Genomic DNA, 83,401 nt, shown 5'->3' with positions numbered 1-83,401 from the left:
AAATCTGAATAATCTAGGAATAGAAGGACCAAAAGTTTTAGAAACTGTAAGGAGTATCTTTGCTCAAGCATCTTCACAAATACAAGGTTCAGCTTCTCAAACAGCACAACAAGCGAATCAAGAAGTAGCCAATGCTCTAACACAAGAAAACCCAGCTGTGCAACAGGCAGGGCAACAATTAGGTACAGATTTGACTAATGGTGTAGTAAATGGAGTACAGGCGGGAGTGCCAGTTGTACAGCAAAAAAGTAATGAACTGGCTACTGTTGCACAAAATGGAGTAACAAATGCTGTAAATAGTGCAACTCCTCAAATTGATAATAGCAATCTTACAAATGGTATAGACACAGCATTTAACCAAGCTACTGCAACGGTTCAGCAAGGAGCGACTAATATGTACAACGGAGCTAAACAAAGCTTTACACAACTAGCACAAATAGGCAAAGAAGCAGGTTCAAGTCTTTATAATGGTGCAACAACTTCTTTTAATATGTTAGCAACAAACGTTAGAGTAGCATGTAGTAGTATGTACAATGGAGCTAAAACATCTTTTACAAGCTTAAGCAGTTCAGCAATAAGTGCCATTTCTGCTATGTGTAGTTCTGTAGTAAGTCAAGTTAGTGCTATGTCGAGTCAAGTTATCAGTTATTGGGATAGTGTAAGAGCAACAGTTTCAGCACCAATTTCTGCGTCTTTTAATGTTAAGACTACCCAAACAACTGTCAAAAGAACCGTGAATGAAAGTAGCGGTGGAATACTAAGTAATATATTTGGTCATTTTGCAAATGGTGGAGTTGCAAGTAAACCGTCCATATGTGGAGAGGATGGAGCTGAAATGGTAATTCCATTATCAAGTGCTAGGAGAAGTCGAGCTGTAGGATTATATGAGGAAACAGGCAAGATGTTAGGTTTAAGTTCAACTCATTCTCAAAAAATCGGAGGAAGCTATTCCAATGTTGTAAATAATGTTAGACAATTTCCTCTCACAAATGTTTTAGATACAGATAATAAAGAATATAGAGAAGTTACGCCAAATAGTGTTAATTCTTCTAATAACACTATAAATTTAGGTGGAATATCTATCAATATTCAAAATGCTGATAACAAGGAAGAAATGATACAAGAAATATTATCTCAAGTAGAAAGTGAAATAAGAGAAGCATTACAAGATATTGGATAATGTCGAATTTTTGTTAAAAAAATCCTTCTCATAAATGATATAATATTGTTAAAATATGCAAATTTGTGAGGGGAAATTTTATGTGGCAGAAATTTAAAAACCTAAATATTGTTACGAGAATTATTATAGCTCTTATGGCTATATGTTTTTTTCCGATTACACTTGTGGTTTTTTCAATCGAATTCTTAGTGAAAGCTATCCAAAATAAAAATAAAGGTAAGATAGTCTTAGGATGTTTTTTAGCATTATTAACATTAAGTTGTGCTAGGACTGTTTATCTTACAAGAGATTTAGATGATAAAAATTTTACTCAAGTCAATCAAGTTTCTAGCAATAAAGATAAAGAAGATGCTGAAAAGAAAGAGGAAGAAGAAAAAGTTCAAACAAAGCAACAAAAAAAAGAGGAAGAAGCTATAAAATTAGCACAAGAAAAACAAAATAGTGAAAATGCTGAAAAACAAGCTCAAGCAGAACAAACTAAAAAAGATGAACTTGTGAAAAAGCTAGAAACATATGAAAGTATATATTTAATGATTCCTGCTAGTATAAAAGAAACATCAGAATCTAATAATGCTTTTGAGTTGCAAAAAACATTTTCAACAGGAAGAGATGTAGCTTCAAAATGTTGGCAAGAGCTAGGTGATTTAAAAGATAAATATAGCACTGAATCAAATGAATATAAAGCTATACAAAACTTGCAATTAGCATTTTTCGTGGTAAAAGATGCGTGTAAAAATGGAATAAAATATTTAGACAAAAATGAGTACAAATATTATGAGAAATATGAGAAAAATTGCAGTGAGGCTGGTGCATGGTATAGTGATTTTGTAACCTTCAAAGAACTAATTAAATAGAAAAAAGAAAGCACTTACTTTTATGGTAGGTGCTTTTATTTTGCTCAAATTACCTAACTTAGAAGTTGCTAAGTACAACTTTTGAGAATTATACAATATAAAAATGAACTAAAGTGATTGATTTTGCTCAAGTTGGTCGGTTGGGTAAAATAATTAGAAAAAATTAGTAAAAACTCTTGATTTATTGTACGTACTATAATATAATTTAAGTACGGACAATAAAAAGAGAGGTGATAAGATGTCCAATAAAATAGGCAGACCACCAAAAGAAAATTCCAAAAAATTAAGATTTGAAGTTAGACTTAACCAAGAGCAAGCTGATATATTGAATGAGTGTGCTGAAAATCTTAAAATATCTAAAACAGATGTTGTAATTAGAGGAATTGAATTGGTGAAAGAGAAGCTTGACAAAAACAAATAAAAAACAGCCGCTGCACCGACCAAAGCACTTGCGACTGTTTCCCAAAGAAGTTACCTTCTATGAAATATATTCTATCATAGTAAGGGACTTCTTACAATTAAATTTCAAGGAGGATTTTACTATGAATGAATTAATGAATTTTGAAGGAAAAGAGATTGAGATATTTGAATATAATGGGCAAGTTTTATTTAATCCATATGATTGTGGAAAATGTTTAGAGTTAAGTGATAGTGCAATAAGAAATCATTTATCTAAAATGAATGATACTCAAGCTGTATTATTAAAAAATTCTAATGTCCTAGATAAGGACTTTAGAAAATTACATAACACGGGTGAAAAGTTTTTAACAGAGAGTGGAGTATATAAGTTAATATTTAAATCTCAGAAAGAAGAAGCAGAAAAATTCCAAGATTGGGTGAGTGACGAAGTTTTACCAACCATTCGACAAACTGGTGCATACATAACTGATAATGCTAATCCCGAAAAACTAAGAGAAAAAGCAAGTGAGCTTGAAAAACTGCGACTGGCTTATAATAGTACATCTATGTTAAAAGAGTTGCTAGACAATGCAGGCTTTGACAATAAATCTAAGTTACTTACAGCAAAGACATTATATAAAAGGGCAGGAATTGATTTACCAATCGAGATAGATGAAGAAGAACATTATTTTGATACAAAACAAATAGCATCTAAACTGAAAATATATTCTAAGAGTAATAAACCAGCTCAGATGGCTATTTGTGAAATTATTAAAAAGATAAAATTAGAAGAAAATGAAGTTAAGGGAGTTTGGGAAACAAATGGTTCTTGGACTGGTACTGTAAATAAATATACAAAAAGTGTAATAGATAAGATTAGCAAATGGATAGAGGAAAATAATAGACCTGCTAAGATACAAGGTGAAAAGAAGAATTATCATGTGGTTTATAAGATTGAGTAAATGATATTGTATTAAATAATTTATTTTAGTTTGGTTTTGAGGGGGATTAATACAATGTATGAACGTTTACTTGATATATGTGGTTCAAATAATATAGACAGATTTATGGAAACTGCTATTATACTAAAACAATTAAGAGAAATAAATCCAAAAAAGTTTCATGAATTATTGAATATAATAGATGAACATTATGAAATACAACAAGAGAAAAATAATAATTAAATAATATACTAAAAAACACTTACTTAGGTAGGTGTTTTTTTAATGAAAGGATGTGATTATAATACAAAAAGTAATAAATAGGTAAAATATGTAAGAATTATATGTTATAATATTCATGCAAGGAAAATAATGATTGAAAAGTGTAAGAGTAGTTATTTCCATATTAAACGCCAAATTCCATAGTGGAAGGAGGTGAAACAATATGGTGATAAATTTTTTATTAAGTGTACTAGCTGGTGTTGTATCAGCTTTTATATACGAGAAAATAAAAAACTACTCAAACGCCAATAAGAGTAGTTTAAAAAAGTAATTAATTTTTAATCTGAATTGGAAATAACTGCTCTTGTATAAAGTAAACTATTATTTCCTTGCTTTTATTATAGCATAAATTAGAAAAAATATGCAAATAAATAAACAATGCTTATTAAATTTAATAGGCATTGTTTTTATTTTAATATTAAATAAGGAAGTGAATATATGATGAGAAAACTGCGGTGTAATGTTCAAAAATATTTTAGAAAGGAAGTGATAGTTTGGTAATAGACATATATCTAAAAAATGAAAAAGAAAAAATAGATTTCCATTTTCCAGTTAATCCACTTGATAGTTTATCTATAAAGAAAGAAAAAAGATTTGAAACTGTTGATATAGTGAATTTAGGTGAATTTGACATTAAAAAAGAAGGAGAGAAGATAAGAGAAATATCATTCAAGACATTCTTACCCAACTTATATGATGCTTCTTATTGCAGATATAGCGAGTTAAAAAATCCAATCGAAGTAGTTACAATGCTTGAAAAATGGGTAGACCAAGCCGAACCTCTAAGACTTATTATAACTGGTTTTGGCTACAATGGATTAGTTACAATATCTAGTTTTAGCAATACTCAAACAGCAGGAAGAGAAGAAGATAGAGACATTGAGATAACATTTAGAACTTACAGAGAATTGAAGATAGAGACATTAAAAAAAGAAACTAAAAGTAATACTAAAACAGATTTAAAAGACAATAGACCTAATACTCAAACTAAATCTAAAATATATACAGTTACATCTAAAGATACATTGTGGAGCATTGCAAAGAAATTTTTAGGCAAAGGTTCAAGGTGGAAAGAGATTTATAATATACCTGAAAATAAAAAAACTATTGGCAAAAATCCAAATGTGATTAAAAAAGGACAAAAGTTGGTGATACCTAGCAAATGAAAATAATACTAAATGGAAAATATGACATTGCAAATTTTAATGAAGGAATAACATTAAGTGAAGCTATAGATGGAGTTGCATATAAAATGGATGTATCCTTAATAGAAACTAAAACTTTGCAAGATATAAATATTAAAAAAGGTGATAAAATAGTTCTAATTGACATTGCGTATGAGAGTAAAAAAGAAGAAACAATCTTTGATGGAGTCATATGGGAAACTAGAAGAAGCGAAAAGAGTAAGAAACTAACATTGTCTTGCAGAGAAAGAACAGTCTATATGGAAGAATCAGAAGAACAATATAGTTTTAAAGAAAATACAGCAACACAGAGAATTGAATACTACTGTAAACAATGGAATATACCTTACTACAATCTAGCTAATACAGGGAAGAAACTTGCTAAAGTAATACATAAGACTAACATACTAGATATGATTAAAAAAGACTTAAAAGAAACAGCTAGTAAGGGTGGAGATTTATTTAGAGTAAGAATGGATAATAAATTAAAATTATTTAAGCTTGGAACTAATGCAAATGTATATAAATTAGATAGTATATTAGAAGATGCAAACTTTACAAGTAGTTTTAATGATGCAGTAACAAGTGTAAAAGTGTTAGGTAAGAGTAAAGATGAAAATACAAAAGCACCTATAATTGGAACATACAAAAAGGACTCAGACAAATATGGAACACTACAAAAGATTAAACAAGATGAAAAGATAAAAAATGCAAAAGAAGCTAAGAAAGCAGCAGAAGCAATGTTTAATAGTGGAGAAGAAACAATAAGTGTAGATTGCGTAGTAGACATAAACAGAATAAGAGCAGGTGACAAGGTATCTCTAAAAGGAAAAGAATACTATGTTATAGATGTTACTCATACATTAGACTCTACGCCAAAAATGAAGCTGAATATAGGGACTTTAGAGTATATAAGGAGGAAGTTTTATACTAATGACTGATGCTAGATTTAATGGAGTTGCTAGAATATTAAAAGAAAAAATGAATAAGAGTGTGACAAATGGCATTTTTGGAATAGGTTGTTCACTTGCAGAAATAACAACAAATGGTCTTAAAGTAAGTGGTTATAAAGATGAAATACAAGATTATTTAGTATTAGAGAATTTAACCTTGAAAGAGGATTATTTTACTCTTTCAGATGAAATGTTAGGCGCAGAATATAGACATAAACATAAAATAGAAACTCCAAAAGAATTAAAACCATTGGCTATAGGAGATAATGTATTAGTAGCCGTTATGGGAGCTGAATTTGTAGTAATTGGGAGGGTTGTAAATGCCAAACCTATTTCCACGAAATGAAGCTTTTGAAACTATAGAATTAAAAAATAATAATGAAAATGAGCTGGACCTAAAAGGTTCTTTTTTATTTGATTTTATAAAAGGAGAATTTGTCAAAAATGCAGATGGAACATTAAAAAAATGTGATAAAGTTCAAGCATATAAACAATGGTGTCAAAAAGCTATATTAACACCTAGATATAAAAGGTTAGCTTATTCTAATGCATATGGAAGTGAAATAAAAGATTTAATTGCTAGTAACTTATCCCAAAGTGCTAAAGAGCTTGAAATATCTAGGTTAATAAAAGAAACTATTTTAGTTCATCCTTACACAAAAGAAGTAAGAGAATTTAGTTTTAATTGGTTGGAGAATAGCAGGTTAGTAGAGTATGAATTTAATGTATTGACAATAGATGATGAAAATATAACTATAAATGGAAACATAAAAAGGTAGGTGATTATATGGAAAGAGAACTACCTATACCAGTATTTTTAACGGAAGATGAAGAAGCAATACACGAAAGAATGTTAAGTAACTTTCAAGATGTTTCTATTTTGGAAGGCGATTTTGTTTATGATGCAACAAGACCTACAGCAGAACAAATAGCTGAATTAAAACAACTAGGATTACAAAATAATTTAAAGATTGCATTCCCTCAAACTAGCTATGGAGAATACCTAGAATGGTTGGGAGAATGTAAAGGAGTATTTAAAAATCAAGCAACTAAATCGGTTGGAGTTATTACTTTTACAGGTATACAAGGAACTATAATTACAAAAGGAACTATAGTAACTACTGTTGCAACTGATGAAAAGCAGAGTATAGAGTTTGAGCTTCTTGAAACTAAAACTATAGGAGAAAATGAAACAGTAGATATTAAAGCAGAATGTAGAGAAACTGGAACTATAGGAAATGTATCTAAAGGTAGTATATCTGTTTTATTAGGTTCTATTAATGGGATTAAATCTGTTACTAATAAAGAAGATTTCAAAGGTGGGACAGATATAGAAGACGAAGAACATTTTAGAGAAAGAGTTCTTGTAGCGGAGCAAGAAGACAAACTTAGTGGAGCTAGTTCAGATTATATAAGATGGGCTAAAGAAGTAGATGGAGTTGGATATGCTTATGTAGTTTCCGAATGGAATGGAGCAGGGACAGTAAAAGTATTAATACTAGATAAAAATAGAAAAGCAGCAACACAAGAATTAATAGATAAAGTTCAAGAATATATATATCCATTAAATGTATCAGAAGGAGAAAATAGAGATGGGAAAGCTCCCATCGGTGCATTAGTTACAGTTGTGACACCTGACACACTACTTATTAATGTAAAAGCTAGTTTTATATTTAGTAACAGTTTTAGTGAAGAAACAGTATTAAACAATCTAAAATCTAAGATAGACAAATATTTAGATAAGATTGATTTAGGTGGAACAGTCTCATACAATGCTATACAGGCAATAGTAGGTTCTATGATGTTGACAGACGAAGGCATACAAGACTTTTCTAATCTTACTATAAATGATGTAAAAGAAAATATAAAATTACAAGACCAAGTGGTCGGAGTAGGGGAAATAGTTAACGAGGTGGTTGGATGATAGCTTCTAAAAAAGGTAAAGAAATGCTTCTTACATTATCACCAATATATGAACAATCTATTATAATGCAAAGCTTATATGAAGCTATAGGAAGCGAATTTGATAATCTAGAGTTATTAAATAAAGAAATAGAATTACAGTTATTTCCTCAAACTTCTACATGGGGACTTGAATTTTGGGAAAATAGAGTAGGTTTATCTACTAATATAGATGAAGATATAGAAACTAGAAGAAGAAAAGTCATTGCTAAGCTTCAAATGAAATATATTGTTAATCCAAGCCGATTAGCAACTATAATAAAGAGCTATACTGGTACAGATGTCTATATAAAAGAAGATATAGCTCCATACACTTTTAAAGTAACTGCTAATGTAGATGATGTTATTAATTATGAAGATTTCAAATATATAACAAATAAAACTAAACCAAGCCACCTTCATTGGATGCCTTCTTTTGCGCTTAAATTTACAGATATAGAAAAGTTCGAGGTAAAGATGGTTAATCGAATGTTTATAGATTTTAGAGGAAATATAAGTAATTTTTTAGATGGTATGTGGTTACTAAATGGTAGTAAGAATTTAAGTGCTTATATACTTTATCATGAACCAATAAGCTTAAACATGAAAAATAAGTTATTTATAAAAGAAAGTGAAGTATTTACAAATATTAAAATAATTATTAAAAAGAATTTATACTATCTAAATGGGATAGAGGTATTAAATGGGAATAAACTGCTTAATGCAGAATTAAGAGAGGAAGTGTTATAAGTATGGCAAATGCAGTAACAACAGACATTGCAAGACAAAAAATGTGTAAAGCTCGAGCAGGTGATATAACATTACCTATTATAGTGTCCATGGCATTTGGAGATGGAGGAATTGGGAACGATGGAACTCCAATAGCTCCACTTTCAAGTGATACAGAATTAAAAAGTGAAGTGTTTAGAAAAGATATAGAAAATTATATATATCCAGTTCCGACTACTTGTAGATATTCAACTACTTTATTAAAAAATGAAGCAGAAGGAAAAAATATAAGTGAAATAGGTCTAATAGATTCAGATGGAGATTTAATAGCAATCAAAACTTTTGGTAATAAGTATAAAGATAGTGATATGGAAATGGTGTTTCAGATAGATGATGGGTTCTAGGAGGTGAATAAATGACTGATGAATTAAATTTTAATAATGAAATAGAAGAATATTTAATAACTACACCAGCTCATGCGAATGAGTTCAATAAAAGACAAAATAGTTTACTTGAAAATGATAAGTATTTAAATAATAAAATTGATACAACTAAAACAGAGTTAACAACCAACATAGAAACTGCTAATACAGAGATTAACAATAAAATAGGTGATACAACACTACTTGAAACAACAGATAAAACAAATATAGTTAGTGCAATAAATGAGGTAAAAACTAGTGTGGATAGTATAGAAACAACAGCAGAGAAAACAAGTTATAATAATGCAACAAGTAAACTTACTGCTACTACTGTGCAAGGAGCAATAGATGAAGTTGTTAGAAAAATAGAAAATTTCAATGAGGTTAATATATCTATACAAAATGATATGTTACCTATTTAAGATGGGGGAGTGATATAATGCAAACGGAATGGAATTTTAATTATGCTAATTGCGTGCAAAATGTTTCTTTGTTTCCTGGTAAATATAAATTGGAATGTTGGGGTGCTTGTGGAGGTGCTGTCGATACAAGCGATTGGACTGATTGTGCAAAAGGTGGCTATTCAAAAGGTGAAATTGTATTTAAAAAAAGAACTAATCTACAAATTTGTGTTGGTCAATCTGGTTATGAGCAAGTTCCTGAAGGTTCAAGCCTTACTAGAAGTGGTTTTAACGGTGGAGGTGTTTCTGGCAAAGTTACGACTGGTAGATTTGCTTATTCTAAATACGGTGGTGGAGCAACTGATATAAGACTTTATCATCCTAGCGCAACTTGGAGTAACACTGAAAGTTTGCTTTCACGCATACTTGTTGCAGGTGGTGGCGGAGGGAGGGAAAATAATTTTACATCTGCTCGTTCCGTTGGTCATGGTGGTGGTTATGTAGGTACTAACGGAATTAGTCTTGACAGAAATTTTTGTGGTGGTGGTTCTCAATACCAAGGTGGAACAAGTTACGACACAGAAGAATACCATGGTTCATTAGGGAAAGGAGGTTATGGTTCATTAGGGAAAGGAGGTGCTGGTAGCATAGGAATAGGTGGTGGAGGGGGTTGGTACGGTGGTGCTGGTTCTTATTCTAATGAATGTGGAGGTGGTGGAAGTGGTTACGCACTAACTAAAGATAGTTACAAACCACAAGGATATATACCAACATCTGAATATTGGCTAGAAAATGTAGTTATGACTACTGGAGGAAACACTACTAAAGCAGATGGTTATGCTAAAATAACATTACTTCAAGCATTACCACTTTTAACAGTATCATCTTATAACTCAACTACAGCAACATTCAAAGCAGACCACACAGACCCTACATTACTAACTAAAATAGAAGTGTTTATAGATGATGTATTAAAAGAAACTACTACAACAGATTTGACAGAAGAAAAAACAATTAACTACACATTAGAAGATAATGCACTACACACACTTAAAATAGTAGTTACAGACAGTGCAAATGCTACAGCAGAAAAAGTGTTAAGTGTAAGTAAAGGAATTGCACCACTTCCAAATGGTTCTAGTTTAGAAGATGTTACTAATCAATGGAGAAAAATTGGAGAAGGGTTCAAGAATGGTAAAACAAGTATTATAAATACTTTAGCATTAAAGAATATAGAAGCAAGTTTAAATAATACGCTAGTGGAGTTATCAGAGAAAATAAAAACTTCTTTTGATAGTTCAGACGCTAGTGTGCAGGAGTTGCAAAATAGAATAACAGAATTAACTAATCAGTTAAGTCAAAGAGCTAGATTTGCCAAAGGTAATTTGTCGACCGGCGCCACGCGTTGTCCAATCACAATCCCTATAGATTTAGATTTTATTCCTAAACTAATTATAGTTAGAAATTTATATTTAGTAGATGCGAATAATTTAGAAATGAAACTTCCTGTTCTTAGCAGTTTCGATAACAAACATTATGTTGTAACTAAAATAGATGGCATAGAACTTGCTGTTATGCGAGTTTACATGACTAATATTAGTAAATCTAGTTTCACTATTGAAATTGAAGTTATTCCTAAAGCTCCAATCGATTCAGCGTATATAACCTTTGGAAGTGCAGTGTGGTGGAGTGCATTTGATACATTTTAAAAAAATGGAGGAAATAAAATGAATAGAGGAAATAGAGTAATTTACGACCAAGCGGGTGATATTTGGCTTCAAACTGGCGAAGCAACAGGAGATATACGAGAGTGGTCAGAAATAACTGAATTAAATTTTTTAGATATTGAATACGGAAGTATAGACTATAGTAAACAGTATATAGAATCTATAAATCCAGTTACAAAAGAACCTGTATTAAAAGATATACCAATCGTTTTGACAGATGAACAAAAGAGATTAGAAGCATTAGAAAAAGAATTAAATCTGTTAAAAGAAGAAAATAAAAATAGAGATAGCGAGATAGTAAACACAGCCTTTGAAGTAGAAAATATAAAATTAAATAATAATATTTAGGAGGAAATAATATGTATAACTTATTAAAGTTAATGATAGAACAAAATAACTATAGTACTAAAGAGGATTTGCAACATAAAATAGATGTATTCTATGCAGTAAACAGAATTACAGAAGAACAATATTTAGAATTAACAGGTTTATTAAATAAAGAAGAAACACCAGTAGAACCAGCATAGAGGGTTCTTTTTTATTTCAATTAATTAGGAGGCTTACATGAATGAAGAACTTTTCGAAGCAGATTTAAAAAGACATGAAACAAGAATAAATAAGCATGAAGAAGAAATAGACGAATTAAAGATAGCAAATATTGAATCTAAAGCAGAGTTAAAAGCATTATGTGAGAACTTAAACTCGCTTACAAGTATGTTAAAGTGGCTAATTGGAACAATGATTACAACATTAGTAGGATTTTTTATATTTGCAATACAGAGAGGAATATTTTAATTAGGAGGAAAATATATGGATAATTTAATAAGTTTCATACCAGAGCAGTTGCTAATTTTAGTAGCTGCTCTTTATGTTATAGGAGCAGGTTGTAAGAAATATAAACAGTTAGATAACAAATATATTCCAGTAGTGTTATTAGTACTTGGAATAGGTTTTTCAGTATGGATGTTAGGGTTAAATGCTGATGCAGTCTTACAAGGTGTAATTTGTTGGGGTATATCAATAGGCATAAATCAAACCTACAAACAATTAAAGGAGGAAAATAAACAATGAAAATAGCAATAGTACCAGGACATACACTAACAGGAAAAGGAACAGGAGCAGTTGGCTATATAGATGAAGGAAAAGAAAACAGAATACTAACAGAACTAATAGTAAAATGGCTCAAGCAGGGTGGAGCAACTGTTTATACTGGTAAAGTAGATAATTCTAGTAATTATCTATCTGAACAATGCAAAATAGCCAACAAACAAGATGTAGATTTAGCAGTACAAATTCATTTCAATGCAAATAGTACAACACTAAATCCTATGGGTACAGAGACTATATATAAAACTAATAATGGCAAAGTATATGCAAATAGAGTAAATGATAAATTAGCAACAGTATTTAAAAATAGAGGTGCAAAATCAGATGTAAGAGGTCTTTACTGGCTTAATCATACAAAAGCCCCAGCAATATTAATTGAGACTTGTTTTGTAGACAGTAAAGCAGATACAGATTATTATATTAAAAATAAAAATACAGTTGCAAAGCTAATAGCAGAAGGCATTTTAAATAAAAAAATAGATAATGAGGTGAAGCAAATGTACAAACATACAATAGTTTATGATGGAGAGGTTGACAAAATCCCTGCAACTGTGGTTGGTTGGGGTTATAATGATGAAAAAATATTGATATGTGATATAAAAGATTATGTACCCGGTCAGACAGAAAATCTATATGTCGTTGGTGGAGGAGCATGTAATAAGATAGGTTCTATAACTAAAGAGAGATACACTATGATAAAAGGTAATGATAGATTTGATACACTTTATAAAGTACTGAAATTTATAAAGAAATAGATTAAAAGGTAGCAACTAGAGTTAGTTGTTACCTTCTTTTTTAAATCTCAATTAAAATATATTTGATAAAATGTAGTATTTTATAAATAAATAAAGTTGATAATTCAAATTCAATATATTTACTCACACTTTACCTACACTTTATGTACAATTTCTAGACTATTTTGTAGTTCATATAATATATATTAAATGTAATATATATTATATGAATATAACAAAGTAGGTAATTACATATAAAAAATGCGTTAAATTGATAATGATTATTATATACTGATTAATTATTAATATAAAGGGTATTACGAGTATAAAGAATATCAAAATTGTTCATAAGAGAGTATAGTATGAGAAAATATTAAACTTTAATGAAGAAAATAACATGTTTATATAATCATAAAAATAAAAATATATAGAGCAGAAGTATAAAAATTTAGTATATATGAGAAAATATTAATAATATTTATTATTGGAATGCAAATATGAAAATGGTATAATTTAGGTAACAAACTTTAGGTTATACCACTGGAGGTATATTTATGGAAAAGTTTGTTTTTAGGGGGGGATTTAATATGAATACTTATGAAATTATATTTAGGAATAAATCTAATTTAGATTTAGAACAATCATGCTATGTAGATAACTTATATGATTTATTTGCAGAAAAAATTAAGTATGTAACTAAAACTTTGAAAAATAACAACATAGAAGATGAAGAATGGGATATAAATTTTATAAAAGAAGAGGCATTAGAGTCAGTTAAAAATATAAAAAATGAATTTATTATTGATAAAGCATTGGATTGGAGAGTTAATTTATCAATAATAATAAAAGAATTATTAGAAAAAAATAAAACTAATTTCAGAATTGCAGATGAAATGTATGATGATTCTATGAAGAGAAGTGAGCAGTATTATGATTTATTAAGCAATATATTTGATAATGCAGAAGAACTCATAAACATAAAATATAGAAACTATAAAAACAGTAAACCTACTAATGTCAATCAAGTAGTTAACAATGATAATTCATCGAATTATGTAGATAATGAACATATTAGTATTAAATTTGAATTTGATTTGATAACTGATGACGATTATGCACTAGCAGCCTAGATATTGGAGGAATATTAATGGGAATAGATAAATCAAAATATGGAAAATTGGTTAAAGATGTAAAACTAGTAACTGTGTTGCTAAAAAGTATTGAATTAATCGATGTTACATTTCCTGAAGGTGAAGGTATTAAATACGATGTTAAGATGGATTATGGGTGTGAAGAATTTAAAAAAATATCAGAAATAGTAGAGTTTTATCCTAAATTTAACTTAAGAGTGGAATATCAAGATGAAAGTTTAGTAGAGTTAAAGTTTGAACTAAGGGCAGTTTATGAATTTGATTCTATAGAAGATTATGAAGATGAATATATTCTAAAGTTTATAGAATTAAATGTTCCTGTTAATATATGGCCTTATGCAAGAGAGATAATAAGTTCTATTACAACTCGTGTTGGATATCCAGCTTTAATACTTCCTCCATACAAGGCATAACATGAGATTGAAATTTAAATCTAAAGATAACAGTAACAGGGTAGAGCATCAATCAATAGATTCTTTAGCAGAGTTTATTTTAAATAATAAGTCTTTCTTAGGTATAACATTATCAATACTAGATGAGTGGAAAAAAGATATTGACAATAGTAAAATCGAGGATATTATAAGACATAATTCTAGATTTGAAGAATCTATAAGCAAAGATAAAGACTATGGAGAATTCATTAGATTGTTAAACTCATTTTATAATGGTACAGAAAAAGATATAAGCGATAGAAGAGGAAGAATTTTAGAGTTAATTTGGGATGTTGTAGGGACGTATAGTGGGAAAAAATTTACGCAAAAGATAGATGAGGCCATCGTATTAGAAAATGAAATTGAGATATCAGATAAAGATATAGATATTGTTTATGTGGGCGAGGTTAAAGATAAAAATACAGATAATTTTATTGAAATGCATGAATGTAAATCATCTGCAAACGCAACATTAAGAACTCCATTAAAACCAAAACACAGAGGAAAACTAGAACTGATGCAATCAGTACTTCAAATATCAGAGACAGAAGAAATTAAATGTGATGGATTAATAATTACATTTAATGCTAATAAAAGAAGGCTTGAAAGAAAACTAAAAAGCTATGGATTTGAGCACTTTAAAATAATTCCTAGAGCGGAGATAGAGGAAAGAGTATTTAATAAGTAATTTACACTAATTTATACAAATTAATATACGCCAAAGCACTCTTTATATGAGTGCTTATTTTTTTAAAATTTATTAAAATTATCAAGCACATTACTCAACACACCTTAAAATTGATTTAAATAGGTATTTTTCATAGAGTAAATTATATGATATAATAAAAAATAGAAGTGTATTCGCAGTACACTTCTATATCTGCAACTAAGCATTCTCATGAGAGGGAGTGTTTTTTTCATTTCTCCAGACAATATTATTTGCTTCATCAATAATTATCAAATCAACCTTATTATCTTCTAATATCTCTGTTGCAGTACAAATGAGACTATCTAAGTCAAAACTTCAAGTTATTTCTAGTTGCTTGTTATTTACCACTCTTTTTAGTATATAAGTCTTAAAACACATTTATATTATTATCCTTTCTTACAAAGATATTTTTATTTATCATAATATTATTTAAATGTAGATAAAACTAAAAAGGGTTCTCTAGAAAACAAAATCTATCTAATTATACTTACTTACCAATACCATTACTTGATGTAAGCAAGATTCTACTACGTTTTCTCCATACTCTAGTATAAAATCATTTAACTGTGTATCTATAAAATTACAATAATCATATGGACTACCGATATAAGCAGTCAACATATGAGTACATTTATCCATTTTATCTCTAAACATATATATTATTATCCCCCTAAAAAACTTTCATAAAAGCAAAAAGAAAAATATCTTTTTGGCAACTGGCTGACATAACTCATAAGATGCTCTATAAGTCTTAGTCCCTATAGCTTTGCGTCACTAAATTTCTCTAGTTTTGCCGATTTAGTTTTATTCTACAACTAAAATAATACAATAGAATTAGTTATTGTTCAACAAGATTGTTTGAAAATTGAATAAATTTATAGATATGAACCTTATTTTATCTTTAAAAAAATAGACTAAATATGTAGAATATATGGTAAAACTTACCTGTAGTTTTTGTGTTAAAAAGCTCCTATTATTAATTTAAGCTAGATAAGTTTGAGGAAGTGACATAAATTGAAAGAAGGAATATATTATGCTAAATAAAAAATTACCAGATACAGAATTAAAAATTATGAAATACATATGGAATACTGGTTATAAAACTGTAATATCAAAGGATGTTGCAGATGAGATAGAAAAAATATATGGCTGGAAGCATACAACTACAATTACACTTTTAGCTAGATTAACCAAAAAAGGTTTTTTAATATCGCAGAGAATTGGGAAACATGTACATTATACAGTATTAGTAAAAGAAAAAGAATATCTAAAATTAGAAGGTAAAAGAATTTTTGGAGGTTTACATAACAACCCTTTATCGGAATTAATATCAAAATTACATGATGGAGAAGAAATAACTGAAGAAAAGATAATGGAAATAGGAGATTGGATAAAAAGCTGGAAAGATGAAGATTAATAAATAAAAGGTAACTACTAATATAAGTGCTACCTTTTTTCTTGTGGATAATACTGGGGATAAACTGTGGAAAACTTATGTAAAAGTTGTGGATAAAATATTTAACTGACATTTAACTGACAAAAGTTAAAAGAATAAATAGTCTGAACATTAAAAAATACTGAAAAATAGCCATATGTATAAAATGAAATAAATAAAAGTAACATTTTATATATATTTATTCCAATCTAATTGATTATACACTCTTATTGTTATAGAATTTAGTTATACATAAATTGGTAAGAGGTGTAAACTAATGAATATTAATAAATTACCACATGCAGAACTAAAATTGATGAAGTATATCTGGGGAATGGATGATATCTTAGCTTCAAGAGATATTATAGAAGCCATGAAGTTGAAGTATGATTGGAAAAAGAGCACAACATTGACATTTTTAAAAAATTTAGTAGACAAAGGCTTTTTAACTACGGATAAGGTAGATAGATGTACGCATTATACTATAGCTATAAAAGAGAAAGATTATTTAAAAGTTGAGACAAAGAGTTTCTTTAGTTTTATGCATAACAATTCATTTAAGAGTTTTATTTCAGCCCTACATGATGATGAAGTTTTAGATAATAAAAGCTTAGATAAGTTAGAAGAATATTTTAAAAATTTAGAAGAAGATGATATTGATGACTAATAAAGCTATCAGTATCTTTTTAGTTTGAGACAATTGAGAATAGTGTTTTGATTTAATGCTAGCATTATGTGATAGTAGAAAATTATATAAAGAAAAGTGGCTATTCCCTTATATTTAGTAGTAAAAATGTAGAAAACAATACTAATTAAAATTTAAAGAAAGATATGAAAATATTACAATAACTTAAACTATGAAAATATGATAAAGAAGTTGAAATTATAAAAGGGATATAATTTTATAAGAAATAGTTGACAGATAAATTGTCTTACTATATTATTGCAGTAATACAATAATATAGTAAGGAGGTAATGAATGAAATCTAGAAAATATAATATTACAAAAGGATTATTTATAGTTTACATAATTATTTTGACATGGATACTACTATTCAAGTTGCAATTTGATATCTCATCTCTTGAAACCATGAATCTTAGAAGCATAAACTTAGTACCTTTTGCTGGGTCACTTATAATTAATAATAGAGTAAATATATCAGAGATTATATTAAATGTGGCTATATTTGTACCATTTGGGATATATGTGTGTATGCTAAAAGAAGAATGGAGCTTTATAAAAAAAGTTATACCTATTTTTATAACTAGTTTAGCATTTGAAACACTTCAATATATATTTGCACTAGGTGCAAGTGATATAACGGATTTGATAGGAAACACACTAGGAGGAATCATAGGAATAGCTGTTTTTATGCTATTATCGAAAATATTTAAGAATAATACCATAAAAATTATCAATATATTGGCATTGATTGTGACAATTATTGTTGTATTATTTTTAGGATTAGTTATTTTTGCAAACTTATAGAAATAAGTATATATGTTTAGCTTAAAATAAAACGTAAGATACAATTACATATAAAATTATTTATGCATAGAAAGCGCCTATACAGGTGCTTTCCTAAATTATTAAAGAATTATTGTATCTTGAAACTCTTGTATGCTCAATTCTTGATTTTCTTTCGTTTTTTCTAATAAATCTAATGCACAATTTATACAAACTTTAATTTCTGTATTGGTGTTTTTTTCATAATAAGTTATATATTTATTTGTATATTTATCTATTTCTTTTCCACAACGACTACACATTACAATTATGCTCATATTTTAGCTCCTCCATCTCTAATTATTCTTAATATATTCAATAGTATCACTTTTCTGAAAATAATAATTGTTAAAACTGTATCAAATTTAGATTTACTTTTTATTATAATGTATTTTAATAAAAAAATAAAGTCTATGGATAAAATATTTATAGAAAAAAGTATGTTATGAAATGAATTATAAAATTTTATTGTTTTTTATAATGATTAAATATACATTAATATCTATAAAATGACAAAATAAAAAATACTATTTAAATAGATTATTAAAAAATTGATATAAAGTATTTATTTGCTATATGTATAACAATTTGTTTAGGAGTAGTGCTTTGACATTGTACAATGATAAAGCAGTAGCTAAAAAAGGTAGATGATTTAGATGTATTTCTAGAAAATCGAAAATATATACTTACTGGTTAAGGGTAATATTTATATATGTTTTAGTTGGAGTGACTTAAGAAAAGTACTTTGATGGGATATTATTTTATATGGTAGAAAATAACATATAAAGAGTAGTGCTTATTTCATTACCTTCCTTATCTGTTCCGATAGGGTCTTGTAGAGATACTTGAGTTTTATTTTTTTTGTTAGACCTAATATTCATTAAAATCTCATTTTCAATACATCTAGAAGCATATGTTGCTAATCGAGTTCCTTTATCTATGTTATAAGTTTCTATAGCTTTAATTAATCCTATTGTACCTATAGATATTAAATCATCTTGGTCTTCCGTAGAATTATTATATTTCTTTGCTATATAAGCTACTAATCTCATGTTTCTTTCAATTAATGTATCTTTTGCACTTTTATCGTTTTCTATTTTAAATTTAGTTAAATACTCAATCTCTTCTTCAGGGGTTAAGGGTTTTTCAAAAGATTTAAGAGCTGACAATAGGTCACCCCCTTTTCAACGGTCACTTTAAATTATATGAAGGAGACTTATCCAAGTTGACTGTTATCTAATAAAATAATATGCATACTTTTAGAATTTAAAACATACATTTGCAAACTTTTGGATGTAATATAGTATAAAGAATGGAAAATTAAATTTTTGTTGTATATATATGAAATAAGGCGAAGGAATTATTAATTTATAAAGTATAAATTGAAATTTAGGTGTCAATAAATATAAAGGAAATAATATTTATGCATGTTTTGATGTTGGAGCCAAAAGATTCAGGAAAAGCATTAGAAATCATAAAAAATATGAATATAGGGGGTGTAATCTTACAATACTTAAAAAGGTAAATATAATTAATTGTTTGGGTAAAGTTTATTACAAGTAAAAAGTATTAGTCGTAGTTAATACTATTAAGAATGAAGGTGGTGTATTAATCTGTATATGGACAGGAAGAGATTTTGATTACAATGAAAAAACTTATAATTAAACGTTTATATATAAAATATTACTTAGGAGTTTTTATTATTGAAAACAAGAAAGAGTGGTTTTATATCAATCGAATGTATAATAAGTATTACTATATTATATGTGATTGTTTATTTAGTTTCTACATCTTTGTATAGTTGTTATAGTTTTATTAGTAGAAATATATCTGATAGAGAAATGTTAAATACAGCAAAAAAATATATAGAAGATGAGAAGTATCGAATACAAAATAGTAAATATGAGTCAATTGAAGATGAGACAGAAAAAAATTACATAAATGGATATGAAATTAGCAGTACAGTAAAACAAGTTTTAGATTATTATCAATGTTATGAAATAAATATAGAAATAAAAAATAAAATTAAAAAATTGAGGTTTAATAGCTATGTTACTAGAAAATAAAGGCTCTATATTAATAATAGCATTGATAATATTTTCTATTATAAGTACTGTGTGCATTATGTGCATAGGTTTAATTTATACACATAATAATATGCTTGAGTTGGAATACAAAGACACTCAACTAAAAGAAATTTCTTTAAGTGGAATTGAAATATCAGTAAGCAATGTACTTTCTTGTGTTGAGGAAGCCATTAATGAAGCTAATAATGAAGACGAATTTAGAGAATATTTCTTAGGAAATAACATGATTGATTGTATAAAAAAAATAAAGGATACATCTTATAGTAACTTAGAGGAGCTTTCTTTAAAGGTAGAAAATAATACTATCTACGATAGAGGTGACTTTTTTGAATTTGATATAGCAAGTACAGTTAGAGAAAAAGAATTTTTAAAAGTAATAAAAGTAAGAGTAAAAATTATAAATCCATGGGTAGGAATTGACATTGAAGATTATATGGATAAATCTAATAACAATAAAATTAATGAAAAAACATTTAACAATTATAAAGACTCTGAAAAGAATGAAATTCTAAATGAATTTAAAACTGGGAATGAAAATATCATTAATCAAGATGTTGTTGAACCCACAGACAAAGATATTGAAGAATATGAAGAAGAACTTAAACAAAACATAATTGAAAATATAAAGAAGAATTTTGATGAAAAAAAACTAGTATGTGTATATAAGTATAGGGGTGTATAACTTTGAAAAAAGAAGGAATGTGACTGTAATAGAATTAATTGTATCTATCAGTATAATACTATTGATAGCTACATTATCTTTTCCAAAAGATAATCTTGAAAATCATAAAATAAATTTATTTGCACGTCAACTTTGTTCAGATATAAGGTATGTTAGGCGGATTAATATGTTTAGCAATTACAATACATATATATACTATGTAAATCAAGATAAACATGAAGGTTATGTATTGAGAAAAGATGGCAAAAATATTAAATCAATGATACTACCTAAAAATGTAAAAATAGCTAGAAGTATTGAAATAATAAAGTTTAAATCTGATGGTTCACCTCAAAAAGCATCTACAATAGAAATATATAATAATAGATTAAGAAAAACTATAACAATAACACCTGTAAGTGGAAGAGTACTTCTGAAAGAGGGAAAATATGAAACGTAAATATGGATACTTACTTTTGGAAAGTGTAATATCATTAACTTCAATTGTAATACTGATAATAGTTCTATATTCTGTATTTGTATTTACAATAAACTTAAAACTAAGAATAGAAGATAAGATAGAACTACAACAACAAAGTCTTGAAATCATAAAATCTATGGAAGGAATTATTAGTAATTCTATGGGAATAATAAATGTATCTAATGATGAAGAAACATTTAAAAAGACTACATCTATAAAATGTAGATATGTAGATGAAAATATAACTAATAATGAAGAAAATATAACTAATAAAGAAATTATATTAAATGAAAGACGAAATAAGTTATTTGTGAATTCTTTAAATGGTGAAAATAGTCAAGCTGGTGGTTATGAAATTGGAGATTATGTAGATGAAATGTATGTATCAATTACTAATGATGGTCAATATGTTAATATTAAATTGAAATTATCAAAACGTAGTCAAAACTATGAAACCAAGTTTAAAATAAAAATATGGAATTTTAGTAAAAGTATATAAAAATACATAAGTTTAAGAGCAAGAAATAACATCAATAAGTCATATAAAATATAATTATTGAGAACTATATAACTAAATAATATCAATATATAAAATGCATAGATTAAGATTGTAGAGGAGAATAATAAAAATAATAGAATAAGTAATTTGCCAAATACTTGTTTATATTGTATAACTTATGATATTATGATAATAGTAAAAATTTGTAATCCTGACTTGACAGAATTCAAGTAAGAGATATAATTTTAAAGGCATAGTAATGTAAAATTTACTAAAAAATAAGAAATTTATTTTAATATGGAGGAACAAGAAATGGTATCAGCAGGTGATTTTAGAAAAGGTGTTACATTTGAAAAAGATGGACAACCATGTTTAGTAGTTGATTTTCAACACGTTAAGCCAGGTAAAGGAGCTGCTTTCGTTAGAACTAAATACAGAAACTTAAAAACAGGAGCTATAAGAGAAGAAAGTTTCAATCCAAGTGAAAAATTCCCTAAGGCTGTTATAGATACAAGACAAATGCAATATCTATACAATGATGGTGAGTTATATTATTTTATGGATCAAGAAAATTTTGAACAAATACCATTAAACTATGAGCAAGTTGAAGATGCAATTAAGTTCTTAAAAGAAAATGAAGTTGCTACAATAAGATTTTACCAAGGACAACCATTCCAAGTGGAAGCTCCAAACTTTGCAGAGCTAGAAGTTACAGACACAGAGCCAGGTATAAAAGGTGATACGGCAAGTAATGTAACTAAAGCAGCTACAGTTGAAACTGGAGCAGTTGTTCAAGTTCCATTATTTATAAATACTGGAGATAAAGTAAAGATAGATACTAGAACAGGTGAATATTTATCAAGAGTATAAAAATTTATGTATATAAAAGCTTATATATCTTAATAATATAAGATATATGAGCTTTTAGTTTATATATAAAAAAGAAAGCGAGGGGTGTTACATGAAACGTTTATATGAAGAAGTTGCATACTTAAAAGGCCTAGCAGAAGGATTAGAAGTAAGTAATGAAAGTAAAGAAGGGAAAATGATACATAAAATAGTTGATGCATTAGAAGTATTTGCAGATGCTATTGTAACATTGGACGAAGAACAAGAAGAACTTCAGGATTTTGTTGAATCTATAGATGAAGATTTAGCAGATTTAGAAGAAAATATTGCTGATATGGAAGAAGATATTTATGAAGAAGATGACGATGATGAGGACTTCAGCTATATAGAAATGGAATGCCCAAATTGTGGAGAGTTAGTAGAAATAGACGAAGATTTGTTATATGATGATGAGGTAGATGTTGTTTGTCCTGATTGCAAGGCTGTAATATTATCATCAGAAGATGATTGTGATGATGATTGTACATGTGGTGGTTGTTCAAGTTGTGATGATAGAGAGTAAAAATTCATAAGAATTAAAACTGCCTATGATGCCTATGAGATATTTTGTTTCATAGGTAGTTTTATTTTTATGAGGAAGATTATTACGGATTTTGGTTTTGCAATACTTGGACAAAAATAGTACACTAGAATTTATAGAATAGGATTTTGGAGGGATGTAAATATGAAAATAAGTAAAAAATTACTAGATAATATACAAAGATTTGAAAATGTTATAAATTATAAATTTAAAAATAAAGAATATATATTAGAAGCTCTTACTCATAGCTCATATTCTAATGAAAATAAAAAATATAATTTTAATGAAAGGTTGGAATTTTTAGGGGATTCGGTTTTAGGCATAGTGATAAGTGATTATTTATTTAATAAAGAAGCTAATCTGCCCGAAGGGGAACTAACTAAACTTAGAGCAAATATAGTTTGTGAAGATTCGTTAAGTGAAGTAGCTAATGATATAAATTTAGGTGTTCACATGTTATTAGGTAGAGGGGAAGAAGCAACTGGAGGAAGACATAGAACTTCAATATTAGCAGATGCATTTGAAGCTGTAATAGCAGCTATATATCTTGATGGAGGTTTTGAAAGTGCAAGACAGTTTATACTTCATTATATGGAAAATATAATTTATGATTCAAGAAAAGGAAATATATTTAGAGACTACAAAACGCATCTTCAAGAAGTGTTACAAGGGAATGGAGAAAATAATATCTGGTACAGGCTTATAGAAGAAAAAGGACCAGATCATAATAAAAGATTTATAATGGAAGTTGGAATTAATGAAGATGTACTGGGTATTGGAGAAGGCAAGAGTAAAAAAGAAGCTGAACAGTTAGCTGCTAAAGTAGCTTTAAAGAAAAAATTATGGGAAAAAGAAATATAATATGTAAAAATATAAAAAGAAATATTTATATTAGAAGGATGTTGTAGATGAAAAAGAGAATTATACCTATATTTGTTCCTCATAAAGGATGTCCCCATGATTGCATATTTTGTAATCAAAAAAAAATAACAGGCGTGAGCACTGATGTTACTAGTGAAGATGCAAGAAATATAATTGAAGAATGTTTAGAGACTATAGATAAAGATGCTGATGTAGAAATAGCATTTTTTGGTGGTAGCTTTACTGCTATAGATATTGATATACAAAAAAGTTTATTATCAGTTGCTAAAGAATATGTAGAAAAAGGTATCGTAAAAGATATTAGAATGTCTACAAGACCAGATTGTATTGATGAAGACATATTAAGTATGTTAAAAAAATATAAGACAAGCATAATTGAACTTGGAGTACAATCTTTAGATGAAAAAGTACTATTAGATAGTATAAGAGGTCATAAGTCTGAAATTGTGTACAAGAGTTCAAAGATGATAAAAAATAGTGGAATTAAACTTGGCTTACAGATGATGATTGGTCTTCCAGCGGATACAGAAGAAAAATGTATATTTACAGCAAAAAAATTTGTAGAGCTAAAACCAGATTGTGTTAGAGTTTATCCAACTTTAGTAGTAAAAGATACAGGTCTTGAAAAGTTAATGGAACAAAATGAATACAATCCATTTACCCTTGAAGAGAGTGTAAACATAGTAAAAAAAGTTCTTGTATTGTTTTATGTTAATAATATTAATGTAATAAGAGTTGGACTTCAAGCTAATGATGATATACAAATTGGAAAAGCTGTTTTAGCAGGACCATATCATCCTGCATTTAGAGAATTGGTAGAAGCTGATATGATAAAAGATTATTTAGAATTTATTATTTTACAAAATAAAAATATAAAACAGATGTTGGTGAAATCTAATAAAAAGAATATTTCTAAAATTATAGGAAATAAAAAAACAAATGTTAATTATATGGAAAAAAAACTTGGTGTGATTTTAAAAACACAAGAATCGGATTTAGATATAAATCAATTAGAAATTGTGTTAGATGGGAAAAGTTTAATTAGTGCTAATATGAGAGACATTCATAGAAAATTGTATGACATTTATGACCTTTAGTTTTAATAATGAAGGGAGAGAAACGATTTGTATTTAAAAAGACTAGAGTTAAAGGGATTTAAATCCTTTCCAGTAAAAACAGATATTATTTTTAAAGAAGGAATAACAGCAATAGTGGGACCAAATGGAAGTGGAAAAAGTAATATATCTGATGCTGTAAGATGGGTATTAGGAGAACAGAGTATTAAGAGTCTTAGAGGTGATAAACTTGAAGATGTAATATTTGCAGGTACAGATACAAAAAAACCTATGAATTATTGTGAGGTGGCCCTTACTATTGATAATTCTGAAAATCAATTAGAATTAGATTTTACAGAAGTAACTATAAGAAGAAGAGCTTATAGAAATGGTGAAAGTGAATTTTTTCTAAATAATAAGAGTTGCAGATTAAAAGATATAAAAGAAGTCTTTTTAGATACTGGTATTGGAAAAGATGGTTATTCAATCATAGAACAAGGAAAAGTAGATGAAATATTAAGTAATAATCCTTTAAGCAGAAGAAAAGTTTTTGATGAAGCTTGTGGCATATCAAAATATAGATATAAAAAACAGGAAGCAGAAAGAAATCTAAGTAATACAAAGGAAAATTTAGAAAGAATAGATGATGTATATATAGAAATTGAAAATCAATTAAAGCCTCTTTTTAATCAACAGACAAAAGCAAAAAAGTACTTGGAAATAAGTGAAAAATTAAAGATATTTGAAGTAAATAGTTTTATAAGAGAAATTGAAGGAATAGAAAAAGAATTGAGCGAAGTTAATGAACATAGCAAGGTAATTGAAAAGGAACTCAATGAAAAAGAAGAACAAAAAAGTGTTGTAGAGAAAAAGCAAGAAGATATTAATAAAGAGATAGAGGTATTACAGGATGTAATTGAAAAATCTGTAGATTATATAAACTCAATTAAAGGGGTTATATCAAAAAAAGAGTCCCAAATAAATTTAATTAAGGAAAGAATAATAAATTTTACGAATGAAATTAATAGAAAAAATATAGAAATAAATGATATAAAAGAAAAACTAAATGAAAATAAGCAATACATAAAAGAGTTAGAAATTAATAAGTCATTAGGTAATGAAGAACTATCTACCTTGCAAGAAAATATAAAAGTATTGGAATCCAGTAAAGACAAACAAAAAGTTAAGTTAGAATCCTTAAATAATGAGATAGAATTATTTAAAGAAAGTATAATAGATATATTAAATAAAAAACAAGAGTTTAGTAATAAGTTGTCCACTTTAAATGCAAATAAAGAAAATATGAATATCAGAGATGAAAATATAAACTCAGAAATAGCAGAATTAAACAGGAGTATTGAAATAAAGTCATCTGAATTAGATAGTATAAATAAAGAGTTTAATATGCAAAGTGAGAACTTAAAGAATGTAAATAATAGACATAAAGAATTATCAACTAATTTGCAAGATTCAATTAGTGAATACAATAAACTAGAAGATGAAATACAGAAAAGTAAATATAATCTAAATGGATATAATTCAAAGTTAAATGTCTATATAGATATGGAAAATCATTATGAAGGATTTAATAGAGGAGTAAAAGAAGTACTAAAAAATAAAAACTTAAAAGGGGTTCATGGAGCATTAGGTCAAATTATAAGTGTACCTGAAAAATATGAGAAATCTATAGAAGCAGCTCTTGGTGCTTATATGCAAAATATAATAACTGATGATGAGTTTAGTGCTAAATCTGCAATAAACTATTTAAAGCAGAATAATTTAGGTAGAGTAACATTTCTTCCATTAAATATAATTAAATCAAATAAAATAAGTCTAGGAAACTTAAAAGCGAATACTAAGTTCATAGGAATAGCAAGTGATTTAATTACATTTGATGAAAAGTATAGAAATATACTTGAAAATATACTTGGAAGAACAATACTTATAAATAATATAGATGAAGGTATAAAATTTGCAAAAGAAACTGGTCATAGGTTTAAAATAGTAACTTTAGACGGTGAAATCTTAAATCCAGGAGGTTCTTTGACTGGAGGAAGTCTAAAAACTAATGGGAATATACTATCGAGAAAAAGATACATTAATGAATATACAGAAAAGATAAATAATATCAAGAATGAGATTTCACATTTAGAATTAAAAAGAGAATCTCTAGACAAAGATGTAAAAAATATAAAAAATGAAATTAACTCACATGAAAGTAAAATAAAAGATTTAGAAAAAAGTATAATAATAAAAAGTACCAGTACAAAGAATATTGAATCTGAAATTGAATCGTTAAAAGGTAGTATTACTAAATTAGAAAATGAGAAGAATGATTTAAACTCTAATTTAAGTTATACACTCGAAAAAAGCGATGATGTTAGAAAAGATATGGAAGAGTTAAATAATATATACAATCAAAACAAAGAAAAAATTGATGCATTGAATGATGAAATAAAAAGATACAATGATTTATATGATAAAGAAAAATCTGAATTTGATGAATTAAACTTAAGCTTAGTGAAGAAAACAGAAGCTTACAATAGTATAGTTAGAGATATAAAGAGAATATCTAGTGAAAATTGTGAACTAGAAGAAAAGAATAAACAATTAGAAGAGTCATTGAATTATGAAAGACAAGAAATAGTTAAACTACAAGATTCTATAGCTACTGAAGAAAAAGAAAAAGAAAATTTAACAAAACAATTAGGAGATAGTAATAGAAATCTTGAAACTAGAAAAATAGCAAAAGATGATTTGAAAAATAGTTTTGATGAAATTAATAAAGAATTAAAAACTATAGATAGACAACATATAGAACTTAAAGAAAGTTTATTTAAAGTTGGTGGAAGATTAGAAAGATTAAAAACTAGTCAAGACACATATATAAATAAGTTATTTGAGCAATATGAGATGACTCTAGTACAAGCATTGGAAATTAAAGATGAAGATTTGGATATAGATAGAAAATTCTTAGAAAGTCTAAAGAGAGAAATAAGAAGTCTTGGAAATATAAATATAGACTCTATAAAGGAATATGAAGAAATAAAAGAAAGATACGATTTTTATAGTGAACAAAAACAAGATTTAGAGGAGTCTATGGAAGAGATAGAAAAACTTATACATACATTAGAAGAAAATATGAAGTCTGAATTTGAGATTAAATTTGAAGAAATAAGCAAAAACTTTAAATATGTGTATAAGAGATTATTTGGTGGAGGTTGTGGAGAATTAACTATTTTAGATAAAGAAAATTTATTAGAAAGTGATATACTAATAACAGCTCAACCACCAGGTAAAAAAATGAAAAACCTAAACCTATTGTCTGGTGGAGAAAAAGCTTTAACAGCAATAAGTATATTATTTGCTATATTGATTACAAAACCAACACCATTTTGTATATTAGATGAGATTGAAGCTCCACTTGATGATGCAAATATATTTAGATTTGGAGAATTTTTGAAGGATTTATCTAAAGAAACGCAGTTTATATCAGTAACTCATAGGAGAGGAACTATGGAAGCTGCTGATTATATCTATGGAGTTACAATGCAGGAAAAAGCCATTTCAAAAGTTATTAGTTTAAAATTAAAAGAAGCTCAGGAAATAACAGATATTATATAACTTAGATTGACATAGGAGGAAAAACAGTGTTAAAAAAATTATTTGGTTTTGGAAAAGACAAGGAAAAGGAAATCGAAAAAAAAGATGCAGAAGAAGAAGTAGAAGGCAGTACTGATAGTCTAGAAAACTTGGAAGAAACTATTTTTTCAGGGCTTGAAGAAGAAGTGATAGATAAAGTAGAAGATATTGAAGAAAAAGATGAAGAAGCAACTAACAATGAAATTACTGGAGAAAATGAAGCAGTAGAAGGTCAGATAACTAGTGATGAACTAGAAGTAGATGATATTTCAAGTGCTGATTCTAATGAGGATATAACAGAAGAATTAGAAAATTATGATAAAGAAGTTGAAGAGGTGGAAGATAAAGAAGAAAAGAAAGTTAACTTATTTGAACGACTAAAACAAGGATTGACAAAGGCAAAGCAAGGAATAACTGATAGAATAGATGAGGTTTTAAAATCATATACAAAAATAGATGAAGAATTACTTGAAGATTTAGAGGAAATTTTAATAACAGCAGATGTTGGTGTAAATACAACTATGGATATAATTGGAAAACTAAGAGATAAAATAAAGCAAAAAGGTATTACTGAACCAATAAAAGTAAGAGAGGAACTTAAATCTATAGTTGAAGATATTCTTACAAATGAAAACTCTACGTTAGATATAGAACCAGCACCATGTATAATATTAATGGTAGGTGTAAATGGAGTTGGTAAGACTACTACAATAGGTAAACTAGCAAATAGATACAAAAAAGATGGCAAAAAAGTTTTATTAGCAGCAGCAGATACATTTAGAGCAGCAGCCACAGAGCAATTAGAAATCTGGGCAAATAGAACCAATGTAGATATAATAAAGCATCAAGAAGGAGCAGACCCTGGAGCAGTGGTATTTGATGCTATAAAAGCAGCAAAGGCTAGAAAAATAGATGTATTAATATGTGATACAGCAGGAAGATTACACAATAAAGCTAATCTTATGAATGAGCTTGGAAAAGTATTTAAAATAGTAGGTAGAGAATTTCCAGAAGCAAAGCGTGAAGTACTTCTTGTAGTAGATGCTACAACCGGTCAAAATGCAGTTGTGCAAGCAAAGACATTTAAAGAAGTTGCAGATATAACAGGTATAGTACTTACAAAACTTGATGGTACAGCAAAAGGTGGAGTGGTGCTTGCAGTGAAATCAGAAGTGGATGTACCTGTAAAACTAATTGGAGTTGGAGAAAGAGTAGAAGACCTACAAGATTTCAATGCAAAATCATTTTCAGATGCATTATTTGGCAACTAGTATTCTTTTAAAAATAATGGTTGACAAGAGTGTTTATATGATATAAAATACAATAGTGTAAAGTAGATAACCTTTACAGTATACTGCTAGGAAGTGTAAGATATGAATATAGAAAAAATGGTCGAAATTGGATTGTTATTTGAACAGTATAAAGAATTATTAACTGACAAGCAGAAAGAAATAGTTGCTCTATACTATGAAGAAGATTATTCTTTAGGTGAAATTAGTGAAAATCTGAATGTATCAAGGCAAGGTGTATATGATACTCTAAAGCGTTCAGAAAAAATACTAAGAGATTATGAAGAGAAGTTACACTTAGTATCAAAGATTCAAGAGCAGGAAAAAAATATTAAGATTATAAAAGATAAAGTTATTGACATTAAAGAAGATTTATTGCACAATAGAGATTGTGCTAATTTAATCCCTAAGCTAGAAAATATAGAAGATGTATGTAGGGAGATGATAAAATGATATTTGAAGGATTGTCTGATAAACTACAAGGGGCATTTAGTAAGTTAAAATCAAAAGGAAAACTTACAGAAGTAGATGTAAAAAATGCTATGAGAGAAGTTAAACTTGCTCTTCTTGAAGCAGATGTTAACTTTAAAGTAGTTAAAGATTTTATAAAAAAAGTTCAAGAGAGATGTGTTGGACAAGAAGTTATGCAAAGCTTAACTCCAGCTCAGCATGTAATCAAAATTGTAAATGAAGAACTTACAAGTTTAATGGGAGATGTACAAAGTAAAGTAATGATTTCCTCAAAGCCACCTACAATTTTAATGATGGTTGGATTGCAAGGTGCAGGTAAGACTACTACAGCAGGTAAACTTGGAGGATATTTTAAAAAGCAAGGTAAAAAACCTTTATTAGTGGCTTGTGATATTTATAGACCAGCAGCTATAAAGCAACTTCAAGTTGTTGGAGAAAAATTGGATATACCTGTGTTCAATATGGGAGATAAGGAAAATCCAGTAAATATTGCAAAAGCAGGTTTAAGCCATGCAATTAAAAATGCTAATGATTTAGTTATTATAGATACAGCTGGTAGACTTCATATAGATGAATTACTTATGGATGAGTTAAAATCTATTAAATCAGAAATTAAGCCACATGAAATACTTTTAGTTGTAGATTCTATGACAGGTCAAGATGCTGTAAATGTTGCTGAAAGCTTCAATGAAGCACTTGGTGTTGATGGGGTTGTATTAACTAAATTAGATGGAGATACTAGAGGTGGTGCTGCACTTTCAATAAGAGCAGTTACACAAAAGCCTATAAAATTTATGGGTATGGGAGAAAAGCTAGACGATATAGAACCTTTCCACCCAGATAGAATGGCATCGAGAATATTAGGTATGGGAGATGTCTTAAGCTTAATAGAAAAAGCACAAGAAAACATAGACCTAGAGAAAGCTAAGGAATTAGAACAAAAAATCAAAAAACAAGAACTTGATTTTGAGGATTTCTTACAACAAATGGAACAAATACAAAATATGGGACCTCTTGACAAGATACTTGGTATGATACCTGGTATGGGAAATGTAAAAGACCAACTTGGAGATGTAGATTTGAATGGCAAAGAAATGAAGAGAACTAAAGCCATAATTCAATCAATGACTACATATGAGAGAAGAAACCCAGGAATATTAAATGCTTCTAGAAAGAAGAGAATAGCTAGAGGTAGTGGAACTAGTGTACAAGATGTAAATAGACTTATAAAACAACTTAATGAAATGAAAAAAATGATGAAGATGTTTGCTGGTTCACAAAAAAGTATGAAGAAAAGGGGCGGCTTAGGCGGTTTACCTTTTTTTAAATAAAATATAAAAAAGTAAAAATTATTCGGAGGTGACTGTAATGGCAGTTAAAATAAGATTAAAAAGAATGGGAGCTAATAAAAAACCTTTCTACAGAATAGTAGTAGCTGATTCAAGAGCTCCAAGAGATGGAAAATTTATAGAAGAAATAGGATACTATAATCCAATTTCTGAACCTAAACAAGTAAGAATAAATGATGAAAAAGCTATAAAATGGTTAGCTACTGGTGCTCAACCAACAGAAGTAGTTAAAAAATTACTTGTAAAAAACGGAGTAATAGAAAAATTCGAAGCTTCTAAACAAGCAAAATAATTTTTTCTTGGCAATTAGTTTAAGTAAGTACTCATTGCTGAGGTTACTTTAGGAGATGAAATATATGAAAGAGCTAGTTGTAGATATAGCTAAGGCTCTAGTTGATAATCCTGATTCAGTTATTGTTGAGGAATTTGAAGATAATGACGGTATCGTTTTAAAACTTACAGTTGCTCAAGAAGACATGGGTAAGGTTATTGGGAAGCAGGGAAGAATAGCTAAAGCTATAAGAACTGTCGTAAGATCTGTTGCAAATAGAGAAAATATAAAAGTTTCTCTTGAGATAGTGTAAATAGGAGGATTAGGTATAATACCTAGTCCTTTTTATATAATTATATGTCGTTTAAGATTTTATGATGATATGACCACGTAAGATTAAATTTTTTAAGAAGGTGATAACATGAAAGAAAAATTAACTCATTTTAAGGTAGGTCAAATAGTAAATACACAAGGTCTAAAAGGTGAGGTAAGAGTTTATCCACTTACTGATGATATAGAGAGATTCGATGAATTAAAAGACTTCTATCTAGGAAAAGATTTAAATAATAAATGGACTGTTGAGAAAGTAAGATACAAAGGTTCTATGGTTATAATGAAAATAAAAGGGATAGATAGCATAGAGAAAGCAGAAAAGTTAAAAAATAAATTTATGTACGTGTCTAGAGAAGATAGCAGAGAGCTTGAAGAAGGAGAATTTTTTATAGCAGATATGATTGGAATGGAAGTTTTAACTGTAGATGGAAAATATGTAGGAGTGCTAGAAGATGTTCTTCAATATTCAGCAAATGATGTTTACGTAGTAAAAGGTGAGGAAGATAAAGAATTTATGATACCAGCTGTAAAAAAATTTGTACCTACAATAAACATTGATGAAAGAAAAATGATTATAGACCCTATTAAGGGAATGATAGATTAGGTGGTAATATGAGATTTCATATAATGACACTTTTTCCAGAAATATTTAATTCATATATGGATGAAAGTATAATGAAAAGAGCAGTTGAAAAAGGTATAATTGAAGTTCATATATATAATATAAGGGATTTTTCTAATAATAAACATAAAAAAGTAGATGATTATCCGTTTGGAGGAGGGGCTGGTATGGTAATGACTCCTCAACCTATATATGACACGTATACGCATATAATAACAACTCACAATATAGATAATCCAAGCGTGATTTATCTAACTCCAAAAGGTAAGGTATATAATCAGTCTATAGTAAAGCAGATGTCTGTCAAAGAAGATATAATACTGCTATGTGGTCATTATGAAGGAATAGATGAGAGAATCATTGATTTAATAGTCACTGATGAAATTTCAATTGGAGATTATGTATTAACTGGAGGAGAGCTTCCAGCACTTATAATGATAGACTCTATATCAAGATTAATACCAGGTGTATTAAACCAAGAAGAATCATTTGAAGAAGAATCATTTGAAAATAACTTGTTGGAATATCCTCATTACACTAGACCTAGAGATTTTGAAGGATTAAAAGTACCAGAGGTGCTTTTATCAGGTAATCACAAAAAGATAGATGAATGGAGAAGAGAAGAATCTATAAGAATAACCAAAGAAAGACGATTCGATTTATATAAAAAGTCTAAAGAAAAATAAAAATATAATACAAAATTAATATATGTATGTACAATACAGTACCTAATAAATGGAATTAAAAATATAAAAGTGCTTGTAATAACTATTGAAGTATAGTATAATATAAAATGTTGAAAATACGGGCGTTCCTCTGTTTACACTGGTCGGGTAGTTAAGAACGTCTATGATATTTAGGAGGAAGAAAGATGAATGAAATGCTAAGAGCAATTGAGCAAGAACAATTAAAAAATGAAGTTCCTAATTTTGGACCTGGGGACACAGTTAGAGTACACGTTAGAATTATAGAAGGAAAAAGAGAAAGAATACAAGTATTCGAAGGTGTAGTATTAAAAAGACAAGGTGGAGGAGCAAGAGAGACTTTCACAGTTAGAAAAATGTCTTTCAATGTTGGCGTAGAAAGAACTTTCCCAGTTCACTCTCCAAAAATAGAAAAAATAGAAGTTACTAGAAAAGGTAAAGTAAGAAGAGCTAAACTAAACTACTTAAGAGGTAGAGTAGGTAAAGCTGCTAAGATAAAAGAAGCTAGAAATAAATAATTAAAAACTTTACTTATAAATGGGGGGCTGATTTATCAGTCCTCTTTCTATTTTAATGAAAATTACAGCAGACGATTATATTAGAAATAAATAGAACTATTTGTTGAAAATATACATTATTTACTAATGAATTTATGTTTTTTAAAATGAAAAATAAAATTGCTAAGTACTGTATTATATTTTGTAATGATATTAAAAATAAGAGAACAATATTATGTAAAGTATGGTGTTAAAAAGGTGACAATATTATTAGTTTGTAAAGATATATTTTTTAAGTGGAATTAGGATATAATAATATAATATTTAATAAGGAGTGATGCATGTGTCAAATGAATATGAAGAGTATCTTATGGATGACAATCTACATATAAACTGGTATCCGGGTCATATGAAAAAAACTAAGGAGTTGGTAAAAAACAACTTAAAATTGATTGATGTAGTGGTTGAACTTTTGGATGCTAGGATACCATTTAGTAGTAAAAATCCAGATATAGATAGGCTTGTAGGAGATAAACCAAGAGTTGTCGTACTTAATAAAAGTGATATGGCAGATAGAGATAAATTAAATCAATGGATTGAGTACTATAAAAAAATTAATATAAAAGCTATACCTGTAGATACAATAAAAGGGATTGGTATAAATAAGATAATTGAAGAATGTAAGAATGTAACTAGAGAAAAAATGAGCTCTTTGAAAGATAAAGGTAGAAAAGAAAGAGCTATACGAATAATGATAGTTGGGGTTCCAAATGTTGGTAAATCATCTCTTATAAATAAGTTAACAGGTAGAAAAAGCACTCAAACTGGAGATAAGCCAGGAGTAACGAAAGGGAAGCAATGGGTTAGATTAAAGGGAAATCTTGAACTTTTAGATACACCTGGAATACTTTGGCCTAAGTTTGAAGACCAAGAAGTTGCATTAAATTTAGCATTTAGTAGAGCTATAAAGGATGAGATTTTAGATACTGAGACTTTGGCTTTAAGACTTATAGAAAAACTTATGAAAATAGAACCTGAGAAGCTGAAAGCTAGATATAAGTTGGATTATCTAGGAGAAACTCCAATTGAAACTATGGATATGATTGGTCATAAAAGGGGTTTTATAACAGGGAAAAAAGAGTTAGATTATACACGTATAGCTACAACTGTTTTAAATGAATTTAGAGATGGAAAAATAGGGAATATAACGTTAGAAGTCCCAGAAAATCTTAAAAGATAGATTTTAAAATAAAATTAAAAATTTAATATTACAAAATAAAAAAACTTTTTATAAAGTTTTTTTTATTTTTTGAAATATGGACAAATATTGTCATATAAAAGTATAAATTAGATTAGAAAAGTTTTAAAAATATTAATTTAAGACAAATATACCTAATATTTTGAAAATTAAAATGAGTAGGACTATTTAAAATTTTGGTATATTGACTTGTTTGTTTCGTATAATATATAATAAGAACAAATCAATACAATATATTAAAAATTTAATTTTATTAATTTTATTAATTTAATAATAAGTTCTATTGTTTTATTTAATTTATTTATACAAGTGTAAACAGTTGAGGTATTTTATTAATTTAATAAGGTTAAAAAGGGGGATTTTATAATGGGTAAGACCAAGGATATTATAGTATTTGGATTTGCGTTATTTGCGATGTTTTTTGGAGCAGGTAACTTAATATTTCCACCGTACTTGGGAATAATTACAGGTCCAGAGTGGTTAATTGCCTTCTTAGGATTTACATTTGCTGATGCTGGTTTGGCACTTCTAGCAGTAATGGCTACAGCTAAATTCGATGGAAATGTAGTTGAAATGTTTAAAAGATGTGGTATGAAACTAGGAATTCTTATAGGTTGTGCAGATATTTTATGTATAGGACCATTCCTAGCTATACCAAGAACAGGTGCAACAACTTATGAAATGGGTATAATGCCTTTATTTGGAACTTCAATTCCAGTGTTATTATTCTGTATACTTTTTTTTGCGATTTCATATGTATTGACAATAAGACCTTCTAAGGTCGTAGATATAGTTGGACAGTTTTTAACTCCAGCTCTTCTAATAGCTTTAGCATTTATAATTATAAAAGGTGTTGTATCGCCACTTGGAGAGATAATAGATAAACCTATGATACCTAATGTATTTGCAGAAGGTATTGGTCAAGGATATCAGACAATGGATGCCTTTGCAGCAATAGCGCTTGCGTCAGTACTAATAGTATCTTTAAATGAAAAAGGATATTCTACTATTAGTGATAAATTAAAAATGATTGGTAAAGCTGGCGTTCTTGCTTGTGGAGGATTGGCTCTAGTTTATGGAGGCTTATGTTTCCTTGGAGCAACTGTATCCACAATGTATGGAACAGATGCAGTACAATCACAAGTAATAGTAAATATAACTGAAGGTTTACTTGGAAATATCGGGAAAGCGATTTTAGCAGTAGTAGTATCACTAGCATGTTTAACTACATCTATAGGTCTTACATCTGCCACAGGTCAATATTTCTCTAGACTTACAAAAGGAAAGTTAAGTTATGAAAAAATAGTATTAGCTGTGTCTGTATTCAGTGCAGTAGTAGCATCTTTTGGTGTTGGAACTATTATAAAGATAGCATCTCCTATACTAAGTATAGTTTATCCACCATCAATTGTTTTAATAATTTTAGCTTTCTTCAATGAAAAAATTAAGAATGATAATGTGTACAAAGGAGCAGTATATATGTCATTACTTATAAGTATATTAACAGTTATATCTAGTTATGGAGTAAATGTTCCAGTAGTAAAATCTTTACCTCTTCATTCATTAGGATTTAACTGGGTGGTTCCAGTTATAATAGCTGGAATAATTGGTAATTTTATACCATCAAAGAGCCAATCTAATACACTTGGAACAAATTAAGTTTTATTTAATTAAAATATAATCAACTGTAAATAAATGAGTTATCTGTAATAAAAGGAGTTATTTGTATAAATACTCCTTTTATTTTTGGATTCTATAATTAATTATTTGTATTTAATATAGAAAAAATATAAGAAAATATAAAAAAGATAGATGGTTTATTTTTTAACAATAATAGAGATTAAAAAAATAATTTTATATTAATTTTATAATTTTAAGTATATGTATTAGATGATTTTTACAAAAATATAATATAAATAAAATTATGACAATAATAAAACAAAATTTAAGACATATAACTATGCAAATGAATTGAGTAAACGACTAAATTGTTTTCTTACAGATATATATTAAGAATTTTTAGTTAATTATGATATATGAGTACATAAACATGAATACTAGCAACTGCAAAGTTTAAGTAAGTTGGAAGTTAGAAAATAATTGCTATGAAGAAAAATAAGCTAATAAATCATAATAAGGAATTTTCAGAAAAAACGATTTCTAGACTAAAAAACAAGTGATAAATCTATAAAAATAGAATGATAATTAAATAAAATTAATAGTCAATTTAGCAAAATAAATACAAAATACTACAAGAACTAACGTAAATAGGAGTTCTGATAAAAGGAAAACGATTTTTCAGGAATCATAATTTTGAAAATTTAAAAAATTAAAAATGATATTGACTGCTTTTTTTTCAGACTATATAATAAACACAAAATATTTAAAATTTAAATTGAATTAAAAGGATTATATGTATGTAAAAAGGAGGTTGATATATACAATACATAATATAAAGCAATACAACTTGGCAATAAATCGAATAATTAAAAAATCTTAATATTTCCATTATTCAGAATAATTAATTTTATCAAGAAAAATTAGAAAAAAAATAAAAAAACAACTATGTTTAAAGTATACAGGTTGGTTTTATTTAATTAAAAAAGTTGTATTAAATATTGTGAAGATTTTATAAATTATGAAACATAATTGACAAATTTAAGTCAAAAATGTATAATTAAATAAAATCTCGTCAAAAGGTTTTCATTTAAGAAGAGATTGGACTTATTTCTTAGTAAAAGGTAGTAAAATTCAGATGGGGGTGCTTTAAATGGGTGAGAAACAAATCAATTTTAAAGATGTAATTGTAATTGGATTTGCACTATTTGCAATGTTTTTTGGTGCTGGGAACTTAATATTCCCTCCATATCTAGGAGTTTTATCTGGAAGTAATTGGCTAGTAGCTTTCATAGGATTCCTTTTTGCAGATGGTGGTTTGGCATTATTAGCAGTTATAGCAGCAACTAAGTTCAATGGAGACACATCAAAGATGTTCTCAAGAGCAGGCAAAGGGTTAAGTATTGCAATAGGATGTGCAATGGTAATCTGTATAGGGCCACTTTTAGCAATACCTAGAACAGCAGCAACAACTTATGAAATGGGTATATTACCTACAATAGGTTCTGGAATAAGTCCAGTAATATTCTCTATAGTATTTTTTGCTCTAGTATTGGTTTTAACAATAAGACCATCAAAAGTTGTAGATATAGTTGGGTCAATCTTAACTCCAGCTTTACTTATAGCTTTAGCAGTATTAATAGTTAAGGGTATCATATCTCCATTAGGAGAAATAAGAGACAGTTCTTTAATACAAAATGTATTTGCAGAAGGTATAACTCAAGGTTATCAAACAATGGATGCATTAGCAGCTAGTGTATTTGCATCAATCATAATCATGTCAGTAATAGCTAAAGGGTATACAGGTGAGAAAGAAAAGATGAAAGCCACAGTAAGTGCAGGTGTTATTGCAGTAATAGGTATGGCACTAGTTTATGGTGGATTATGTTATCTTGGAGCAACTGTATCTCAACAATATGGACAAGATGTTCAACAAACAGCTTTAATAGTTGCAATAACAGCAGCTTTACTTGGAACTACAGGTAAAATCTTATTAGCTATTATAGTTACATTAGCATGTTTAACAACAGCTATAGGACTTTCTTCAGCAGCAGGTCAATATTTCTCAACACTTACAGATGGAAAATTAAAGTATGAGCATATAGTTATAGTAGTTTGTGTGTTTAGTGCAATCATATCAAACTTTGGAGTAAGTACAATAGTAAAATTCTCTGCTCCTATATTAAATATGGTATATCCAGCAACTATAACTCTAGTTATACTAGCTTTATTTAGTGATAAAATTAAAAATGACAATGTGTTCAAATGTGCTACATATATGGCGTTATTAGTAAGTATATTAACAGTTATAAAAAGCTTTGGTGTAAATATTCCTCTAATTGATATTTTACCATTTGCTTCATTAGGATTTAACTGGATAGTTCCAGTTGTAATAGCGGGAATAATAGGAATCTTTATTCCATCTAAAAGCAGTAAAACTGCATAATAATAAAAACTAATTGATAATTATGGAATTGCCTTTAAATTATATAGGCAATTCCTTTTTATATTTGAAAGTATTATTAAATTATTGTAGATAAAAAAATATTATTAGTATTATTTATCAAATTATAAAATTTATTTTGGAGCAGTATGATTTATATGGTGTGTAAAATAAAAAAGATTTATTTAGAATTATAAATAAAATTATACATACTATGAATGTTTAATATTAATATAAAAATATTAATATATATTTGTAAAGAAAAAATAAAGAATTTATCGTTTAATCACTTATTAATTAATCAAAGTTAAAATAATAAAAATATAAAAAAAATAAAGTATATAAAAGTATAATTGGAATTTTATATACTTTTTTATATTATTTTTAAGTTTTTTAAGAATATATTTTACAAGTTGAGATAACTATAAGGAGTGTTATATTGAATATAAAATAGTATAATATATATTATGCTAGATAATTAATCTGAAAAAATACAAACATATAAAAAAGTTTGTTTAGAGTTATAGTTAATAAGTGTATTAATTTAATACTAATTTATTGGAGGTCTAAAAATGAAGTATATAATAAAAAGAGATGGTACGAAAGAACTTTTTAGTAAAAGTAAGATTGAAGATGCTGTCTATAAAGCTAGTATAAACAGTGAAGGTGGAGTGGATAGAGATTTAGCATATGATATATCAAGAAAAATAGCTAATGACTATAGTTCTATGGAAAAATGCTTATCTGTGGAAGAAATACAAGATATAGTTGAAGTATTGCTTATGGAATCAAATAGAAAAGATATAGCAAAACACTACATATTATATAGAGAAAGACGTTCTGAAATAAGAACTAAAGCTTGGGACTTTGATGAATTACAAAAATCAATATGGAAGAACAAGTATAGACACAATGGTGAGAGTTTTGATGAATGGATAAAGAGAATTTCAAATAATAGTTCAAGAATATCAAAACTAATAAGACAAAAAAGATTTCTATTTGCTGGAAGAATTTTAGCAAATAGAGGATTACAAAAAGAAGGAAAAAAAATAACATATTCCAATTGCTATGTAATAGAACCACCAAAAGATAGTATAGAAGATATTTTCGATACTGCAAAAAAACTTGCTAGAACATTTAGTTATGGTGGAGGAGTTGGAATTGATATTTCAAAGTTAAGACCAAAAGGAGCAAAAGTGAACAATGCCGCAAAACATACGACTGGAGCAGTCTCTTTTATGGAACTTTACAGTATGACAACTGGTTTGATTGGTCAAAGGGGGAGAAGAGGAGCTCTTATGATTTCTATGGACGTAAATCATCCAGAGATAGAAGAGTTTATAGATATAAAAACAGATTTGGAGAAGGTTACTAAAGCAAATATTTCTGTAAGAGTAACAGATGAATTTATGCGAGCTGTAAAGGAAAAAAAGTTATATAATTGTACTTTTGAAGTTGAAACTACTGGAGAAAAAATAGTCAAGATAGTAAATGCGTATGAGTTGTTTAATAAATTTGTGAAGAATAACTGGGATTATGCAGAGCCAGGTATATTGTTCTGGGATAAAATAAGAACATATAATTTTATGAGTGAAGATAAAAACTTTTGCTTTTCAGGAGTAAATCCTTGTGCAGAAGAGCCACTTCCAAGTGGAGGAAGTTGTCTACTTGGCTCAATAAACTTGTCAGAGTTTATAATACAACCATTTGGTGAACATGCTACGTTTGATATTAATAAATTAAAATCTTGCGTTAGAGAAGCTGTAGTAGCTTTAAATGATGTCTTAGATGAAGGATTAAACTTACACCCGTTACAGGAGCAAAGAGATAGTGTACATAAATATAGACAGATAGGTTTAGGTGTAATGGGTATAGCTGATATGCTTATAAAGATGGGAATAAGATATGGCTCTGATGAATCTTTAGAATTATGTGATTTAATTGGTAAGACTATGCTAAATGAAGCTGTAAAGCAATCAGCATTAATTGCTAAAGAATATGGAACATTTAGTGAGTATAAATATGAAAATATTTCTAAATCTAAGTTTTTTATAGAAAATTTAAATGAAGATACTAAGGAAATGGTTAAAAAGTATGGGCTTAGAAATTCACAGCTTTTAACCATACCCCCTACAGGTTCTATATCTACAATGATAGGAATTAGTGGTGGAATAGAACCTATATTTAACCTTTCATATATAAGAAAAACTGAAAGCTTGCATGATGAAGATGTATATTATAAAGTATATACTCCAATTGTTAAAGAGTATATGGATAAGAAAGGTATTACAGATGAAGAATGTTTGCCAGATTTTTTTGTTACTGCTATGAATATAGGATATGAAGAAAGAATAAACATGCAAAAAGTGTGGCAAAAGTATATTGATGCTTCTATATCATCTACAATAAATATACCTTTTGAAACTACAGTTGAAGATGTTTTCAATATATATATTAAGGCATGGGAGGCTGGTCTTAAAGGAGTAACAATATTTAGGGATGGATGTAAAAGGAGTGGAATTTTAATAAATGAAAAAAAGGAAGAAAATAATAAAAAAGAAGATAATAAAAAAGAATGTTATAAAAATAATAAAAAAGAAAAAGATAATAAAGAGGAAAAAGCCAAAGAAATAATAAATAAAAATTTTGAAGAAGATGAAAAATTTGTGTGTCCTGAGTGTGGAAGTGAAGGAATTGCACATACAGGTGGTTGTAGTATATGCTTAAAATGTGGGTATAGTGGGTGCAATTAAACTTTGAGGTAGCAAAATTTTAATATACTAAAAACTTATATTTTTACAAATGAAAGATGAGGTAATTGTATGCAGAATAAAAGCGTGAGGGAGATTAAAGAAATAATTGAGACCTTAGAAGTAGAAAAATATATGCAATATATAGAACTATTGAGAGTCGATGACAGAAAATCTGTTCAAAGCTTAGCTGTAAAACTAGCTAAAAAATTAGACAATATTAGAAGAGAAGAAGAAAGATTAGAAACTATAAATATATTTGAAAATGAAGGTTACAATAAAGGTTATTTATATATTGGAGGAATTGATGAAGCGGGAAGAGGACCTCTTGCTGGACCTGTTGTAGCTTCTGTAGTAGTATTTAAAAAAAACACAAAAATAGAAGGCGTAAATGATTCTAAAAAACTAAGTGAAGCAAAAAGAGATGAACTTTTTGAAGTAATAAAAAGAGAAGCATTAGACTATGGAATAGGTATAGTAAATAATGAAGAAATAGACGAATTTAATATATTGAATGCTACATATATGGCAATGATAAAAGCTATAAATTGTTTAAAACAAGCACCTGATTATCTATTGGTTGATGCAGCGACAATACCAGGGATTGATATAGCTCAAAATCCAATTGTAAAAGGAGATTCAAAATCTATATCAATAGCAGCAGCAAGTATATTGGCTAAGGTTACTAGAGATAGTATAATGTATCAATATGATAGGGTCTATCCAGAATATGGTTTTAAATCTCATAAAGGGTATGGGACTAAAGAACATTATGAAGCCATTGAAAAACACGGAATAACTCCTATACATAGGAAAAGTTTTTTGAAAAATATACTGTAAATACAATATGATATAATGTATATGATATAAATTACTATAATAAATGGGGGGATTAAAGATGGAGTATAATGAATTATTAAAAAATGCTAGAGAAAATTTAAATGGAAGTTGTAAAGTTTGTAAGGTTTGTAATGGAGTTGTTTGTGCAGGCGAAGTACCTGGAATGGGAGGTAAAGGAAGTGGTTCTTCTTTTATAGAAAATAGCAAGAGCTTAGAAAAAGTAAAAGTAAATATGAGAGTAATACATGATGTCTCAAATCCTGATACATCTATAGAAATGTTTGGGAAAAAAATGAGTGCGCCTATATTTGCAGCTCCAGTAACAGGAACTACTTTAAATATGGGTGGAAAAATTAATGAAAGAGATTACATAGAACCAGTAGTTGCAGGATGTGCTAATAGTGGTATTTATGCAATGGTTGGAGATACAGCAGTAGATGCTTTTTTAATGGAAAATTTAGATGTAGTTAAAAAGTATAATGGTGCTGGAATTGTATTTATTAAACCTTGGGATAATGAAAATATTATAAAAAAGATAAGACTAGCTGAAGAAGCTGGGGCATTTGCAGTTGGAGTTGATATAGATGCTTGTGGTCTAGTAACTTTGTCACTACATGGAAAGCCAGTACTTCCTAAAAATGTTGAACAGATAAAAGAGTTAGTAAAATCTACTAAACTACCATTTATATTAAAAGGAATAATGACTGTTGAAGATGCATTAATGGCAGTTGAAGCAGGTGTAGATGCTATAGTTGTATCAAATCATGGAGGAAGAGTACTAGATTGTACACCAGGAGCATGTGAAGTTCTACCAAGAATTGCTGATTCTGTTAAAGGGAAAGTTACAATACTTGCAGATGGTGGAGTTAGAACTGGTTTAGATGTATTAAAGATGATAGGTCTAGGTGCGGATGCAGTATTAATAGGAAGACCTTTTGTGACTGCTTCATTTGGTGGAGCAACTGATGGTGTAGAAACTTACGTAAATAAGCTTCAATCAGAACTAAGTGGTTCTATGATATTAACTGGATGTCAAACTATAAAAGATATTGATGGAAAAGTTATATACAAATAAAATTTTATACAAAAAAGAGGAAAAATCATTTTAATGTAGAATAATTGTACAAAGGGGGAATTTATATGAGTAAAAAAGCTTATGAAGAAGCCTTAGTAGAATTAGAAAAATTTATTGATGAAAGAAAAGAAATAATTAAAAGTGCGGAAGGCTGTATTGATAAGTACATAGTTGACAGAACTCTACCTTTTGATTACAAAGATAAATGTGTGGAATGGCAACAAGAGTTACTTGATATTGCAGAGGCACAAATTTTAGAAGCAAATGAGTTAAGTGTATTATTACAAGAGAAAAAAGAACTTGAGGAAGAGTAAGTTTTATTACTAAGTCTAGAGGGAAATTAAGAATATGATTTGCCCCTAGACTTTTTTATTAAAATAAAGATGTCTATCTAATTAATCTATCTTTATCAATTTTAGATTGAAAGGTTTGAAGAAGAGTAGAGTAATTAGATGAATAGCTAAACAATTAAACTAGTATATAAAACTAATTTAATTGTTATTTTTTGAATTTAGTATATGGTTTTTCATTTCTTCTAATACAATTGTGTAGGATTTGCATTGTGCTGCAGCCAATTCTGACAAAGCAAATCTTTGAGCCTTATTTAGAAAGTCCTTATCTGTGCTACATAGTTGTTTTGAATTATCTTGTATCATAAGCATCTTAATTAATTTCACAATCTCGAAAGCATCTCCTGAATGAAATTTATCCTGGTATAGTTTAAGTCGTTTTTTTCTATCAAGAACCCATAAACAATCCGCTTTATCAAGAGATTGGATAAAGTTGTCAACTTCATTTTCATCCATAATTGGACGTACGCCAATCTTATCAGCATTTAAAACTGGAATCGAAATTTTAAGATTACTATTGTAAATAACAGTCAATTCATAGTATTTTTGTATATGATGATTTACATCCTTTGTTACAAGACCACTTATATAACAGGCTCCTTCTTTTGGATACATTACACTTTCACCGATTTTATACATATGGTTATACCTCCAAACTGAATTTTAGATATTGCAATTTGGGTACAATGCTTTAATTATCTAATAATTAATATTATATCATGAAATGCTTGACAAGTCAAATTGATTGATATATAATAATAAGTTCAGAATTGTTAATATATAAACTTAGATATAAAAATATAAGATAAGAGGATTTAATATATTAAAATATCTAGTTAGTATTGTATAAAATAACATACTAACTAGATTTAATAATTACTAATTTCTAGCAAAATCTCTTAAGTTAAGACTTCCAGCTGTTACAAATACCATTCCAATAAGAATTAAAACAATTATATTTATTAATATATTACCATTATTATTAATAGCATCTATAGTCCAATAAAATGGTGTAAGCTTTGAAAGATTAGCCATAAAGGATAATTTATCAAGTGATGGTATCATACTAGATATGGATATAGCTAAACCTATTAAAGAATAAAACGTAGACATAAGACTTATAGAACCTTCGTTTTTAAACACCCTAGCTATCCAAAATACAAATCCAGTAGCAACAAAACTATTTGCAAGTACAATCATCAATGTACTTAGAGTCAATTTAAAATTACTTATAGATGTGAAACATACTAAAGTTAAGGTGTATACAATTGCTTGAGTAAAAAATAATCCTAAAAATATGCTGAAAATTATTTTTATATCATTATGTTTTGTAGAAACAAGTCTTTTTAAGGTATTAGATTTTTTTAATGAAAATAAATCAGAAGCTAGATGCGCTGCATTAATGTACATAAAATAACATATCAAGAAAACTATTAAAAATGAATTTTTATTCTTACCTGAACTGTTATCAATTATATTTGTCTTGGTCAATTTATCATCTATATTTCTATCTATTTTTAATTTTAATGAATTAGTAATAAAAGATTCTATTTGTGATTCTGCCCAAAGACTACCTCCACCATTTTCAGTTTTAAAGCATTTAACCACAGGTCGTTTTAAGTTATCTATATTGCTTGAAAAGTTTTTATCTAAAATGAAGACAGCAGAAACTTTATTGTTTTTTAATAGATTCATAGCCTTGTCTTGTTCGTTTAATCCAAATGAGTTTTCTTTTAATTTAGAACTATCTATTAACTTATGTTCGTATTTTCCAGAAGAATTGGATACAATTGCTACTGGAGAAAAGTACATTGATTGATTTTCTGAGTTACCAGTAAAAAAGTTAAGATAAAACATTAATATAACAGGAAATAAAACCATATTAACTAAAAGAGCATGATTTTTTATATATCTTTTTATGTTTGCAATAGTCAACCTAATCATTATTAAACCTCCCTCCATTTATATTTTTCTTTTACAATAGAAAGTGCAATCAATATTGTAGATGCAATTAGGCATGTAAAAATTAAACTTTCTATTGAATCTATAGTTTTAAACGTCTCATAATTACTGAACAATGTTCCTATTAAATAAGTAGGAGATAAACTTGTAAACTTAGTAAATACATCATTTACCATGCTGAAAATACCTCCAAAAACTATTTGTAAGAAGAGTAATGCATAAACTATAACTGTACCATATTTCTTGCTAAAAAAGGTAGTTATAAAAGTAGATATTGAAGTCATAAAATAAGAAGCTAAAGCACAAAGTAAAGCTAATATAACAAAGTTACCTTTGAATGTTACACCGAGTGTTCTAAAAAATAAAACGTATAATGATAAAAATATAAATGAGTAAACCCATAAACCTACAAAATCATAAATTAAAAATTGTACTCTAGTTACAGGCATAGAGTAGAGTCTTTTTGAAAGTCCTTTTGATTCACTTACATAATTTGATAAAATGTTATTCATTATAAAAATTATTGCGAAGAATCCAAGGGAAACTAAAGCAAAGTACTCATAAGAGTTTTGTTTAACATTATTTTTTATTATAGAGGTATCAATAGAATTCTTATTAAATAATTTTGAGAAATCTTCTGAACTTAATTTTTGAGAATTATTTAAATATAATTTTTCATGATAAGTATCTAATATATCTTGAAGTAATGTTGCAATATTATCATTAGATTTAAGTTTTTTTATACTTAGATTATTTGATTTTTCATTTAATAAATTATTCTCATATCCTTTAGGTATAGTAAGTTTTAAATCTGCCTTAGAATCATCTTTTTGAACTGTTAATATAGAAGATAAATCATTTTTTAAGTATCCTGTCAAATTATTTGATAGCTTTGTATTATCTTTGTCATATATAACAATTGATGTCAAATCTGTTTTTATAGGATTTTGAAACATACTTTCTGTCACCATACCAAGAAATCCAGCTAAAACTAGAGGTAAAGCTAAGAAATATATTAAATTAAGTATAAAGGAGCTTTTTAAACCTTTTAGCATAGTTTTTACACTAATGTATAATTTCATGAAATCACCTCCATTAATCCCTTAAATTTTTCCCTGTTAGATTCAAAAACACGTCTTCTAGACTAGGTTCTTCATAAGATATTCGTGTTATTTTTGAATTGTTTTTGTCAACAACAGATAACACATCTGTAAGCTGTAATTTTTTGTCTATATCTAATTCTAATAATGAATTATTTTCTAAGATAGATATAACACCTTTAGTATTTTTTAAATCAAATATAAGTTGAGCATTTATATTTTTTATTTCCATAATTAATTTTGTATTTGTAGATACTAATGATTTTAAATAATCATTATCTCCAAAAGCAATCTCCTTACCTTCATCCATAATAAAAATCTTAGAACAAAGATGCTCAACTTCTTCCATGTAATGAGAAGTATATATTACTGTAGTTTTTTGTTTTTCAGATATATTTTTTATAAAATTGAAAATATGATTTCTTGATTGAGGGTCAACACCTACAGTTGGTTCATCCAATATTAATATTTTAGGATGATTTAAAAGTGCTATTCCAATGTTCAATCTCCTTTGCATACCACCAGATAATTTTTTAACTTTTTTCTTTTTAACATCAGTAAGTCCTGTGACTTCTAAGGCTTCAGTTATTCTCTCTTGAAGCAATTTTCCCTTTAATCCATAGTAAGCCCCAAAGTACTCTAAGTTATCAAAAGGAGTAAGCGTTTCTATAAGTGCTAATTCTTGTGGAACTAGTCCTATTATAGACTTTGCTTTTATATAATCTTTTGACATATCTAAACCATTGATTTGGATGTTTCCACTATTTGGCAACATAAGATTTGTAATTATATTTATAAGTGTAGACTTACCAGCACCATTTGGTCCAATAAGTCCAAATATCTCTCCTTCTTTAACCGAAAAGCTGATATTATCAAGTACTAGTTTATCATTGAATCTTTTCGTTATGTTATTTACTCTGACTATATCCATAATAATCCCTCCCAAAATAATTTTGTATAAGTTAAAAATCTATAATACTATAATAAAGAATTATGAATCATAATTCTATTACTATAAGTCACTAAAAAAAGTGACTTAAGTCACTTTATATTTTTATTTATTATAAATGAGCTTGTGAGTAAGAAATTTTTTAGGGTATGGATTTCTTACCTATATATTTATATTACAATTTTATTTTTGAAGGCAAATATAACTAGTTGAGTCCTATCACGAAGCTCTAGTTTCCCTAAGATATTAGTGATATTATTCTTTATTGTACCTTCAGATAAGAATAATTCTTGGCTGATTTCTTTGTTGTTAAGTCCATTTGCGATTAATCTAATTATGGATATTTCTTTTTCTGTTAAATTATACATATCAGAAATATGTTCTTGTTCTATAGTTTTTTCAGGGGACATGATTTTTTCAGCAACACTTTTATCAAGCACAATATTGCCAAAAAACGAGGAACGAATCCCTTCATGTAATACTTCGTCTAAACTATCTTTTAAAAGATATCCTGAAGCTCCAAACTTCATAGCATCTTTTATGTACTCATCATCATTAAAGGTTGTCAAAATTAATAATGCTATAGAACTATCATATTCTTTTATAAGCCTTGTTCCTAGAACTCCATCACAAACCTTCATCCGAATATCCATAAGAACTATGTCTACATCATTTGTTTTACAAAATTCTAACGCTTCATATCCGTTGGAAGCATCTCCTACAATTTCTAAATCGTCATAAGATGATAAAATAATCTTAAGACCTTTTCTAATCAATTTTTCATCATCTACTATAAGAACTTTGATTTTATTCAAAAAAATCACCTCCTGAAAATTTAGGAAAAGATGCTCTGATTGTGAATCCAGTATTAGAATTATCGAATTCAACTTTTCCATTTAATTCATATATTCTTTCGCTAATACTGTTAAGTCCATTTCCCTTTTTTATATTGTTACACCCCATACCATTATCACTGATAGTAATTATAAGATTTGAAGGATTAAATGTTATAAAAATTCTAATTTCAGTTGCTTTTCCATGCCTTGATGCGTTAGAAAGCGATTCCTGAACAAGTCTATATAAAGCGATAGATTGATTTCTAGATAGGTTCCAAGTATTTTTTGATATAGTTAATCTAACGTTGATATTTGTAAGCTTAATAAAGCTTTTAACCAGTTCTTTGATTTTAAGTAAATTTTGATAATTTTCATATTCAACAGGTTTTAGTTCAGATATAGCTCTTCTTACATCTTGAAAACTTTCAGTTACAAATTCTCTAAGTTCATGAACTAAATCAGAAATGAGAGGTTTGTCTTTTAAGAGCTTTTCTATAGCATTTAATTGAATTATCGTTGTAGAAAGAGAATGTCCAACACTATCATGTATTTCCCTCGATATACGGTTTCTTTCTTTCAAAATTGTTAATTCTTCTATAGAACTTGCATAAATCTCTAAATCAGCATTAGCTTTTTTTAATTCGTCTTTAGAAACTCTGAGTTTATCATAAAGACTTTGATTGTATAATTTAGATAAATTCTCACTTTCTAGATACATAGAAAGTATAGTTATAATTAGTAATATAGAACTTGATTCTAGTGCTAAATATACATTTTTATCTAAACCAATAATAAAAGAGGATATTATAACTAAAGAGAATAATATGTATTTATATTTTTCCTTTATTAAAAATGAGGTATCCAAAATTAAAGGGACAAAGTATAGTGAATTAAAAGTTTTTGTATAATTATACAATATAAAAATTAAAATAAACTCTAAAAAATAAGAAATAAGTATAAATTTATTCTCATTTGATAAAGAAAAAAATCTAACTTGATTATTTATTATTAGAAATAATATAATCATTGTTATAACTGGATACAATGTATTTTCAGCATTATTCAAATAGTTTACAAGTAATATAAATAGAGATAAATATCGTATAAAAATAAATAATTTTTTTCTGTTCATTAAAGACATTCCTCCATAAAAATAAACTTTCCTCATGAAAACTAGCATAATATCATAAAAGAATAAAGTCAATAGAAGTATTTATTAATATTAATGGAAATAAAATCAATTTCAAAAAAATGAATAGTTAAATTGTATACTGACGATAATTTAAAAGTAAAAATTTAATATATTGGAGTAGATAATGAATAATAAAGAAAAAGGTGATTTTGGAGAAGAAATAGCAGTTAATTATCTGCTATCAAAAGGTGCAAAGATACTAGAAAAAAATTATAGATTAAAGATAGGGGAGGTAGATATAATAGCAAATATAGGAGATGAAGTTATATTTGTGGAGGTGAAATCAAGGTCTAACATAAAGTATGGATACCCTTGCGAATCTGTAGGTTTTAAAAAAAGAAAAAAGATAATTGATGTCGCAAAATACTATATTATAAAAAATAACTTAAATAATACTCCTATAAGATTTGATATTATAGAGGTATATTTATTAGAAAAAAGAATAAATCACATAATGAATGCTTTTTAAAAAAGATAAAGTTTTTGGAAAGGATTAAATATGTTAAGTATTATTAATTCAAGCAACTTAGTGGGAATAGACAGCTTTTTGATAAAGGTTGAAGTAGATATAAGCAATGGAATACCTAGTTTTAATATTGTTGGTCTTCCAAGCAAAGAAATTAAAGAAGCAAGAGAGAGAGTAAAGTCAGCAATTCTTAATAGTGGATATAAATTTCCAAGCACTAGAATAGTTGTAAATTTATCGCCAGCAGATATAAAAAAAGAGGGAGCTTTTTTAGACTTATCTATAAGTATAGGTCTTTTAAGAGAGTTAATAAAAAAGGATGAAAATTACATAAGAGAAAGTATGTTTATAGGAGAGTTGTCATTAGATGGAAAAATAAGAAAAGTAAGAGGGATATTGCCTATAATTATGGGTGCAAAAACCCAAAATATAAAACGTATTTTTATACCAATTGAGAATATAAAAGAAAGTCTATTTGTAGATGAAATTGATATAATTCCTATTAAAAGTTTAAAAGAATGTGTAGATTTTTTAAATGAAGAAATAAAAGTCGATAAAGTAAGGATAATGTCTTTTTTGAATGATAAGTCAAAAAAAGATAATGAAGAACTAGAAAAAGATGATAATTATATAGATTATAAATATACTAAGATTAATAATATAGAAAAAAGTAAATATGATGAAGATTTTAAGGATGTAAAAGGAAATTACTTCGTAAAGAGAAGTGCAGAAATTGCGGCAGCTGGAAATCATAATATGTTTATGATTGGACCTCCAGGCTCAGGAAAAACTATGATTGCAAAAAGAGTAAGGACAATTTTACCAGATATAAGTATAGAAGAAATGATAGAAGTAAGTAAAGTTTATAGTGTATTGGGTATGATAAATGAGACTAAAGGAATAATTGATAAGAGACCTTTTAGAGCACCTCATCATACAACTACAAAGCAATCCTTAATTGGAGGAGGAATGGATGCAAGACCTGGAGAAGTTGCTTTAGCACATAGAGGTATCTTGTTTTTAGATGAAATAGCTGAGTTTGATAGAAAAATACTTGAGACTTTAAGACAACCTATAGAAGATGGATATATAAATATATCTAGAGTAAAATACAATGCAAAATATCCTTGTAGAGTATTGTTAATTGCAGCTATGAATCCATGTCCATGTGGTTATTATATGTCAGAGACAGAGTGCAGATGTAGAAGTAATGAAATTGATAGATACATAAATAAAATATCAGGTCCACTGTTAGATAGGTTTGATATTTTTGTAGAAGTTAATTCTATAAAATATTCAGATTTTAATTCTTCAAAACAAGAAGAAAGCTCTCAAAAAATAAAGAGAAGAGTAGAAAATGCTAGAAAAATACAGATAGATAGATTTAAGAAAGATAATATAAAAAATAATAGTGAAATTAAAGCTTACAATTTATTAAAATATTGTAAATTAGAAAAAGAAGCTTCAAAAACGGCTGAGATAATATTTAATAAATACAACCTGAGCAGTAGAAGTTATACAAAACTTTTAAAAATGGCAAGAACAATAGCTGATTTAGAGGATATGGAATTGATAAATTCACAGTGTATTATAGAAGCTTTTTCATTTAGAAAGGCTTATTATAGTTATTTTAAATAAGGTTTTGAGGTGGATTTTATGGAAAAGAGAGATACTTATTTATGGTTGAAATCAATTAGTGGAATAACAACAAAAACAATTGAAATAATAGAAAATGAAATAGTAAATATTGAAGATATATTTGATTTTTCTGAAAAAGAAATATATAATTTAAAAAATATAAGCTTGAATATTAGAAAAAATATAGTAAAATATAGAGGTCACGCTTATTTAGAAAGTATAAAAGAACTACTTTACAAAAAAACAATTAAATATATTTGTCAATATGATAAAGAATATCCTGAAACTTTAAAGAATATATACAACGCTCCAAAGTTATTATTTTATAAAGGTGACATAGGTTTAGTTAATAATAATTTTAATATAGCTATAGTAGGTTCAAGAAAACCTACAGCCTATGGAATTAATTGTGCAAAAACAATAAGTTGTCAACTATCCCAGTGTGGAGTTAATATAGTAAGTGGATTAGCTATAGGAATAGATGCATACTCGCACATAGGTTGTATGAGTGGAAAATCTAAAACTATAGCAGTGCTTGGTTCAGGAGTAGACAATCCTCTTCCAAAACAAAATTTACATTTATCAAATAAAATATTAGAAAATGGGGGATTATTATTATCAGAGTATAATATTAACTCGACAGTAGCCCCATACCATTTTTCTAATAGAAATAGGATTATCAGTGGATTAAGTGACGGAGTAGTTGTTGTAGAGGCAGCAATAAAAAGTGGTGCATTAATCACAGTAGATTTTGCTCTTGAACATGGGAAAAATGTTTTTGCAATACCTGGTAATATAAATTCTCAAATGAGTAGAGGTTGTCATAAAATTATAAAAGAAGGTGCAAAATTAATTGAAAATATAGATGATATTTTAAATGAATATAACATATTTAATATTATTAATAAAAAAATAAATCAAAAATATGATAATATAAGTTTAAATGCCAAGTCTAAGCAAATAATTGAAGCTATAAAAAGAGAAGGAAACTTGCATATAGATAGTATTTGTGATTATACTGGTATAGAAATAAAGTATGTAAATTCAATAATCAATGAATTAGTACTAAATGAGTTAGTAGTAGAAATGAATAATAAAACGTACAGTTTAAATGTATAAATTAAGATTAGGTAGTGGGGGTGTATGGTTTTATGGCCAAAACATTAGTCATCGTAGAATCGCCTGCAAAAGCTAAAACTATAGAAAAATTTTTAGGGAAAAGTCATTACACAGTTAAAGCATCAGTTGGTCATGTCAGAGATTTACCTAAAAGTAAATTAGGTGTAGATATAGAAAATAATTTTGAACCTCAATATATAAATATAAGAGGAAAAGGCGATGTAATAAAGGAATTAAAAAAAGAAGCTAAAAAATCTAAACAAGTGTATCTAGCAACTGACCCTGATAGAGAGGGTGAAGCTATATCATGGCATTTAGCTCATATACTAAATCTAGATGAATCTGAAGATTGTAGAATAGAGTTTAATGAGATAACTAAGGATGCAATCAAAAAAGCAATTAAACATCCTAGAAATATTGATACAAATTTGGTTGATGCACAACAGGCAAGAAGAGTGCTAGACAGACTTTTAGGTTATCAAATAAGCCCTATATTATGGCAAAAGCTTAGAAAAGGCCTTAGTGCAGGTAGAGTGCAATCTGTTACAACAAAATTAATTTGCGATAGAGAAAAAGAAATAAAAGCATTTATTCCAAAAGAATATTGGACAATAGATGTTGAAGCAAAGACAGCAAAAGATAAAGATATAACTTTGAAATTTTATGGTAAAAATGATGAAAAGATTGAATTAGAAAATGAAGAAGCTGTAAATGAAATACTGAGAGAAATGGAAGGTAAAGATTTAAAAGTTGAGAAGATAGAATCTAAATCAAGACGTAAATCAGCTCCAAAACCATTTACAACAAGTATGCTTCAACAAGAAGGAGCAAATAAACTATTTTTTACGACTAAAAAAACAATGATGATAGCACAAGAATTATATGAAGGTATCGATATAGAAGGTGAAGGTACTGTTGGTCTTATATCATATATAAGAACTGACTCTAAAAGAATATCTGATGAGGCAAAAGAAAAAGCTAAGGGTTATATAGTAAGTAATCTAGGAGAAAACTACTATAAAAACGCTGGTGATAAAAAAGAAAAAAAGGATGCTAAAAAGGTTCAAGATGCCCATGAGGCAATAAGACCAACTTCTGTTGATAGAACTCCTGATAGTATAAAAGCTTCCCTTAGCAAAGACCAGTACAAGTTATACAATTTAATTTGGAGAAGATTTGTAGCTAGTCAAATGGAGGATTCAGTATTTGACATATTAAATGTAGAATGTAAAATAGGAGATATCGTATTTAAAGCAACTGGTTCAAAAATGAAATTTGATGGTTATACAAAAGTATATAATTTTTCAGAAAGAGAAGACAAAATTTTACCAAGTATAGAAAAAGGGGATATATTAAATATAGAAAATATATTACCAGACCAACATTTTACACAACCACCAGCAAGATATACAGAGGCTAGTTTAGTAAAAACACTGGAGGAACTAGGTATAGGTAGACCAAGTACGTATGCTCCAACAATAGCTACTATATTGAATAGAGAATATGTTGAAAAGCAAGGAACAAGTCTATGTCCAACAGAACTTGGAATAATAGTTACTGATATTTTGGAAAATAATTTTCATAAATTTATAGATGTAGATTTTACTGCTGATATGGAAAGTAAACTTGATGTTATAGAAGAAGGAAATACAGATTGGAAAAAGATTGTATCTGAATCATATGCACCGCTTAAAGAAGCTATTGAAGAAGCACTTGAAAATATAGAAAAAGTAAATATGGATGAAGAAACTGATGAAATCTGTGAGAACTGTGGTTCTAATATGGTTATAAAATATGGTAGATTTGGAAAGTTTATGGCTTGTAAAAACTATCCTGATTGTAAAACAACTAGACCAATTATGAATAAAATTGGTGTTAAATGTCCAAAATGTGAAGAAGGAGATATTATACTTAGAAAATCTAAAAGAGGTAAAGCTTTTTATGGATGTTCTAATTATCCAAACTGCGACTTTGTAGCTTGGAATAAACCGACAGGAGAGTTTTGTGAGAAGTGTGGTTCATATATGGTTGAAAAAGTGACTAAATCCGAAACAAAAACAGTGTGTTCTAATAAAGAATGTAATAAAGAGTCAAAAGAGCATAATGACGGAAAAGAGTGAAAATTGAAAAAAATCACATAATTCTCTTGAAAAAGGTTCCAATCTATGATAATCTTTCAAGTGTAAACAACTAATAGAAAAATAAATTTTCATTAAAAGTGAGAATAATATTAGAAAATATAAAAGGTTATTAAAAGGCCTAAATTTCATGAGGAGATGATTAAATGGCAAGTGAAGTGTTACAAAAAACAAGGAAAATAAATAAAACATTACAAACAAGTGGTGGAAGCAGTGTCTCTTTTGATTTACTGGCCGGAGCATTGGGAGATGTTTTAAGTTCTAATGTTTATGTAGTAAGTGCAAAAGGTAAGGTACTAGGTCTTCATTTAAATGATGCTCAAGACAGTTCAGTTATAGAAGATGAGTATACTAAACAAAAGAAATTTTCAGATGAATATACTCAAAATGTGTTAAAAATCAATGAAACATTAGAAAATTTAAATGGTGAGAAGATATTAGAAATCTTTCCTGAAGAGCATGGAAGATTACAAAAATATACTACAGTAGTTCCAATATTAGGAAGTGGTCAAAGACTAGGAACATTAGTACTTTCAAGATATTCAAATTCATTTAATGATGATGATTTAGTAATAGCTGAATATAGTGCAACTGTTGTTGGTCTTGAAATATTAAGGGCAATAGGTGAAGAACTAGAAGAAGAAATGAGAAAGAAAGCTGTAGTTCAAATGGCAATAGGCACTCTGTCCTACTCTGAACTTGAAGCAGTAGAACATATTTTTGCTGAATTAGATGGCAAAGAAGGTCTGCTTGTAGCAAGTAAGATAGCTGATAGAGTTGGTATAACTAGGTCAGTAATAGTAAATGCACTTAGAAAATTTGAGAGTGCAGGTGTGATAGAATCAAGATCATTAGGTATGAAAGGTACTCATATAAGAATACTTAATGACAAGCTTACAGATGAATTAAAAAAATTAAAAAACAATCAATAATCTATATTTTATAGGTTTAGATTAGAAAAGGTATCTATTTGAAATAGATACCTTTTTTAGACGAATTATTGAGATAATGATAGAGTAAGTATTTTTATTAAAAAGGAGTGGGAAGATGCCTTTAGCAGATAAAATAAGACCAAAAACAATGAATGACGTAATAGGTCAAAGTCATATAATAGGTAATGGAAAAATATTGTCTAAGATATTACAATCTAATTTTTTACCAAATATGATATTTTTTGGTCCTCCTGGTGTTGGGAAAACTACAGTAGCGGAAATAATAGCAGAAAGAAGCAATAAAAGTTTCTATAAAATAAATGCTACTAATTCATCTTTAGAAGATATAAAAAAGGTGATATCAGAACTTGGAAGTATAAATAACATAAATGGAGTCTTATTATATATAGATGAAATACAAAGTTTTAATAAAAAACAGCAACAATCAATATTAGAATTTATGGAAAATGGGAGTATAACCTTGATTGCTAGTACTACAGAAAATCCATATCATTATGTATATAAAGCTCTTTTAAGTAGGTCTACTGTATTTGAATTTAAACCTTTAGAAAAAATTGATATAGAAAAAGGACTAAAAAGAGCTGTTGAGGTACTAAATGAAGATAGCTATATGGATATTGAGTGTAATAAGGATGCTATTGAAGATATAGCTATTCTTTCTGATGGAGATATGAGAAGAGCTTTAAATATTTTGGAAATGGTAGTTTACTCAACTAAACCTAATAAAAATAATATAACTTATATAGATTCAGATGTAATAAAGGCATCTACATTTAATAAGATTATAAACTATGACAAAAATGGTGATAGTCACTATGATATTTTAAGTGCATTTCAAAAATCTATAAGAGGAAGTGACCCACAGGCATCTATACACTATCTAGCAAGACTTATAAAAGGTGGGGATTTAATAAGTATCTGTAGAAGACTTTTGGTAATAGCTAGTGAAGATATAGGTCTCGCTTATCCAAATGCTATTGTGATTGTAAAGGCATGTGTAGATTCAGCTATGCAACTTGGATTTCCAGAAGCAAAAATACCACTAGCAGAAGCTACTATTCTTTTAGCTACATCTCCAAAATCTAATTCTGCATGTACAGCAATAATGAAAGCTATGGATGAACTGGATAAAGAGTTTGTTAAGGACATACCAAATAGCATAAAAGATGCTCACTATTCTGGTTCTAAAGAGATAGGTAGAGGTTGTGGATACAAATATCCTCATAATTTTAAAAATCATTATGTAAAGCAACAGTATTTACCAGATAGCATAAAAGATAGTATTTATTACATACCACAAGAAAATAAAACTGAGAGAAATATAAAAAAATATTTAGAATATCTAGATGGCGATTTTTAAACTGAACTTTATGTATTGGGGGTAGATATTATGATTATAAAACTTAACTCAACTTATCATAGTAGAGTTATGCAATACTTAAAAAAAGAACCTGAGTACAATTTGTTTATAATAGGGGATATTGAAAGATATGGATATGGAAATAATTTTTTAAATATATGGGCAGATGTAGATGAACGAGGTGAAATAAATGCGATATTACTTAAATATTTTGAATTTATGATGTTTTATTCTGATGGAGAGTATGATGTTGAAGGCTTTTATAATATACTTTGTAATACTAACTATGAAGAAATATCTGGGAAAATATGTGCTGTAGATGCCTTAGCAAAGAGATTAGGGCTTAATAATTTAAAGATAGTTGATTTTTGCAAACTTCAAACTAGAAAGTTTTTAATAGATAATAATTGTAATGTAAAGATTAAGAGAATTAGGCTTGGAAATCTAAAAAAAACAGTAAGGCTTTATGATTTGATAGATGAGTTTCACAGTACAACTTTAGATAATTTAAAAAATGGATTAAGAACAGGGAGAGGATATTGTGTAGAGATTAATAAGCAAGTAGTGTCAATGGCAAAGAGTACTTCAGAAAATAGGACTCATGCAATGATAATTGGAGTAGGCACACATCCTAAATATAGAGCTAGAGGACTTGCCACAAAGTGCTTAATTAAGCTATGTTCAGAACTGTTAAGAGAGAACAAAATACCTTGCTTGTTTTATGATAATGAAGGGGCTGGAAAGATATATAAAAAACTAGGATTTGAAAATATTGGAAAATGGGGAATTTATTCAAAATAAAAAAATTAAAATTAATCTTGACAAAATTAGTAGGATATAATAAAATTATCTTGAAAGTAATTCCTACTAAAACAGTATGAATTAGATTTCTATATAGAGGTGATAATATATGAAGTTGTCTACTAAAGGTAGATATGGATTAAAAGCAATGTTTGAATTAGCATTAAATCAGGATAATGGACCGGTATCATTAAAATTTATTGCTAAGAAGCAAAAAATATCAGATCAGTACTTAGAACAAATATTTTCATCTTTAAGAAAATCGGGTCTAGTAAAAAGTGTAAGAGGCGCTCAAGGAGGGTATTTGCTCTCAAAAAATGCTGAAGACATAACAGTAGGAGATATACTTGTAGTATTAGAAGGACCAGTTGCATTATCTGATTGTGTACTAGATGAAGATGTATGTGAAAACTCAAACATGTGTGTAACAAAAATAGTTTGGGAAAAGATGAAAAAGGGTATAGAAGATGTTATAGATTCAATTACTCTTAGAGATATGATAAATGACTATAACAAAAATAAATTAGAAAATGATATAACAAATATTAAAAAATAGATTTGGAGATGAATGTAATGGAAAAAAGAAGATTGTATATGGATTATTCTGCAACAACACCTATTAAAAAAGAAGTATTGGATGCAATGATGCCATACCTAACAGATTATTTTGGTAATGCATCTAGTTTTCACACATTCGGAAGAGAAGCAAAAGAGGCTTTGGATAAAGCAAGGGAACAAGTAGCAGCCCTTATAAATGCTGAACCTAGTGAAATATATTTTACAGCAGGTGGTTCAGAAAGTGATAACTGGACACTAGAGGGTGTAGCTTATGCTAATAAAAACAAAGGTAATCATATAATAACTTCAAAAATAGAGCATCATGCAATACTTCATACATGTGAATACTTAGCAAAACATCATGGATTTGAAATAACTTATTTAGATGTTGATAGTGAAGGAAAAGTAGATTTAAAACAACTAGAAGATTCAATAAAAGATACGACTATACTTATAAGTATAATGTTTGCAAATAATGAAATAGGAACTATACAGCCTATTAAAGAAATATCTGAAATAGCTAAAAAACATAAGATATTATTCCATACTGATGCAGTACAAGCTACAGGTAATATTCCAGTAGATGTTAAAGAATTAGGAATAGACCTAATGAGTATGTCTTCACATAAAATATATGGACCAAAAGGTGTAGGAGCTTTATACATAAGAAAAGGTGTAAGACTTCATAACTTTGTCCATGGTGGAGCACAAGAAAAAAGTAAGAGAGCTGGTACAGAAAATATACCTGCAATAGTTGGATATGGAAAAGCAGCAGAATTAGCTAAGGCAAATATGCAAAATCATGTAGAAACTTTAACTCGTCTTAGAAATAAGTTAATAGATGGTGTGTTAGAAAGAATACCTTATACAAGAATAAATGGTAGTTTAGAAAATAGATTGCCAGGAAACGCAAACTTTGCATTCCAATTTATAGAAGGTGAAGGAATACTTTTATTATTAGATATGTTAGGAATTGCTGGTTCAAGTGGTTCTGCATGTACTTCTGGTTCATTAGACCCTTCACATGTACTTCTTGCAATAGGTCTACCACATGAAATAGCACATGGTTCATTAAGACTTACAGTTGGAGATTTTACAACAGATGATGATATAGATTATATACTAGAGAACTTACCAAAAGTTATAGAAAGACTTAGAAGCATGTCACCACTTTATGATGATGCGAAGAAACAAGGCTTAATAAAATAGACAGAAAGATAAAGCATAAAAATAGACATAAATTGAGTAGGAGGAAAAAATAATGCAATATAGTGATAAAGTTATGGAACATTTTATGAATCCAAGAAATATGGGAGAAATTGATAATGCAAGTGGTGTAGGTGAAGTTGGAAACCCTACATGTGGAGATATAATGAAGATATTTTTAGACATAGATGGAGATGTAATAAAGGATGTTAAGTTTAAAACATTTGGCTGTGGTTCAGCTATAGCAAGTTCTTCTATGGCAACTGAAATGATAAAAGGAAAAACTATAAAAGATGCATTAGAACTTACAAATAAAGCTGTTGCGGAAGCTTTAGATGGTTTACCACCAGTAAAGATGCATTGTTCAGTTTTAGCTGAGCAAGCTGTAAAAGCAGCACTTATAGATTATGCTCAAAAAAATAATATCCATATACCAGAATTGGATGGATATGTTATAGATGATGCTCATGACCATGATGTTGAAGAAGAAGAATAAAAATAAATGATTGTGTTATGAGAAAGTTTAAAATGATTAAAAAGAAGTATTAATGAGATATAAAAAATAGCTGTTTGCAAAATAGCTATTTTTTATTGCTTAAATTAATAGTTTTAACTTGTTTTAGAAGTCAATTAATTAGCAAAATATATATTTATAATATTTGGATAATGAAAACAATTATTTTTTTTAGAAAATAGAGCAAGCTATATTTTAAATAAATACAATGCTTGCTCTATATGATATAATAGTAAGTAATGCAAAAGATGAGGTGAAATTTGTTTATGAATAAAAAAGTAATGATAGGTATGAGTGGAGGAGTTGATAGCTCTGTAGCTGCGTATCTTTTAAAACAACAAGGATATGATGTCATTGGTGTTACCATGAAATTGTGGCAAGATGATGACGATGTTGAAAATGAAGGTGGTTGCTGTTCTTTATCTGCTGTTGAAGATGCTAGAAGGGTAGCAAATAAAATAGGTATACCATTTTATGTTCTGAATTTTAGAGAAGTATTTAAAGAGAAAGTAATAGATTATTTTATAGATGAATATTTGGAAGGAAAAACTCCTAATCCTTGTATAGCTTGTAATAAACATATAAAATTTGATGATTTTTATAAGAAAGCTAGACAAATAGGTTGTGATTACGTAGCTACAGGTCACTATGCAAAGATAGAAAAGGATGAAAGTACAGGGAGATATTTGCTAAAAAAATCTGTTACAGATAAAAAAGACCAAACTTATGCACTTTATAATCTTACACAAGAACAACTAGAGCATACTTTATTGCCCATAGGTGATTATGAAAAAGATAGAGTAAGAGAAATTGCTAAGGAAATTGGTATGGCAGTACACAATAAGCCTGATAGTCAAGAAATTTGTTTTGTTAAAGATAATGATTATGCAAATTATGTAAAAAAACATTCTAAAAAACGTATTGAAGAAGGTTTTTTTGTAGATACTAAAGGCAATATACTTGGAAAGCACAAGGGTATACTATATTATACTATAGGTCAAAGAAAAGGGCTTGGAATTACTTTTGGTAAACCAATGTTTGTAATAGATATAAATCCAATAAACAATACTATAGTTCTTGGAGATAATGAAGATTTATTTAAAAAGGAACTTATTGCAAAAAATGTTAACTTTATATCAATAGATAAATTAGAAGAACCATTAAGAGTTCAAGCAAAAATAAGATATTCAGCAAAGCCATCACCAGCTACTATCCATAAAATAGGAGAAGATACTATTAAAATAGTTTTTGATGAACCTCAAAGGGCTATTACTAAAGGTCAGTCTGTAGTAATGTATGATGGAGATATTGTAGTAGGTGGAGGAATAATCGAGAAAAGTTTATAAAAATATCTAAAAAATTAAAAAAATAAACAATAAAGTATATTAAGAAAGAATAAAGTTTATAAAATAAATTTATTGTATATGAAAATATAGTATTGATTAATTTTGTAAAATTTAGTAATATAATTAGTATATTAATTAGAAAGCAAATACAGTGATAAGGAATAGTAAAATATTTGATGTCTTACAGAGAGAGGGAAATGCTGGAATCCCTTAGAATATAATATTTGAAGCAGCCTTTTAGTAGCAATCTTGAACAATTTTTCTTTTATAAATAAGATTTAAGTAGAGATTGACGGTAGTTACGTTATAGCTAAGGTTTTCCGAAGATATCATAATTTATATGATAATTAGGGTGGTACCGCGATTGTCCTCGCCCCTATAAATTTATTTATAGGGACGAGGTTTTTTATTTAAACGAAAAAATAAAATTTATTAGGAGGAACATGATATGGAAAAGATGGGATTAAACGAAATAAGAAGTAAGTTTTTAGAATTTTTTGAGTCAAAAGGTCACTATGTAGCAAATAGTTATTCTTTAGTACCAAATAATGATAAGAGTTTATTGCTTATAAACTCAGGTATGGCACCTTTAAAAAACTATTTTTCAGGTGTAGAAGTACCTCCAAGTGTAAGAATATGTACATCTCAAAAATGTATAAGAACAGGAGATATAGAAAACGTAGGTATAACTGCAAGACATGCTACATTCTTTGAAATGATGGGTAACTTCTCATTTGGTGATTACTTTAAAAGAGAATCAATCAAATGGGGATGGGAATTTGTTACAGAATGGCTAAATATACCAGAAGATAAGATATGGGTAACTGTATATGAAGAAGATGATGATTCTTATGATATATGGGTAAAAGAAATGAATTTCCCAGAAGAAAGAATGGTTAGACTAGGTAAGGATGATAACTTCTGGGAGATAGGTACAGGTCCTTGTGGTCCTTGTTCAGAAATTTATTTTGATAGAGGAGAAGAATACGGATGTGACAATCCAGACTGTAAACCAGGCTGTGAATGTGATAGGTATTTGGAATTCTGGAACCATGTATTTACTCAGTTTGATAGAGATGAAGAAGGAAATTATAATCTATTAGAAAATAAGAATATAGATACAGGTATGGGTCTTGAAAGAATGGGATGCATCATGCAAGGTGTTGATACTATCTTTGAAGTAGATACAATTAAATCTATATTAGAAGCAGTTGAGAAGTTAACAGGAGTAAAATATGGAGAGAATCCCAAAAATGATATATCAATAAGAATAATAACTGACCATATAAGAGCTGTAACATTCTTAGTTAGTGATGGAGTGCTTCCGTCAAATGAAGGAAGAGGATATGTCCTTAGAAGACTTCTTAGACGTGCTGCTCGTCATGGTAAGTTATTAGGAGTAAAAGAATTATTTTTACAGAAACTAATAGATGAAGTTATAAAAGTAAATGATAAAGCATATCCAATTTTAGTTGAAAAAGAAAGCTATATTAAAAAAGTAGTTGGAATAGAAGAAGAAAAATTCAATGAAACTATAGACCAAGGGACAGAAATATTGAACTCTTATATAGAAGTATTAAAAAATGAAGGAAAGACTGTCCTAAGTGGTCAAGAAGCCTTTAAACTATATGATACTTATGGCTTCCCTATAGACTTAACTAAGGAAATATTAGAAGAAGAACATCTATCTGTAGATGAAGAAGCTTTTAATGAAGAAATGGAAAAACAAAAAGAAAGAGCTAGAAATGCTAGAGGAAATATGGATGGAGAAAGCTGGAAAGAAGACCCTCTATCAAAATTAGAATTTACGGTTGACAGTATATTTAATGGATATATTGAAATTTATGGTGAAGGAACTATTGAAGCCATAGTCAAAGATGATGAGTTAGTTCAAAGTGCAAAAGAAGGAGATAAGGTATCTATAGTACTGGATAATACTACTTTTTATCCTGAAGGTGGAGGACAAGTTGGAGATTGTGGATTAATAACTAATGAAAACTTAGTTTTAGAAGTACTAAATACTAAGAAAGGTGCTAATAATAGTATAAAGCATATAGGTATAATAAAATCAGGAGCAATAAGCAATGGAGATAAAGTAAAGACACTAGTAGATGGAGAAACTAGAATGGCAGCTGCAAGAAATCACAGTGCCACACATTTACTTCATAAGGCATTAAAGGAAGTATTAGGAGACCATGTTAATCAAGCTGGTTCTTTAGTTACTCCAGAAAGACTTAGATTTGATATTACTCACTTTGAAGCTATATCAAATGAAGAGTTAAAAGTAATAGAAGAAAAAGTAAATAATGTTATTTTATCATCTTTAGACATAAAATGTGATATTATGAATATAAAGGAAGCTAAAGAAAAAGGAGCTACAGCACTATTTGGTGAAAAATATGGTGATGAGGTAAGAGTAGTTTCTATGGGAAATTATTCTACAGAACTTTGTGGAGGAACTCACTTGACAAATACTTCTCAAATAGGAATGTTCAAAATATTATCTGAAGGTGGAGTAGCAGCAGGTGTAAGAAGAATAGAGGCAATAACAGGAAAAGCTGTTTATGAATACCTAAAAGAAAGAGATGGAATTATCTCTGAAGTTTGTGTAAACTTAAAATCTAAAGAAGACAATTTAATTCAAAGAATAAGCTCTTTATTAGAAGAGAATAAAAATTTATCTAAAGAATTACATGATATGAAAGCTAAGATGAGTTTACAATCAGCTGATTCTATTTTTGATTCTAAAGTTGAAGTAAATGGAGTTAATTTGATAACTAATAAATTTGAAGGTATGGATATGGATACACTAAGAGAAACAGCAGACAATCTAAGAGATAAGCTTGGTTCTGGTGTAGTGGTACTTGCAAATGTAGTAGATAATAAAGTTAACTTTGTAGTTACTGCCACTAAAGATGTATTAGAGAAGGGAATACATTCAGGCAATATTGTTAGAGAAGTTGCAAAAATAGCTGGTGGAAAAGGTGGAGGAAGACCCAATATGGCACAAGCAGGAGCTAGTGATGTGTCTAAGGTTGACGAAGCTTTAAGCTATGCAAGTGAGGTTATTAAGACACAAGTTAAATAACATTCACTCAAGGAGGTTTTTAATTTGGAAAAAGATTTAGACTACACTATGAAATTTGAAGGAATACCAGAAGATAGAATGAGTGTAGGAGATACTATTGATTTTGTATATAAAGCACTAGTTGAAAAAGGATATAACCCTATAAATCAAATTATAGGGTATCTCCTTTCAGGTGATTCTAGCTATATAACTAGTCATAAAAATGCAAGAGCTATAATTAAAAAATTTGAAAGAGATGAGATACTTGAAGAAGTTATCACGCACTATCTGAATAGAAAGTAGGTCAAATAAATGAGAAAAAAGATTATGTCATTGTTTGCAGTAGTCATTATGATTTTTGTATCAACTGCTAGCTATGGTTTTGCCGAAGAAAAAGGCAAGGTCATATTTATTGATATGAATAGGACCAATCTTGGAAGTATGATGAATATTCCAATCTTAAAAAATGAGATAGAAAAGAGAGGCTATGTAGCTCTCATGAATATAAGAGGGGATCAAGGTACTGATGATAGAAGGTCTTATGCAAGTATGGGGGCAGGAACAAGAGCTAATGTAACTACTGAAGACTATATCAATTTTCAAAAAGTAGACCAAGATACTGCTAGAGCTTTTGAAGTCGCAACGGGTCAAAAAGCCAAAGAAATAAATGATTTAAGCATTAATAGATCGATAAATGAAAATCTTGATTATGGAGAGTATGGAGCAAATTTAGGGTCATTAGGAAAAACTTTATCAGAAAATGGTTTAAAGACATCTGTAATTGGAAACGCTGATATAGTTGAAAATAATAAATTAGTCAAAAATAGAAACTTATGTTTAGTTGCTATGGACCAATATGGAAGGATTGATTCAGGTAATATTGATAATATTAATAAGAAAGATTCTAAAATGCCATTTGGAATATCTACAGACTATGATAAGTTATTAGATGAAACTAAAAAATCTTATAAAAATAGTGATGCTATATTTGTAGAACTTGGAGATACATATAGATTAGATATGTATAGATTGAATCTAAATGATAATACTTATGCTACAATGAAAAAAAACATTGTAAAAAATATAAATAAATATCTTGAACAAGTGTTTTCTATGGTTGGAGAAAATGACACTGTTTATATAGCAAGTGCATTTCCAAGTGACTTAGATTATAAAAATAAGAGAAGACTTTCTCCAATAATAAAATTTAGTGGGGAAGGAAAAGGTGTATTGGAATCTGCTACAACAAGAAAGGATGGGATTGTCGCAAACCTAGATGTTGGAGTGGATATATTAAGTACATTTGGTCTTGAAAATAAAGAGATGGTAGGTAGAAGCTATACCTTAGTAAATAAAGATGATAATGTTAGTTATCTAAAAACACTTTATGAAAGGGCAGTATCTATATCTTCAATAAGGTCAAGTATTATAAATGGTTTTGTAGGCGTGATATCTGCTTCTTGGGTAATTGCAATGTTTGCAATTTTCTTTAGAAATTATATGCCACATAAAGAGCGTGTATTCAAAGTACTTAAGGAGTTTATAAAATTAGGTATAATAATGCCACTATCATTTATGTTAGCTCCTTTGATGAATTTTAAAACTCCAATTTCAATATCTTTGGGAATATTTGCGACTACATTAATATTATACTTATTAGGTAGAAAATTATTTAAGGATAATGATATAAAGCACATGGGATTTTTTGCAACACTTACTATTTTAGTAATAGTTATAGACGCTGTATTTGGGACATACTTAATGCAAAATAACATAATGAGTTATGATGCTGTCATTGGAGCTAGATACTATGGTGTAGGAAATGAATATGAGGGTGTAACTATAGCAAGTGCAGTCTTTGGTTTAGCAGTATTATTACATTATAAGAAAATCTCTAAATTGTATGTTGTGACTTTTTCTTTAACAATACTTATAACTAGTGCATATCCTTCGATGGGTGCAAATGTTGGTGGAGCTATATCAGAGTGTGTAGCATATTTGTTGTTTATAATGCTTATATATGACATTAAATTAGATTTTAAGAAAGTTATATTATTGGCTATTTCAGCTGTAGTTGTCGTTTGTGTATTTGCAGCTTTAGATATAGTTTCAGGTAGTGAATCTCATTTAGGTATGTTTGTACAGCGAATTTTCTTAAATGGTTCAGGAGAGATATTACAAACATTTGGAAGAAAAATTCAAATGAATATGCAACTAGCACAGACAAGTGTGTGGGTAAATATTTTACTTGTAGGAATTGGAGTAATTGCAATACTTATATTTAAACCATCTAGACACTTTAGGAAGATAATGAACAACTTCCCAATCTTATTTAAAGGGTTTATTGCATCTATGGTTGGTTGTATAATTACTCTTTTAGTTAATGACTCTGGAATAGTTGCTGCATCTACAGCATCTATATATATACTTATACCACTCATAATAATAAGTATAAATATGATAATATTTGAAAAAAATAACTAAAAAATTTTTTACTGTTCATATACGATTTAAATAAAAAATGCAATATGATTATTAATGTAAACTGGACGCTTACATAAAAAATCATATTGCAATTTTTATGATTGATAATATGTATTTAATCTGTAGAATATAAATAAAGGAGGAACTATGTTAGACGGAAGAATAATGGGTCTTGATGTTGGTGATAAAACTATTGGAGTTGCTGTCAGTGATTTGATGGGATTAACTGCACAAGGTGTAAAAACAATAAAAAGAGTTGGTAAGAAAAAAGATATTGAAGAAATAAAAGCAATAATAAAAGAAAAGCAAGTAAATAAAATTGTATCAGGATTACCAAAAAATATGAATGGAACTTTAGGTCCACAGGGAGAAAAAGTAATCAAGTTTTGTGAGTTAGTAAAAGAAGAAACAGGTCTTGATGTAGAATTTTGGGATGAGAGACTTTCTACAGTAGCAGCAGAGAGGTCTTTATTAGAGGCAGATGTTAGTAGACAAAAAAGAAAAAAAGTTATAGATATGTTGGCTGCAGTAATAATTTTGCAAGGGTATTTAGATTTTAAAATAAATTCATAAAAGAACTATAAAATTGAATACTTATGATATATAATATAAATAATAAAAATAAAAATAAATTTGAGGTGATTGACATTATGGAAGAAAATATAATAAATTTAATAGACGAAAATGGCGTTGAAAGCCAATTTGAAATAATATTAACATTAGAAGCAGAAGGAAAAGAATATGCAATATTAATGCCTTTAGATGATGAAGAAGCTGAAGAAGCTTTAATCTTTAGAATCGATGAGGATGAAGAAGGTGAAATCTTAATACCTTTAGAAAGTGATGAAGAGTATGAAACTGTTGTAGCTGTGTATACTGCTATAATGGAAGAAGAAGGTTTAAATTACGACGAAGATGAATCAAATGGACTTAACTAGATAAAGGATTAAGTTTGTATATAAAAAATCAGGTATTTATTATATTTGCTTTAATTAAGTTTTATTAATTGTAAAAGCATTTGTAGTATATATCTGTTTTTTTTGTTTTAATATAAAAATATCAAAAAATTTATGAATTTTGGTGAATAATATATCTTTTATGGGTATATATTTATATTATGAGAATAACTTAAATTTTTTCAAATGTCTTGACAAAAAATGAATTATCAATTAAAATATTACTTAATAAAGATTATCAATTGAAAATAGTAAGGGTGATGTTATGGCAAACACAATGGATTTACTAAAAGACAAGTTAAAAGAAACTGGTTTTAAGATTACGCCACAAAGAAGAGCAATAGTTGAAATATTGCTTAAACATGACCATTCACATCTAAGTAGTGAGGAAATCTATGATTTAGTTAGGGTTGACTGTCCTGAAATAGGATTAGCTACTGTATATAGAACAATGCAGTTGTTGGATGAAATAGGATTAATATCAAAACTAAACTTAGACGATGGATGTATAAGATATGAGATTAGTCTGCACAAAGAAGACTGTCATAATCATCATCATCTTATTTGTAAAAATTGTGGAAAGATAATGGAAGCTAAAGAAGACCTTTTAGACAATATAGAAAAAGAGATACAATCATTGTACAAATTTAAAATACTTGATCATGATGTTAAATTTTATGGACTATGTGACGAGTGTAATGGAGTAAGCGACTCAGAAGAATAAACTTCTATTGCTTAATGTCGATGGAAGAATAGTATAGAACTTTTATATTCTATGCTATTCTTCCATTTTTTATTATAAATCATCTATAAAGTATAAATATACAGTTTTCAAAGTGTTTATAGTTTTAATATTGAAAATATAATTAATCCTATAAGTACAAAAATGAATGATTTTTCTATGAAATTACTAAATGGTCCACCAACCGTTAAAAATCCTAACGAAATTTTCTTTTCGCTTAGCGGATAAAAAATTGGTATTCCTTGTTTTGTAAATAAATCTCCTAAAAACATATGGCTTGCATAACCAAGTGTACCATAAAAAGATAAATTATTAATATTAGTGATTAATTCTATCTGTTTTAGTAAAAAATATATTATTATAGTTGCAAATATGCTATGAGAAAAACTTCTGTGCTTTAACCAGGGAAAAATTGACAACATTAGACAAAAAATTGTAAAATATATTTCAACTTCTATGATGTATAAGCATATAGCTAATAGTATAAATATTAATGATAGAAAAACTTTTCTCAAAAATGTATGGGTTAGTTTCGCCTCAATGATTATGATTGCAATAAATGTAATTATTGCACTTAAATAAAAATTATCATTTATATTTATTGAAATAAAGAAAATAATAATATTAACAGCATATATAAAAATTCTATATATGTATTTGGATATATTGTTTTTTAGAATGAAATTTGAGACCATAGAGTTAGATTTATCCAAATCGGGCAGTACAGCAAAAGTAGCTGAAACTAAAATGTCAACTAAAGATATAGGAATTTTAAATATTAAAGATGTCTGGATGGCTGTTAAGATTCCTATTGCACAATGAGTTTTACCACGCATAAATCCTCCTAAAATATCCGATATTAAATCATATAATATTTAGAGGATATCAAAATAAAATAGGTTTGTCAAAATAATACGTTAAATGTATTTTAAATATAGCTTAAAATATGATACGAATTATGGTACAATAAGAATAACTGGTAGCGAGTGCGTGATTTGATATTATTTATGATTGTAGAACGTGTTAAAAAATTAAATAGACAGAAGGAGATGATGCAATTGTTCAAAAAGAACACCAACAAGATAAAGGTAATGGCCTTGGGTGGACTTAACGAAGTTGGAAAAAATATGACTGTTGTTGAGTATAAAGATGAAATAATTGTTATAGATGCTGGACTTAGTTTTCCAGAAGATGAAATGTTAGGAGTAGATATAGTTATACCAGATATAACTTATTTAGTCAAAAACAGGGATAAAATAAAGGGTATATTTATTACACATGGACATGAAGACCATATAGGAGCTCTTCCATATATATTAAAGAAAATAAATGTACCTGTATATGGAGCAAGACTTAGTATAGGTCTTATACAAGTAAAACTTAAAGAACATAAGATGAATAATGTTAAGTTAAATATTATAGCTCCTAGACAGGTTATAAAGCTTGATAACATGGAAGTAGAGTTTTTGAAAAATAACCATAGTATACCAGATGCTTACTCTATTGCAGTACACACAGACCAAGGGATAATATACCATACAGGAGATTTTAAGATTGATTTGACTCCTATTGACGGGGATGTTATGGATATGCATAGAATCTGTGAGTTAAGCAAAAAAGGAGTTCTTTTAATGTTGGCTGATAGTACTAATGCAGAAAAACCAGGATTTACTATGTCTGAAAAGACTGTTGGAGTAGGTCTTGACGAATTATTTGCAAAAGGAAATGGCAGAAGAATTATAGTTGCTACTTTTGCATCCAACATACACAGATTACAACAAATAATAAATACTGCTGAGAAGTTTAATAGAAAAGTTGCTATATCAGGTCGCTCAATGGTCAATGTAGTTGGAGTTGCAAAAGAATTAGGATATTTAGATATTTCTGATGATATGCTTATAGATTTAAATGATATATACAAATATGAAGAAAGTGAATTAGTTATAATAACAACTGGTTCACAAGGTGAACCTATGTCAGCTCTTGCTAGAATGGCTTTTTCAGAGCATAAAAAAGTAGAAATAAAGAGTGGCGATTTAGTTATAATATCTGCTCATCCAATACCAGGAAATGAAAAATTAATATCAAAAGTAATCAATTTCTTATTTGAAAAAGGAGCAGAAGTAGTGTACAGTGATATAGCTGATATACACGTTTCTGGACATGCCTGTCAAGAAGAATTAAAACTTATACATGCATTAGTTAGACCAAAGTTTTTTATGCCAGCTCATGGTGAATATAGAATGTTAAAAAGACATGCTGAAATAGCTGAACAGCTTGGTATGGACAAAGACAATATTTTTGTCATGCAAACAGGAGATGTTTTAGAATTAGATAAAAACTCTGCTAAAGTAGCAAATCGTATACAAACAGGAAACATATTAGTTGATGGACTAGGAGTAGGCGATGTAGGTAACATAGTTTTAAGAGATAGAAAGCATTTATCAGAAGATGGTCTTATGATAGTTGTAGTAACTATTTCTAAGGATGAGGGTAAAGTTCTAGCAGGTCCAGATATAATTTCTAGAGGATTCGTATATGTAAGAGAGTCAGAAGACTTAATGGATGGAGCAAAGGATATAATTAAGAATGTTCTAAATGAATGTGAAGAGAAAAATATTAAAGAGTGGGCTTATTTAAAGAATAATATTAAAGAAAACCTAAAAGAATATTTATATCAAAAAACTAAACGAAATCCAATGATACTTCCTATAATAATGGAAGTATAATATAAAAAACTATAAATTTGAAAATTAGACCTCTTGTAATTTTTAAAATAATATCAAAAAGCCAACTGATATTATCTTAAGAATTACAAGGGGTCTTTTAAATTTTTGATATTAAAAAATATGATTATTACATAAAATACCAATTATAACAATCTTTTATTAGTAAAAACTACTTATATATAAATTTTACTGATAGGAGGATTCTTATGGATAATATTTCAAGACAAAATGCTATAAAAGCTTTAAAACAAACAAAGATGGAAATAGCAGGAGAATATGGAATGAATTATGAAGATGCCTTTGAAATAATAGAAAACGCATCTAATAAAGGTGTTTTAGAAGGTTACTTTAAAAAGCTTGAGAAGAAAAAAAATTTAGGTCAAGGTATATCTAGGCATTTAGAATAAAAAAAGTTAAATGTGAGAAAATAAGTTTAAATAAACTTTAAGAGGTGACATCGATGAAAAAATTAGCTAGTACTGCTTTGGCTATATTACTTGCATTTACTCCTTTGAGTTTTTCTTTTGCAAATAATAAGGAAAATGCTGATGCCAATCAACTAAATATATCTTCAAAATCAGCAATTTTGATGGATGTTGGTAGTGGACAAATTTTATATGAAAAGGATGCTCATAAAAAGCTTCCTCCTGCAAGTGTAACAAAGGTAATGACAATGTTACTTATCGTAGAAGCTTTGGATTCAGGTAAGATTAAGCTTGATGATGAAGTTCAAGTAAGTGAAACTGCATCTAGTATGGGTGGTAGTCAAATATTCTTAGAGCCAGGAGAAACTCAAAAGGTTGATACATTATTAAAAGGTATAGCCGTTGCTTCAGCAAATGATGCTTGTGTTGCTATGGCTGAACATTTAGCTGGAAGTGTTGAAGGATTTGTTGATAGAATGAATGCTAAGGCAAAAGAGTTAAATATGAATGATACTCATTTTGCAAATACAAATGGACTTCCAGTTGCAAATCACTATACATCTGCTCATGATATAGCTTTAATGTCTAGAGAACTGTTAAAACATGAAATGATAAGTAAATACTTAACTACATGGATGGATAAGGTTGTAGTAGGGAAGAAACAAGTTACAGTAGGTCTTGCAAATACTAATAAGCTTATAAAACACTATCAAGGAGCAACTGGTGTTAAAACTGGGTTTACTCAAGAAGCAAAATACTGTTTATCAGCATCTGCAAAGAGAGGCAATACTCATCTAGTTGCAGCAACTTTGGGAGCAGAGACTTCTCCAGAAAGATTTAACGATGCATCTAGTCTTTTAAACTATGGATTTGCTAATTATGAAAGTGTTAAGTTATGTAGTAAAGGAGATAATATAGCAACACTTACATTGGATAAGGCTGATGAAAACAAAGTTAAATTGGTTGCTAAAGAAGATTTGAATGCTCTTATTAAAAAAGGAAGCTCTAAAGAATTTGAGAAGAAAATTGAAATAGTAAAAAATCCTAAAATGCCAATTAAAAAGGGAACTGTTTTAGGAAAGATAAAGATATGTAAAGATAAAAAAGTAATAGGCGAAGTGGAATTGATAAATACTAAAGATATAAATAAGGCAAGTTATTTACAGATGCTTCAAAGAATAATTGATAACATGATATAAATAATTATCAAATGAGATATAGTTATAACGCACATAAAAAATACCCTTATGTAATTATTTGCCATAGGGGTATTTTTATTTATCATTATAGAAGTATTTTATGATTTTTATAGACATATAGAAAAGTGCATGTAACTTATAATATCATTTGGTTTAATATTATGTATATGATTGTTTAACACTTATCGAAGTAAAGGCATACTACCAGTAAGTTTATTTACTTTCTTTTTATTTCCATAGATTGCTATACCAAAATATTGTAATTCATCTTCTGGTACACTAGCAATTTTTTGTACAAATTCATCATAAACATTACAACTTTGTGCTACATCTGAAAAATCTACAACAGTTAAATCGTCAAATTCAAGAGTATATAATTTTTTACGTAAATCTTTTATTATTTCTTTGTTTCCTTTCAAAATAGGTACAGGGATGTCAATAATTCCTAAGTGACTATTACCTGTTTTGTCAACTACATCTGGTCCAATAGTTTCTGGAGCATGTTTTCCTAGTGTAATTCCCATTATAGCTGCTGTATTTGATATAATTCCCATTGGTAAATTTTCGTCTATTACCATAACACATTTTGAATTTTTAGTTTCCATTTTTATTTCTCCTTTTTACCTTATTTAAAGTTATTTGAATCATCATTTATAAATATATTTTGATACTGCTTTGGTGTAAGTCCAATAAAATTCTTAAAAAAATTTGTAAAGTGACTTTGGTCTACAAAGCCTGTCTGTATAGCAGCATCTATAGGTGCTACACCTTTTTCTAAAAGCTTTTTAGCTTTGTTTACTCGTATATTTTCTAAGTATCTATATGGTGTAATACCTTTTAATTTTGTAAAATTACGAAGTAGAGAGTACTTATTCATTTCTGCTATAGTGCTTAATTCATCAAGTACTATATGTTCAGCATAATTATTTTCTAGATAATCACATACCGCTTGAATTTCTATATTTGTTTTTTCCAAGTCAAACTTCAAATTTGGCTCGGTATGTTCTTCAATTAATTGTTCAATTAGGAAGAAAAAAAGTTCTTCTTTTTTAAACTCTAATTCTTCTTCCATGATTATATGATGTAATTCTTGTAATAGAGGTACTAGTTCACTGCGAAATATCACAGGTTGATTAAATTTTGGTAAATAATTTTCTCCTGTAATTTCAAAGACAGTTTTTTTCATTATTTCTGGTTTAATATTGATACATCTGTAATCAAGTACTTTATTATCTATCTGTTCACAAGTATGGCTATCAAAAGGGTTGAAAAGTAATAAGTCACCAGTGCTTGTGGTATACTCTTTGTTTTTACAAGATAAATATCTTTGACCATTTTCTATAAAACCAATTACATAATGTTCATGAAAATGGTTTGGGAATTTTTGCATTATACCTTTAAATCTATATGCTTCAATTTTTAATTCTCTATCAAAGCATACTGTGCGCTCTTCTTGTTTCACTCAATTAACCTCCTTTCATGTTATATAAAGTGTAACACATATTTTTTTGTACTTCTTGTATGATATTGACTAAAGGACAATAATGTCAATTCCTGTCAATATAATATTATACTTACAGTAGGTATAATTATTATATTTTCACAATGAATATGATATAATAATAAAAGTTATAAAATAAAAAGTGAATTTTAATTTTATGCCTATAGGTTAAAATTATTATAATATAAAATAATTTTGATTATAAGTTATTTAATTGTTATAATAGTATTAAAAATTTGATTTAGGAGATGTACGTTAATGTTAAGTATGAATATAGGAGAAATAGTAGCAAGTTTAGTTGGTATAGTTATGGCAATATCAATACATGAGTTTGGCCATGCTTATTCAGCTCACTTATTGGGAGATGATACAGCTAAAGCTTATGGTAGAATGACATTAAATCCTGTAAGACATGTTGACCCAATCGGTATTTTGGCTATGTTTATTCTTAAAATAGGATGGGCAAAACCAGTGCCAGTAAACCCAAATAACTTTAAAAACTATAAGATAGGAAACCTGATAGTTTCACTTGCAGGCGTTTTTTGTAATGTTTTGACTGCTATACTTTGTGTAATTATCAATAAGTATGTGCATATGTATGCGATAAATACAATAGCTTGGTATGTGTTTTTATATAGTATGGGATTTGCAGCCTTTAACTTACTTCCTATACCTCCACTTGATGGATGGGGAGTTATATCTACATTTGTGCCATATAAATGGAATGAATATGTGTATAAATTTGAAAGTATGAGTTATATAATTTTATTAATTGCTTTATTTACTGGTATATATAGAATAATACTAACACCAATATATACAGTGCTACTAAAAATAGTATATTTATTTGTTTAATACAATAAACAGATTAAAGAGGGATTGATATGAAGTATAATATACAATTACAAGTATATGAAGGACCATTAGATTTACTGTATGATTTAATAACGAAACATAAAATAGACATAAAGGATATATCTATAATAGATATAACTAAGCAGTATCTAAATTATTTGAAAATGCTAGATAAAATGGATTTAGAGATAACTAGTGAATTTATAACTATGGCATCAAAACTTTTAGAGATAAAATCTAAATATCTACTTTATAAACAAAAAGATGAAGAAGAAGACCCAAGAATCGAACTTATGGAAAAGTTAGAAGAATATAGAAAGTTTAAGGTGGCGTCACAAGATATAAAAGAAAATATAACTTATGTTAATGAGAGGTTTTATAGAAATAAAGAAGAAATAATTATTGATGACAATGTAGATTTAGAAGATATATCAATAGAAGCAATAAAAAATATACTTCCATACATATTTAAGGTTAAAGCATCACAGGTTGAAAATGCTAATGATGAGAAACTAGATAAAATAGTAAGGAAGAAGATAATATCTGTAGAAGAAAAAATATTATATATAAGAGATATTATAAAAGATAAGATTGAAGTTACTTTTACAAATATTATAAAATCATATGAAAATGATGAGATAATCGCTACCTTTTTATCTATATTAGAACTTATAAAAGAAAAAGAAATAGTAGTAGTACAAGATATATTTTTTGATGATATTATAATAAGAAAAAGTTCGGAGTGTTAAAATGAAAAGAGAAGATATAAAGTATATTATAGAATCTGTTATGTTTGCATATGGAGAACCAATAAGTATAAAAGAATTAAACTATATAATAAATAAAGAACTTTCATCAAAAGAAATAGAGATTATGCTAAATTTACTTATTGAGGAGTACAGAGAACAAAATAGAGGTATTCAAATAATCAAGTTAGAGAATAAATACCAAATGTGTACGAATAAAGACTATGCAGAATATATAAAGAAGATTATTGAACCAAAGAAAAAGAAAAGTTTGAGCCAAGCTACATTAGAAACTCTTACTATAATTGCCTACAAACAACCAATAACAAAGGTAGAAATAGAGGATATAAGAGGAGTAAAATGTGATAAGGTACTACAAACTTTGTTTGAAAATGAACTTATAAGAGAAGCTGGTAGACTTAATAAGATAGGAAAACCTATAATTTACAAAACAACAGATGAATTTTTAAAGTTGTTGAATATAGAAAGTCTTGAAGAGTTGCCTCCTATAGAAAATTATCAAGAAGTAGTAACAAATGAATAAAAATATAAAAATCACAATAATTTAGTCTGTAGTTTTAAATTTTAAAAGATTTAAAATACTCTAAGTTGTTGTGTTTTTTTGTATAAAAATAAAATGATAATTCTCTTAAAATAAATATGGATAATTAAGTATAAATAGTAATTTTTTGATGATAATATAAATATGGAGTTTAATGAATTATTTAATTTTAAGTATTTAATAATAGTTATAATTTTTATGATAAGTGTAGTTATGTTGATTTTAATATCTCATATAAACATCTTAATAATAGCCGATATAAACAACAAAGATATTCGTTTAAAGCTTAATATAAAATACATGTTTAATTTAATAAATATAAATAGACAACTTTATCCAGCTGAAAATAGTAAAAATAATGATAAAAAAGAGGGGATGAAGAATAATATAGATTCAAGTATATTATTAGCTGATGACCTTTTGAGCGTTTATAGATTATTAAAAAAGATAAAAATACATGAACTTTATTCAAATATTAATTTTGGGACTGAAAATATTGGCTTAACATCTTCTGTGTATGTATTGATAAATACTTTGTATGGAAATTTATTTAATATAATTGACGCAGAAAAAATGTATTTAAATGTAAACCCAGATTTTACAAAAGATTATGTTTTGGGAAATATAAGGATACATATAAGACCAAGAATAAAAGATTTATTTAAGATTATAATAATGACTAATAAGATTATGAATAAGAATAAAGGAAATTATAAGGAAGGTGATAGTAATGAGAGCAACAGGTTCGATACAGAGTCTTATGGAAACAACTCTTGAAACAATTAAAGGTTCTATAGATGCAAATACTATTATAGGAGACCCTATAAAAACAGATACTACAGTGGTTGTACCTATATCAAAGGTTACAATTGGATTTGGTATAGGAGGAGGAGAATACTCAAAAGGATATGATGAGAAAGATAAAGAAATTGAATTAAAAAGTGAAAAAGCAGATACGAATTTTGCTGGAGGTAGTGCAGGAGCTATATCTGTACAACCAGTAGCATTTGTAGTAGTTGAAAGTGGAGAGACTAGAATAATGAGTTTAGATAGTAATATCAATCTCGTGGATAATATATTATCTATAACTCCTAGAGTATTGGAAAAAATTCAAAATATATCAAAAAGTAATAAAAATCAAGATAAAAACAATATGTAAGAATAAAATAAAATATTTCCAAATATGTATATAATTTTAAATAAAGTAGTGGGATTAGTGTAAATTCCACTATTTTGTTGTGTAATTTAAACATTTATATTTAATAAGATTTTAGTTTAAAACAATTTAAATAGATAATAAAGTTGATATATAGTATAATTATAAAAAGAAAAAAAGTATTATATTTATAGATATATAAACGCATTTGAGATATAAGAGGGAGTTATAAATCATTAGTTTTGAGGTGAATGTTATGAGCGATAAAGAATTATCTATTTTGTTGTTAGAAAGTATGAATAACTTTCATAATTTAATAAAGATTATTAATAACGAAAGATATAAACAAGATAAGGTTCTTACAGAAAGACAGTTTTTTGCCTTAGTAAAAATAAGAAAACATGATAAAATAGAGCTTAAAAATCTAAGTAGAGACTTACATGTATCTACTTCTAGTCTATGTATATTACTTAATAAATTGGTTGAGCAAGACTATGTGTATAGGGAAGAAGATAGTAGAGATAGACGAAATACTTTTTATGGAATAACTGAAAATGGAGAAAAGATACTGGATAATGAAATATTAAAGTTTGTGTCTATAATAAGTGATAAAATGGATTGCTTAGATATAGATAATAAAGATAAATTATTTGCTTCTTTAGAAGAATCTAAAACTATAATAGAACAGTTGTTTTAAAGATATAATAAAAACTTTGTACTATTTGGTAGAAATCTAAAACAATAATCATAAAATATAATTTATAAAGCCACGTGGATATTTTTGTAATTTAAAATTATCTATGTGGCTTTAGTTTGTAATTTAAATAAACTATTTACTCTTTTTCTTTTTTTCAAGTATAAAAGTATCTCTATTAAATAAAAGAGCAGGTATGTACATAATGTTAGTAACAAAAATGAATGTAAAAATAGCAGTTGTGCTATGGCTTAAAAAACCATAATAGTACTGTGAGTTGGTAAATGTGTTTAGCAAAAATATGAATGAAAAATAAATGAAACAAATAGCTAAGTTATCCCTAAGTGCATATCTATTGACTTTAAATTTTCTAACATCCACCATATAGATATTTGCATAAATTATCAGGCACTTAGAGAAGATAAATATAAAATATATTAAGCTAGGAAATTCATAACCTAAGTTTTTAGAAAAAATAAGTTCTCCAACTGAACAAACTAAACTCCAAGAGAAAAATATATTAAAAAGATGATACTGCTTAAAAACCAGTATAGCTATACATAGGTATATGCAAATATAATTAATTCCAATTGGTAAAGAGTTTAAAGTACTATAATTGCCTGAAGAAATAAGTAATAATTGCTCTAGAGCCATAACTATTACAAGTAGTGTACAAATTATCTTTTCGACTGTGTAGCTATAAGGTAAAATATTTTTGGTTAGTTTTGGACAATAGTATAAAAATAATCCAAATATAAAGAGACTTACAAATTGTTCACTAGAAAAAAGAAAAATTTTAAACATATAACATTCTCTCCCATAATAAATTTAATATGTATCTATATAAATATATTCATTATCTCTCAATTTAATATATAAAAAAGATAATAATAGTTAGATTTTTTATATGAATTTTAGTAGGTAAAAATATTCTATTGTTTTGTAGATATCTTCTAATTATGTCAAAAAATAAAAAATTTTTTATTTATTAGAGTTTTTGGAAATAATAATAACAGATATTATAACTAATTAACAGTTTTTGTAAGTATTTGACAATAGAGAGGGTGTAACGAATGGAAATAATAGAGTCAGCATCAAAATTAGCTGAGATGGTTCATTTATTAGCTGTTGAAAAGGGGATAACTGATATAGAAGCATGGGATGAAGCTGTGAAAGAATACAGTAAAATTTATGAAGAAAGAAGAAATGAATAGAGTGATAAAAAGTGAAAACTTGATGATAAAAAATAACCTTATTTAAAGAAATTCAATTTTTATAGAAATATTAAAAATAACATAAATAAAAAAGATGGTATTTCAAATGTAAGTAAAAAATCATTTTGAGATACCATCCTTAATATTTATTTTAATAATGTATAAGTAATAAATCTTACTTATCTATATTTTTTATGTAACCTCTTTTTTCTAGCTTTTTTATATGCTCCTTGCGTATTTCATCAAGATTAATACCATATTGTTCTTCTAGCTTAAACATCATAGTAACACATGTTTGAGCTACATCCATTAGTTCCTTAGCAGTTTTCTTTATAATATCAACTTCATCTAAATCATTATTTTCTCCACTTAGATTTCTGAATTTACCTATACATTCAGCTAATTCACCTTGTTCTTCACCCATTTTGATAAATGTAGATTCTAGTGTTGGGTCTAAATTATTAAGCTCTGGTAAAGATATAGTTTTTAGTTTCATAAAAGCTCCTTTCAAGTTATTCGTATTTATACAAAAACATCATAACAAAAATAATACTAAAAAAAAACTTTAAATTCAACATAAAAACTCACATATATAATAAATATAGTGATATAAATCTATATTTGTCTTAGTACAGCTTCATATAAAACTTCTCCAATAGGTTTATTTATTACGAGAGAAGCTGACTTATCATAGACTGTATTTGCTTTATTAATAAGAGCAATATAGTTGCCTTTGTAATAATCTATAAAACTTGCTGCTGGATATACAGCTAATGATGTACCTCCTATAATTAGTAAATCAGCATTGCTTATAGCAGAAATCGTTTTAGTAATGACATCACTATCAAGGGCTTCTTCATAAAGTACTACATCTGGTTTTACTATAGAACCACAGTTGTCACAGTAAGGAATATTATCACCTAGGTCTAACATAGATTCTAAGTCAAAAAATTTACCACATTTAGTACAATAATTTCTATGTACAGAGCCATGAAGCTCTAGGATATTTTTACTTCCAGCCATTTGATGAAGTCCATCAATATTTTGAGTTATGACAGCTTTAAGTTTACCCATTTCTTCAAGTTTTGCTAAAGCTATGTGAGCATTGTTGGGTTTTGCATTAGGATATATTAATTTATCCTTATAAAATTCAAAAAATTCTTCTGGATATCTAACAAAAAAAGTATGTGAAACTAATTGTTCAGCAGTAAATTGTTTATTGAGTTTTTGGCTAAATAATCCAGTAGAGCTTCTAAAGTCTGGAATATTAGATTCAGTTGAAACACCTGCTCCACCAAAAAATACAATATTATTGTGATTAGCTATTAAGTCTTTTAAGCTATTTGCATCCATAGTTACACCTCCAAATTATTATATATAAATTGTACTACATATTAAGACATTTATGTTTTATTATTTCAAATAAATATATAGTTTGATAAGTTAAATAAAGGGAATATAAATAAAATGTATACATAGTATAAATAGACAATATTTACTAAAATAACAAGTTATCGTATAATTATATTAAAATGTTTTAGTGTATAAGAAGGGCGGGGGAAATACGTGAAGAAAAAAGCAGCTTTAGCAACATTAGCTATTTTACCCTTAAGTGTGGTAAATGCACATGCTGATGGAGATATAGGTATAGTGACTATAAATTATTTAAATGTAAGAAATGAACCAACTGCCGAAAGTAGTATAGCCTTTGTTGCTAAAAAAGATGATAAAGTTTTGATTAAAGACTCTTCTAATGGATGGTATAAAATAAAAGCTGAATCTGGACAAGAAGGTTGGGCTTCATCAAAATATATAGCAAAATCAAATAGTGGCTCTTTAAGAATGTCTACAAATAAAGAAAAACAAGTTACTTCAAATAGTTTAAATATGAGAAATGGAGCAGGTACAAGTTACAGAGTAATAACTGTACTAAAAAAAGGTCAAAAAGTAGAAGTAATATCAGAGAGTAATGGATGGTCTAAAATCAAATATAATGGAAGATTAGGTTATGTATCTAGCTCTTATTTAGGAGATGTTTCAAACTCAACTAATAAATCAAAAACTAAACAGGTAAATACAACTTCACTAAATGTGAGAAGTGGACCAAATACAAGTTATGGTTTGTTAGGTAAGTTGCCAAAAGGAAGTAAAGTAGAAGTAATATCAGAAAGTAACGGATGGTCCAAAATAAAGTATAATGGAAAAGATGCATATGTATCTAGTATGTACTTATCAGATGTA

Annotated in this window: 90 protein-coding genes, 1 pseudogene, 1 riboswitch and 1 other annotated feature (1 of these 93 running past the window's edge); of the genes and pseudogenes, 77 read left to right on the top strand and 14 right to left on the bottom strand. The window is 27.9% G+C overall.

Annotated features, from left to right (window positions below; translation table 11 throughout):
* From IR152_RS09915 to IR152_RS09810, 22 genes and pseudogenes are all read left to right on the top strand, one after another.
* Positions 1 to 1,180 (top strand): annotated as a pseudogene (locus IR152_RS09915) (phage tail tape measure protein); the annotation flags it as partial.
* Positions 1,181 to 1,260: 80 nt separating this feature from the next.
* Positions 1,261 to 2,034, top strand: coding sequence for a hypothetical protein (locus tag IR152_RS09910; RefSeq protein WP_227451693.1), 774 nt, complete (start codon positions 1,261 to 1,263; stop codon positions 2,032 to 2,034).
* A 238-nt stretch (positions 2,035 to 2,272) separates the two neighbouring features.
* A complete protein-coding gene (locus tag IR152_RS09905; protein WP_167640255.1) occupies positions 2,273 to 2,455 on the top strand; it encodes a hypothetical protein in 183 nt (60 codons plus the stop codon).
* 121 nt (positions 2,456 to 2,576) lie between these two features.
* Positions 2,577 to 3,395, top strand: coding sequence for a Bro-N domain-containing protein (locus IR152_RS09900; RefSeq protein ID WP_227451692.1), 819 nt, complete (start codon positions 2,577 to 2,579; stop codon positions 3,393 to 3,395).
* A 54-nt stretch (positions 3,396 to 3,449) separates the two neighbouring features.
* Positions 3,450 to 3,617, top strand: coding sequence for a hypothetical protein (locus IR152_RS09895; protein WP_021395734.1), 168 nt, complete (start codon positions 3,450 to 3,452; stop codon positions 3,615 to 3,617).
* 533 nt (positions 3,618 to 4,150) lie between these two features.
* Positions 4,151 to 4,822 carry a LysM peptidoglycan-binding domain-containing protein gene (locus tag IR152_RS09890; RefSeq protein ID WP_227451691.1) on the top strand — a complete coding sequence of 224 codons (672 nt, stop codon included), beginning with the start codon at positions 4,151 to 4,153 and terminating at the stop codon, positions 4,820 to 4,822.
* Entirely contained in the window at positions 4,819 to 5,781 is a 963-nt protein-coding gene (locus IR152_RS09885; RefSeq protein ID WP_227451690.1) for an XkdQ, read from the top strand. Before IR152_RS09890 ends, IR152_RS09885 begins: the two co-directional genes overlap by 4 nt.
* Positions 5,774 to 6,139, top strand: a complete 366-nt coding sequence (locus IR152_RS09880) for a hypothetical protein (RefSeq protein ID WP_227451689.1) — start codon at positions 5,774 to 5,776, stop codon at positions 6,137 to 6,139. Before IR152_RS09885 ends, IR152_RS09880 begins: the two co-directional genes overlap by 8 nt.
* Positions 6,114 to 6,572, top strand: coding sequence for a DUF2634 domain-containing protein (locus tag IR152_RS09875; protein WP_227451688.1), 459 nt, complete (start codon positions 6,114 to 6,116; stop codon positions 6,570 to 6,572). The genes IR152_RS09880 and IR152_RS09875 overlap by 26 nt, the downstream gene beginning before the upstream one ends.
* A gap of 8 nt (positions 6,573 to 6,580) precedes the next feature.
* Positions 6,581 to 7,717: a baseplate J/gp47 family protein gene (locus IR152_RS09870; RefSeq protein ID WP_227451687.1), complete on the top strand. Its 1,137-nt coding sequence runs from the start codon at positions 6,581 to 6,583 to the stop codon at positions 7,715 to 7,717.
* On the top strand, positions 7,714 to 8,484 hold the full coding sequence (locus tag IR152_RS09865) for a putative phage tail protein (protein ID WP_227451686.1): 771 nt from the start codon (positions 7,714 to 7,716) through the stop codon (positions 8,482 to 8,484). Before IR152_RS09870 ends, IR152_RS09865 begins: the two co-directional genes overlap by 4 nt.
* A gap of 2 nt (positions 8,485 to 8,486) precedes the next feature.
* Positions 8,487 to 8,867, top strand: coding sequence for a phage tail protein (locus IR152_RS09860; protein ID WP_227451685.1), 381 nt, complete (start codon positions 8,487 to 8,489; stop codon positions 8,865 to 8,867).
* An 11-nt stretch (positions 8,868 to 8,878) separates the two neighbouring features.
* A complete protein-coding gene (locus tag IR152_RS09855) occupies positions 8,879 to 9,307 on the top strand; it encodes a hypothetical protein (protein WP_227451684.1) in 429 nt (142 codons plus the stop codon).
* 17 nt (positions 9,308 to 9,324) lie between these two features.
* Positions 9,325 to 10,995 carry a glycine rich domain-containing protein gene (locus tag IR152_RS09850; protein ID WP_227451683.1) on the top strand — a complete coding sequence of 557 codons (1,671 nt, stop codon included), beginning with the start codon at positions 9,325 to 9,327 and terminating at the stop codon, positions 10,993 to 10,995.
* Between the two features lie 18 nt (positions 10,996 to 11,013).
* On the top strand, positions 11,014 to 11,361 hold the full coding sequence (locus tag IR152_RS09845) for a hypothetical protein (protein ID WP_227451682.1): 348 nt from the start codon (positions 11,014 to 11,016) through the stop codon (positions 11,359 to 11,361).
* An 11-nt stretch (positions 11,362 to 11,372) separates the two neighbouring features.
* Positions 11,373 to 11,540, top strand: coding sequence for a hypothetical protein (locus IR152_RS09840; protein ID WP_227451681.1), 168 nt, complete (start codon positions 11,373 to 11,375; stop codon positions 11,538 to 11,540).
* Positions 11,541 to 11,577: 37 nt separating this feature from the next.
* A complete protein-coding gene (locus IR152_RS09835; RefSeq protein WP_227451680.1) occupies positions 11,578 to 11,808 on the top strand; it encodes a hemolysin XhlA family protein in 231 nt (76 codons plus the stop codon).
* Positions 11,809 to 11,823: 15 nt separating this feature from the next.
* The gene (locus IR152_RS09830; protein ID WP_227451679.1) at positions 11,824 to 12,084 is read left to right on the top strand and encodes a phage holin family protein; all 261 of its coding nucleotides are present in this window, start codon (positions 11,824 to 11,826) and stop codon (positions 12,082 to 12,084) included.
* Positions 12,081 to 12,875, top strand: coding sequence for an N-acetylmuramoyl-L-alanine amidase (locus IR152_RS09825; protein WP_227451678.1), 795 nt, complete (start codon positions 12,081 to 12,083; stop codon positions 12,873 to 12,875). The genes IR152_RS09830 and IR152_RS09825 overlap by 4 nt, the downstream gene beginning before the upstream one ends.
* Positions 12,876 to 13,441: 566 nt before the next feature.
* Positions 13,442 to 13,984 (top strand): hypothetical protein, encoded by a 543-nt coding sequence (locus tag IR152_RS09820; protein ID WP_227451677.1) that lies wholly within the window; start codon positions 13,442 to 13,444, stop codon positions 13,982 to 13,984.
* A 17-nt stretch (positions 13,985 to 14,001) separates the two neighbouring features.
* Positions 14,002 to 14,418 carry a protein-export chaperone SecB gene (locus tag IR152_RS09815; RefSeq protein ID WP_227451676.1) on the top strand — a complete coding sequence of 139 codons (417 nt, stop codon included), beginning with the start codon at positions 14,002 to 14,004 and terminating at the stop codon, positions 14,416 to 14,418.
* 1 nt (position 14,419) lies between these two features.
* Positions 14,420 to 15,124 (top strand): hypothetical protein, encoded by a 705-nt coding sequence (locus IR152_RS09810; RefSeq protein ID WP_227451675.1) that lies wholly within the window; start codon positions 14,420 to 14,422, stop codon positions 15,122 to 15,124.
* Between the two features lie 498 nt (positions 15,125 to 15,622).
* Here the strand turns inward: IR152_RS09810 and IR152_RS09805 are convergent, their stop codons facing one another.
* Positions 15,623 to 15,799, bottom strand: a complete 177-nt coding sequence (locus IR152_RS09805; RefSeq protein WP_227451674.1) for a hypothetical protein — start codon at positions 15,797 to 15,799, stop codon at positions 15,623 to 15,625.
* A 54-nt stretch (positions 15,800 to 15,853) separates the two neighbouring features.
* Positions 15,854 to 15,950: riboswitch (cyclic di-GMP riboswitch) on the bottom strand.
* A gap of 228 nt (positions 15,951 to 16,178) precedes the next feature.
* Between IR152_RS09805 and IR152_RS09800 the strand changes: the two genes are divergently transcribed.
* The 3 genes from IR152_RS09800 to vanZ1 all read left to right on the top strand — a co-directional run bounded on the left by IR152_RS09800 (position 16,179) and on the right by vanZ1 (position 18,069).
* Positions 16,179 to 16,562 (top strand): BlaI/MecI/CopY family transcriptional regulator, encoded by a 384-nt coding sequence (locus tag IR152_RS09800; RefSeq protein ID WP_227451673.1) that lies wholly within the window; start codon positions 16,179 to 16,181, stop codon positions 16,560 to 16,562.
* Positions 16,563 to 16,857: 295 nt separating this feature from the next.
* A complete protein-coding gene (locus tag IR152_RS09795) occupies positions 16,858 to 17,247 on the top strand; it encodes a BlaI/MecI/CopY family transcriptional regulator (protein ID WP_227451672.1) in 390 nt (129 codons plus the stop codon).
* A 312-nt stretch (positions 17,248 to 17,559) separates the two neighbouring features.
* Positions 17,560 to 18,069 (top strand): glycopeptide resistance protein VanZ1, encoded by a 510-nt coding sequence (gene vanZ1 / locus IR152_RS09790; RefSeq protein WP_227451671.1) that lies wholly within the window; start codon positions 17,560 to 17,562, stop codon positions 18,067 to 18,069.
* A 101-nt stretch (positions 18,070 to 18,170) separates the two neighbouring features.
* On the opposite strand, the gene IR152_RS09785 is transcribed toward vanZ1, so the two are convergent.
* Positions 18,171 to 18,365 (bottom strand): DNA-directed RNA polymerase, encoded by a 195-nt coding sequence (locus tag IR152_RS09785; protein WP_227451670.1) that lies wholly within the window; start codon positions 18,363 to 18,365, stop codon positions 18,171 to 18,173.
* Positions 18,366 to 18,848: 483 nt separating this feature from the next.
* The gene (locus tag IR152_RS09780; protein WP_227451669.1) at positions 18,849 to 19,256 is read right to left on the bottom strand and encodes a sigma-70 family RNA polymerase sigma factor; all 408 of its coding nucleotides are present in this window, start codon (positions 19,254 to 19,256) and stop codon (positions 18,849 to 18,851) included.
* Positions 19,257 to 19,790: 534 nt separating this feature from the next.
* Here IR152_RS09780 and IR152_RS09775 point away from each other — a divergent pair.
* The 24 genes from IR152_RS09775 (at position 19,791) to IR152_RS09660 (ending at position 44,656) form a co-directional block, all read left to right on the top strand.
* The gene (locus IR152_RS09775) at positions 19,791 to 20,153 is read left to right on the top strand and encodes a hypothetical protein (RefSeq protein ID WP_227451668.1); all 363 of its coding nucleotides are present in this window, start codon (positions 19,791 to 19,793) and stop codon (positions 20,151 to 20,153) included.
* On the top strand, positions 20,137 to 20,856 hold the full coding sequence (locus IR152_RS09770) for a hypothetical protein (protein ID WP_227451667.1): 720 nt from the start codon (positions 20,137 to 20,139) through the stop codon (positions 20,854 to 20,856). Before IR152_RS09775 ends, IR152_RS09770 begins: the two co-directional genes overlap by 17 nt.
* A gap of 19 nt (positions 20,857 to 20,875) precedes the next feature.
* Positions 20,876 to 21,295, top strand: a complete 420-nt coding sequence (locus IR152_RS09765; protein WP_227451666.1) for a hypothetical protein — start codon at positions 20,876 to 20,878, stop codon at positions 21,293 to 21,295.
* Complete coding sequence (locus IR152_RS09760; protein WP_227451665.1) at positions 21,285 to 21,815, top strand: hypothetical protein; 531 nt, start codon at positions 21,285 to 21,287, stop codon at positions 21,813 to 21,815. Before IR152_RS09765 ends, IR152_RS09760 begins: the two co-directional genes overlap by 11 nt.
* A 312-nt stretch (positions 21,816 to 22,127) precedes the next feature.
* Entirely contained in the window at positions 22,128 to 22,685 is a 558-nt protein-coding gene (gene efp / locus IR152_RS09755; protein ID WP_227451664.1) for an elongation factor P, read from the top strand.
* A gap of 91 nt (positions 22,686 to 22,776) precedes the next feature.
* The gene (locus IR152_RS09750; protein WP_227451663.1) at positions 22,777 to 23,226 is read left to right on the top strand and encodes a CD1247 N-terminal domain-containing protein; all 450 of its coding nucleotides are present in this window, start codon (positions 22,777 to 22,779) and stop codon (positions 23,224 to 23,226) included.
* A 162-nt stretch (positions 23,227 to 23,388) separates the two neighbouring features.
* Positions 23,389 to 24,105, top strand: coding sequence for a ribonuclease III (rnc, locus tag IR152_RS09745; RefSeq protein ID WP_227451662.1), 717 nt, complete (start codon positions 23,389 to 23,391; stop codon positions 24,103 to 24,105).
* A gap of 47 nt (positions 24,106 to 24,152) precedes the next feature.
* Complete coding sequence (locus IR152_RS09740; protein WP_227451661.1) at positions 24,153 to 25,223, top strand: elongator complex protein 3; 1,071 nt, start codon at positions 24,153 to 24,155, stop codon at positions 25,221 to 25,223.
* Between the two features lie 27 nt (positions 25,224 to 25,250).
* A complete protein-coding gene (gene smc, locus IR152_RS09735) occupies positions 25,251 to 28,805 on the top strand; it encodes a chromosome segregation protein SMC (protein WP_227451660.1) in 3,555 nt (1,184 codons plus the stop codon).
* 26 nt (positions 28,806 to 28,831) lie between these two features.
* Positions 28,832 to 30,094 (top strand): signal recognition particle-docking protein FtsY, encoded by a 1,263-nt coding sequence (gene ftsY, locus IR152_RS09730; RefSeq protein WP_227451659.1) that lies wholly within the window; start codon positions 28,832 to 28,834, stop codon positions 30,092 to 30,094.
* 102 nt (positions 30,095 to 30,196) lie between these two features.
* Entirely contained in the window at positions 30,197 to 30,565 is a 369-nt protein-coding gene (gene ylxM / locus IR152_RS09725) for a YlxM family DNA-binding protein (RefSeq protein ID WP_227451658.1), read from the top strand.
* The gene (ffh, locus tag IR152_RS09720; RefSeq protein ID WP_227451657.1) at positions 30,562 to 31,914 is read left to right on the top strand and encodes a signal recognition particle protein; all 1,353 of its coding nucleotides are present in this window, start codon (positions 30,562 to 30,564) and stop codon (positions 31,912 to 31,914) included. The genes ylxM and ffh overlap by 4 nt, the downstream gene beginning before the upstream one ends.
* A gap of 37 nt (positions 31,915 to 31,951) precedes the next feature.
* Positions 31,952 to 32,224 (top strand): 30S ribosomal protein S16, encoded by a 273-nt coding sequence (rpsP, locus tag IR152_RS09715; protein ID WP_003419338.1) that lies wholly within the window; start codon positions 31,952 to 31,954, stop codon positions 32,222 to 32,224.
* A gap of 64 nt (positions 32,225 to 32,288) precedes the next feature.
* Positions 32,289 to 32,516 carry a KH domain-containing protein gene (locus IR152_RS09710; protein WP_227451656.1) on the top strand — a complete coding sequence of 76 codons (228 nt, stop codon included), beginning with the start codon at positions 32,289 to 32,291 and terminating at the stop codon, positions 32,514 to 32,516.
* Between the two features lie 108 nt (positions 32,517 to 32,624).
* Positions 32,625 to 33,140, top strand: a complete 516-nt coding sequence (gene rimM, locus IR152_RS09705; protein ID WP_227451655.1) for a ribosome maturation factor RimM — start codon at positions 32,625 to 32,627, stop codon at positions 33,138 to 33,140.
* 8 nt (positions 33,141 to 33,148) lie between these two features.
* Positions 33,149 to 33,844 (top strand): tRNA (guanosine(37)-N1)-methyltransferase TrmD, encoded by a 696-nt coding sequence (gene trmD / locus IR152_RS09700; RefSeq protein ID WP_227451654.1) that lies wholly within the window; start codon positions 33,149 to 33,151, stop codon positions 33,842 to 33,844.
* A gap of 185 nt (positions 33,845 to 34,029) precedes the next feature.
* Positions 34,030 to 34,380: a 50S ribosomal protein L19 gene (gene rplS / locus IR152_RS09695; protein ID WP_227451653.1), complete on the top strand. Its 351-nt coding sequence runs from the start codon at positions 34,030 to 34,032 to the stop codon at positions 34,378 to 34,380.
* Positions 34,381 to 34,696: 316 nt separating this feature from the next.
* On the top strand, positions 34,697 to 35,599 hold the full coding sequence (gene ylqF / locus IR152_RS09690; protein WP_255624714.1) for a ribosome biogenesis GTPase YlqF: 903 nt from the start codon (positions 34,697 to 34,699) through the stop codon (positions 35,597 to 35,599).
* A gap of 384 nt (positions 35,600 to 35,983) precedes the next feature.
* Positions 35,984 to 37,276, top strand: a complete 1,293-nt coding sequence (gene brnQ / locus IR152_RS09685) for a branched-chain amino acid transport system II carrier protein (protein WP_227451651.1) — start codon at positions 35,984 to 35,986, stop codon at positions 37,274 to 37,276.
* Between the two features lie 1,111 nt (positions 37,277 to 38,387).
* Positions 38,388 to 39,680: a branched-chain amino acid transport system II carrier protein gene (gene brnQ, locus IR152_RS09680; protein WP_227451650.1), complete on the top strand. Its 1,293-nt coding sequence runs from the start codon at positions 38,388 to 38,390 to the stop codon at positions 39,678 to 39,680.
* 569 nt (positions 39,681 to 40,249) lie between these two features.
* The gene (locus IR152_RS09675) at positions 40,250 to 42,430 is read left to right on the top strand and encodes an adenosylcobalamin-dependent ribonucleoside-diphosphate reductase (protein ID WP_227451649.1); all 2,181 of its coding nucleotides are present in this window, start codon (positions 40,250 to 40,252) and stop codon (positions 42,428 to 42,430) included.
* A gap of 69 nt (positions 42,431 to 42,499) precedes the next feature.
* Positions 42,500 to 43,267 (top strand): ribonuclease HII, encoded by a 768-nt coding sequence (locus IR152_RS09670; RefSeq protein ID WP_227451648.1) that lies wholly within the window; start codon positions 42,500 to 42,502, stop codon positions 43,265 to 43,267.
* A 58-nt stretch (positions 43,268 to 43,325) separates the two neighbouring features.
* Positions 43,326 to 44,342 (top strand): alpha-hydroxy-acid oxidizing protein, encoded by a 1,017-nt coding sequence (locus tag IR152_RS09665; protein WP_227451647.1) that lies wholly within the window; start codon positions 43,326 to 43,328, stop codon positions 44,340 to 44,342.
* Positions 44,343 to 44,407: 65 nt separating this feature from the next.
* Positions 44,408 to 44,656, top strand: a complete 249-nt coding sequence (locus IR152_RS09660; protein WP_227451646.1) for a hypothetical protein — start codon at positions 44,408 to 44,410, stop codon at positions 44,654 to 44,656.
* Between the two features lie 177 nt (positions 44,657 to 44,833).
* Here IR152_RS09660 and IR152_RS09655 read toward each other — a convergent pair whose 3' ends face one another.
* The 6 genes from IR152_RS09655 to IR152_RS09630 all read right to left on the bottom strand — a co-directional run bounded on the left by IR152_RS09655 (position 44,834) and on the right by IR152_RS09630 (position 50,671).
* Positions 44,834 to 45,331: a CarD family transcriptional regulator gene (locus tag IR152_RS09655; RefSeq protein ID WP_227451645.1), complete on the bottom strand. Its 498-nt coding sequence runs from the start codon at positions 45,329 to 45,331 to the stop codon at positions 44,834 to 44,836.
* Positions 45,332 to 45,571: 240 nt separating this feature from the next.
* A complete protein-coding gene (locus IR152_RS09650) occupies positions 45,572 to 46,636 on the bottom strand; it encodes an ABC transporter permease (protein WP_227451644.1) in 1,065 nt (354 codons plus the stop codon).
* Between the two features lie 2 nt (positions 46,637 to 46,638).
* Positions 46,639 to 47,736: an ABC transporter permease gene (locus IR152_RS09645; RefSeq protein WP_227451643.1), complete on the bottom strand. Its 1,098-nt coding sequence runs from the start codon at positions 47,734 to 47,736 to the stop codon at positions 46,639 to 46,641.
* Positions 47,737 to 47,749: 13 nt separating this feature from the next.
* Complete coding sequence (locus tag IR152_RS09640) at positions 47,750 to 48,685, bottom strand: ATP-binding cassette domain-containing protein (RefSeq protein ID WP_227451642.1); 936 nt, start codon at positions 48,683 to 48,685, stop codon at positions 47,750 to 47,752.
* 188 nt (positions 48,686 to 48,873) lie between these two features.
* Positions 48,874 to 49,518 carry a response regulator transcription factor gene (locus IR152_RS09635; RefSeq protein WP_227451641.1) on the bottom strand — a complete coding sequence of 215 codons (645 nt, stop codon included), beginning with the start codon at positions 49,516 to 49,518 and terminating at the stop codon, positions 48,874 to 48,876.
* Positions 49,511 to 50,671 (bottom strand): sensor histidine kinase, encoded by a 1,161-nt coding sequence (locus IR152_RS09630; protein WP_227451640.1) that lies wholly within the window; start codon positions 50,669 to 50,671, stop codon positions 49,511 to 49,513. Before IR152_RS09630 ends, IR152_RS09635 begins: the two co-directional genes overlap by 8 nt.
* Positions 50,672 to 50,855: 184 nt before the next feature.
* Between IR152_RS09630 and IR152_RS09625 the strand changes: the two genes are divergently transcribed.
* The 17 genes from IR152_RS09625 (at position 50,856) to IR152_RS09545 (ending at position 70,061) form a co-directional block, all read left to right on the top strand.
* A complete protein-coding gene (locus tag IR152_RS09625) occupies positions 50,856 to 51,200 on the top strand; it encodes a YraN family protein (protein ID WP_227451637.1) in 345 nt (114 codons plus the stop codon).
* Positions 51,201 to 51,230: 30 nt separating this feature from the next.
* Positions 51,231 to 52,835 (top strand): YifB family Mg chelatase-like AAA ATPase, encoded by a 1,605-nt coding sequence (locus IR152_RS09620; protein ID WP_227451635.1) that lies wholly within the window; start codon positions 51,231 to 51,233, stop codon positions 52,833 to 52,835.
* An 18-nt stretch (positions 52,836 to 52,853) separates the two neighbouring features.
* Positions 52,854 to 53,954, top strand: coding sequence for a DNA-processing protein DprA (dprA, locus tag IR152_RS09615; protein ID WP_227451634.1), 1,101 nt, complete (start codon positions 52,854 to 52,856; stop codon positions 53,952 to 53,954).
* Between the two features lie 32 nt (positions 53,955 to 53,986).
* Positions 53,987 to 56,074 carry a type I DNA topoisomerase gene (topA, locus tag IR152_RS09610; RefSeq protein ID WP_227451633.1) on the top strand — a complete coding sequence of 696 codons (2,088 nt, stop codon included), beginning with the start codon at positions 53,987 to 53,989 and terminating at the stop codon, positions 56,072 to 56,074.
* 164 nt (positions 56,075 to 56,238) lie between these two features.
* Complete coding sequence (gene codY, locus IR152_RS09605; protein WP_227451632.1) at positions 56,239 to 57,024, top strand: GTP-sensing pleiotropic transcriptional regulator CodY; 786 nt, start codon at positions 56,239 to 56,241, stop codon at positions 57,022 to 57,024.
* A gap of 115 nt (positions 57,025 to 57,139) precedes the next feature.
* Positions 57,140 to 58,405, top strand: a complete 1,266-nt coding sequence (locus IR152_RS09600) for a replication-associated recombination protein A (protein WP_227451631.1) — start codon at positions 57,140 to 57,142, stop codon at positions 58,403 to 58,405.
* A gap of 30 nt (positions 58,406 to 58,435) precedes the next feature.
* Entirely contained in the window at positions 58,436 to 59,206 is a 771-nt protein-coding gene (locus IR152_RS09595) for a GNAT family N-acetyltransferase (protein ID WP_227451629.1), read from the top strand.
* Between the two features lie 109 nt (positions 59,207 to 59,315).
* Positions 59,316 to 59,762, top strand: a complete 447-nt coding sequence (locus IR152_RS09590; RefSeq protein ID WP_227451628.1) for an RrF2 family transcriptional regulator — start codon at positions 59,316 to 59,318, stop codon at positions 59,760 to 59,762.
* Between the two features lie 17 nt (positions 59,763 to 59,779).
* A complete protein-coding gene (gene nifS / locus IR152_RS09585; RefSeq protein WP_227451627.1) occupies positions 59,780 to 60,973 on the top strand; it encodes a cysteine desulfurase NifS in 1,194 nt (397 codons plus the stop codon).
* 52 nt (positions 60,974 to 61,025) lie between these two features.
* Positions 61,026 to 61,466: a Fe-S cluster assembly scaffold protein NifU gene (gene nifU, locus IR152_RS09580; protein WP_003438275.1), complete on the top strand. Its 441-nt coding sequence runs from the start codon at positions 61,026 to 61,028 to the stop codon at positions 61,464 to 61,466.
* Positions 61,467 to 61,750: 284 nt separating this feature from the next.
* A complete protein-coding gene (gene mnmA / locus IR152_RS09575) occupies positions 61,751 to 62,830 on the top strand; it encodes a tRNA 2-thiouridine(34) synthase MnmA (RefSeq protein ID WP_227451626.1) in 1,080 nt (359 codons plus the stop codon).
* A 142-nt stretch (positions 62,831 to 62,972) separates the two neighbouring features.
* Positions 62,973 to 63,211 (top strand) — a binding site (T-box leader).
* 67 nt (positions 63,212 to 63,278) lie between these two features.
* A complete protein-coding gene (alaS, locus tag IR152_RS09570) occupies positions 63,279 to 65,918 on the top strand; it encodes an alanine--tRNA ligase (RefSeq protein WP_227451624.1) in 2,640 nt (879 codons plus the stop codon).
* A 24-nt stretch (positions 65,919 to 65,942) separates the two neighbouring features.
* A complete protein-coding gene (locus tag IR152_RS09565; protein WP_003419418.1) occupies positions 65,943 to 66,200 on the top strand; it encodes an IreB family regulatory phosphoprotein in 258 nt (85 codons plus the stop codon).
* A gap of 9 nt (positions 66,201 to 66,209) precedes the next feature.
* A complete protein-coding gene (locus tag IR152_RS09560; RefSeq protein WP_227451622.1) occupies positions 66,210 to 68,381 on the top strand; it encodes a hypothetical protein in 2,172 nt (723 codons plus the stop codon).
* A gap of 147 nt (positions 68,382 to 68,528) precedes the next feature.
* Complete coding sequence (gene ruvX / locus IR152_RS09555) at positions 68,529 to 68,954, top strand: Holliday junction resolvase RuvX (protein WP_227451621.1); 426 nt, start codon at positions 68,529 to 68,531, stop codon at positions 68,952 to 68,954.
* A gap of 77 nt (positions 68,955 to 69,031) precedes the next feature.
* Positions 69,032 to 69,319 carry a DUF1292 domain-containing protein gene (locus IR152_RS09550; protein ID WP_009889069.1) on the top strand — a complete coding sequence of 96 codons (288 nt, stop codon included), beginning with the start codon at positions 69,032 to 69,034 and terminating at the stop codon, positions 69,317 to 69,319.
* A gap of 283 nt (positions 69,320 to 69,602) precedes the next feature.
* Positions 69,603 to 70,061, top strand: coding sequence for a Fur family transcriptional regulator (locus IR152_RS09545; protein ID WP_003419428.1), 459 nt, complete (start codon positions 69,603 to 69,605; stop codon positions 70,059 to 70,061).
* 116 nt (positions 70,062 to 70,177) lie between these two features.
* On the opposite strand, the gene IR152_RS09540 is transcribed toward IR152_RS09545, so the two are convergent.
* Positions 70,178 to 70,915: a metal-dependent hydrolase gene (locus IR152_RS09540; protein ID WP_227451615.1), complete on the bottom strand. Its 738-nt coding sequence runs from the start codon at positions 70,913 to 70,915 to the stop codon at positions 70,178 to 70,180.
* Positions 70,916 to 71,131: 216 nt separating this feature from the next.
* On the opposite strand from IR152_RS09540, the gene IR152_RS09535 reads away from it, so the two are divergent.
* The 3 genes from IR152_RS09535 (at position 71,132) to IR152_RS09525 (ending at position 74,432) form a co-directional block, all read left to right on the top strand.
* Positions 71,132 to 72,808 (top strand): ribonuclease J, encoded by a 1,677-nt coding sequence (locus IR152_RS09535; RefSeq protein WP_227451696.1) that lies wholly within the window; start codon positions 71,132 to 71,134, stop codon positions 72,806 to 72,808.
* A gap of 206 nt (positions 72,809 to 73,014) precedes the next feature.
* Entirely contained in the window at positions 73,015 to 73,215 is a 201-nt protein-coding gene (locus IR152_RS09530; protein WP_021384062.1) for a CD1290 family small acid-soluble spore protein, read from the top strand.
* A gap of 53 nt (positions 73,216 to 73,268) precedes the next feature.
* Positions 73,269 to 74,432, top strand: a complete 1,164-nt coding sequence (locus IR152_RS09525; protein ID WP_227451613.1) for a D-alanyl-D-alanine carboxypeptidase family protein — start codon at positions 73,269 to 73,271, stop codon at positions 74,430 to 74,432.
* A 182-nt stretch (positions 74,433 to 74,614) separates the two neighbouring features.
* Here the strand turns inward: IR152_RS09525 and IR152_RS09520 are convergent, their stop codons facing one another.
* Positions 74,615 to 75,037, bottom strand: coding sequence for a DUF2000 domain-containing protein (locus IR152_RS09520; protein ID WP_227451612.1), 423 nt, complete (start codon positions 75,035 to 75,037; stop codon positions 74,615 to 74,617).
* A gap of 20 nt (positions 75,038 to 75,057) precedes the next feature.
* Positions 75,058 to 75,894: an AraC family ligand binding domain-containing protein gene (locus IR152_RS09515; protein ID WP_227451611.1), complete on the bottom strand. Its 837-nt coding sequence runs from the start codon at positions 75,892 to 75,894 to the stop codon at positions 75,058 to 75,060.
* 297 nt (positions 75,895 to 76,191) lie between these two features.
* On the opposite strand from IR152_RS09515, the gene IR152_RS09510 reads away from it, so the two are divergent.
* The 7 genes from IR152_RS09510 to IR152_RS09475 all read left to right on the top strand — a co-directional run bounded on the left by IR152_RS09510 (position 76,192) and on the right by IR152_RS09475 (position 81,160).
* Entirely contained in the window at positions 76,192 to 76,788 is a 597-nt protein-coding gene (locus IR152_RS09510) for a site-2 protease family protein (protein WP_227451609.1), read from the top strand.
* 29 nt (positions 76,789 to 76,817) lie between these two features.
* Positions 76,818 to 77,537: a segregation and condensation protein A gene (locus IR152_RS09505; RefSeq protein ID WP_227451607.1), complete on the top strand. Its 720-nt coding sequence runs from the start codon at positions 76,818 to 76,820 to the stop codon at positions 77,535 to 77,537.
* 1 nt (position 77,538) lies between these two features.
* The gene (gene scpB / locus IR152_RS09500; protein WP_021375054.1) at positions 77,539 to 78,078 is read left to right on the top strand and encodes an SMC-Scp complex subunit ScpB; all 540 of its coding nucleotides are present in this window, start codon (positions 77,539 to 77,541) and stop codon (positions 78,076 to 78,078) included.
* A 162-nt stretch (positions 78,079 to 78,240) separates the two neighbouring features.
* Positions 78,241 to 78,873 (top strand): DUF2953 domain-containing protein, encoded by a 633-nt coding sequence (locus tag IR152_RS09495; protein ID WP_227451606.1) that lies wholly within the window; start codon positions 78,241 to 78,243, stop codon positions 78,871 to 78,873.
* The gene (gene ytfJ / locus IR152_RS09490) at positions 78,827 to 79,255 is read left to right on the top strand and encodes a GerW family sporulation protein (protein WP_227451605.1); all 429 of its coding nucleotides are present in this window, start codon (positions 78,827 to 78,829) and stop codon (positions 79,253 to 79,255) included. Before IR152_RS09495 ends, ytfJ begins: the two co-directional genes overlap by 47 nt.
* A 253-nt stretch (positions 79,256 to 79,508) precedes the next feature.
* Positions 79,509 to 79,949, top strand: a complete 441-nt coding sequence (locus IR152_RS09485) for a MarR family winged helix-turn-helix transcriptional regulator (protein WP_227451603.1) — start codon at positions 79,509 to 79,511, stop codon at positions 79,947 to 79,949.
* A 1,070-nt stretch (positions 79,950 to 81,019) separates the two neighbouring features.
* Positions 81,020 to 81,160: a hypothetical protein gene (locus IR152_RS09475; RefSeq protein ID WP_227451599.1), complete on the top strand. Its 141-nt coding sequence runs from the start codon at positions 81,020 to 81,022 to the stop codon at positions 81,158 to 81,160.
* Positions 81,161 to 81,335: 175 nt separating this feature from the next.
* On the opposite strand, the gene IR152_RS09470 is transcribed toward IR152_RS09475, so the two are convergent.
* Positions 81,336 to 81,656 carry a MazG-like family protein gene (locus tag IR152_RS09470; protein WP_009905401.1) on the bottom strand — a complete coding sequence of 107 codons (321 nt, stop codon included), beginning with the start codon at positions 81,654 to 81,656 and terminating at the stop codon, positions 81,336 to 81,338.
* Between the two features lie 119 nt (positions 81,657 to 81,775).
* The gene (locus IR152_RS09465; RefSeq protein WP_227451598.1) at positions 81,776 to 82,513 is read right to left on the bottom strand and encodes an NAD-dependent protein deacylase; all 738 of its coding nucleotides are present in this window, start codon (positions 82,511 to 82,513) and stop codon (positions 81,776 to 81,778) included.
* A gap of 213 nt (positions 82,514 to 82,726) precedes the next feature.
* Between IR152_RS09465 and acd the strand changes: the two genes are divergently transcribed.
* Positions 82,727 to 83,401: the 5' end (the start) of an N-acetylglucosaminidase gene (gene acd, locus IR152_RS09460; RefSeq protein WP_227451596.1), read on the top strand. 1,149 nt of this gene lie beyond the right edge of the window; the window shows 675 of its 1,824 coding nt (coding positions 1-675); its start codon is at positions 82,727 to 82,729; its stop codon lies beyond the right edge, outside the window.

This window comes from Clostridioides sp. ES-S-0108-01 (assembly GCF_020662285.1).
GTDB lineage: Bacteria > Bacillota > Clostridia > Peptostreptococcales > Peptostreptococcaceae > Clostridioides.
Note: the sequence above shows the minus strand (reverse complement) of the source record. Positions and strands in the feature narration are given on the sequence as shown.

Bases quoted from the DNA above. Each gene is read 5' to 3' on its own strand.
- IR152_RS09740 (WP_227451661.1), top strand. From the start codon at position 24,153: ATGAAAAAGAGAATTATACCTATATTTGTTCCTCATAAAGGATGTCCC.
- IR152_RS09855 (WP_227451684.1), top strand. From the start codon at position 8,879: ATGACTGATGAATTAAATTTTAATAATGAAATAGAAGAATATTTAATA.
- IR152_RS09545 (WP_003419428.1), top strand. From the start codon at position 69,603: ATGGCAAACACAATGGATTTACTAAAAGACAAGTTAAAAGAAACTGGT.
- IR152_RS09660 (WP_227451646.1), top strand. From the start codon at position 44,408: ATGAGTAAAAAAGCTTATGAAGAAGCCTTAGTAGAATTAGAAAAATTT.
- alaS (WP_227451624.1), top strand. From the start codon at position 63,279: ATGGAAAAGATGGGATTAAACGAAATAAGAAGTAAGTTTTTAGAATTT.
- ruvX (WP_227451621.1), top strand. From the start codon at position 68,529: ATGTTAGACGGAAGAATAATGGGTCTTGATGTTGGTGATAAAACTATT.
- IR152_RS09650 (WP_227451644.1), bottom strand. From the start codon at position 46,636: ATGATTAGGTTGACTATTGCAAACATAAAAAGATATATAAAAAATCAT.
- IR152_RS09750 (WP_227451663.1), top strand. From the start codon at position 22,777: ATGAAACGTTTATATGAAGAAGTTGCATACTTAAAAGGCCTAGCAGAA.
- rimM (WP_227451655.1), top strand. From the start codon at position 32,625: ATGAAAGAAAAATTAACTCATTTTAAGGTAGGTCAAATAGTAAATACA.
- nifS (WP_227451627.1), top strand. From the start codon at position 59,780: ATGGAAAAAAGAAGATTGTATATGGATTATTCTGCAACAACACCTATT.
- IR152_RS09630 (WP_227451640.1), bottom strand. From the start codon at position 50,671: ATGAACAGAAAAAAATTATTTATTTTTATACGATATTTATCTCTATTT.
- IR152_RS09600 (WP_227451631.1), top strand. From the start codon at position 57,140: ATGCCTTTAGCAGATAAAATAAGACCAAAAACAATGAATGACGTAATA.
- IR152_RS09910 (WP_227451693.1), top strand. From the start codon at position 1,261: ATGTGGCAGAAATTTAAAAACCTAAATATTGTTACGAGAATTATTATA.
- IR152_RS09670 (WP_227451648.1), top strand. From the start codon at position 42,500: ATGCAGAATAAAAGCGTGAGGGAGATTAAAGAAATAATTGAGACCTTA.
- IR152_RS09830 (WP_227451679.1), top strand. From the start codon at position 11,824: ATGGATAATTTAATAAGTTTCATACCAGAGCAGTTGCTAATTTTAGTA.
- IR152_RS09535 (WP_227451696.1), top strand. From the start codon at position 71,132: ATGCAATTGTTCAAAAAGAACACCAACAAGATAAAGGTAATGGCCTTG.
- IR152_RS09865 (WP_227451686.1), top strand. From the start codon at position 7,714: ATGATAGCTTCTAAAAAAGGTAAAGAAATGCTTCTTACATTATCACCA.
- IR152_RS09465 (WP_227451598.1), bottom strand. From the start codon at position 82,513: ATGGATGCAAATAGCTTAAAAGACTTAATAGCTAATCACAATAATATT.
- ylqF (WP_255624714.1), top strand. From the start codon at position 34,697: ATGCATGTGTCAAATGAATATGAAGAGTATCTTATGGATGACAATCTA.
- IR152_RS09840 (WP_227451681.1), top strand. From the start codon at position 11,373: ATGTATAACTTATTAAAGTTAATGATAGAACAAAATAACTATAGTACT.
- ffh (WP_227451657.1), top strand. From the start codon at position 30,562: ATGATATTTGAAGGATTGTCTGATAAACTACAAGGGGCATTTAGTAAG.
- codY (WP_227451632.1), top strand. From the start codon at position 56,239: ATGGCAAGTGAAGTGTTACAAAAAACAAGGAAAATAAATAAAACATTA.
- IR152_RS09770 (WP_227451667.1), top strand. From the start codon at position 20,137: ATGTTACTAGAAAATAAAGGCTCTATATTAATAATAGCATTGATAATA.
- IR152_RS09870 (WP_227451687.1), top strand. From the start codon at position 6,581: ATGGAAAGAGAACTACCTATACCAGTATTTTTAACGGAAGATGAAGAA.
- IR152_RS09655 (WP_227451645.1), bottom strand. From the start codon at position 45,331: ATGTATAAAATCGGTGAAAGTGTAATGTATCCAAAAGAAGGAGCCTGT.
- rplS (WP_227451653.1), top strand. From the start codon at position 34,030: ATGAATGAAATGCTAAGAGCAATTGAGCAAGAACAATTAAAAAATGAA.
- IR152_RS09675 (WP_227451649.1), top strand. From the start codon at position 40,250: ATGAAGTATATAATAAAAAGAGATGGTACGAAAGAACTTTTTAGTAAA.
- IR152_RS09835 (WP_227451680.1), top strand. From the start codon at position 11,578: ATGAATGAAGAACTTTTCGAAGCAGATTTAAAAAGACATGAAACAAGA.
- IR152_RS09485 (WP_227451603.1), top strand. From the start codon at position 79,509: ATGAGCGATAAAGAATTATCTATTTTGTTGTTAGAAAGTATGAATAAC.
- IR152_RS09550 (WP_009889069.1), top strand. From the start codon at position 69,032: ATGGAAGAAAATATAATAAATTTAATAGACGAAAATGGCGTTGAAAGC.
- IR152_RS09825 (WP_227451678.1), top strand. From the start codon at position 12,081: ATGAAAATAGCAATAGTACCAGGACATACACTAACAGGAAAAGGAACA.
- IR152_RS09665 (WP_227451647.1), top strand. From the start codon at position 43,326: ATGGAGTATAATGAATTATTAAAAAATGCTAGAGAAAATTTAAATGGA.
- IR152_RS09880 (WP_227451689.1), top strand. From the start codon at position 5,774: ATGACTGATGCTAGATTTAATGGAGTTGCTAGAATATTAAAAGAAAAA.
- IR152_RS09595 (WP_227451629.1), top strand. From the start codon at position 58,436: ATGATTATAAAACTTAACTCAACTTATCATAGTAGAGTTATGCAATAC.
- rpsP (WP_003419338.1), top strand. From the start codon at position 31,952: ATGGCAGTTAAAATAAGATTAAAAAGAATGGGAGCTAATAAAAAACCT.
- IR152_RS09860 (WP_227451685.1), top strand. From the start codon at position 8,487: ATGGCAAATGCAGTAACAACAGACATTGCAAGACAAAAAATGTGTAAA.
- mnmA (WP_227451626.1), top strand. From the start codon at position 61,751: ATGAATAAAAAAGTAATGATAGGTATGAGTGGAGGAGTTGATAGCTCT.
- IR152_RS09815 (WP_227451676.1), top strand. From the start codon at position 14,002: ATGGGAATAGATAAATCAAAATATGGAAAATTGGTTAAAGATGTAAAA.
- IR152_RS09710 (WP_227451656.1), top strand. From the start codon at position 32,289: ATGAAAGAGCTAGTTGTAGATATAGCTAAGGCTCTAGTTGATAATCCT.
- IR152_RS09620 (WP_227451635.1), top strand. From the start codon at position 51,231: ATGTTAAGTATTATTAATTCAAGCAACTTAGTGGGAATAGACAGCTTT.
- IR152_RS09875 (WP_227451688.1), top strand. From the start codon at position 6,114: ATGCCAAACCTATTTCCACGAAATGAAGCTTTTGAAACTATAGAATTA.
- IR152_RS09520 (WP_227451612.1), bottom strand. From the start codon at position 75,037: ATGGAAACTAAAAATTCAAAATGTGTTATGGTAATAGACGAAAATTTA.
- IR152_RS09885 (WP_227451690.1), top strand. From the start codon at position 4,819: ATGAAAATAATACTAAATGGAAAATATGACATTGCAAATTTTAATGAA.
- ytfJ (WP_227451605.1), top strand. From the start codon at position 78,827: ATGAGAGCAACAGGTTCGATACAGAGTCTTATGGAAACAACTCTTGAA.
- brnQ (WP_227451651.1), top strand. From the start codon at position 35,984: ATGGGTAAGACCAAGGATATTATAGTATTTGGATTTGCGTTATTTGCG.
- IR152_RS09530 (WP_021384062.1), top strand. From the start codon at position 73,015: ATGGATAATATTTCAAGACAAAATGCTATAAAAGCTTTAAAACAAACA.
- IR152_RS09760 (WP_227451665.1), top strand. From the start codon at position 21,285: ATGAAACGTAAATATGGATACTTACTTTTGGAAAGTGTAATATCATTA.
- nifU (WP_003438275.1), top strand. From the start codon at position 61,026: ATGCAATATAGTGATAAAGTTATGGAACATTTTATGAATCCAAGAAAT.
- vanZ1 (WP_227451671.1), top strand. From the start codon at position 17,560: ATGAAATCTAGAAAATATAATATTACAAAAGGATTATTTATAGTTTAC.
- brnQ (WP_227451650.1), top strand. From the start codon at position 38,388: ATGGGTGAGAAACAAATCAATTTTAAAGATGTAATTGTAATTGGATTT.
- rnc (WP_227451662.1), top strand. From the start codon at position 23,389: ATGAAAATAAGTAAAAAATTACTAGATAATATACAAAGATTTGAAAAT.
- IR152_RS09475 (WP_227451599.1), top strand. From the start codon at position 81,020: ATGGAAATAATAGAGTCAGCATCAAAATTAGCTGAGATGGTTCATTTA.
- IR152_RS09495 (WP_227451606.1), top strand. From the start codon at position 78,241: ATGGAGTTTAATGAATTATTTAATTTTAAGTATTTAATAATAGTTATA.
- efp (WP_227451664.1), top strand. From the start codon at position 22,128: ATGGTATCAGCAGGTGATTTTAGAAAAGGTGTTACATTTGAAAAAGAT.
- IR152_RS09625 (WP_227451637.1), top strand. From the start codon at position 50,856: ATGAATAATAAAGAAAAAGGTGATTTTGGAGAAGAAATAGCAGTTAAT.
- IR152_RS09900 (WP_227451692.1), top strand. From the start codon at position 2,577: ATGAATGAATTAATGAATTTTGAAGGAAAAGAGATTGAGATATTTGAA.
- IR152_RS09645 (WP_227451643.1), bottom strand. From the start codon at position 47,736: ATGAAATTATACATTAGTGTAAAAACTATGCTAAAAGGTTTAAAAAGC.
- topA (WP_227451633.1), top strand. From the start codon at position 53,987: ATGGCCAAAACATTAGTCATCGTAGAATCGCCTGCAAAAGCTAAAACT.
- IR152_RS09470 (WP_009905401.1), bottom strand. From the start codon at position 81,656: ATGAAACTAAAAACTATATCTTTACCAGAGCTTAATAATTTAGACCCA.
- IR152_RS09590 (WP_227451628.1), top strand. From the start codon at position 59,316: ATGAAGTTGTCTACTAAAGGTAGATATGGATTAAAAGCAATGTTTGAA.
- IR152_RS09850 (WP_227451683.1), top strand. From the start codon at position 9,325: ATGCAAACGGAATGGAATTTTAATTATGCTAATTGCGTGCAAAATGTT.
- dprA (WP_227451634.1), top strand. From the start codon at position 52,854: ATGGAAAAGAGAGATACTTATTTATGGTTGAAATCAATTAGTGGAATA.
- IR152_RS09805 (WP_227451674.1), bottom strand. From the start codon at position 15,799: ATGTTTAGAGATAAAATGGATAAATGTACTCATATGTTGACTGCTTAT.
- IR152_RS09785 (WP_227451670.1), bottom strand. From the start codon at position 18,365: ATGAGCATAATTGTAATGTGTAGTCGTTGTGGAAAAGAAATAGATAAA.
- IR152_RS09525 (WP_227451613.1), top strand. From the start codon at position 73,269: ATGAAAAAATTAGCTAGTACTGCTTTGGCTATATTACTTGCATTTACT.
- IR152_RS09640 (WP_227451642.1), bottom strand. From the start codon at position 48,685: ATGGATATAGTCAGAGTAAATAACATAACGAAAAGATTCAATGATAAA.
- IR152_RS09800 (WP_227451673.1), top strand. From the start codon at position 16,179: ATGCTAAATAAAAAATTACCAGATACAGAATTAAAAATTATGAAATAC.
- scpB (WP_021375054.1), top strand. From the start codon at position 77,539: ATGAAAAGAGAAGATATAAAGTATATTATAGAATCTGTTATGTTTGCA.
- IR152_RS09845 (WP_227451682.1), top strand. From the start codon at position 11,014: ATGAATAGAGGAAATAGAGTAATTTACGACCAAGCGGGTGATATTTGG.
- IR152_RS09795 (WP_227451672.1), top strand. From the start codon at position 16,858: ATGAATATTAATAAATTACCACATGCAGAACTAAAATTGATGAAGTAT.
- IR152_RS09540 (WP_227451615.1), bottom strand. From the start codon at position 70,915: ATGCGTGGTAAAACTCATTGTGCAATAGGAATCTTAACAGCCATCCAG.
- IR152_RS09560 (WP_227451622.1), top strand. From the start codon at position 66,210: ATGAGAAAAAAGATTATGTCATTGTTTGCAGTAGTCATTATGATTTTT.
- IR152_RS09505 (WP_227451607.1), top strand. From the start codon at position 76,818: ATGAAGTATAATATACAATTACAAGTATATGAAGGACCATTAGATTTA.
- IR152_RS09810 (WP_227451675.1), top strand. From the start codon at position 14,420: ATGAGATTGAAATTTAAATCTAAAGATAACAGTAACAGGGTAGAGCAT.
- ylxM (WP_227451658.1), top strand. From the start codon at position 30,197: ATGAATATAGAAAAAATGGTCGAAATTGGATTGTTATTTGAACAGTAT.
- IR152_RS09820 (WP_227451677.1), top strand. From the start codon at position 13,442: ATGAATACTTATGAAATTATATTTAGGAATAAATCTAATTTAGATTTA.
- IR152_RS09905 (WP_167640255.1), top strand. From the start codon at position 2,273: ATGTCCAATAAAATAGGCAGACCACCAAAAGAAAATTCCAAAAAATTA.
- IR152_RS09510 (WP_227451609.1), top strand. From the start codon at position 76,192: ATGTTAAGTATGAATATAGGAGAAATAGTAGCAAGTTTAGTTGGTATA.
- IR152_RS09895 (WP_021395734.1), top strand. From the start codon at position 3,450: ATGTATGAACGTTTACTTGATATATGTGGTTCAAATAATATAGACAGA.
- trmD (WP_227451654.1), top strand. From the start codon at position 33,149: ATGAGATTTCATATAATGACACTTTTTCCAGAAATATTTAATTCATAT.